The following is a 115343-nucleotide window of genomic DNA, read 5'->3' as shown; positions in this document are numbered from 1 at the left end:
CAGCAAATAAAAGAACTAAAAAATGAATTAAATACAGCATTAGGAAGACCAATAGGGATGGAAATAGTTCATCATGGTGCTGATGATGCTAATCCCTTTGCGGTAATTCATGACAATTTCCCTGCCACTTTTTTTATTCCTAAATCATTATTTGATAAACCGCTTAATTCAAAAAATCAAACGTTAGATGATTTGTTTTATATTAATAATAATGGCACCGTTGTATTACAATCACCAGATGAGTTTTCAAAGTTTCAGCAATTTATGATTGATTTAGGTTATATTGCTCCTTTAAATGAAAAATGGAACGATGGGAACAATGTTAATTTTTTTACAAAACGACGAAAACTATCTACCACATTTGTTGATACAAAAAATGAAATAGGACGAAAGTTAAGTATAGATAAAAAAGATAAATATACATTGGAATATGATACTTCACTTAATAAATTTAATAAAGGCTCTTATGTTGAAAATAAGGCATCATTACAGGAAATAGAGCTTAATAATAATCTCGCTGAGAATGAAATAAATTTATTATTATCGGAATATAATAGTGAAAATGATCTTTTAAATACGGTAAATAATAAAAATAACCTTCAAGCTGTAAAAGAGAAAAATAAATTACGCTCTAAAATTATAGATATAAAGTGGTTTGAAAGAATAGGACATAAATTACTTGACTCATTAATTAAGACGGATGGACTTTTTCTGAATAAAACGAATGAAAATAGATTAATTCGTTTTTTTTCTTTATTATCTAAATGTCCTGATATTAATACACCAATATATAAATCATTTAGTATTGAAAGTGGTAATATTTTAAAGAATAATTATAAAAAAGGAAAGTTGTTTGCTTTTGATGGTATTTTTTATGGTTTTAGTAATATTGAAAAAGTAAAGAAATCATCCTCTGATAATGTGTATATTTCTATTATTGGAAAACATAATGCGAAACCATTAACAAGTTTTCATTCAGGCTCTTCAGAAAAAGCAATTATTGTACCAGGAACACACTTTCGTGTGATAAACAATAAAACTATCAATAATAAGAATTACGTTGTATTAGAAGTTGTTAATGAAATATCTTATCAAGAGCCCGTATTTGATTTATATAGTGGAGAATTAAAAGGTATTGGTATTGATAAGTATAGAACGACATTTAGTGAAAAAACGGAAAGAAAAATAAATTCTTTTAAATTGAATAATATTTTTGAATCTTATCGTGGTGAATCACTACAGTCGGTAACTATAAAAAATGTAATAGATAAGATTATCGAAAGAAAAATTTCAGTTGAATATGCGATACATAAATATTTTAAAAAAATTTCAAAGGTTTTCTCTAGTGATAATAGTACCTTATTATATAATAAAGTATCTCTTGCTATTTATGATCCATTAATAAATAAATCCTTTAATCAGTATGTAAATAAAAAGATAACTTTAGAAGAGTGGAAAAACAGTTATAATGCTAATTATTTAAACGATACTGTAACTGATAACATAGATAGAGTTAAATTATTAATAAATAGTATTCATGATGTACCAAAATCGATTAACTATTTAAGTGATGCATCAACTAATTTACTTTCTCATTATTTTAATGAGTTTGATAAGAATAAATTGTTGATTAATTTATTTAATATTGCTTCAAATGAACAGGAGTATAATATTGCTATTAATGATATTGATTATTTAATCTCATTAAATGGCAATAAAGATATTTTATCATCAGTTGGAATAAAAGATGCACGAGAGTTAAGTAAAAAAATATTAAATGAGAAGAAATCAACTGATAATTTATTTGAATTGAGTTTAGGTATTAATAACAATAAAATTGTAGAGGGTAAAATAAAGATCCATAACATCGAAGTGGACAAAAGACTGCTTATCAGTTTAGGCGCGAGAATTAATAACAAAAAAATAGAGGAGATTGATGTTTTTGAGAAAAATAATGCTTATTCTCATCTTACATTCGATGCAGATAAGATAAATGATTATTTTTTAAGTGCTTCAGGAACAGATAATGATAAAAAAGCTATTTTTATTATTAAAAAGTTATTAAAAAATAAAGAGAAAAACATAAAAAAATTAATTTCAATTAATGCTGAACGTATTGATTATCTTGCAAGCTATGAGCGATTGGTTAAAATTCTAGAATTAGAGAAAGCCCCATTTGATGAATATTATTGGGATAGTGTCAGAAAACCTTCATTAAAAATACCTAGACATATGAAAATATTGAGTAAGGTAGGTTATGCTAATATTGGTTATTCGATGTGGCAATCTGTTAATAATACATTTTCTTTGGCGGAACAACTTAATAATCCCAATATATCTTTACAGCAGCGAAAAGAAATCATCACTAACTTGTCATTAATGTGGTCTGAAATGGCATTTAATGGAGTTTCTGAAATAATTGAAATTGCAATAGCAAAAGGATTATTGCGATATCGACATAATCCTTTGGAATATATAAGTAAAATAAGCAACCGAATAGGGATTGCGCTTAATATTCTTTCAGTTGGATTTGATATTTATAATGTTTATGATAATTTCAGCCGTATTTCTGGAGAAACGGATGAAAAGCAGAAAATTGACTATATCGTTAATGGTTCATTCGCTGTTGTTTCAGGGCTTGTTACTGTAGGCATTTCTATTGCTATGCTTGCTGGTTCAACCATTGCAGGACCTATTGGTATTGTCGCGGGTGCTTTGATAGCATTGGCTACTTCAATTTATAATGCAGTAAGATTAATTGAAGAGGCAAAAAAACAAGTCAGTTTTACGTCTATGGAGGAATTAGATAATGGTTTTTATGTCTTTCTTATGGGAGATATTACGCCAGATAAGAGAAATAAGTTAACATATTTAGATACTGAAAATCAACTTGAAGAGATGGTTGATAAAAAAGCACTAACTCATTTTGAAGAAATAAAAAAACAAAGTTCAAATAGTGGGTATTTTTATACAAATGAAAAACATATCTATCAAGAGTATTATTATTATAAAATTATTCCTATATTAATAGGAGAAACAGTTGATTCTATTTTAATGCCGTCAAAAGATTTTATTTCTCAACGTATATCACAAAATATTAGCCAGCAAGAAGCTGAAGAAATTTCGGCGCTTTACCCTCACCTATCTGCAAAAAAAACAGAATATAAATATTATTTACCTAAAGAAGCGATTGCCACAGATGAAAAGCTTATTTTTGATGTGGATTTCTATGCTAATGAGTTAAACCGCTACACAATAAAAATTGCTTCTGGCGATACAAACGTTATCTTTGGCGAGATAGTGGACGAGGATTTTTTGAAGAAGAGTAAAACAACTAAAGAGTATGTGATTAATAAATATGGAGAAAGCAAATTAGAGAATAGATTAATAAAAGCTAATAATATTGAAAAATATTATATTTCAGATTGGCATGAAAACTCAGTAATTTATTTTAATACACATAATGGTAATGATATTATTGCAGCACCTTCAATAACTCAAAATACATTTGATATTTATAATGGTACTAAACGCTTAAGTGGTGGTTTAAAAGATGATGTATTTAATATATTTACATCAGAGTCACCTTATTATGCGAGTCGTTTTTATGGTAGAGAAGGAAATGACACACTTCGCCTAATAAAAACTACGGGTAAATACACGGGTTATAAAGTCAATTTGCAACATAATTACGTTAAATTTAAAAATTCAGAAGATAAAACAAATAGCCAAAGTTTTCATTCAAAACTTTATCTTTATCAAAATGAAAGTGGCTTTTATTCGAAAAAACTTATTGATACTATGCCAAATATTGAGTTACAAGATCAAAAAGTTATTGCTTATTTAGACAGTATTGAAAATGTTATTGGGAGTGAAATTGGGGATGATTATATTTTAGGGAATGAAGAAGCTAACTATTTAAATGGTGCTGGTGGTGTTGATCTTTTATATGGTAAAGGCGGTAATGATACACTGGTATTAAATGAAGGTTATGCTGAGGGCGGTGAGGGAAATGATAGTTATATTATTTTGAGATCATTCTTAGAGCAAAGTTATAATAAATGGTTTGAAACTATTATTAATGAAAATAGTAAATTAGGTTCTAGTGTTGTAAGATTTAATTATTGTTTTGATGAGATTATTTCAATAAAACGTAATAAAAAAGATATTATTTTTGATTTTAAAATTGATAATGACAGACAAGAGGGAAAACATATTTATCATTCTGTAACATTAAGAAATGTTTATGATGATTCTGTAAATAATACGCCTTTACATCATTATACATTAATAACTCAAGATGGCTTTGTACTTACTTTGGATGAAAATACTAAAGATAAAACATTATACAAGTTTAGTTATTTAGAAAAATATAATGAATCAAAACTAGTCATTGAGGATTTTTATATTAATGAATATAGTAATTTAGTTATTACTGCTTTTAAAGATCAGAGTAGAAATATAAAGTTATTACCAGAATTAAAATACAGTGGTTTCTCATCTGGAAAAAATTTACGATTTGGTATTCATGGGAATAATAAAAATAATAGTTATTTTAGTATTGAGGCTAACTCATACATTAAATTAAGTCAGGGAAATGACAGTTATCAAATAAAGACATTTTTAACCAAGAGTAAAAATAAAAGGGTAAATATTTCATTTTCTGATTATATTGATAAATTTACTAAAGATGATGTAAACCATTTCTTTTTAACAGATATAAGTGGCTTTGATTTAACATTTAAAGATGGCCTTTTATCCCATCGCTATCTTCCAAATGATTATTTAACGTTATATTTTGAACAAGAACTATTAAATAAAATTGTCGATACAAATCTGACTATTAAATTAATAGATAAAGATAATATTGTTTTTACATTGCCCACTAAAGATAGTCATTCAAACTTACTTATGCCTGTGGTTAATTTGAATTTAACTATAAGTGAAAGTGATGATTTTTTGGTGATCCCTGAATCACTTATTTTAAATAAAGAAGCATTATCTGCCTATGCTGTTAATTTGTCTAATTCAACACTATTGTCAGCCACACTTGCAGAGAAACCCAAAGAATTAATTGATTTATTACCTATTCTTGAATTGAGTGATGGTAATGACATTATTGCTAATAATAATAATGTGAGCTCAGTTATTGATGGTGGTAAAGGGGATGACAATATTCTTGTCAATACAGGGCACCATATTTTAATTGCCGGAGAAGGTAATGATCGCTTGAGTGGAGGTGAAGGCAACGATCTGTTAATTTCTCAATTTGGTCATGATTATCTGAGTGGTGGTGAAGGTAACAATGTATATGTAGTGCAAAAACGGCAAAGTCGTGTGACGATTTATGATGAAGGAAAAAACAGCCATATTTTAGTGACTGGATTGGCGGAAAATGAAACTTTGCTTTCGTCCCAAGTGGGAAATAATACACAATACCAAACCCAAGATAAGCAATTTACGTTAATTGTAGAAACGGCGGAAAATGAGATTAATGAACAAGAACAGAAAACTGCTATTTCGATTACTAAAACACCCTCAGAGCTTTCATTACAAGGGCTGGCTAATATTATCCAAGAGATGGCTATATTCAATCAGCAACAATTTACTGCCGTGAATAATCACGAAACCATTTCATTATCGACATGGTCACCTTTAGCATTAGTGGAAAAACAGTTGTGATCTTTTTAATCATTGAGACCTCATAACTTAAAAAAACAGCTCCAATTTAGATTTTGGGGCTGTTTTACAGATAACAAATATCTTAAATACGATAATGTTAAAGCTGGAAATAACGAGCAAGCAGTGGAGCGGTAAAATTCTTTTTTAAATAAAAGCCTCTGGGTAATGTCATAATACGTTGTCCATCTTCACCAATAGCTTCTGTTAATGCTTTACTGTTCGCGGCTTTGGGGCGAATTTGTAAGACTTGTCCGTGGCGGGCAGTAATGCTTTCTACTTTACCTAACACTATCATATCCATTAGCTCTTCCCAATCATGACGTAATAGTTCTTCTTCTGTACTATTAGGGCTCCAAAGTAATGGAGAGGCAACACGGCGTTGTGCTAATGGTATTTCCCTTTCTCCTTCGACAGGCACCCATAACACTTTTGAGAGTTTACGTTTTACATGGCTATTTTCCCATGTAATACCGCTGTTTCCGGTTAATGCTGCGACACAGACAAACGTAGTTTCTAAAGGCATGCCTAATCTATCAATTGGAATGGTTTTGAGTTCAATACCCAATTCACTAAAGTCTTGCTCAGGTTTGCTACCTGCACTTGCACCTAAATAATATTCCAACAACATACCTACCCAGCCTTTATCTCTTTTAAGATCAATTGGGATAGGTAGTTGTGCAAAAGCGGCTAGTTCACCAAAAGTATAACCCGCAAGCGCTTTTGCTCGTTCGAATAAAACTTGCTCATTTTCGGGTGTGACTGGTGGTGTAAACATAGTTATTATCTTCTTGTATAAATAATAGACAGAAAAATCAGGTTGTTGATAATGTATTTCGCTTTATTTTATTTAAATCATAATAGCATGATATATCATCATTTTTTTGAGTTAATTAGCCAATTGATATTTATAATTTCAAGTTGTGCACGGTTATCCTGAAATCATAAACAGGCTTTTACACTAGGTTATCCACAGCTTTATGGGATAACTCACAGAAAGTGAGATCACTGTTCTGATTTACAGCCTTGACTTTTGCAGTTATTTACCAAAATTACCCTATTTTGTCTAACTAATCGGCATAACCTGTGGATAAAATGCCCTGTGGTTGTTTTTTGTACGATTTGAGCGGGTAGGACCTTTAATTGTTTTATTCAATCGCTGAAATAGGCATTAAAACGTTGCTATTAATTTGAATTATAAGTGATATTTTAAAATTTATATCAACAGCCTTTCTAACAATACAAAAACTATACCCTGATTATCTCACTCTTTTTCACATGGATATCCACAGAAAAAGTGAATAAATCCCCTAGGCGTTTATATGGGTGTTTATAACTTGCAAGGTTTCTGTGAATTAATGTAAACCATGGCTAATCTGAATACTGAAAAGAGACGATAACCTATTTTAACCTAGGAGTATCGATATCAGGTGTAAACCACGCTGATTTAAAATCAAACCAACCAAAAGTATTCATTTTGACACCACGTATGGTTCTCTGCCCTTGTAGCTCTAGTAAATGGTGAAATAGGGGATAAAGCCAAATATCTTGTGTTAGCTGGCGACACCACTCTTCAAGTGGCAAAGATTTTTGGTGCCATAAAGTGAGCTCTTGTGAAAACGATGCTCCCAAACATTGGTGAAAGAGTGGTAATTCATAAAGTGCAGCAAAAATTGAGAACTCTAAAGGTTTATAAAAATTCACGGTCGCTAACCAAACATCACTATTAGCTTCACCGTAATACCACTGTTCGTAATCAAGCACTTGAATGGTTAGTTCAATATCATATTGAGATAAAATACTTTCTATTAAATCTGCAATAGTGCTGTATTCATGATGCTCTTTATAAAGCGTGACGGTTAGTTTTGTTAATGAAGTAGGTTTAGGATGGTGGCGTATTAATTTACTGTGATGCCAATGAAGTAATAATCCATAAGCAGGAGACCAATGGCGTTGATAGAAAGGATCACAATGCGTCAGCATATTAACAGGAGTTAATACACTGCTTAACCATTCCCTTATTTCAGTCTGTTGGCATAGCTTTGAGCGACTATCATAGAGCAGAAAATAACACCCTTCTTCTTTGCGGCTTTCTAGTGAATCTTTGTTGGTATCATCATCTGTTAAATGAATAGTTGAACAAACCATCTTTTTATTCAATTCAGGAACTACCCAAATATCAATTTCATCTAATAATGCTCGTAAGCCAAAATAGCGATTAAAGGCTTTGATTTGTAGTTTATGCCTATCATTAGCGATAACTTGATAAGCGCCAGTTCCAATAGGGCGTTGTGCAAAAGAGGGAAGAGATGCCCATTCTTGTGGCAAAATAACAGCTTGTGGACTACCTAATAACGTTGCAAATTGTTTATCAGCCTCGCTTAAGAAAATATCGAGTACATAAGGTTGAGGCGAAGAAATTTGTTCTATATGTGCATAAAGAGGATTGCAGTGTTTCATTCTCATTAAAGAAGTACTGATATCTTCAAGAGTGAGTTCACGACCATGATGGAAATAGATAGAAGGACGTAAATAAAATCGCCAATGTTGTTCTGTGATCATTTGCCAATGATGAGCTAATTCAGCTTCTATTTCCCCATTTTCCTCTTTTAAATGGACTAATGAGTTGAATATTTGGCTCATTAAATGTAATTCAGAGCGTCTTAATGGTGTTCCTGGTAATAAATTTTTAAAGGGACGGTAGTAAATAATACGTAGCAATTGTTGGCCAGGATGAAAGCTTTTTTCAATTTGTGAGAGCACCATTTGGCGTACAGAATCTTTATCACCCATTAGTGCGACAAGCTTTTCAATATCATTCTCTTCTATTAGTTTCTCTGCGCGGTTTTGTTGGATTTCAAGCGCATTAGAATGAAAAATAAGCGTAGATTTTTTACCTCGACCGACTTCTGCTTGCCAATTTATCCAACCTATTTCTTGCATCTTATTTAATAAAGAGCGGACATGACGCCGTGTGCAATGCAGGGTTTGCGCTAATTCTTGTAGCGTTGTTTCGGTTGTCTTTCCCTGAAAGGCTTGCCATAAGCGAATAAATTGTAACTCTAAGCGGGGTGAGGTCATAAAAGAGGAAATCCCTTAATAAAGTGATCAATTTTAATTTCCTTATATTAGACCGATAATGTCTATGTTTAAAGTTAGCTCTTATGTTAGTTATCAGAAATTATGAATACTGACAGACTCCCCCATTTGAGCATTCGGTGATTACCGGCCAGTGATGATTAGTCACTGGCTTTTTTATTGGTTATTTATAAGAAGATAGTTTGGTTGAGACAAAAAAAGCCGTAAATAAATTTACGGCAAGAATGACAAAGTAAACATCACAGAAAGTAGAAGAAGGTGAAAAATTCCTTTAATTAGCGCATAAAGGCAGGTTGTTTTGCCTCGTACGCACTAATATCGTCTTGGTGTTGCAGCGTTAATCCTATGCTGTCTAATCCTTCAATCATGCAGTGGCGTCGAAATGAGTCGATTTCAAAAGAGAAACGTAATTTACCTGCTCTGACCTCTTGTGCCACTAAATCTACGGTAATTGGTGTACCTGCATGTTCTTTTACCCAATCAAATAATTGTGAGACTTCATCATCACTTAATTTGATTGGTAATAATTGATTGTTAAATGAATTTCCGTAAAAAATATCAGCAAAACTGGGTGCAATAACGGCGTGAAAACCATAATCAGTTAATGCCCAAGGTGCGTGTTCACGAGATGATCCACAACCAAAGTTTTCTCGTGCTAATAAAATAGAAGCACCTTGGTAAATTGGCTGATTCAAAATAAATGCAGGATCAGGCTGAGTGCCTTCATCATCCAAAAAACGCCAATCATGAAACAGATGTTTACCAAAGCCTGTACGTGTCACTTTCTGCAAAAATTGCTTAGGAATAATGGCGTCGGTATCCACATTTGCTGCATCTAAAGGAACCGCAATACCCGTGTGTTGAGTAAATTTATTCATCATGTTCTCCTTTAAGATGCCACTGCAAATGTACGAATATCTGCGAAATGACCATGAATAGCCGCAGCTGCCGCCATTGCAGGACTAACTAAGTGTGTTCGACCTCCACGACCTTGTCGGCCTTCAAAGTTACGGTTGCTGGTGGATGCACAGCGTTCGCCCGGATTTAATCGGTCGTTATTCATGGCTAAACACATTGAACAGCCCGGTAAGCGCCATTCAAAACCTGCTTCAATAAAGATTTTATCTAAACCTTCGGCTTCTGCTTGGGCTTTAACGGGACCTGATCCCGGAACGACAATTGCTTGAACATGAGAGGCAACTTTATGGCCTTTGGCAATTTCAGCAGCAGCTCGTAAATCTTCAATACGTGAGTTTGTACAAGAGCCAATAAAGACTTTATCAATAGCAACATCTGTTAAGTTAACGCCTTCATTTAATCCCATATAAGCCAAGGCCTTTTCGGCAGACGCACGCTCTACAGGATCATTAAAGCTATTTAGTAACGGGACTATTTGATCAATAGCAATCACTTGCCCTGGGTTGGTACCCCATGTGACTTGTGGCGCAATCTCTGCTGCATTAATAGTGACAGTGGCATCAAAAGTAGCATCATTATCAGACTTTAAGGTTCTCCAGTAAGCAACGGCTTCATCCCATGATTGACCTTTAGGTGCAAATTGACGTCCTTTTAAATAGTCAAAAGTGGTGTCATCAGGTGCAACTAAGCCTGCTTTGGCTCCCATCTCAATGGCCATGTTACATAAGGTCATTCGACCTTCCATGCTTAAGGCTTCAATAGCTTCACCCGCAAATTCAACAATATAGCCTGTACCACCTGCACTACCTAATTTGCCGATAATGGCTAATACGATATCTTTTGCCGTGATCCCAATCGCGGTTTGTCCTTGGACTTCGATTTTTAATGTTTTAGCTCGAGACTGTTTTAAGGTTTGAGTCGCTAAAACATGTTCAACTTCTGAAGTACCAATCCCAAAAGCTAATGAACCAAAAGCGCCATGAGTTGCGGTATGTGAATCACCGCAAACAATAGTCATTCCCGGTAAAGTTAACCCTTGTTCTGGTCCCATTACGTGAACAATACCTTGATAAGGATGGTTTAAGTCATACAGTGTGACACCAAATTCTTGGCAATTTTTGATCAACTCTTGCATTTGAATTCTTGCCATATCACCACAAGCATTAATATCTTTAGTTTGTGTTGATACGTTGTGATCCATTGTTGCAAAGGTTTTATTTGGTTGACGAACAGCGCGACCTTTTGTTCTTAAGCCGTCAAAGGCTTGGGGCGATGTCACTTCATGCACTAAATGTCGATCAATATACAAAATGGGTGTTTCATCATTCACTTCTCTGACAACATGTGCATCATAAATTTTTTGATATAATGTTTTACCCATATTATGCCCCTTCTCGAATATACTGAACGATACGATCACCCATTTCCGTCGTTGTAATTGCGTTACCATCACCTGCTAAATCGGCGGTGCGATAGCCTTTTGCTAATACTTGTGTGATAGCATCTTCAATCGCTTGAGCTGCATTATCTTCATTAAAGCTATAACGTAATAACAGCGCAGCAGACAGAATTTGTGCAATAGGGTTGGCAATATTTTTACCTGCTATATCAGGAGCAGAGCCTCCAGCAGGCTCATATAAACCAAAGCGTTCTTCGTTAACACTTGCAGATGGCAACATTCCCATAGAGCCGGTGATCATTGCACATTCATCAGATAAAATATCGCCAAAAATATTGGAGCACAGCAACACATCAAACTGAGAAGGATCTTTAATTAACTGCATTGTTGCGTTATCGATATACATATGTTGAATTTCTATATCGGGGTACTCTTTTGCGATCTCCGTTACAATTTCACGCCATAATATAGAACTTTGTAATACGTTGGCTTTATCAATTGAGGTTACTTTGCAACGGCGTTTACGTGCTGATTCAAACGCAAAGCGTGCAATACGTTCAATTTCATAACGATGATAAATTTCAGTATCAAAAGCGCGCTCTTGTGCGCCTTCACCTTCACGGCCTTTAGGTTGTCCGAAGTAGATACCACCTGTTAATTCACGTACACATAAAATATCAAAACCACGTTGTGCAATATCAACACGTAATGGGCAGTAAGCTTCTAAACCTTCATATAAGCGAGCAGGGCGTAAATTGCAGAATAATTTAAAATGTTTACGTAAAGGTAATAAAGCCCCTCGTTCTGGCTGTTCATTTGCAGGTAAATGTTCCCACTTAGGACCGCCGACGGAACCAAATAAAATTGCATCAGCTTGTTCACAACCGGCTAAGGTATCTGCAGGTAATGGAGTGCCATGATTATCAATGGCAATGCCACCGATATCGTATTCTTTGGTTGTGATATTGAGTGAGAAACGCTCACTAACAGCTTTCATCACTTTTTGTGCTTGAGTCATGACTTCAGGGCCAATACCATCTCCGGGTAATACTGCAATATGATAATTTTTTGACATAATTAAACCGCTTCTTGTGTTGTATGTTGTTTGCGTTTTTCTATTTCGACTTGCTCTGAGCGCCAAATGCTATTGATAACGTGGATCATGGCATTTGCTGATGAACCTACGATGTCAGTTTCTAAACCCATTCCATGAAATTTACGACCTTGATATTCAACGACGATATCAACTTGTCCTAAGGCGTCTCTGCCTTCACCTTTAGCTGTTAATTGGTAAGTAACTAACTTTAATGGATAACCTGTTGCGCGAGAGATGGCTTGATAAACCGCATCGACGGGACCATTACCCGTTGCCGCTTCAGTAATTTCTTTATTTCCATGAGTAATGCTGACACTCGCGGTAGCAACGGTTGATGAACCTGATTGGGTATTAAAATAATTCATTACAAACGCATCAGGTTCTTGTTGTTGTTGTCCTATAAATGCCAAAGCTTCCAAATCGTAATCAAAGATCTGACCTTTTTTATCTGCCAAACGTAAGAAGGCAGAATATAAAGTATCCAAGTTATAATCTGTTTCGCGATAACCCATCTCTTCCATTCGATGTTTAACTGCGGCACGACCTGAGCGAGAAGTTAAATTCAATTGCACTTCTTTTAACCCGATAGATTCCGGAGTCATGATTTCGTAAGTTTCACGGTTTTTCAAAACACCATCTTGGTGAATACCCGAGGAATGCGCGAATGCATTGGAGCCAACAACAGATTTATTAGCATGAATTGGCGTGTTACATAATTGGCTGACTAATTGACTGGTACGATAAATTTCTTTGTGATTAATTCGTGTCTGAACATTCATCATTTGTTCACGGACTTTTATCGCCATAATGACTTCTTCTAATGCGCAGTTACCTGCACGTTCGCCTAAGCCATTAATAGTTCCTTCTACTTGTCTTGCTCCTGCCTGTACAGCAGTTATGGAGTTAGCGACAGCCATACCCAAATCATCATGACAGTGAACAGAAATAATGGCTTTATCAATATTGGGAACACGCTCAAATAAATTGGTGATAATGCCTCCAAACTGATAAGGCGTTGTATAACCTACTGTATCTGGAATATTGATGGTGGTTGCACCAGCATTAATTGCATTTTCAACAATTCGACATAAATTATCGATATGAGTACGACCTGCATCTTCGCAAGAAAACTCCACATCATCGGTATAGCGACGAGCGCGTTTTATTGAGTTCACGCCCATTTCAATAATATCTTCGAACGATTTCTTCAATTTATGTTCAGCATGCAATGCCGATGTTGCTAAGAATACGTGGATACGAAAAGCTTCTGCGACTTTTAATGACTCTGCTGCAACATCAATATCGTTATCAACGCAACGTGCTAATGCACAAATGCGACTATTTTTGATTTCGCGCGCAATGGTTTGTACGGATTCAAAATCACCAGGAGAAGAAACAGGAAAGCCCGCTTCAATGATATCCACACCTAAACGTTCTAAAGCGTAAGCTATTTGTAACTTCTCTTTTACGCTTAAGCTCGCCTGCAATGCCTGTTCGCCATCTCTCAATGTGGTATCAAAAATAATCACGTTATTGCTCATAATCTGTTCCTTACTCTTTCTTATTTGCTGTTTGCGCTCTCCCAGGTATAAAAAAACCCGCGACTAGCGCGGGTTTTCTCTCTAAGGGCAGGTGTGTTTCACTTTTTACCCATAAGCCGACCGCGCATAAACGTTGCGAGTAGTAGTAGGCTTGATAGTAAAATTGCGTTTAACATGAAACATCCTTAGATAAGTTCTCAATAATCTTTATTTATTGATACCTAATACCAATAAAGATGTCAAGCGTTGGAATTTATTAATTCATTTGTCAGTGTTATTTGTAAGTTTTTCATAGTGATTCTGACTAATATCTAAATTTTTACTAATGATTATAACTATTAAGCATTCATTGATTGGGTTAATGTTCCATACATTGTTTGAAAAAGAGTGAAATGAAAAATTAAACAATTGTTTGCTTTTTTTTTAATCAGCTGGTTGATTGATAAAAAAGAGCGTGTTAGGGAAGGGATGATTGATAAATGTGAGCAACGTTTTGAATGTAAGAATAAAAATCATTGTATTATGACAAAAAATAGATATCGGATATCTATTTTAGGAATGAAGACACATTATTTTATTATGATTTTTATCATACTTTGTTTTATTATTTGCAAGGCAGAAAGTAAAACAGGTTGTAATATATATTGATATAATCATTTTCTATACATGTAATTTTAATATCAATTTTATTTTTATATGAAATGTCTTTTTTTATTGATATAAAATTTATGTGTTTAGTTGTATGCATGGATGATGAATAATAAATTTTAATAAATAGTTTAAGTAATAGTTAAAGTCTATCTATTATTAACAATTTCTCGGTTAATAATATTTATTTGCCTATTATGATAACATAGTGGAGTAAGAAATGACGGATTACACATCAGCAACAGTTACCAGCAGAGAATCAGCAGATATGCATTTACGTAATGTTGATCTTAATTTATTAACGGTATTTGATGCTGTTATGCAAATGCAAAATGTTACCCGTGCTGCACAAGTACTGGGCATGTCACAACCCGCAGTAAGTAATGCTGTATCTCGCCTTAAGGTTATGTTTAATGACGAATTATTTGTTCGCTATGGACGAGGAATTCAACCTACATTAAGAGCCAAACAACTTTTTGGTCCAGTCAGACAAGCTTTACAATTGGTTCATAACGAACTTCCTGGTGCAGGATTTGAACCAGAACAGAGTGAACGTATATTTAATTTATCTATTTGTAGCCCGCTAGATATAAAGCTAGCACCCAAAATAGTTGAACAAATTAAAAATGAGACACCTAATATTAACGTTAATATTAAGTCTTATTTAAATAGTAATATAGAACACCAATTAAAATATCAAGAGATTGAGTTCTTTATTAGCTATAAGGAATTTGAAAAGGCGGAGTTTCATTCACAACCTCTATTTAATGACGAAGTTGTTTTGGCCGTTTCTAATAAACACCCTCGTATTAAAGAGAGTGTGACCCAAGAAATGTTATTAAATGAGCAACATTCGATTGTTTCTTTAGATGATATTGGTTCATTTAGTGCGCCTTATTATAAAGATACTCAATTGGAAGATTTAATCACTTATCAAGGAACAGATTTAAATAGTGTATTAAATATTGTATCTAGAACTTATTTGGTCGCTATTGCACCAAGATGGTTAGTTGAGAATTATTCTGAACAATTAGATATTAAAGCAGTGTCGTTACCTTGGGAAAAAACAGCACGTCCATGTTACTTGATTTGGCACGAATCAACAGCGCGTGATAAAGGCCATTTATGGATGAAAAATTTATTAAGCGAAGTTTGTCAAAACTAGAGTGTTTTTACTCATAATTAGTATTTATTACTAATTATGCAGAAATAGTGGCAGATAATATTAGCTATCTGCTGATGACCAAAATGGCGTTTATACAGTTAAGTAAACTCAATTGGAGCGCTGTCACTATTTTTGCCCTTTCTTTGTAATAATGACTCTTATTCGTATTATAACTATATTAAACTTGTTTTTTTGCAATAATATCCCCCTTTTTATATTGTCATTGATTAAGTTATTCTAATTACCTATTGTTATTTATCAGTTTTTCTTTTTATCTTTCCATAAAAAATAAGATCGTAATATTTCATTTTCTCACTATGATGAGATAGCCTTTTTTGACAAAACTTTTCATAACTCACAATTTTACAAATTTATGTAAAATTGAATTCCTTTATTTTGGCGGATCACTTAGACTTTTATTCGAGTCAGCGAACAAGTGTAAGCTGAAACTGTAAGAGAGGCATTTTCTCCATTTCGGTTTCATTACAGGGGCGCTTTTCCATAAATAGCAGGAAAATTATGATAACTAATAATAATCTTCATGATTATCATATAATTAGAAGATTGCAGATGCAGTTTTTACACAGCGGAAATAAAATTGCTTACCGTCAGTGGGATGCTAAGCGCAACATCGAAATGTCATGGGCGTTGGTTGAAAAGAAAACACATGCGCTCTCAAATGCATTGTTAGAAATGGGTGTAGATGTTCAAGAAAACATTGGGATTTTTTCTCAAAATACCATTGATTGGTCTTTAGCTGATATTGCTTCTTTGCAACTACGTGCAGTAACCGTTCCTCTTTATGCAACAAGTAGTGTTGAACAAGCCACTTATATTTTAAATGATGCGAATATTCGCATTCTTTTTGTTGGCGACCAAAAGCAATATGATATTGCTTCTGAATTATTAGCATTATGTCCTCAGCTTGAACATATTATTGTGTTTAACTCCGATGTTGTGTTAAACGCAAATACACCTTCGTGCTATCTAGAAAATTTAATTAATCAGACGCATTTTCAGCATGATGACGTGTTAAAACAACGTATTAATGAATGCAGTTTAGATGATCTGTTTACTCTGATTTATACATCAGGAACCACAGGTGAACCTAAAGGTGTGATGCTCGACTACACAAGCTTAGCATCACAGCTTTATCTACATGATGAGCGTCTCTCATTATCTGATAAAGATGTTTCACTCTGTTTTTTACCTCTTTCTCACGTTTTTGAACGCGCGTGGAGCTTCTATGTCATGCACACTGGCGCGGTTAATGTCTATTTAACGGACACTCATGCTGTTAGAGAAGCAATGAGTGAGGTTAAACCTACTGTGATGTGTGCTGTTCCTCGCTTTTATGAAAAAGTGTATAGCGCTATTCAAGATAAAGTGTCTCAAGCTTCAGTATTTCGTCAACTTATCTTTAAATGGGCGATAAAGCAGGGTGAAAAACGGCGTGAAGCACAACTGAATCAGCGCCAACAGGGCTTTATTTCCCGCTTATGCTATCGTTTTGCAGATAAAAAAGTGTTAAATCCATTGCGACAAATCTTAGGTGGACGAGTTCGCTTTTTACCTGCAGCTGGTGCTCGTTTAGATGATGCTGTTATCCGCTTTTTCTTGGCCACCGGTATTAATATAAAATATGGCTATGGTATGACAGAGACTTGTGCCACAGTTTCATGCTGGGAAGAGAACAAATATAAGTTAGGTTCTATTGGTACTCCATTGCCAGGCGTTGAAGTGCGAATTGGTGCAGAAAACGAAATCCAAGTACGTGGTAGCATTGTCATGAAAGGGTATTTCAATAAACCGGAAGATACGGCTGCTGCCTTTACAGAAGATGGATGGTTACGCACAGGAGACGCAGGTGCACTGGATAGTGATGGTATGTTATTTATCACGGAACGTTTAAAAGATTTAATGAAAACGTCAAATGGTAAATACATAGCACCACAAATGATCGAAGGAACATTAGGGCAAGACCGCTTTATTGAGCATATTGCGGTGATCGCAGATACACGTAAATTTGTTTCTGCCCTTATCGTGCCTTGCTTTGATGCATTAGAAGAACATGCGCGTGCATTAAATTTAAAATATCACGATCGCATAGAGTTATTACGTCATACTAAAATTAAAGAGCTGTTTGATGAACGTTTACGTGAAATGCAAAAAAACTTTTCAAGTTTTCATCAAGTTAAGCGCTTTACTCTTCTTGCTGAAGGTTTTTCAATGGAATCTGGTGAATTAACACCAACATTAAAACTTCGCCGTAAAATTATTTCTGAACGCTATCGAAACGAAATCGAATTAATGTATCAAGATTAGTTTTAATTGATGAAAAAGCACCTGATTGGTGCTTTTTTCTTTTAAAATGACGTATAGATAGATAACGATGATTGAAATAATTGATAAAAGACATAAACGGAAACGTTGACGCATACGGTTTTATCAGTAAATTGTGTTAAAATGCAAACTCAGATCAGCATGATGACTGAAATTTATAGCAATATGTAATAAATAACACATTTAATAATTAAAAGAGGCTAATGTGAAACTGGATGAAATCGCCCGCTTGGCTGGTGTTTCACGAACAACAGCAAGTTATGTCATTAATGGTAAAGCGAAACAGTACCGTGTAAGTGACAAGACTGTTGAAAAAGTGATGGCGGTGGTCAGAGAGCATAATTACCACCCGAACGCTGTTGCCGCGGGATTACGTGCTGGTCGTACGCGTTCTATCGGTTTGGTTATTCCTGATTTGGAAAATACCAGTTATACCAGGATCGCAAATTACCTAGAACGGCAAGCGCGTCAACGCGGTTATCAATTATTGATTGCCTGTTCAGAAGACCAGCCAGACAACGAGATTCGTTGTGTTGAGCACTTACTGCAACGTCAAGTTGATGCCATTATTGTTTCAACAGCATTGCCACCAGAGCATCCTTTCTATCAGCGTTGGGCAAATCGCTCATTACCAATTATTGCGTTAGACCGAGCATTAGAAAGTGAACATTTTATCAGTGTTGTTGGCGATGACTTAGAAGATGCCAAAATGTTGGCAACAGAATTAAAAGCATTTCCTTCGCAATCTGTACTCTATTTAGGCGCACTTCCTGAACTCTCTGTGAGTTTTTTACGTGAACAAGGTTTCCGTAATGTATGGAAAGATGATCCTAGAGAAGTCACCTACCTATATGCAAATAGCTATGAACGAGAAGCTGCTGCGGCTGCTTTTTCTGAATGGTTAAATAACAATCCAATGCCTGATGCGCTATTCACTACCTCTTTTGCTTTATTACAGGGGGTGATGGATGTGACATTACAACGTAGTGGTCGTTTACCAACGCAATTGGTTATTGCGACTTTTGGTGATCATGAGTTATTGGACTTCCTTGAATGTCCTGTTTTATCTGTTGCTCAGCGACATCGTGATATTGCGGAACGTGTATTAGAACTTGTGCTTGCGAGTCTTGAAGAAGAACAAAAACCACAAGCAGGAATTACACGTATTCGCCGTGATTTATGTCGCCGAGGCAGTTTAGGACGTGCACGTTAATTGATCTCACTCAGTTGGTAATTATTTACATTTATACTCATCCCCGTTTTATTAAATTAAAACGGGGATGAGTTATTGGATTTAAGAATGTCGAATTGCTTAGAGAATATTAAATTTGAGATTAATCTTAAGCCTTTTTTTACTGTTTTTCGAATTTCACTAGGTTGGTTGATCAAATTTTGACATATCTATAAGTGGTACTGCTTAAATTTAATGAGTAATTAATTTTATTCTGGGAAACGTAAGATAAAAATAAATAACTATCTTTATGATATTGAATTATTTTTTCTCATCTTGCTATTTTTGCTTATATAAAAGCGTCCCCAAATTATTATGTTGGCTAAAGGTAAATGAGCTGCAATAAATTAGTTTTTTATCATAAAAATCACGATTTACTTATTATGATTTCTTTATCTGGTTTTCTTGCTTGTAATCGCTATAAATAATTACTTTTCGTGATTAAAAATAGAATTTAAAAAATAACCTCTATTAATCATAGTGTTAATATTTCCCTTTTTCTTTTTGTCGAACATTTAAACATTTCTGTGTGCTTATCAAATTACTGTAAATATAAATAAAGCTTCCTATATCCGGCTTGACAACGTTTTCATACCATCCGTAAACTCTATTTGTGGGGATTTGTGGGATAATGTGGTGTAAATTATAAAGCTGGGGGTAATGAGGATGTTTCGTGGAGCAACACTCGTTAATCTTGACAGCAAAGGGCGAATAACAGTTCCTTCCCGTTATCGAACAACGCTGAGTGAGATTTCTGAAGGTCAAATGGTTTGTACCATTGATCTCAACCAGCCATGTTTATTGCTATATACCCTTCCAGAATGGGAAAAGATTGAGTTAAAATTAGCGGCTTTGTCCTCCATGAACCCTGCGGAACGTCGAGTTCAACGTTTGTTATTAGGTCACGCCAGCGAATGCCAAATGGATAGCGCAGGACGTCTTTTGTTAGCTAGCACGCTAAGACAGCATGCGGGGTTAACAAAAGAGGTCATGTTAGTCGGTCAATTCAATAAATTTGAATTGTGGGATGAACAGGTCTGGTACAAACAGATCGAAAAAGACATTGTAGCCGAGCAAACCTCACAGGAACCGTTATCGACACGACTATTGGATTTATCACTTTAAATAATGACAACAAATAATTTTGGTCATACCAGTGTATTACTGGATGAAGCAGTGAATGGGCTGAATATTAAGCCTTCAGGTATCTATATCGATGGAACATTTGGTCGTGGAGGTCACTCTCGTCTAATTTTATCGCAATTAGGGGAACAAGGACGCTTGATTGCGATAGACAGAGATCCTCAAGCCATAGCCGTTGCTAATGAAATTGATGATGCTCGATTTTCTATTGTTCATGGACCTTTTTCAAATATTGAACAGTATGTTAATGAGCTTGGTTTAGCTGGAAAGATTGACGGCGTATTACTGGATTTGGGCGTTTCTTCTCCTCAACTTGATGATCCTGAACGTGGATTCTCTTTTATGCGTGATGGGCCTCTGGATATGCGTATGGATCCAACTTCAGGGCAATCAGCTGCACAATGGCTGATGACAGCAGAAGAAGACGACATTACATGGGTATTAAAAACATTTGGTGAAGAGCGTTTTGCTAAGCGTATCGCTCGTGCCATTGTTGCACGTAACAAAACAGAAGAGCCTTTGACTAGAACCAAGCAATTGGCTGATTTAATTAGCGATGCAAGCCCGGTAAAAGAGCGACATAAACACCCAGCAACACGAAGTTTTCAGGCAATTCGCATCTATATTAATAGCGAATTAGATGAAATTGAAAAAGCATTAAAAGGTGCAGTTTCTGTTTTAGCACCTGAAGGACGTTTGTCAGTAATTAGTTTTCATTCGTTAGAAGACAGATTGGTGAAGCGTTTTATTCGAGATGAGAGCAAGGGGCCTGTTGTCCCAGCAGGTATTCCTCTTACAGAAGCGCAGATAAAAGAGTTAGGAAGTGCTCGCTTATCAAGTATTCATAAAATGAAACCGACAGGCGTAGAAGTTGAAGAAAATCCACGGGCACGAAGCTCTGTATTACGTGTAGCACAACGTATTGAGGAATAAATGTCTACCGAACGACACTCACTACCGAGAGTTATAGGGCAGGATTTACTGCGTCATGGCAAATTACCTATGTGTTTACTGATCGCTGTGATTATTTCTGCGATTTATGTCGTAACGACAGCACATAAGACACGTTTGTTGACAGCAGAAAAAGAGCGTTTAGTGCTGGAAAAAAACGTATTGGAAATCGAATGGCGCAATCTCATTCTTGAAGAAAACGCGCTGGCAGATCATAGCCGAGTTGAACGTTTTTCAAGTGATAGTTTGGGAATGATCCATGTTGACCCAACAAAAGAGAACATCGTGGTTACTAAATAATTAAGGCAAGTATGAAATTTTCACGTTCGGCAAAAGCGAAAGCAAAGACAAAGTCAAATGCCAAACTACGCAAACCTGAAGAAAAAACAGGATTTGTGAGTTGGCGTTTTGCGTTGCTTTGCAGTGGTATTGGTATCGCTTTAGTCGCGCTATTAATCCGTGTTGCCTATTTACAGATTATTAATCCTGATCCTCTTATTCGTGAAGGGGATATGCGTTCTCTACGTGTGCAAAAAGTCCCAACAGCAAGAGGTATGATCAGCGATAGAATGGGCAGACCTCTTGCCGTTAGCGTACCTGTTTTCGCGATTTGGGCGGATCCTAAAGTTGTATTAGATGCTAATCCTGATATGACGGACTCTCGTTGGTTAGCACTTGCTGATGCATTGAAGATGCCAGTGAATCAGATCGAGCAAAAAATTGTTGCCACACCTTCCGCTCGTTTTATCTATTTAGCTCGGCAAGTTAATCCTGAAATTAGTGATTATATTAGTAAGCTAAAAATCACTGGGATTAATATGCGCCAAGAATCAAAACGCTATTATCCATCAGGTGAAGTAACCGCTCACATCATCGGTGTAACAAACATTGATGGTGATGGTATTGAAGGGGTTGAAAAAAGCTTTAACCAGTGGCTGACAGGTGCCCCTGGTGAGCGTGTTGTTCGTAAAGATGGTTTTAACCGTGTTATTGAAAATATCGCTCAAACAGACAGCCAAGCTGCTCATAATCTGATGTTAAGCATTGATGAACGTTTGCAATCTGTGGTTTACCGCGAATTAACCAATGCTGTTATTAAGAATAAAGCAGAATCGGGAACAGCGATTTTAGTTGATGTGAATACCGGTGAAGTGTTGGCGATGGCTAATAGTCCGTCGTATAACCCAAATAATTTAACGGGTACACCTAAAGATGCGATGCGTAATCGCGCTATTACCGATATTTTTGAACCGGGTTCCACGGTAAAACCGATGGTTGTGATGAGTGCACTTCATAATCATATCATTCAAGAAAATAGTGTTATTAATACTGTTCCTTATCGTATTAGCGGACATCAAATCAAAGATGTAGGGCGATATAATGAGCTAACGATAACAGGAATATTACAAAAATCGAGTAACGTTGGTGTTTCACGACTAGCGTTAGCGATGCCTGCATCTGAACTTGTGGATGTATATTCACGTTTTGGATTCGGGAAACCAACTAACTTGGGGCTAGTTGGTGAAAGTAGTGGCATATTTCCAATAAAAAAACAACGGTGGTCCGATCTTGAAAGGGCCACCTTCTCATTTGGATATGGGCTAATGGTAACGCCGTTACAGTTAGCACGTGTCTACGCAACAATTGGCAGTTTTGGTATTTACCGACCTCTTTCTATTACGAAAGTTGACCCTCCTGTGCCTGGAACTCGAGTATTCCCTGAACCTGTAATGAGAACCGTCGTACATATGATGGAAAGCGTTGCATTACCCGGTGGTGGTGGTGTGAGCGCGGCAATTAAAGGCTATCGTGTTGCTATTAAAACAGGGACAGCGAAAAAAGTTGGGCCAGATGGTAAATATATCGATCAGTATATTTCTTATGTGGCGGGTGTTGCACCTGCGAGTCGTCCTCGCTTTGCGTTAGTTGTGATAATCAATGAACCTAAAGCAGGTAAGTATTACGGAGGCGCAGTATCCGCACCGGTGTTTGGCACAATTATGGGTGCAGTTTTACGAACAATGAACGTAGAACCTGATGCATTGACGCCAGACGATAAAAATGAATTTGTAATTAAAAAAGAAGAGGATACAAGTGGCCGATCCTAACTTAAGTGACCTATTAAGGGCACTCGGGATACAAGCACCGTCTTTGATGCTCAAAGACATGACACTCGACAGTCGAAAAGCGGCGAGTGGTGATCTTTTTATCGCCATTAAAGGTCATGAAACTGATGGTAGACGCTATATTCCTCAAGCAATTGCTCAAGGTGTTTCAGCGGTATTAGCGGAAGCACAAGATGTTGCAACACATGGTGAAATCCGTGAAAGCCACGGTATTCCTGTTATTTATATTGATAATCTTAATGCCGAGCTATCAAAGTTAGCGGGACATTTTTATCATCAACCTGCGGAAAAGCTGAAGCTGATAGGTGTTACTGGGACTAACGGAAAAACGACAACAACACAATTGTTAGCACAGTGGGCGCAAGGTTTAGGTGAAATAAGTGCTGTGATGGGAACTGTCGGTAACGGTCTTTTAGATCATGTTGTTCCTGCGATGAACACCACAGGCTCTGCGGTTGATATTCAATTAGAGTTACAGCAATTATTAAATCAAGGCGCGACATTAACAGCGATGGAAGTTTCTTCTCATGGCTTAGTTCAAGGTCGTGTCAGTGCATTGCCTTTTGTGGCGAGTGTATTTACGAATTTAAGCCGTGACCATCTTGATTATCATGGTGATATGGCTAACTACGAAGAAGCAAAATGGTTACTATTTTCCACTCATCATAGTGGTGAAAAAATCATTAATGCGGATGATGCTGTTGGTCAAAAATGGTTATCGCGTTTACCTGACGCTGTTGCTGTGACAATGGAAAATACATTGCCACAAAACTGGGAAGGTCGTTTTGTTAAAACAACCCGTGTTAATTATCATGATGCGGGGGCAACGATTCATTTTAGTTCTAGCTGGGGTGAGGGTGTAATTGAAAGCCCACTTATGGGCGCTTTTAATGTTAGTAATCTTTTATGTGCTTTAGCGACATTATTAGCATTAGGATACCCATTAAATGCGGTAATAAATGCTTCATCTTCACTGACACCGGTTTGCGGTCGCATGGAAGTATTTAGCGCGGATAATCGCCCTACAGTTATTGTCGATTATGCTCATACTCCAGATGCTTTAGAGAAAGCCCTTCAAGCTGCTCGTTTACACTGCACAGGCAAATTGTGGTGTGTATTTGGTTGTGGTGGAGATAGAGATAAAGGTAAGCGCCCACTAATGGGGGCAGTCGCAGAAGAGCTGGCTGATAAAGTTGTTATTACTGATGACAATCCTCGTAGTGAAGAGCCTCAAGCAATAATTCAAGATATTCTTTCTGGTTTAGTGGATCCAGGCCGTGCGATAGCTATTGAAGGTCGAGCTGAAGCGGTCACTAACGTGATTATGCAAGCAGATACCAATGATATGATTTTAGTCGCAGGTAAAGGGCATGAAGATTATCAGTTGGTTGGCTCACGTCGCCTTGATTATTCAGATAGATTAACCGTTGCTCGGTTATTGGGGGTGATAGCGTGATCCCTCTATCTTTAGGAAATATTGTACAAATTACCAAAGGTAAATTGAGCCATATCGCTCAAAACCAAGCAGATCAACTTATTATCAAGTCGATTTCAACAGATAGCCGTAAAATTGATGAAGATTGTTTGTTTATTGCATTAGCGGGTGAGCGTTTTGATGCTCATGACTTTATCGCTGATGTAAAAGAAAAGGGATCTGTTGCGGTTTTAGTTAATCATGAAGTCGATATTGATTGTCCGCAAATCATTGTGAAAGATACCCACCTAGCAATGGGTGAGATTGCTACACATATTCGTTCGCTAAGCCATGCCAAAATTGTTGCACTGACAGGCTCTTCTGGAAAAACTTCCGTTAAAGAGATGACGGCTTCTATTTTGCGTCACTGTGGCGAAACTCTATATACCCATGGCAATTTAAATAACGATATTGGTGTGCCTTTAACACTGTTTCGTTTAACACCTGAACACCGTTTTGCGGTTATTGAATTAGGTGCAAACCATATCGGTGAAATCGCTTATACCGTAAATATGGTGAAACCAGATAGTGCGCTGGTAAATAACTTATTTTCTGCACATATCGAAGGTTTCGGCTCACTGGAAGGCATTGCTCAGGCAAAAGGTGAAATATTTACACACTTAAAAGAGCAAGGTACAGCCATTATTAATCTTGATAGTAATGACTTACCTCTATGGCAACATCATTTAAATGTGCGTCAAACACAGTGGTCGTTCTCGTTATCAGCGCAACGTAATGCTGATTTTTATCCGAGCGAGATATCAGTTAAGCAACTCACTACCAACTTCACCTTACACACCCCTGAAGGTTGTGTTGAAATCACGCTGCCATTACCGGGGCGTCATAATATTGCCAATGCTTTAGCTGCAAGTGCGTTAGCGCTATCTGCAGGAGCAACACTTGAAGATATTCGCCTTGGTTTATCGACATTAAAGGCTGTACCAGGAAGATTGTACCCTGTTGAATTAACTTCAGGAAAAATGGTGTTAGATGACACTTACAATGCGAACGATGGCTCGATGATTGCGGGCTTACAAGTGCTCTCTCAATTACCAGGATATAAAATTTTTGTTGCAGGGGATATGGCTGAGTTAGGTAAAGATTCAGAAAAATGTCACCGCGATGTTGGTCGTTTTGCTCACAATGCAGGTATTGATAGTGTCTTTACTGTTGGGCATTACAGCCATTTTATTAGTGATGAAAATCAAGGTGGTCAGCATTTTGCATTTAAAGCCGACTTACTTGCTCAATTAATTCCATTATTACAGCAGCATGATGTTGTTTCAGTTTTAGTAAAAGGTTCACGAAGCTCCGCGATGGAAGATATTGTGAACGCATTAAAGGAGTGCTTTGAATGTTAGTTTGGCTAGCTGAATATTTGGTTAAATACCATACATTTTTTAATGTGTTTTCTTATCTGACATTCAGGGCAATTGTTGGTTTATTGACGGCATTAATTATTGCGTTGTGGATGGGACCTCATCTCATCGCATGGTTACAAAAAATGCAAATTGGACAAGTGGTTCGTAGTGAAGGTCCAGAGTCGCATTTTAGCAAACGAGGTACTCCAACAATGGGCGGGATTATGATCCTGCTCTCTATCTCTATCTCTACACTATTATGGGCAAGGTTAGATAACCCTTATGTTTGGTGTGTATTGCTGGTTTTAATTGGTTATGGCGTGATTGGCTTTGTTGATGATTATCGTAAAGTTGTTCGTAAAGATACCAAAGGTTTAATCGCACGTTGGAAATATTTCTGGCAATCCGTATTAGCGCTTGTTGTTGCATTTAGTATGTATGCCATTGGTAAAGATACACCAGCAACACAGCTGGTCGTGCCATTCTTCAAAGATGTCATGCCTCAATTGGGAATGCTTTATATCTTATTGGCTTATTTCGTCATTGTTGGAACAAGTAATGCTGTTAACTTAACCGATGGTTTAGATGGTTTAGCCATTATGCCAACAGTTTTTGTTGCCGCTGGTTTTGCATTAGTTGCATGGGCGACTGGTAACGTTAATTTTGCAAGCTACTTAAAAATTCCTTACTTGATGCATGCGGGGGAATTGGTGATTGTCTGTACTGCTATCGTAGGTGCGGGTTTAGGTTTCCTTTGGTTTAATACTTACCCAGCTCAAGTTTTTATGGGCGATGTAGGTTCTCTTGCATTAGGTGGCGCATTAGGAACGATTGCGGTGTTATTACGTCAAGAATTCTTATTAGTCATTATGGGAGGGGTGTTTGTTGTTGAAACACTTTCCGTAATTTTACAAGTTGGCTCATTTAAGTTACGTGGTCAACGAATTTTCCGTATGGCTCCAATTCATCACCATTATGAATTAAAAGGCTGGCCTGAACCTCGTGTTATTGTCCGTTTCTGGATCATCTCATTGATGTTAGTGCTTATTGGTCTGGCGACATTAAAGGTACGTTAAGATGGCAAATTATCAGGGGAAAAAAGTGGTTGTTGTTGGGCTTGGAATAACAGGCCTTTCCTGCGTTGACTTTTTTATCCGCCAAGGTATTACACCTAAGGTTATTGATACACGCCAAAAACCAGGAGGCTTAGATAAGCTTCCTGTTGACGTTGAATATCATACAGGTAGTTTTCATCAAGCATGGCTTAACGATGCCGATTTAATTATCTCAAGTCCGGGGATTGCACTTTCGACACCTGCACTTGTTGAAGCTGCAAGTCATGGTGTTGAAATTGTTGGTGATATTGAATTGTTTTGTCGTGAAGCCAACGCACCTATTGTAGCAATTACTGGCTCTAACGGTAAAAGTACAGTGACAACACTGGTGGGGGAAATGGCAAGTGCCGATGGTATTCGCGTTGGCGTCGGTGGCAATATCGGTGTCCCAGCTCTGACCTTATTAACCGAGCCTCATGATTTATATGTATTAGAGTTATCGAGTTTTCAACTAGAAACGACTTATAGCTTAAAAGCAGCAGCTGCAACGGTATTAAATATTAGCGAAGATCATATGAATCGCTATCCGTTAGGATTAGAACAATATCGTGAAGCGAAATTGCGTATTTACGATAACGCTAAAACCTGTGTTTATAACGAAGATGATGCATTAACGTTACCTTTAGCGGGTAAAGATAATCGTTGTGTTAGCTTTGGTGTCGGACAAGGTGATTATCAGCTTGATAATATAAATCGCCAGTTAAAAGTGAAAGGTGAAAAAGTCCTTTCAACGGCTGAAATGTATCTTTCGGGACAGCATAATTATACCAATGCATTAGCGGCATTAGCACTTGCTGATGCCGTGGGTATTTCTCGTAAAGCTACAACAGAGGTGCTGAGAACATATCACGGTCTTGCTCATCGTTTTCAACTAGTTTATTCACACCAAAATGTACGTTGGATAAATGACTCGAAAGCCACCAATGTAGGAAGTACAGAAGCGGCATTACGAGGGCTTGAAGTTGAAGGTACATTACATCTTTTATTAGGTGGTGATGGTAAATCGGCTGATTTCACTTCTTTATTGCCTTATATCAGTGGAGATAATATTCGTCTGTACTGTTTTGGACAAGATGGACAAGCATTGGCAAATTTACGACCTGATGTCTCTTTATTAACAGTGACAATGGAAGAAGCCATGCGAGCCTTAGCGCCTACTGTGAAATCAGGAGATATGGTGTTGCTCTCTCCAGCATGTGCAAGCTTAGATCAGTTTAAATGTTTTGAGCAGCGTGGTGATGAATTTGCACGTTTAGCAAGGGAGCTTGGCTGATGAGCATATTCGCAATGCGAAGATTAAAACAGTGGCTAGTGGGCAGTTATCAAACTGAGAATACGGCATTTGTGCCGTATGATCGCACCTTGCTCTGGTTTACTTTCGGATTAGCGGTTGTCGGCTTTGTTATGGTGACATCGGCTTCAATGCCTGTTGGTCAACGTCTCGCAGAAGATCCTTTCTTATTTGCTAAACGTGATGGTATCTATATCGTTGTCGCATTTTTTATTGCGCTAGTTACTATGCGTATCCCAATGGCAATTTGGCAACGTTATAGCAGCTTAATGCTGTTTGGCTCGATACTCCTTTTATTGATGGTATTAGGGGTTGGGAGTTCAGTTAATGGTGCTTCACGTTGGATTGCGGTGGGGCCATTAAATTTCCAGCCAGCTGAATTATCAAAACTTGCACTGTTTTGCTATTTATCGAGCTATTTAGTCCGAAAAGTTGAAGAAGTCAGAAATAACTTTTGGGGTTTCTGTAAGCCGATGGGGGTGATGTTAGTATTGGCTGTCTTATTGTTATTACAGCCAGATTTAGGAACCGTTGTGGTTTTATTCGTAACAACATTAGCACTGCTATTTTTAGCCGGTGCTAAAATTTGGCAGTTTTTAGCGATTATCGGTTCAGGCATTGCAGCTGTTGTTATGTTGATTATTGTTGAACCTTACCGTGTTCGACGTATTACTTCTTTCTTAGAACCTTGGGAAGATCCATTTGGTAGCGGTTATCAGCTTACACAATCTCTAATGGCATTTGGCCGTGGCGATTTACTTGGACAAGGTTTAGGAAACTCAGTACAAAAACTAGAGTATTTACCTGAGGCGCATACCGACTTTATTTTCTCTATTCTTGCTGAAGAACTTGGTTATATCGGTGTGGTTTTGGTGCTTTTAATGGTATTCTTCATCGCTTTTCGCGCGATGCAAATTGGACGACGTGCGCTGATCCTCGATCAACGTTTTTCAGGCTTTTTAGCTTGTTCTATTGGGATCTGGTTTACATTCCAATCATTGGTCAATGTAGGTGCAGCAGCAGGCATGTTGCCAACAAAGGGATTAACCCTTCCTCTTATTAGTTATGGTGGTTCGAGCTTGATTATTATGTCAACCGCCATCGTGATGTTATTACGAATTGATTATGAAACACGTCTAGCACAAGCTCAGGCGTTTGTAAGGAGCCCGAAATGAGCGAGCGTAGACGCCGTCTAATGGTTATGGCTGGTGGTACTGGAGGACATGTATTCCCAGGACTGGCTGTTGCTCATTATCTACAATCTCAAGGTTGGGAAATCCGATGGTTAGGAACCGCGGATAGAATGGAAGCCGATTTAGTACCTAAACATGGTATTGAAATTGAATTTATTCGTATCTCAGGTTTACGTGGTAAAGGTATCAAAGCGTTAATCGTAGCCCCTATTCGTATTATTAAAGCGATTTTTCAAGCTCGTTCTATTATGAAACGTTATCAGCCCGATGCTGTGCTTGGTATGGGAGGGTACGTTTCAGGTCCCGGTGGCGTTGCTGCTTGGATGTGTGGGATACCTGTTATTTTGCATGAACAAAATGGTATCGCTGGATTAACTAATCGCTGGCTCTCAAAAATTGCGAAACGCGTATTACAGGCTTTTCCGGGCGCATTTCCTAATGCGCCAGTGGTTGGAAACCCTGTTCGTGAAGATGTGTTGGCACTTGAAGCACCTTCAGTTCGATTAAATGAGAGAACAGGGCCTATCCGTGTATTGATTATTGGTGGTAGCCAAGGCGCTAGAATTTTAAATCACACCTTACCCATAGTTGCAGGTTTACTAGGTGAACATGTTACAATCTGGCATCAAGCAGGAAAAGGTGGCGAAAGTGATACAAAAACACGCTATCAGAATGAATTAGCAAAAAATTCAGTTAAATCTGAATATAAAGTTACTGAATTTATTGATGATATAGCGCAAGCTTACCAATGGGCTGATGTTGTTGTATGTCGTTCCGGTGCATTAACAGTTAGCGAAATTGCCGCAGCGGGATTACCCGCTATTTTTGTTCCTTTCCAGCACAAAGATAGACAGCAATATTGGAATGCACTGCCGCTAGAAAAAGCGGGTGCCGCTCGAATTATCGAACAGAATGATTTAACTCCAGAAGTCATTGCTCAAACCCTGAAAAATTGGGATAGAAAAACCTTATTAGCGATGGCAGAAAAAGCAAAAAGTGTTGCGATTACGGATGCCACAGAGCGTGTAGCAAATGTAATAATCGAAGTGGCAAAAAAATAAACGTAACTTGTAACCATTAACTTAGAGTGAAGAAGTAAATAGTGAATACACAACAACTGGCAAAATTAAGATCGTTTGTGCCTGAAATGAGAAAAGTTAAGCATATTCACTTTATCGGCATCGGTGGTGCGGGTATGGGGGGAATTGCCGAAGTGTTGGCTAACGAAGGCTATGAAATCAGCGGTTCTGATTTAGCTCCAAACGTTGTCACACAACAGCTCGTTGCCTTAGGCGCGACAGTCTATTTTAATCATCGCCCTGAAAATATTCGTGGCGCAAGTGTTGTTGTGGTTTCGACAGCAATCAGTGCTGAAAACCCTGAGATTATTGCCGCAAGAGAAGCACGTATCCCCGTTATTCGTCGTGCTGAAATGTTGGCTGAATTAATGCGTTATCGTCATGGTGTAGCGATTGCCGGAACACATGGTAAAACCACAACAACAGCAATGATTTCAAATATTTATGCGCAGGCAGGTTTAGATCCTACTTTTGTTAATGGTGGGCTTGTTAAATCGGCTGGCACACATGCTCGTTTAGGTTGCAGTCGTTATTTAATTGCTGAAGCTGATGAAAGCGATGCATCGTTTTTACATTTACAACCTATGGTTGCGGTCGTTACCAATATCGAAGCAGACCATATGGACACATATCACGGTAATTTTGACAATCTAAAAGAGACATTTATTACCTTTTTGCACAATCTACCGTTCTATGGTCGTGCAGTGATGTGTCTGGATGACGATGTCATTCGTTCGATTATTCCTAAAGTGGGTCGCTATATTACGACTTATGGCTTTAGTGAAGATGCTGATGTTCGTATTACGCATTATGAACAAAAAGGTGCTCAGGGCTTTTTCACGATTTCTCGTGAAGGTATGCCAGATTTACACGTTGTATTAAATGCACCTGGTCGCCATAACGCATTGAATGCGACAGCTGCGGTCGCTGTAGCAACAGAAGAAGGTATTGCTGACGAAGATATTTTAGCCGCATTACTTAACTTCCAAGGGACTGGACGTCGTTTTGACTTCTTGGGTAACTATGGGCTTGAGCATGTTAATGGTCAAGAAGGTGAAGTGATGCTAGTGGATGATTATGGTCATCATCCAACAGAAGTTGATGCAACGATTAAAGCCGCGAGAGCAGGATGGCCAGATAAACGTCTAGTGATGATTTTCCAACCTCATCGCTATACACGTACTCGTGATTTATATGAAGACTTTGCCACTGTTCTCAATCAGGTTGATATTTTATTATTAACAGATGTTTATTCTGCAGGAGAAGCACCTATTGCAGGGGCTGATAGTCGCTCACTTTGTCGGACCATTCGCCAACGTGGAAAGCTAGATCCTATATGGGTTTCTGATGTGTCGAATATTTCGTCAATATTAGCGGGCGTATTAACAGATAATGATCTTGTGTTAGTTCAAGGTGCTGGAAATATTGGTAAAATAGCGCGTCGCTTAGCCGATACGAAATTACAGCCATCTTTCAGCGAGGATTAAGGCGGATGTTTGAGCAAGTGAACATCATTTATAGTGAAACAGTCCATAAAGTCGCTGTAATGATGGTGTGTTATGAGGAAAATAACACGATATTAGCGAAAAAAATGATCGAGAATTCGCTTGCTCAAATCTGTGTTGAGAAGAAATTTCAGTTAAAAAGTAAGAAAAACGAAGAAAAATTCGCAATTTCTTCTTTTAAAGTAAATAATTCTCAACAGATTGAACAATTTAGTGATTTAATTATCAAACCTAAAAGTGTTCATAAAGTATATATATGTGGGAAAAATATTAATCGCTGGAATATCGGACAAAAGGATGGGCGATTCTCTTGTTTAAACGTTGCTCAGGAGTTAGTGGGTTAATATGTCACAAGCAGCGCTAAATATAAAAGAACACAAAGAGAAGCAACATTCTGACAGACCGAGTAATGGTACTTATTTATCAGGATTAATCTTTTTCTTATGTGTGATTGCCACCATCGTTTGGGGTGGGATACAAGTGGTTAATTGGATGAAAGACGCAGACCGTCTACCAATTTCAAAACTTGTATTAACGGGTGAACGGTATTACACAACGAATGATGATGTGCGTCAGGCCATTTTATCTTTAGGACAGCCGGGCACATTTATGACACAGGATGTGAATATCATTCAGCAAAAAATTGAACGTATGCCATGGATTAGGCTAGTCACTGTTCGTAAACAGTGGCCTGATGAACTTAAAATCCATCTGGTAGAATATGTTCCCTTTACCCGCTGGAATGATACTTACTTTCTTGATAAAGAAGGGCGCGTTTTCAGTCTGCCAACTCAGTTGGAAAACAAAGGAAGCTATCCTTTGTTATACGGCCCTCAAGGAAGTGAAAAAATGGTGTTATCAGGTTATATAGCAATGAGAGATCAGCTTCTTGCAAATAACCTGCATTTAAAAGCAGCGTCAATGTCTGCCCGTCAAGGATGGCAATTAGTTTTAGACAATGATGTTCGATTGGAGTTAGGACGTAAGGATAACGAAAAACGGATCGCTCGCTTTATTGAGTTGTATCCGATACTGCAACAACAAACAGATAAGCGTGTTGATTACGTAGATCTGCGTTATGACAGCGGTGGTGCAGTCGGATGGGCTCCTTTATTACTTGAGAATGAATAAACAAGACGTGGCAGATGACACGATGACGGCGAAGGCAGAACAATAATGATCAAAGCGACGGACAGAAAATTAGTAGTTGGTCTTGAGATTGGTACGGCCAAAGTAGCCACCCTTGTCGGTGAGATCCTGCCTGATGGTGTAGTGAATATTATCGGGGTGGGAAGTTGTCCATCTCGGGGCATGGATAAAGGTGGCGTTAATGATCTCGAATCTGTCGTAAAATGTGTGCAACGGGCGGTAGATCAGGCTGAGTTGATGGCTGACTGTCAAATATCTTCAGTGTATTTGGCGTTATCAGGCAAACACATCAGTTGCCAAAATGAGATTGGTATGGTGCCAATCTCAGAAGAAGAAGTGACTCAAGATGATGTTGATAGCGTGGTTCATACCGCGAAATCAGTCAAAGTAAAAGATGAACACCGTGTTTTACACGTTATACCGCAAGAGTATGCCATTGATTATCAAGAAGGGATCAAGAACCCAGTTGGATTATCGGGCGTGCGTATGCAGGCTAAAGTTCATTTAATTACCTGCCATAACGATATGGCAAAGAATATTGTAAAAGCAGTTGAACGCTGTGGGTTAAAGGTGGATCAGCTGATTTTTGCAGGACTCGCTTCAAGTTTCGCTGTATTAACAGAAGATGAACGTGAATTAGGTGTATGTGTTGTTGATATTGGTGGCGGTACGATGGATATTGCTATTTATACCGGTGGCGCATTAAGACATACCCGCGTTATTCCTTATGCAGGCAATGTTGTAACCAGTGATATCGCCTATGCGTTTGGCACTCCGCCAAATGATGCTGAAGCTATCAAAGTTCGCCATGGCTGTGCATTAGGTTCTTTAGTTGGTAAAGATGAGAATGTCGAAGTTCCAAGTGTCGGAGGTAGACCACCAAGAAGTCTGCAACGACAAACTCTTGCTGAGGTGATTGAGCCTCGTTATACCGAACTGCTCAATCTTGTTAATGAAGAGATTTTAAAAGTTCAAGAACAGTTACGCCAGCAAGGGATTAAGCATCATTTAGCCGCAGGTATTGTGCTAACAGGTGGTGCTGCACAGATTGATGGACTTGTTGAATGTGCTCAACGTGTTTTCCACACGCAAGTACGGATCGGTAAACCGTTAAATATTACCGGGCTAACAGATTATGCGCAGGATCCCTACTATTCAACAGCGGTTGGGCTTTTGCATTACGGTAAAGAGTCTCACTTTGGTGAGGAAACTGAAACCGAGAAACGCTCTGCTGTCAGTGGTTTATTTAAAAAACTTACTGGTTGGCTAAAAAGAGAGTTTTAATAATCAGACAAATTTTAAAAGAGGTCGTTTGAGCAAGCGACCCTGAGAAGGCACAAAACGGAGAGAAATTATGTTTGAACCTATGGAATTAACCAACGATGCGGTGATCAAAGTCATCGGCGTTGGTGGCGGCGGCGGTAATGCGGTTGAGCACATGGTTCGTGAACGTATTGAAGGCGTAGATTTCTTTGCAGTCAATACGGATGCTCAAGCGCTACGTAAAACAGCGGTCGGACAGACTATTCAAATTGGTAATGCCATTACGAAAGGCTTAGGTGCAGGTGCAAATCCTGAAGTAGGCCGTAATGCTGCTGAGGAAGATCGCGAAGGGTTGCGTGCAGCACTTGAAGGTGCCGATATGGTCTTTATCGCAGCGGGTATGGGCGGTGGTACTGGTACTGGTGCTGCGCCTGTTGTTGCAGAAGTGGCTAAAGAATTAGGTATTTTGACGGTTGCTGTGGTGACTAAGCCTTTTAATTTTGAAGGCAAAAAACGCATGGCATTTGCTGAGCAAGGTATTACTGAGTTATCAAAACACGTTGACTCATTAATCACTATTCCAAATGACAAATTATTAAAAGTACTTGGTCGTGGAATTTCATTATTAGATGCGTTCGGCGCAGCTAATGATGTATTAAAAGGCGCCGTTCAAGGTATCGCTGAGCTAATTACTCGCCCTGGTTTAATGAACGTTGACTTTGCTGACGTAAGAACTGTGATGTCTGAAATGGGTTATGCCATGATGGGCTCGGGTGCTGCGAAAGGTGAAGATCGTGCTGAAGAAGCCGCAGAGATGGCGATTTCAAGCCCATTATTGGAAGATATCGACTTATCTGGCGCACGTGGTGTATTAGTCAACATCACAGCAGGTTTTGATTTACGTCTTGATGAATTTGAAACAGTGGGTAATACCATTCGTGCATTTGCATCAGATAATGCGACTGTGGTTATCGGTACATCCCTTGACCCAGAAATGAATGATGAATTGCGTGTTACTGTTGTTGCAACAGGTATTGGCATGGATAAACGTCCAGAAATTACCTTGGTAACTAATAAACAGAATCAGCAAAGCGCAATGGAGAATCGTTACCAGCAAATGCAAAACAGCATGTCTTCTTTCTCTTCCGTAGAAGAAAGTAAGCCTGCTGCTAAAGCCGTTAACGAACAATCTACTCAGTCAAACAAAGAACCGGATTATTTAGATATCCCTGCGTTCTTGAGAAAACAGGCTGATTAATCGCCAAAAAGATTGGCATCTCCGCTTTTTGTGCTAAACTGTCCTGCCAATTATAAGTATAATGATTGGTAGGACGGATAACATTGCGAGATAAAATGATGATCAAACAACGGACATTAAAACGAATTGTACAAGCAACTGGTGTGGGACTTCACACGGGTAAAAAAGTTACGCTTACAATGCGTCCGGCGCCAGCAAACACTGGGGTCATCTACCGTCGTACTGACTTAAATCCACCGGTGGATTTTCCAGCAGACGCAAAATCAGTTCGTGACACTATGTTATGTACTTGCTTAGTTAACGAAGACGATGTGCGTATATCAACCGTTGAGCATTTAAACGCAGCACTGGCTGGTTTAGGCATTGATAATATTGTAATTGAAGTGAATGCACCTGAAATCCCAATTATGGATGGAAGTGCGGCACCTTTTGTTTTCTTGTTACTTGATGCAGGTATCGAAGAACTTCGTACGGCGAAGAAATTCATTCGCATCAAAGAAACTGTACGTGTAGAAGAAGGTGATAAATGGGCAGAAATGCGCCCATACAATGGGTTTAAACTAGATTTTACTATCGATTTTAATCACCCAGCCATTGATTCAAGTACACAGCGTTATAAATTAGATTTCTCCGCTGAATCTTTTATGAGCCAAATTAGCCGTGCTCGTACTTTTGGATTTATGCGTGATATCGAATATTTACAATCTAAAGGATTGTGTTTAGGCGGAAGCTTCGATTGTGCAATCGTAGTTGATGACTATCGAGTTCTCAACGATGATGGTCTGCGTTTTGAAGATGAGTTCGTTCGTCACAAAATGTTGGATGCAATCGGTGATTTATTTATGTGTGGCTATAACATTATCGGTGAATTCACCGCGTTTAAATCAGGTCACGCACTAAACAATAAATTGCTCCAAGCTGTATTAGCAAAAGAATCTGCATGGGAATTTGTAACATTTGAAGACGAAGCGCAAATGCCAGTAGCCTTCAAAGCTCCCTCAATGGTCTTTGCTTAATTCCTGTGAAGGAAAGCACATTAATTATCTCTAATTAATGTTCATCTTTGGCTGTACTTGTACTCTCTCCGGCAAGTGCAGCCAACCGTTCTAATTTCTCTCTTAATTTCTTCGGGCTTTTCTCTGCTAAATACTTTAATGATTGCGCGCTTTCTAAACTTAAGTGACGTCTTTTGGTCGGCTCTTGCTCTTTTAATGATGATATTAAAGATCTTTTTTCTGGTTTTATGCCTAAAGAAGGATTTATTTTGATGTCTATTGAAGATAAGGATGGTAAAATTTCTTGTCTCAATGCGGAAAGTAATGAAGGGCTTTCATAACGTAAGCGAGTTAACCAACTTGCGTTTGCAACTTCAATAATTAAAATAGCATTGCGGTAATTGGCGACACGGCATTTATCTCGTAAAGGAATAGGTAAAAGAGCCATGACGGCGCGATTTAATTTTAGTAAAATCGTTGCACGCTGTTGTATAAGTTGTAATGTACTCTTGTTGGAACCTTCAAGTTCAATGAAGATTTTTTCCAATGATTGTGGGTAACTATCCCGCATAGATTTTGACTCCACAAAATAAAGATTAATGAGCAACGAAGGTTAATGAGCATTATAAGTTTTTGGCGACAGTTTGGCAGACGATATTTTTGGTCGCATCTGCTTTTAGGGATGGTAGCAGCAGGTATTGGAATACCTTCGCTGTTGTCTGCTCATGCCGAGAATCCACAGCAAACTGATACCCCTTCATCTCAAAACCGTCAAAGTCAGGCGCTTATTGCGTTTGATAACTTATTCTTACGCCAAAGTGTACAGAATCCTGCATCATCATTCACCTTTAATTACTGGCAACAACACGCTGTAAAAAATGTAATTAAACAGCTCTCTTTTGCATTCACCATTAATTCGCCGGAATTGATGGTGAAAGCCAAAGATGAACCGTTACCTGTTTCTAATGTTGCAGCGGTTATGCTTGATACGCTGTATGCTTTATTAACAGAGACTCCATCATCTGCATTAAGTAACCTTCCTCTTTCTGGCTATGTTTTAGTACAGAATACAAATTCCTATCATACCGGCTTATGGCTTGCACAAATCCGCGGTATTCGTGCAGGGCCTTACCTAACAGCTTAATTGGGTCACTTAATCTAATAAGATTATGATTATCTCTGTTTATATAGATACAGAGGCTTTTTTCGGCGTTTCACGCCATAAATGAGAATAAAGATTTATGTTAGGTAAAATTGTAACCAAAATTTTTGGTAGTCGTAATGATCGTACAATCCGTCGTATGCGAAAAGTTGTTAATGAAATTAATAAACTAGAGCCTGAGTTTGAAAAACTGACTGACGTTGAACTAAAAGCAAAAACAAATGAATTTCGTGAGCGTTTAAAAAACGGTGAAAAAGAAGAAGATATTTTACCTGAAGCATTTGCCACTGTTCGTGAAGCAAGTAAGCGCGTCTTTGGTATGCGCCATTTCGATGTGCAGTTAATTGGTGGTATGGTTCTAAATGAGCGTTGTATCGCAGAAATGCGTACAGGTGAAGGTAAAACATTAACTGCAACATTACCTGCATACTTAAATGCACTATCAGGTAAAGGGGTTCACGTTGTTACCGTCAATGACTATCTGGCACAGCGTGACGCCGAAAATAACCGTCCTCTGTTTGAATTCTTAGGTTTAAGCGTCGGTATCAACTTGCCAAATATGGCGCCACCAGTAAAACGTGAAGCTTATAATGCTGATATTACTTATGGTACGAACAATGAATTCGGTTTCGACTACCTACGTGACAACATGGCATTTAGTCCTCAAGAGCGTGTTCAACGTAAATTACACTATGCATTAGTGGATGAGGTTGACTCAATCTTAATCGATGAAGCACGTACACCACTGATCATATCAGGTCCAGCAGAAGACAGTTCTGAACTTTATATCCAAATGAATAAAGTGATCCCTCACTTGATTCCTCAAGAAAAAGAAGATTCAGATACTTTCCAAGGTGAAGGTGATTATTCTGTTGATGAAAAAACACGTCAAGTGAATATCACTGAACGCGGCCTGGTTAAAATCGAAGGGTTATTAGCAGATGCAGGTATGATGAAAGAAGGGGAGTCTTTATACTCACCAGCTAATATTATGCTCATGCACCATGTGACAGCCGCATTGCGTGCTCATGCACTGTTTACTAAAGATGTTGACTACATCGTTAAAGATGGCGAAGTGATCATTGTTGACGAACATACGGGTCGTACAATGCAAGGCCGTCGTTGGTCTGATGGTTTACACCAAGCAGTTGAAGCTAAAGAAGGTGTGAAGATCCAAAATGAGAACCAGACATTAGCGTCAATCACATTCCAAAACTATTTCCGCTTATACGAAAAATTAGCAGGGATGACGGGTACTGCGGACACTGAAGCGTTTGAATTTAACTCTATCTATCGCTTAGAAACAATTGTTATCCCAACTAACCGTCCAATGGTGCGTAAAGATCTCCCTGACTTAGTTTATATGAATGAGCAAGGTAAATTTGCGGCCATTATTGAAGATATTCGTGAACGTACTAAAAATGGTCAACCTGTTCTTGTCGGTACTATTTCAATTGAAAAATCAGAAGAGATTTCTAAAGCACTGACTAAAGCGAATGTTCACCATAACGTGCTGAATGCGAAATTCCACGCAATGGAAGCGGATATTATTGCTAATGCAGGTTTACCTTCAGCGGTAACTATCGCAACTAACATGGCGGGTCGTGGTACTGATATCGTGTTAGGAGGGAGTTGGCAAACTGAAGTAGCTAAACTTGAAGAGCCAACTGAAGAGCAAATCGAAGAAATCAAAGCTAAATGGAAAGAGCGCCATGATGCAGTATTAGCATCAGGTGGTTTACATATTATTGGTACTGAACGTCACGAATCTCGTCGTATTGATAACCAGTTACGTGGACGTGCGGGGCGTCAAGGGGATGAAGGTTCATCTCGTTTCTATTTATCTATGGAAGACTCCCTAATGCGTATTTTTGCTTCAGATAAAGTGTCTGGCATGATGCGTAAATTAGGTATGAATGAAACAGAAGCGATTGAGCACCCATGGGTAACTAAAGCAATTGCAAACGCACAGCGTAAAGTAGAAAACCGCAACTTTGATATTCGTAAACAACTACTCGAATATGATGATGTGGCCAATGACCAACGTCGTGCAATTTATACTCAGCGTAATGAATTATTGGATGTTGCAGATGTAAGCGAAACTATCGATAGCATTCGTCAAGATGTCTTCACTTCAATGATTGATAACTATATTCCACCTCAATCACTGGAAGAAATGTGGGATATTGAAGGTTTAACGGCATGTCTACAAAAAGACTTTGATTTAAATCTACCAATCAAAGAGTGGTTAGATAAAGAGCCTGAATTACACGAAGAAACATTACGTGAGCGTATTTTAGAAAAATCTATTGAAGTCTATAAAGCGAAAGAAGAGATCGTCAGTGCTGAAATGATGCGTAACTTTGAAAAAGGCGTGATGTTACAAACGCTGGATTCACTGTGGAAAGAGCACTTAGCAGCAATGGATTATTTACGTCAAGGTATCCATTTACGTGGTTACGCACAAAAAGATCCAAAACAAGAGTACAAACGTGAATCGTTCGCTATGTTTGCTAATATGTTAGAATCACTGAAATATGAAGTGATTAGCACATTAAGCAAAGTACAAGTTCGTTTACCTGAAGAAGTTGAAGAGTTAGAACGCCGTCGTCGTGAAGAAGCAGAGCGTTTAGCTAAACAGCAACAATTAAGCCATGAAGTGACAAAAGAGTCTCAAATGTCAGCAGTAGATGGTCAAGTTGCTGCAGGTAAAAAAGTTGGTCGTAATGAACCATGCCCTTGTGGATCTGGTAAGAAATTTAAGCATTGTCATGGTCAGTTAGGTTAATTTATTTATCCTGATAACAAGTGTGTAATGTACTGATTAAAAAGATCCACTTAGTCATAAGTGGGTCTTTTTTGTTTTACAGAACATATTCTGTTTTTCATTTTGAAATTGATCTATAAAACCCGCTTATTGTAATAATAAGCGGGTTTGGTTTACAAAAGAAAAAGAATAGGCATTACTCTTTTATGGGAGGCTATTATTTTTCAGAAATAGACGATTTTGTATTTACTGTTTCATTAACTTTAACAGGTGATTTTAATGATAGGTCACCACCTGCAAGTTGTTTCACTAAATCAACCGCAGATGATTTCAGATCAAGATCTGCGCCTGCTTCATATTGATGGCCTTCAATATTGTTTAATTGAACGTTGCTACCGCCTAAATCAACCTGACCTTGCTCACTTTTAATTTCAGATCCTGTCAGTTTGGTTGTACCATTTACATTCAATAAAATATCATTTTTGCTTGTTAAGGTTGTGGTTTGGTTAACCGCATCATTATCAATATGAGAAACTTTAATATCCGCGTTCGCCGTATGGCCTTCAGCGCCTGTTACGATATTTTTGATACTATTGCCTACAGTACCAACGCCTTTATCAATTTTAGCTTTTGTTTCTCCACTGATACCGGTTTTATCTGCGATAGTGGAAGAAAGTGAATTGTATTTATCAGAGATAACATCAGTTGCAGATTTAATACCTGAATCAATAGTTTCTTTGATAGTGTCTTCTAATAGTGATCCACCTGCTTCGGCTGTTTTATTAACTTGGCTAGATTTAGGATCATTGTTGTGGTTGTAACCAATATTTACATCAACATTAACGTGACGATCGCTGTCTTTTTGACTTGTTACGGTAAAGTCACCGCCCACATTACCCGTTATATTATCTGCAGAAACATTTGCACCAGAAAGATCGAGATTTTTGTCACTATTTATTGCTAGTGAGCCAGTTTTTACTGAAGCATTTTGGTGTGTGGATTTCTGTTGATCTTCAACGTTGACTAAAACTTTGCCACCAATATCATGGATAGAGGTCGTTGGGTTTTCTTCAGTCACTTCTTTTGGCGTCGTATTAGTTTGTTTGCCATTTAAAGAGATATCTGTACCCCAATTATTTTTGTAATCCGTGGATTGTGCTGATGTCAGTGTGGTGTCACCAGATTGAGAAGTTAATTGCGTATCTTTGCTATTAACTTTAGTCCCTTGAAGATTAACTGAGCTACCGTTAATAGTTAAATTGCCTTGATTAGCAATGGTTCCACCGTCACGAGAGACTGTTTTCTCATCTTGTTTACCAATAGCAAACTCAGCGCCACCTAACCCATTGATAGAAGATGATTTATCTTCCGTTTTTTGACCGAATCCCGCTTGTAATCCACCGGATAAGTTCTTACCTGTTTCAGTACGTTGAGATTCTGCTGCTTGGAAATCAACTTTATTAGTTGCAGTCAGAACAACATCATTTTCACTGGTTAAATGAGTTCCTTGTAAACTCAGATTATGACCTGAATTTAACTCAATACCTTGAGAGCCATTTACTGAACCAGCTTTCGCTGTTGTCTGATCTTTTTGATGATTTGCACCACCTGCGTTAAAGCCACCACCATAATCTTTACTGTCTGGTGTTGTACCTACTTTCAGGTTTGCACTGCCATTTACATTATGTTGATTTTCAGAATGAGTATCTGTTGCTTGTGCAAGCGTTAGATCCCCGCCAGCATTAATGACAGTTTTACCATCTTGTGCATCAAACTTAGTGCCTTCATAATGTGCATCTTCATGTACATTAATATTGATATTGCCGGTGGAGTTAAATTGGCTACCATTAGCTTTTGTTGTGGTTAGACTTGTATCAGAGGTTTTACCTTCACCTTTAATTGCAACAGTAATGTCGTTGCCAGTTTTTGTGCTGACTCCAACTTGACCACCCCCCGTTGTTTCATGGAAGGACTCTTGGTGTTTATTTTGTGCCGCTTCACTGCGGTGAGTGTTAGCCGTTAGTGCAATATCACCTTGAGTCGATTGATAATGCGTACCTTGGTCATGTAACGTTTTATTACTGTCAGTATTAATTTTACCCGCAGTAATTGATGTTGAAACCGCTTGGCTATCGCTTTGTGATTTCTGGCTACCGCCACCTTTGATACCAACCTCAACACCTACATTAGGTGATTCTAAGTTACTTAAATTAGCAAGATTACTAATGGCATCTTTAGCGGTGATTTTTTTATCTAAATCCGTATTATTCTCTGGTTTTGTGGTATCAATTCCGCCTTCTACAGCTTTCTTAATTGGTTGAGTTACACCACTGTAATCAAGATTAACACCCACATCGACACCGATGTTTAAGGTATCTGTTTTCGATGTTGCACTATCATTTGCAGCAAGGTGATTGATATTTTCACCTGATTCTTTATATGCACCGTCAACTTTGTGTGATGCACCTTGATGCGTCACATCATTGTTTGCAGTAATGGTTAAATCACCTGCAACTTGAGTTTCGCTACCTTTATTTTTGGTGATCTCAGTTGTTGTATGTTGTTTGTCATACTGGAAATCAGCTTTACTACCGATTTTATCAACACCACCAGTATAGCTAAAACCACCTGAAATGGTTCTATCTGTACTCTCTGTTTCTTTTTTGTTTTCTGTTGAAACAAAAGCAACATTGTCACCAGAGACAGTGGCATTACCTGCGGTTGTTTTTAAATCAGAGCCGGCAAAAGTGACATCTTTATCCGCTTGAACTTTAACACTACTACCACTAATAGCAGATCCTACTTGTTCAGTTTCAGTGCTATTATTTTTATTGGATGTATGAGTAATATGAAAACCTGCGCTATATTGTTTGTCTTCAACTTCTTTAGCGTGACCGGTGATCTCTAATGATGTTTTTTCATCATTGATTTTTGTGGTTTGTTGTGCAGATTTAACGTTGATGTCACCTAAAGACTCAATACCTAACTCGTTGGCACTTTTTATTAAGCTACCAATTACATTAACATCTTTGCCACTGACCACGGTTAACGCTGCATCAGAAACCAATTCACTACCAGTTGAATGCTGTTGATTAGTTTCATTCTTGTGGGAATTTTTAGTGATGTTAAATGCAGTGCCTGTACGTTCATCTGTTTTAGTGATGGTTTCGCTAATCGCATTATCAATAACAACATCACCTTGAGTCGTTTTAACAAAAGCACCTTGGCTGCCTTTGACTTGGCTACCTGTGACTTTGACACTGTTATCTGCTGCAAGTAACAGTTGTCCATCGGCCGTTAATTGTGTTGAATGGCTGACTTCTTGTTTGTTGTTATTGTTCTTATTATTACCCCCGCCGATACCCCCCCAAACAACATGATTGTCGGTGACGGTTTTATCATTGTTGGTATTTTGCACATTAAGATTGATATTCTCTTTAGCATTAATGACAACATTTTCATTGGAATGTAAGTTTGCACCTTGAGTAGTAACAGAACCTTCAGCATTTAATCCCAGCGTTTTACCTGCGGTCAATTCACTCGCTTTTAAAGTTTCTGTTTGATGACTATTGTTCCAGCTACCTGTCTCTAAACGAGAGGTATGATTACGTTTATAGCCATTTTCACTGCGACTTTCTTTCTCAACCAACCCATTGATATTGATATCTTTATTGGCATTAATTGCTAGTGTGTTACCCGCATTAACTTTGGAACCTTCAAGTGTTACATCACCTTTAGTTGCCGTTAATGTTGCACTATTTTTGGCATCAATATGGCTACCAACTTGTTGTACTAGTTCTTTTTCTTTAGTGACATCATATTGCCAAGAATAGAACCAACGATTGTCAGTATCTGTCTCTTTTTGCTGTAACTGTTTGCCATCAACTGTTAAATGTGCACCTTGTAATAAAATATCATCACCCATTAAATCAGAGGCTTTGATTTGGTTTTTATTATCAGCGACCAAAGTGATATTTTTACCTTTTAACTCTGTTTTTGTCAGAGTCTGGCTAGAACCACTGTTATTAACAGCAATACCGCCACGGTAATTTTGATAGTTTTCACTACCATCTTTGTCGTAACTGTCATAACGAACTTGGCTATCCGTTTGAATATTATCCGCTCTAACACTTAATTCGTTATCAGCAACAAATTTACCTGTTAATTTAACCCCACTCCCTTCTGCGGTATTAATAATACGGATACGACCAGATTGCATACTTCCAAAGAAATAACTATCTAAAGCAGACGTGGGTTTTTGTGATGAAAGAATATCAAAACGTTGAGAGAACGTATTTTGACCTGTTAATGCAGAAATCTCAGCTGCGGTTATTTTACCTCGGCTATCAATGCGAGGTGCAATTAAATCTAAAAGACTAGGGGCATGTAATCCATTTTTACCAATAGAAAGTAAATTTGTATTATTAAGCGTGCTATAACCTTTTAATTCACCATTTTCAAACAGTGGATTACCTACAACCAAAGAAGAGCGACTGGTATTGATAAAACCGCATCCATCACAGGTAATACCATTTGGGTTAGAAAGTACATATTCAGCAGCTATACCAAAAACTTCTTGCTGACCTAATAAGAACGAAGGGTTACGACTAACAACTTCGTTTAAAATCAAAGAAGCTGCTTGTCCATTTAAGTTGCTGTTAGCATTTAGCTGTCCAGCAAGTTGTGATTGTCCTGCCTCTAAAGCGTTGTTAAAAACAGCGCCTGGTTTACCTACATTAAAGTCTTGATATTGGTTATGAGAGATACCTTCGTTATTTGGTGTAACGATATTAATGACTTGAGTACCACCATTAACTGATGAAACATTTGGTCCTTGATTGCCCGCATCAGGAACAATACCGCCAGCATATGCATTTAGTGATACGAAAATAATCGCTAAAGATGCAGCAAGCCTACCCGAAGGAGATAGCTTAAAGTTTTTTGATTTCATAGAGTTTTCTCCGTTTATTGCTATGAGTTTGAATCAAAATAAATACGAAAATCTAACTAATACTTGAGTAGGGTCTTTGGTTTTATTGGAATTCGGTTGGTTGTAAAGAAAATGCCCTTTGGCGATTTCAATATCGAACTGTGCTTTTTTATATTGGAGGTTTAAGCCCGAACTTAGGCCATAGCCACTATGCCATCCTTCATAGTTACCATGTTGTTGAACACGGCCAGCATCAAGACCAATTCGAGGGGTGATTGAGAATGTGTTTATCCGATAAGGATAAGAAAGTGTATTGCGCAAATAGCCACCGTTATCACCAGAAAGTGTGCTTTGGTCAAAGCCTCGAATTGCATTTTTGTCTGTTAAACTAAGCCATTCCACACCGGGTAAGGTGTCAGGGCTATATTGACCAAAGAAGGTGCTATTAAATAAAAATGTAGAATTCGATATAGCAAAACGATGTTGCCAATTGGCAAAAAGCTTCACTTTTGTAAAGCGATAGTCATTACCATTGCTATTAGCAACACGAGGTGATTCATCTGCACCAAACCAACTAATAGCTTTCTCAGCACTTAAATTAACGCTGATGACACCATTTGGAATAATATGTAAATGGTTGATACCTAGCTCTACGGTTGTAAGTGCAGGGCTACTTAGATCAAGGCGGATCTGGCTGAAATAGTTACGTATCCGCTTATGTGTTACCTGCATATTTAAGGTATCAATCTGTTTTTGACTACGATAAAAAGCGTAATCTCCCCTTAAACCAACTTGTGTGGTATCACCAGATAGACGTACGGTACGTGTTTGTAATGCTTGATGAAACTCATACTCGGAATAGCTACCAAAAGAACTGAATGTTAATGCGCCGTAAGGTAAAGAATAGAGTAGGGTGTAAGCACGATTAAAACGTGTATTGGGATTATCCGTAGTAATGCTAGCGTTTAAGCTAACAAAATCAGATAACCCTAATGGGCTGTCTAAGCTTGCATTCGTTCGAACTAACCAGCGTCCTGAATTTTTTTGTCCATAATTATCACTCGAAATATTTAGGTGCCATGGTTCTTGTCGCTGATTGGTGAGTTGAATAATGGAGCCGCCTAATAGCGTACCAGGCAATATATCTAGTTTAACTTTATTCGACTGTAAGCGGTTTGCTTGATCAAGCCCTTGATCCAATATTGAAAGTTTAAGAGGCTCTCCTTCAACATGAGGAAAAAGTAAAGCGGTGTTAACGCCTCGATCGCCACCTTCTATTTTTTCAATAAAACCTTCAATAACATACAACCCAAGTTGTTGTTCTTGATTCGGGCGTAAAAATTGAATTCTGGCAGTGATATAACCATGTTGAAGATAACGTTGAGTTAACTCTTTGACTAAACGATTAATGTCAGCACTTTTTATACATTGCTCTGGTAATGGTGTTAAGGAATCAAGATCTTTTCCATCAAGTAAAGTAATTCCTTGAATATAAACTCCATTAATAGGTAAACAATGTTCTGATTCAGTAATAAGTGTGGGGGAAGGTGAAACCTCTAATGTATTTTCTTGAAGTTGTTGATAGCGATTTTGTTCAATAAGTTGATTTATTTCACGCTGGCTATCTTGTAATGCGCGCCGCGATTCTCCCATCGAGCCTAAATAACCGGTATCATTTGCAGTTAATCCACTGGTTGAAAATCCACTTAATAGTGTTAATAAAATAACTTTTTTTCTCATTTTACCTCAATATAAAGGTATTAATTCAAATGTAAATAATATTGCTTAAATATAGAAAGATAATAATTAATATTTTTATATTATCGTTAATTTTAGAATAATAAATACTGGGTACTCTCAATATGAAAAGAAATTAAAAATAGATGAAATAAAGATAAATTTTTATCTCTTTCGATATTAAATAGCGACATAACTAAAATGATTGATACCCAGAATAACATTACTTAAACAAATGATTCATTTAAATGGTACCTAGTGTATTGATTTTCATAGTTATAATCTTCTGTGTTATTTTCCTTGTTGCTTAAACTATCATCAATTCAGCTATGTTAATTAAAGTTTTTCCATTTTTTATGAGGAGAAGATCAATAATGAGAGGAGATTCGAAGATATAAAAAAGCAAAGTGCTAATTAGCTTTTCATTTGTTGTTTATAAGTTTATTAATGTTTTATTTTGGAATGAATATTTCATAAACTATTATTTCATTTTAATGAATAAAATGGAGGGTTAAAAGGTTAGGGTTTTATTGTTAAATTATTAATCATGATAAAAGTTATGGTTATTTTAGTATCGCTTTTATTCTGTAAAAATGAAATATAAATACATGTATTGCCACTTAGTTTTATCAATGAAAGTTTAAATTATAAAAAATAGTTTATTAAGAATTTAAATAAGTGATAGTGATCACGTTAATATATAATTTATTATAAATAGTGTGATTGTTATCCAAAATATATGATTGTTATATTACTCATTGCGTTTAACTGTTATATAAATTAGGGTGTAAATTGTACTATTTCCTGACGATAAGGGTTAAGTATGTTCTCATCATTTAATGTTTTGATAATATTAAGAGGTTTCTTCAGATTGAAGAAATGGTTTAATATTGATTCTGAACTCGCCTTCTTCTTCCCTGAAAAATAATCCTTTTTTATATCCATCCAAAATAATTTAGTTCTCTTTTTCCATTTTATTCAAATGGGAAGACTATTTTATTTATTCTAATTTTATTATTTAATTTATATTAAAGGTATTATCATGGCTAAAAGAATCGTAGAACCATTCCGTATTAAAATGGTAGAAAAAATCCGAGTTCCTTCAAGAGAAGAACGTGAAGCGGCATTAAAAGAAGCTGGATATAACCCATTTTTATTACCAAGTCATGCTGTTTATATCGATTTATTAACAGACTCTGGCACGAATGCAATGAGTGATCACCAATGGGCAGCAATGCTAACAGGTGATGAAGCTTATGCCGGTTCAAGAAATTATTATGATTTAAAAGATAAAGCCAAAGAGTTATTTAATTACGATTATATTATTCCAGCTCACCAAGGGCGTGGTGCTGAAAATATTCTTTTCCCTGTATTATTAAAATATAAACAAAAAGATGGAAAAGCGAAAAATCCTGTATTTATTTCTAATTTCCATTTTGACACAACAGCAGCACACGTTGAATTAAATGGCTGTAAAGCCATTAATATTGTGACTGAAAAAGCATTTGATTCAGAAACCTATGATGATTGGAAAGGCAATTTTGATATTGCTAAATTAAAAGAAAATATTGCTAAACATGGTGCTGATAATGTTGTTGCCATTGTTTCAACAGTGACCTGTAATAGTGCTGGTGGTCAGCCTGTTTCAATGGATAATTTAAGAGAAGTTTACGAAATTGCAAAACAACACGGTATTTTTGTTGTTATGGATTCAGCGCGTTATTGTGAAAATGCGTATTTCATCAAACAGCGTGATCCTAAATATAAAAATGCGACCATAAAAGAAATTATTTTAGATATGTATAAATATGCTGACGCATTAACAATGTCAGCGAAGAAAGATCCATTGTTAAATATCGGTGGTTTAGTCTCTATTCGTGATAATGAAGAAGTATTCACATTAGCAAGACAGCGCTGTGTGCCAATGGAAGGCTTTGTTACCTATGGTGGTTTAGCTGGTCGTGATATGGCTGCAATGGTACAAGGTTTAGAGGAAGGTACTGAAGAAGAATATCTACACTATCGTATTGGTCAGGTTCAATATCTGGGTGATCGTTTACGTGAAGCTGGTATTCCAATTCAATATCCTACTGGCGGGCATGCTGTTTTCGTTGACTGTAAAAAACTAGTGCCACATATTCCTGGTGATCAATTCCCAGCTCAAGCTGTAATTAACGCACTTTACTTAGAATCTGGTGTCCGTGCCGTTGAAATCGGTTCGTTCTTATTAGGTCGTGATCCTGCAACGGGTGAACAAAAACATGCAGATATGGAATTTATGCGCCTAACCATTGCGCGTCGCGTCTATACCAACGACCATATGGATTATATAGCTGATGCACTTATCGGCTTAAAAGAGAAGTTTAAAACGCTTAAAGGTCTTGAGTTCGAATATGAACCACCTGTATTAAGACACTTTACTGCTAGATTAAAACCAATCAAATAAATAATACTCCACAATAATAATGGCTCTCGTGCAATGCGAGAGCCCTATCCTTATTTCAGTAAGGACTAAAAAATGGAAAATAAGTCGGTAAAGAAAGAACCCTCAATTATTGTAGGGGGATTTGTGTTGGGTGGCGCCATGATTGGCGCAGGAATGTTTAGCCTACCAACAATAATGTCTGGTGCTTGGTTTATTAACTCACTCTTTATATTATTTATTGTCTGCTTCTTTATGTTTCATTCTGGAATTTATATTCTTGAATGTATATCTAAATATGGAGCAGGAACAAACTACTTTCATATATCGAAAGAGTTATTACCTAAATGGGCGTGTTATCTCGCGAATGCCTCTTTGATATTTGTATTGTATATATTAATTTATGCTTATATTTCTGCTGCGGGTTCAGTTATTTATGAAGCGTCATCATTATATGGGCTAAATCTAAACCTTAGAGTGATATTCTTTGTATTTACCATAGCACTTGGAGCAACAATATGGTGGGGAGGGGCTTGTGCTAGCCGTTTAACCTCTATATTTTTATTTATTAAGATTATTCTATTCGTATTAGCATTCTCGGGTTTATTCTTTAAAGCGAGAGGTGATTTATTATTTACTGCAACCTTTGAAGGTAAAAGCCAATTATATCTTTATCCTTTTATTTTTATCATCATTCCTTATGCTATAACTTCTTTTGGTTATCATGGTAATGTCTGTAGTTTGTATAAGCTTTATCATGAAAATGAAAGAAAAGTTGTAAAAAGTTGTATTATTGGTTGTGTATTAGCACTGGTGATTTATTTACTTTGGATGATTGGTACCATGGGGAATTTACCTCGTGATCAATTTATTACCATAATCCAAAAGGGCGGTAACTTAGATGCCTTTATTGATTCTTTATACACCGTATTAAATAGTAAATATATTGAAGGCTTTTTATTATGGTTTTCTATTAGTGCTGTATTTTGTTCATTTTTAGGGGTAGCGATTGGTCTATTTGACTATATTTTAGCATCACTAAAATTCGAAGATAACAAAACAGGGCGCTTAAAATCTGGCGTTTTATGCTTCACTCCGCCTTTACTATTATGTTTACTTTTCCCTAATGGCTTCTTAATTGCGATTGCTTACGCAGGAACCGCAGCATGTGTATGGGCAATTATTTGTCCAGCAGTTATGGCGCTGAAGGCCCGCGAAAAATTTCCCAATTCAGGCTTTAAAGTGTGGGGAGGAAAAGGATTAATTTATTCTGTTATCGCTTTTGGTGCCGTAGGAATTATTTGCCAAACACTAGCACAGTTTGGTTTGTTGCCTATTTATCGTTAATTAATCGAGATAGTCAGGGAAAGAAAACCAGAGTAGCACCGTTGGATATGCGTTATAATAACAGTAAGTTGTTATAATAACGTGAATATTCAATAGGTTGTCTATAATGGATAAGAAGAAGCTACATATTGCTGCGGGGATTATTTGTGATCAACACAATAATGTCTTTATCACCCAACGTCCTCTAAAATCACATATGGGAGGATTTTGGGAATTTCCGGGCGGAAAATTAGAAGATAAAGAGACTCCAGAACAGGCGCTATTCCGTGAATTACAAGAAGAAATTGGTATTGATGTAACGCAATGCTCACTTTTTGAAACGGTAGAGCATGATTTTCCAGATAGACATATTACTTTATCCTTTTTCTTAGTCACGCAATGGAATAACGAGCCCTATGGTAAAGAAGGGCAAGAATTTAAATGGACATCTATTGGATCGTTAAATGCTGATGATTTTCCGCCTGCAAACCGTACCATCGTGGCATTATTGCAAAAGTAGAATAGTGTTAAATAAGCGTTTATAAATAAAATAGCCACTCGATTGAGTGGCTATTTTTTATGTTTAGGATTAGAAAATTAAACGTCTTTAGGCTCATGTAGTGGGGCTTCACTCCAATCATCACTATCATTAATATCGCTTTGGCTTGGAATACGCTTTGATTCATCGGCCCATTCACCTAAATCAATAAGTTGGCAACGCTTACTACAAAAAGGGCGATAAGGGCTACTTTCATTCCAAACAACTTCTGTTTGACAGGTTGGACATTTTACAACTAATTCTTCGCTCATTATCTCTCCTAGATTTCATTGGTGCGATTTATGCTCATATCAATAAACATAATGTTAGCAACAAGCGATCTCAAAAGGTAGATCTAGAGGGACTGTTCCATTCTCACTATCAAGTGGTAAAAAGCGGATCGCATAGCGATTTTTATGCCCAGAGACTTGGGGATAGATTTGCTGATCGATGGCTATCTTCACACGTAGCAATTCAGCTTCTTCAGCACTGTCTTGATAAAAACCACGGTGACTGAGAACGGGCTTAAAGGTATCTGATTGGCGAATAAGCATAAGTAAACTATTTAATGCATTTTGTAATGGCAATAACCCCGTCAGCCAGCTTTGTAATCTTTCATCACGAGTTGCTTGAGGTAGGCTTAACCATAAATGTAATGCCGGCACATCAAAGTTACAGCATCCACCAGGAATACTTAGGCGCTGTTTAACTAAACTGATGACTTTATCTTGTTTTAAATGTTGACCAATGCGAGGAGCTTTACTTAATACAGATGCATTTTCAGCTAATTCATCAATAATTTGAGTGACAATCGCTTTATCAACATTAGGAAATGAAAGCCATTGCTGTAATTTTTTTTGTCTTTTTTCTAATTCTTTAAGTAATTCAGCGCGGATTTCGCCACGATCAAGTACTTCAATAAATTCTGATATCGCACGGAAAAATGAGAGAGCCGTGGGTAATGAATCAATAGCACTAAAACTGTTAATTTGAATCAATGAGTTTTCAATTCTAAGCCATGAACGCATTTTTTCATTGAGGGGATGTTCGAAGATGATTGTTGTGATGTCATCACTCATGGCAATTGTCCTGTAACGCTTGTTGAGCTAATTCTAAGTAATGCTGATGGAGTTGCTTAACTTTTTCAATCATATTTTGGCTATTATCGTGATTTTCAATAATATCATCAGCGACGGCTAATCGTTCCTGTCTTTGAGCTTGAGCTTTTAAAATATTGAGAACGTGCTCCCGACTTACGCCATCTCGTTTCATTGTTCTTTCTATTTGCTCTTCTTGTGTCACATCAACAACAAGAACACGAGAGGCGAGATGCGTTAATTTATTTTCAATTAATAATGGAACAACCCAAATAAAATAGGGCGCTTTAATTTGCTGTATCTGTTTTTGAGTCTCTTGCTGTATCAATGGATGGAGAAGATTGTTAACCCAATCTTTTTCTTCATTATTTTCAAAAATAATCTGGCGCAACTGCGCTCGGTTTAATGAGCCATCGGGTAGTAAAATGCAGTCACCAAAATGCTGATGTAATGCATTTAGTCCTAAGGAGCGTGGCTCTACCACTAATCGAGCAATAATATCAGCATCAACAAGAGGTACACCTAATGAGGCAAAAGCATTAGCAACGGTAGTTTTACCGCTACCTATTCCACCTGTAAGAGCAACCGTATAAGCCATTTGTGTTTATCTGTTTTTAATGAATTAAAATTTACTATTAGTCTAGGTATTCTAAAGCCTAATTTTGTTTTTATCACAAGATAATAACCGCAATATTTGGGTTTTATTCGGTTATTATGATAGGCGATTTTCTGCTACCCTAACATTCTACCTGATAATATGTAATAGAATTACCATCAATCAATAAGTTAGTGCAACACATAATAACAGCATCTCACTCATAAAAATTGTGATTCACTGTATAGTATCACCTAACTGTAATATAGGAAGATACATAGCAATGATTAATGTACCAATAATCAAGGCGATGACTGTCATGAGTATTGGTTCTAACCAAGTACTAATGGTATTTAATTGCTCATCGAGTTGATGATAAAACCAATCACTTAATTGCTGGCAAAAATAGAGCAATTGTCCTGAATTTTCTGCACAAATAATAAACTGATAACAAATAGGCGTAAAGAGTGGCTCATTTTTCATAAATAAGCTCAACGATTTACCTTGTATAATGTGATCACTCATTTTAGAAAGGAGTTGTTTATAAATAGGATGTGAAAGTTGTTCTGTTCCTATTTTTAAGCTTTGTAATAAAGGTAATCCTGCTTGTTGTGTAATACTGATTATCTGAAAAATAAGATGCAATTGTTGATATTTTAAAAGTTTACCTAAATAGGGAATATGAAGAAAAAAAGCTTGTTCAGCGAGATAAAAGGGTGATAAAGAGTAACGAATTAAACGATAAAAAAATATTAATCCGATAAAGATAAGCGCTATCATACTGATATAATCAGTAAGCCATTGTGAAAAATTAATGAGAACGAGTGTTAAATGAGGAAGTTCTGTATTAAAGGAGCTGTATAAGGATTGATATTCAGGTAAAACATAAAGCAACATAATACTAGTAATAAAAACTAATACAGTCAGCAAAAAGAGAGGATATTTAAACGATTTTTTGATTTTTTTTACAATCTCTCGCTGTTTTTTTAACTGTATTATTTGTAGTGTAATCACTTCATCTAATTTTCCACTCTCTTCACCAATAAGAACAAAACGATTTAGTGAAGTAGGAAAATAAAGTGGATAGCGATTTAATTGTTTAGAAAGAGAACCTCCTTGCATTAAGTTAAAAATAATATCTTCTAATACACATTGCCAATGTGAATAACGACATTCATTTTTTAATAGTGTTAATGCAGGAAGAAGTGCTAAACCAGAATGTAGTAATAAAGCTAATTGTTCGAATAATTGAATTCGATATTGTTTATCAGCATCTTGAAATAAAACGATCTTATATAAACGGATCTTTATGGGGATTTTTTGTTGTTGAGTTAAGTTAATAAATGCTTCGTTATTTGAAGAGGCGAGTATTTTCCCTGTGCACAATTCCCCTTGATAAGTTAACGCATCATAGCAATAAATTAGCTGTAATTTCATTCAATATCTCCAAGCGTTTGATAAACCTCCTCAAGTGTTGTGATCCCTTGTCTTATTAATAAAAAACCGGAATAGAATAAATGATAAAGGGATGAGTGAGTTTGTTTTGAGGGCTCAAAACAGTCATAGATAGCCGTTCTTCCATTATAGCCTGAGCAGCATTGTTGACAACCAACAGCTTGCCAATTGGGTAATTCGATGATTTCTTTATTTATATTAATATGCTGTTTATTGGATAAGCATATTTTACAGTGTGGGCATAAACAACGAACTAATCGTTGTGAAATAATTAAACTAACACAGGAATGGATAAGATCTTTTTCAATCCCTAAGTTATGTAGACGCATTATTGTAGATGAAGCCGAATTAGTATGTAAGGTTGATAATACAAGATGTCCTGTTTGTGCTGCTTTTATTGCTATTTCAGCAGTAGATTGATCACGTATTTCACCTACCATAATAATGTCAGGATCTTGACGTAGTAATGCTCGTAATATTGTTGTGAATGAGATCCCTGATTTTTCAGAAATTTGAATTTGATTAATCCCCTTCAGAGGTAATTCAATTGGATCTTCAACACTATTTATATTTAGGTTCTCTTTATTTAAATAGTGTAAACAACTATATAAAGTGAGTGTTTTTCCACTTCCCGTTGGCCCTGTGACTAAAATCATTCCTTGAGGTAAATTTAAATATTTTTTTAATAGCGTTAAATGGGAAAGTTGAAAGCCTAGATGATTTAATTCTGGTTGTTGTAAATTATTTATAAGTCGTAAAACAACTTTTTCACCATACAGTGTAGGGAGTGTCGCGATTCGTATAGAATAGTTTTTATCATGATAGGACCAACTAAATTGTCCATCTTGAGGTAACCGTTTTTCTGCAATATTTAAGTTAGCAAGTACTTTTAAGCGAGTTACTATTTCTTCAGAAAATTCATCTGGTGGAGAAGATAATAGATATAAATGATTATCTATTCTGGCACGAATTCTTACATTGGTTTGTTGAGGCTCTATATGTAAATCAGAGACGCGTTTTAAAATACTTTCACGTAATAGATATTCAATAAATTCTGTTGCAGAGTGTGTGATATCCATTCTTCACCTCTTTATACTTTTTGATTTACCTACGTTGTCTTCAATATTTAAAGCATGCAATAGGAACACTCAATATGAGTGTCCTTTATATCTAACGTACTAATATGATTTTAGAATCTCACTACACTGTTTTTGCAATGCAAGATTTGTTGTTGAACATTGTGTTTTCCATACAGGAAGAAGGTCGTTAACTCCTTTCTCTGAAGACATTATGATCGTTAGACCATCAAGTTGTGATTTCCCGCTTGCGCTGATTACGCCATTTAACACATTAATATCGGACAAATATCGACTACGAAATTGTTGCGGCATAAAGGTTGAATCAGAATTACAGTGTTGAGGGTCATTTTCATAACGACATAATTCTATCGCAGAACGATAGGGCGACAGTGTTTGCAATACATCGGTTAATGCGGCCTTTTGGATATAACCTTGATAGGCTGGAATAGCAACAGAACTTAAAATCGAGATGATAGCAATCACAATCATAAGCTCCATAAGAGTAAAACCATTTTCATTAGAGTGATAATTAAGTACATTCATCTAGCGTCCTCCTTGAGTAATAGACGCTAGTAGTATGAAAAAAAAGGACTTTATTGGCGAATAGATAAAATAAAGTTTGAGTAAAATATCGAAAAGAAAAAGGTGATATACAAAATTAGCCTTTATTATTGAGAGAGAATTCGCATTTATTGACGAATATTAGTAAATGAATTTATTGATAATGATGAAAACTGATTGAAAGAGAGTTGATATGGAAATTAAACAAGGTTGGCTTACTAGTGCGAGACATGTTCCTTCGCCTAATCAAGATAAAAGACCTGAAGGGGAAGTTCCCTCTTTATTGATTGTTCATAACATAAGCCTACCACCTGGAAAATTTGGTGGTCCTTATATCGATCAACTTTTTACTAATACATTATCAGAACAAGATGATCCTTTTTTTAGTGAAATAGCGGGGTTGAGAGTATCAGCTCATTGTCTTATTCGTCGTGATGGTGAAATTGTGCAATATGTACCTTTTACCGAGAGAGCTTGGCATGCTGGTATTTCTTTATATAAAGGCAGAGAAAAATGTAATGATTTCTCAATTGGTATTGAGCTTGAAGGCACTGATGAGTGCGACTTTACTCAGCAACAATACCAACAATTAGTGAAAATAACTCAATCTCTTATTGCGCTTTATCCTGCCATTGAAGAAAACATTACTGGGCATAGTGATGTTGCACCAAATAGAAAAACCGATCCGGGGCCCCACTTTGATTGGGCTTATTTCCGCAGTTTGTTAACAAAATAACCGACTCGAATGAATTTAAAGTCATTTTTATTGAATTTAAATTCAAGATAATACTGCTGTCACGCTTCAGTTTGACTGTTTATGTGTTTAAAAAACGTTAAAAAATTTATTTTTGACGTTTCTGAATAATGCGAACTGGTTATCACTTTTGATGAATTTTTAAAATAATTTGTTAAAATTTGCAGGTTTTTATGATTTCGCTCAACAACTGTATGGACAGTTAGTGAATACTTTGTTACTTTATTATCCGTTATATTAAATTGGTATTACCAATTGACAACTCAATCACTAAGGTAATAGTTATCCAATAATGGCTTCCAGCAATATGGCTTATACAAAAATCCGCCAACCTAAGCTTTCTGATGTTATTGAGCAACAGCTTGAACATCTGATTTTAGAAGGTACTCTGCGTCCGGGAGAAAAACTCTTGCCTGAGCGTGAACTGGCGAAGCAATTTGATGTATCTCGTCCTTCATTGCGTGAAGCAATTCAAAAATTAGAAGCTAAAGGTTTTTTACTCCGTCGCCAAGGCGGGGGGACTTTTGTTCAGCACAATCTCTGGCAAAGTTTTAGTGATCCTTTAGCTCAACTGCTTAGCGGACATCCCGAATCTCAATTTGATCTTTTAGAAACTCGTCATGCACTTGAAGGTATTGCTGCATATTATGCGGCATTACGTGGCACTGATGAAGATCTTGAACGTATCAAAGCTAGTCATGATTGCATCTTGAAAGCTCACGAAAAGGGTGATTTAGCCGCTGAGTCAGAAGCTGTATTGCAATATCAATTAATTGTTACGGAAGCTGCTCATAATGTTGTTTTATTGCATTTATTACGATGCATGGTGCCAATGCTTGAGCAGAATATCCGCCAGAATTTTGAGTTTCTTTACACTCGTAAAGAGATGTTAACTGCAGTAAGTGAACATCGTAGTCAAATTTATCAGGCTATTATTAATAGAGAGCCAGAAGTTGCTCGTGAAGCATCACATCGCCATTTGGCCTTTATTGAAGATGTTTTGTTGGATATGAGTCGTGAACATACTCGCCGTGAGCGCTCTTTGCGCCGGCTACAACAACATCCTGATTTATTTTAGTAGCACAGATCCTGACCGCTGAGTCTGTACTACCTATCGCCCTGTAATTTTCAGGGGAAGCGGTAATAACAGCAGGGCCTATCTTCCCGTCATATCAGATGGGTATAACGGGAAGATAGGCTCCCATAACCATTAAAAACAGATAACAGATAAGGAATACACCATGTCAGATATGCTGAAAAATGACGTGGATCCGATCGAAACTCGCGACTGGTTACAAGCGATCGACTCGGTCATCCGTGAAGAAGGTGTTGAGCGTGCACAGTTCCTGATTGATCAGGTATTAAAACAAGCCCGTAATGGTGGTCTTAATATCGCTTTAGGCGGTGCTGTACACAGTGATTATATCAATACCATTCCTGCTGAAGATGAACCCGCTTACCCTGGCAATCTGGAATTAGAGCGTCGTATTCGTTCTGCTATTCGCTGGAACGCAGTAATGATGGTTCTGCGTGCATCCAAAAAAGATTTGGAACTCGGCGGACACATGGCGTCATTCCAATCTTCTGCAACTTTATATGAAGTGTGCTTTAACCATTTCTTCCGCGCGCAAAATGAAACTGATGGTGGCGACTTGGTTTACTTCCAAGGTCATATCTCCCCAGGTATCTACGCTCGTGCATTCTTAGAAGGTCGTTTAACTGAAGAGCAATTAAACAACTTCCGTCAAGAAATTGGTGGTAAAGGTTTATCTTCTTATCCACACCCTAAATTAATGCCTGAGTTCTGGCAGTTCCCTACAGTTTCTATGGGTCTGGGACCACTATCTGCAATTTACCAAGCTAAGTTCCTGAAATATTTGAATCACCGTGGCTTAAAAGATACGACTAAACAAACCGTTTATGCGTTCTTAGGCGATGGTGAGATGGACGAGCCAGAATCTAAAGGTGCTATCACCATCGCAGTTCGCGAAAAATTAGATAACCTGTGCTTCGTTGTTAACTGTAACTTACAACGTCTTGATGGCCCAGTTACAGGTAACGGCAAAATTGTTAACGAATTAGAAGGTATCTTCGCAGGTGCTGGCTGGAACGTTATCAAAGTAATGTGGGGCGATCGTTGGGATGAGCTTCTGCGTAAAGACACCTCTGGTAAACTCATTCAATTAATGAATGAAACTCTGGATGGTGACTACCAGACATTTAAATCTCGTGATGGCGCTTATGTTCGCGAGCACTTCTTCAATCGTTACCCAGAAACTGCTGCATTAGTTAAAGATATGACTGATGATGAAATCTGGGCATTAAACCGTGGTGGTCACGATCCGAAGAAAGTTTTTGCTGCATTCCAAAAAGCAAAAGACACTCAAAACAAACCAACTGTTATTTTAGCTCAAACCATTAAAGGTTATGGTATGGGTGAAACTGCAGAAGGTAAAAATATTGCTCACCAAGTTAAAAAAATGAACATGGATGGCGTTCACCATTTCCGTGATCGTTTCAATATTCCAGTTGCTGATGAGCAAATCAAAGACCTGCCTTATATTACTTTTGACAAAGAGTCAGAAGAATACAAATACCTGCACGCACGTCGTCAGGATTTAGGTGGTTACCTGCCAGCACGTCGTCCTCGTTTTGAAGAAAAACTGGATATTCCTACACTGGAAGATTTCAGCCAATTACTGGAAGAACAATCTAAAGAGATTTCTACAACTATCGCATTCGTTCGTGCACTGAACGTAATGTTGAAAAATAAATCTATCAAAGATCGTTTAGTTCCAATTATTGCTGACGAAGCACGTACTTTCGGTATGGAAGGTCTGTTCCGTCAAATCGGTATCTACAGCCCGAATGGCCAACAATATACGCCTCAAGATCGTGAGCAAGTTGCTTACTATAAAGAAGACGTTAAAGGCCAAATTCTGCAAGAAGGTATTAACGAACTGGGTGCTGGCGCATCTTGGTTAGCAGCTGCAACATCTTACAGCACTAACAATCTGCCAATGATCCCATTCTATATCTACTACTCAATGTTTGGTTTCCAACGTATTGGCGACCTATGCTGGGCAGCAGGTGACCAACAAGCTCGTGGTTTCTTAGTGGGTGGTACTTCAGGCCGTACAACACTTAACGGTGAAGGCCTACAACACGAAGATGGTCATAGCCATATTCAATCGCTGACTATCCCTAACTGTATCTCTTATGATCCAGCATTCGCTTATGAAGTTGCTGTTATCATGCAAGATGGTTTAGAGCGTATGTATGGTGATAAACAAGAAAACGTTTATTACTACATCACTACACTGAACGAAAACTACCATATGCCAGCAATGCCAGCCGGTGTTGAAGAAGGTATCCGTAAAGGTATCTACAAACTGGAATCACTGGAAGGCGCGAAAGGTAAAGTTCAGTTACTGGGTTCAGGTTCTATTCTGCGTCACGTTCGTGAAGCAGCACAAATCCTGTCTGCTGAATACGGCATCGGTTCTGATGTTTATAGCGTAACTTCATTCACTGAACTGGCTCGTGATGGTCAAGATTGTGAACGTTGGAACATGCTACACCCATCTGAAGCACCACGTGTACCTTACATTGCTCAAATTATGAATGATGCGCCAGCTGTTGCATCTACTGACTATATGAAACTGTTCGCAGAACAAGTTCGCACTTATGTACCAGCAGATGATTATCGCGTATTAGGTACAGATGGTTTCGGTCGTTCTGATAGCCGTGAAAACCTGCGTCACCACTTCGAAGTTGATACTTCTTATGTGATTGTTGCTGCATTAGGTGAATTAGCTAAACGTGGTGAGATTGATGTGAAGGTTGTTGAAGAAGCAATCAAAAAATACAACATCAACCCTGAAAAAGTAAACCCACGTCTGGCGTAAGAGGTAAAGTGAATGTCTATTGAAATTAAAGTCCCAGATATCGGTGCTGATGAAGTTGAAGTCACCGAAGTGATGGTGAAAGTGGGCGACCGTATTGAGGAAGAACAATCCTTGATTACCGTAGAAGGTGATAAAGCTTCTATGGAAGTTCCATCACCACAAGCGGGTGTGGTTAAAGAGATCAAAATTGCTGTGGGCGATAAAGTCCAAACAGGTTCTCTTATCATGATTTTCGAAGCAGAAGGTGCCGCGCAAGCAGCACCTGCTCAAGCTACTGCGCCTGCACCAGCTGCTGCACCTGCGACAGCTGAATTAAAAGAAGTTCACGTTCCAGATATCGGCGGTGACGAAGTTGAAGTTACTGAAGTAATGGTTAAAGTGGGTGATAGCATTGCTGAAGAGCAATCACTGATTACTGTTGAAGGTGATAAAGCTTCAATGGAAGTTCCAGCACCTTTTGCTGGCGTAGTGAAAGAAATTAAAATTGCAACAGGCGATAAAGTGAGCACAGGCTCTCTTATCATGGTATTTGAAGTTGCAGGTAGTGCACCTGTTGCTCAAGCAGCGCCAGCTCCTGCCGCATCTGCACCAGCAGCATCTGCTGTGAAAGACGTGAATGTTCCAGATATTGGTGGTGACGAAGTTGAAGTGACTGAAGTGATGGTGAAAGTGGGTGATACCATCTCTGAAGAGCAATCTCTGATCACTGTTGAAGGTGATAAAGCTTCAATGGAAGTTCCAGCACCATTTGCCGGTGTGGTTAAAGAGATCAAAATTGCTGTGGGCGATAAAGTGAAAACTGGCTCACTGATCATGACTTTTGAAGTTGCCGGAGCAGCGCCTGTTGCTCAAGCACCAGCGGCAGCTGCGCCAGCTCCAGCAAGTTCTGCACCAGCAGCACCCGCTAAAGCACAAGCGACTGCGCCAGCGGCGAAAGAAGAATTTGTTGAAAACGACGCTTACGTTCATGCAACGCCAGTCATTCGTCGTTTAGCTCGCGAATTTGGTGTGAATTTAGCGAAAGTAAAAGGTACTGGTCGTAAAGGTCGTATCTTACGTGAAGACGTTCAGTCTTATGTGAAAGAGTTAATTAAACGTGCTGAATCTGCACCAGCGAATGCAGGTGGCGGATTACCAGGCATGTTACCTTGGCCTAAAGTTGACTTCAGCAAGTTTGGTGAAATTGAAGAAGTTGAATTAAGCCGTATCCAGAAAATCTCTGGTGCTAACTTAAGCCGCAACTGGGTGATGATCCCTCACGTTAATCTGTTTGATGAAGCAGATATCACTGAGGTTGAAGAATTCCGTAAGCAGCAAAATAAAGAAGCTGAGAAGAAAAAACTGGATGTTAAGATCACTCCGTTAGTTTTCGTCATGAAAGCTGCTGCGAAAGCACTGGCAGATATGCCTCGCTTTAACAGCTCTATCTCTGAAGATGGACAGAAACTGATCCTGAAAAAATACATCAATATCGGTATTGCAGTAGATACACCTAACGGTCTTGTTGTTCCTGTTTTCAAAGATGTTAACAAAAAAGGCATTATCGAACTGTCTTATGAGTTAGCTGAAGTTTCTAAGAAAGCACGAGCAGGTAAACTGACAGCTGCAGATATGCAAGGCGGATGTTTCACTATTTCTAGCCTTGGTGGTATCGGTACTACCGGTTTTGCACCAATCGTTAACGCACCAGAAGTTGCGATTATGGGACTTTCCCGTTCTTCTATGAAACCAGTATGGAATGGTAAAGAATTCGTACCACGCTTGATTTTACCAATGTCACTATCTTTCGATCACCGTGTGATCGATGGTGCTGATGGTGCTCGATTCATCACTCTGATTAATCAGTACATGAGTGATTTACGTCGTTTGGTAATGTAATTGTAAAACCGGTGCTAAGCACCGGTTTCTCTGATTACAGTGATGGATTTTACAGTCATACATCTTAGGTTGTGAGATCCGTCATGTTAGAGCGCTTTTCAGTTTATTAACATTTCTGTAAACTGCATGCGGTATGTAAGTCTCGGTGTTAAATATGGATTATCGTCTGACTCGCCGGACAAATAAATAATGAGGTCACGATGAGTACTGAAATTAAAGCACAGGTAGTGGTTCTCGGTGCAGGCCCTGCGGGTTATTCCGCGGCGTTCCGTTGCGCTGACTTAGGTTTAGAAACAGTTTTAGTGGAACGTCACTCTACTTTAGGTGGTGTTTGTCTGAACGTGGGTTGTATCCCTTCTAAAGCGTTACTCCACGTTGCTAAAGTTATCGAAGAAGCGAAAGCATTATCTGAACACGGTGTTGTATTTGATGCACCAAAAACAGATATCGACAAAATTCGCATCTGGAAAGATAAAGTTATCTCTCAGTTAACGGGTGGCTTAGCGGGCATGGCTAAAGGCCGTAAAGTGACCGTCGTTAATGGCGAAGCTCGATTCACTGGTTCTCACACATTGTCTGTTGAAGGTGCTGAAGGTACAACTACCATCACTTTTGACAATGCAATCGTTGCTGCCGGCTCACGTCCAATTGAATTACCGTTTATTCCACATGAAGATCCACGTGTGTGGGACTCAACAGATGCACTGCAACTGAAAACCGTACCAGAGCGTTTACTGGTTATGGGTGGTGGTATCATCGGTCTGGAAATGGGAACGGTTTATCACTCTCTGGGTTCTCAGATTGACGTAGTTGAAATGTTTGATCAGGTTATTCCTGCTGCTGATAAAGACGTGGTTAAAGTATTTACCAAACGTATCAGCAAGAAATTTAACCTGATGCTAGAAACTAAAGTCACTGCTGTTGAAGCAAAAGAAGATGGCATCTATGTAACAATGGAAGGCAAAAAAGCCCCAGCAGAACCACAACGTTACGATGCAGTATTAGTTGCTATCGGTCGTGTACCTAACGGTAAACTGTTAGACGCAGGTAAAGCTGGTATCGAAGTTGATGATCGTGGCTTTATCCATGTTGATAAACAAATGCGTACTAATGTACCTCACATCTTTGCTATCGGTGACATCGTTGGTCAACCAATGCTGGCTCACAAAGGTGTCCATGAAGGTCACGTTGCAGCAGAAGTTATCTCTGGTAAAAAACATTACTTCGATCCTAAAGTTATTCCATCTATCGCTTATACTGAACCAGAAGTTGCATGGGTTGGTATGACTGAAAAAGAAGCGAAAGAGAAGGGGGTTAGCTATGAAGTGGCTTCTTTCCCTTGGGCCGCATCAGGCCGTGCAATCGCATCAGATTGTGCTGATGGTATGACTAAGCTGATTTTTGACAAAGAAACTAACCGTGTTATCGGTGGTGCTATTGTCGGTTCTAACGGTGGTGAACTGTTAGGTGAAATCGGTCTTGCAATTGAAATGGGTTGTGATGCTGAAGATATCGCATTAACTATCCACGCTCACCCAACGTTATACGAGTCAATCGGTATGGCTGCGGAAGTATTTGAAGGTAGTATCACTGACCTGCCAAATCCAAAAGCGAAAAAGAAAAAATAAGCGACTTGTTTACTGAGCACTAGCTTTACTTAAAATAGTTTTGCTGAGAACAGTTTACTAAAGTAGTTTAAATGATAAGGGCTAAGTTCTTTATAGAACTTGGCTCTTTTTTTATGCTTTCTGTTGTTTATTTAATCGATGATTTCGCTTTAGTGCTAATTTGAGGGTAAAAAAAACTATAAAAAGTGTGGTTATTAACCAAAATCTTGGTTAAAAGTCCCTGTTATATATTTTGTTTAAGTGTTTTAATCTGAATAAGTGGATATTTGAATCTGATTAATGTTACTTTTATGTGAACGAATTAACATAGTGTTGAAGATTTGCTATGCTGATAGCCCTTAGCTGGGCATAATTTTACAACCTCTTATGTTTTATGCGAGCAAAAGATCCTCTGACCTGGCATCCTTCAACAGACGGGGTGCAGACAGCCGGGTTATACAAAATGACAAAGAAGCGAGGAGACAGTCGTGCTAGAAGAATACCGTAAGCACGTAGCAGAGCGTGCAGCTGAAGGTGTCGTTCCAAAACCTCTCGATGCCACACAAACAGCCGCACTTGTTGAGCTATTAAAAAATCCCCCTAAAGGTGAAGAAGAATTTCTTCTTGATTTAATTGTTAACCGTGTTCCACCCGGAGTTGATGAAGCTGCCTATGTTAAGGCGGGTTTTTTAACTGCCCTCGCGAAAGGCGAAACTACATCACCCCTTATCTCACCAGAAAAAGCTGTTGAATTATTAGGTACTATGCAAGGTGGCTATAATATCCATGCTTTAATTGAATCTCTGGAAAATGATAAGTTAGCCCCAATTGCAGCCAAAGCACTTTCTCACACATTACTGATGTTTGATAACTTCTATGATGTTGAGGAAAAAGCGAAAGCAGGCAATGTTTATGCTAAGCAAATTATGCAATCTTGGGCTGATGCACAGTGGTTTACTGAGCGCCCTGAATTAGCAGAAAAAATTACTGTTACTGTATTTAAAGTCACTGGTGAAACCAATACCGATGACTTATCACCTGCACCAGATGCTTGGTCTCGTCCTGATATCCCATTACATGCTTTAGCAATGCTGAAAAATGCACGCGAAGGTATTGAACCTGATCAGCCGGGTAGCGTAGGTCCAATTAAGCAAATCGAAACGTTAAATAAGAAAGGCTTCCCATTGGCTTATGTTGGTGATGTTGTAGGAACCGGCTCATCACGTAAATCAGCAACTAACTCTGTACTTTGGTTTATGGGAGACGATATTCCGTTTGTCCCTAATAAACGTGGTGGCGGGGTTGTTCTTGGTGGAAAAATTGCGCCTATCTTCTTTAATACTATGGAAGATGCAGGTGCACTCCCTATTGAAGTTGATGTTTCTAAATTAAATATGGGTGATGTCATTGATATTTACCCATACAAAGGTGAAATTCGTAACCATGAAACGAATGAGTTACTGGAAACCTTTGAGCTGAAAACAGAAGTATTAATTGATGAAGTTCGTGCTGGTGGTCGTATTCCATTGATTATTGGTCGTGGATTAACGTCAAAAGCGCGCGAATCACTAGGTTTACCAGCTAGCACATTGTTCCGTCATGCTAAACCTGTTGAAGAAAGTAACCGCGGTTTCTCTCTCGCCCAGAAAATGGTAGGTCGTGCTTGTGGCCGCGCAGGTATTCGCCCTGGCGAATATTGTGAACCCAAAATGACCTCAGTAGGTTCACAAGATACAACCGGTCCAATGACTCGTGATGAGTTAAAAGACTTAGCATGTCTTGGTTTCTCTGCGGATTTAGTGATGCAATCATTCTGTCATACCGCAGCTTATCCAAAGCCAGTCGATGTTACAACGCATCACACCTTACCTGATTTTATTATGAACCGTGGTGGTGTTTCACTGCGTCCAGGTGATGGTATTATCCACTCATGGTTAAACCGTATGTTATTACCTGATACGGTAGGTACAGGTGGTGACTCACATACTCGTTTCCCTATTGGTATCTCATTCCCAGCAGGTTCTGGCCTCGTGGCTTTTGCTGCAGCAACAGGGGTTATGCCATTAGATATGCCAGAATCTGTTCTGGTACGTTTTAAAGGTGAAATGCAACCGGGCGTGACACTGCGTGACTTAGTTCATGCTATTCCTTACTACGCGATCCAAGAGGGTTTACTGACAGTTGAGAAAAAAGGTAAGAAGAACATTTTCTCTGGTCGTATTCTTGAGATTGAAGGTTTACCAGAACTGAAAGTAGAACAAGCATTTGAACTTGCTGATGCATCAGCAGAACGATCAGCTGCGGGTTGTACCATTAAACTGGATAAAGCGCCTATTATTGAGTATTTACAATCTAACATCATCTTACTGAAATGGATGATTGCTGAAGGTTATGGTGATCGTCGTACCATTGAACGTCGTATCACTTCAATGGAAAGCTGGTTGAAAGATCCGCAATTACTTGAAGCCGATGCCGATGCAGAATATGCGGCAGTGATCGAAATTGATTTAAATGAGATCAAAGAGCCAATTTTATGTGCGCCGAATGATCCTGATGATGCTCGCCTGTTATCCGAAGTGGCAAACAGCAAAATTGATGAAGTATTCATTGGTTCTTGTATGACCAACATTGGGCACTTCCGTGCTGCAGGTAAACTGCTTGATCAACACAAAGGTCAATTACCAACACGTTTATGGGTTGCTCCACCAACAAAAATGGATGCGGCACAATTAACGGAAGAAGGCTATTATAGCGTCTTTGGTAAGAGTGGAGCTCGTATCGAAGTGCCAGGTTGTTCACTATGTATGGGTAACCAAGCACGAGTTGCTGATGGTGCAACTGTTGTTTCAACATCAACACGAAACTTCCCTAACCGTTTAGGTACAGGTGCAAATGTGTATCTTGCTTCTGCGGAGCTTGCGGCAGTTGCTTCATTACTCGGTCGTTTACCAGAGCCACAAGAGTATCTGGATTTCATAAATAAAGTGGATGAAACCGCAGAAGATACTTATCGTTATTTAAACTTCGACCAACTAGAGCAATATACAGATAAAGCAGACCAAGTTATTTTCCAAACAACGGTATAATGGTTAATTTATTGCTTTAAAGTATTTTATATGAACAAACGGGAGGCAAATGCCTCCCGTTTTTTGTTATTTTTGTCATAATAAGAATAAGATATTTTTTATTAAAAAAGCGAGAGCTTTATAAGGGGCGTACACCATGGATTATGAATTTCAGCGAGATCTCACTGGCGGTATACTAGCCCGTTTTTCGATGGATCATGAAGCAATAGGTTATTGGTTGAATGATGAAATTCAAGGCGATATTAGTCTTATAGATCAAATTCTTGAAGAAATGGAAGGTATTAAAGGCAGTGAAAGACAGTGGGAACTTATCGGTAAAGAATACAGTCTTTCTATTGATGACGAAGAGGTGATGGTAAGAGCGAATACCTTGCATTTTGAAACAGATGAAATGGAAGAGGGCATGAGCTATTACGATAATGAGAGTATCTCTTTTTGTGGTTTAGATGATTTTGCTACCATGCTACAAAAATATCGGTTATTTATTCTGGAAAATAGAAGAAATTAACAAATCCTATATATTTCTTGAATAAATCTGCCACAATATACTATTGAATTACTATTCTTTTCATTACGTTTTTAAGTTTAAAAGGTGGTCTAATGAATGAATTACCCGCTAGTTTAGATGAAGCAACAGGTTGGTTTGTCGCAAATCAGGATCTCTTTATTCAGTATGCGGTGAATATTATTGCAGCATTTTTGATACTATTTGTTGGTCTTTTTGTGGCAAAAATGATTGGTAAAGGTGTTGCGAGAGTTTTAACGTTGCGCCATATTGATGCTACTGTTGTGACATTTCTGTCTGTCCTAGTTCGTTATACCGTTGTTGCTTTTACCTTAATTGCAGTATTAGGACGATTAGGCGTTCAAACAGCGTCTGTTATCGCTGTGCTAGGTGCTGCCGGTTTAGCCGTCGGTTTAGCATTACAAGGTTCACTGTCTAACTTTGCTGCTGGTGTACTGATTGTTATTTTCCGCCCAATCCGTACAGATGAATATGTGATAATTGGTGCTGTTGAAGGTACAGTGAAAGATGTGCAAATTTTTTCTACAACATTACGTTCTGCTGATGACAGAATAATCGTTATCCCAAATAGTAAAATTATCAGTAGTGATGTGATTAACTTAAGCCGTGAGCCTAATCGCCGTACACAAATTATTGTTGGTGTAGCTTATGATGCTGATATTGATAAAGTAAAACAAGTACTGGGTGACGTTGTTGCAAAAGACAAACGTATTCAACATGAACAAGGTGTGACGATCCGTTTACATGAAATGGCTCCGTCTTCATTAAATTTTGTGGTACGGGTTTGGACAACGAATGCTGATGCATGGCCGGTTTATTGGGATTTAATGGAAGATTTTAAACGTGCATTAGATGCAAATAATATTGGTATTCCATTCCCACAAATGGATGTTTATATGCATCAAACACAAAATACAACGGCTAAAACCGAGTAGTTTTACCATAAATAGATGACACAGAGCCACGTGATTAACGTGGCTTTTTTTCTTTATTACTATTAGTTTTTCTTATTAACAATAAGAATGATTCATTTCCTCTAATATCAAAATCCCCCTATTATTTATCCAATATTAAACGAATAATTATTAGGGTATATTGCATGTTCACAACTTTTTTTCAGGGGTTTTTATTAAGTGCAGCAATGATTTTGCCAATAGGTGCTCAGAATGCCTTTGTTTTACAACAAGGAAGTAAAAAGCAGTTTCATTTAATGAGTGCATTATTATGCGCTTTAAGTGATGTGATTTTGATCACTGCAGGTGTCTTTGGTGGAAGTGCTCTGCTCAGCCAATCAGAAATCCTTTTACTACTGATCACTTGGGGAGGCGTGGCGTTTTTATTATGGTATGGCTGGAATGCATTTAAAACGGCTTTTTCAAAAGATATTGAATTATCACAAAGTGAAAATCAGATAAAAAACCGTTGGCGTGTGATTGTGACATTAATTGCCGTAACTTGGCTTAATCCTCATGTTTATTTAGATACTTTTGTTGTGATAGGCAGTATTGGTGGGCAATTAACCGCAGAACTACGTCCTTGGTTTACATGTGGTGCAATACTTGCCTCTATAAGTTGGTTTTTTGCGTTATCACTACTCGCTGCTTGGTTTTCTCCAATATTAAGCAAAGCACGCGCTCAACGTATTATTAATCTGTTTGTAGGATGTGTCATGTGGTTTATTGCTGCTCAATTAGCAGCACAAGGATTGAAAACTCTCTTTTAATCTTAAAGAACTTTACATCATATATGCTAATGTTCTTCTTAGTCCTAAAAACAGGACATTAAAATTTATTTTGTCAGGGGGTTTTTGTGAAATTAAAAGCGATTGTATTAGCATCCGTGTTTACACTGGGATTACCTTCCATTGCACTCGCTGCATCGGAGCCAGAAGGACCACATATTACAACATCGGGCAATGCGACAATTAAAGCCGCTCCTGATATGGCAACATTAAATATTCAGGTTAATGAAAGAGCAAAAGATGCTGCTCAAGCTAAGAAACAAGTTGATGAGCGTGTTGCGAAATATTTTGCCTTCTTAAAAGAAAATGGTGTTGTAAAGGAAGATATTGATGCTGCAAATATCCGTACTCAACCAAACTATGAGTATGATAAAAAAGCAGAACGTTCAGTGATTAATGGCTATACCGCAACACGTACTGTTAATGTGAAAATCAAGAAATTAGAACAGCTTAATACGTTGCTTGATGGTGCATTAGCGGCGGGTTTAAATGAGATTAATAACGTTGAATTTGGTGTAAATAATCCAGAGCAATATAAAGCGAAAGCACGTGAAGTGGCGATTAAAAATGCGATTGATCAAGCAAGTTCAGTTGCAAAAGGTTTTGGCGCTGATTTAGGTGCAGTTTATAGTGTAAGTTATCGAGCACCAGAGGCAACGCCTTATCCAATTGCACAGGTGCGTATGGATGCAATGGCACTGAAAGCTCAAGCACCTGCCGCTGTACAAGAAACTTATCAACAACAAAGTATTGAATTTAAAGATTATGTGGATGTGGTTTTTGAATTAAAACGCACTAAATAATTGTACTACGATAAAACAGAATAGGCTTCAATATGAAGCCTATTCTTTATGGTAACAAGATTAAATAGTGTATTACTCTTCGTCCTGTTTTAAAACTTTACGACCAAAATCAATCAGTGCATCTGTCACTTTTCTCATGGTTCTACTTTCTGGCGCAAATCGGTGCCAATAGAGCATACGTCGTTGGCAAAGCCCCGGTGTTAAATCAACCAGTTCTCCACTTTTTAGTTCATTCGCAATTTGTAGATGTGGGATCATACAGCAGGTTGAACCTTGTTTAGCTAATTGCACGAAGGCTTCAGAGGAGTTCACAATATGACACGGCACACTACCAGGAGATAAACCGAAATTCTGTTGTAAAAATGCCTGATGCATATCATCAAGATGATCAAATGCGACTGCCGGCGCTTTTAATAACGAAGATTTTGTTACACCGTTGGTAAAGTAGCGTTGAGCAAAGTCAGGAGAAGCAACGAATAGGTAATCGAGCGCGCCTAATTGATCGACAAGACAACTTGGTAGTGCTTGTGGCTGAATACTGATTGCACCAACGACTTCGCCTCGTCTTAATCGTTCTTGAGTGCGAGTTTCATCTTCCACTTGAATATTGAGACGAATAGGCAGTTGCGTTAAGACTGGATGTAAAGCGGGTAATAACCATGTCGCTAAACTGTCAGCATTCACTGCCAAAGAGAGTAAAAGAGGTGTAGAACCGCTGTTTTCATCACCTAACCATTGCTCTTCAAGTAATTCTACTTGATGCAATAGTGCTAATAATTTTTGTCCTTGCTCTGTGGGTTGAGGTGGAACAGTTCTAACTAATAGCGGTTGTCCAAATAAATTTTCTAACTGTTTGATACGCTGAGAAACGGCAGATTGTGTAATACATAACTTTTGCGCGGCTCTTTCAAAACCACGTTCTCGAATGACGGCATCAAGGGCTTGTAATGCTCGATAATCAGGGCGTTTCATTAACAGACTCTCTTCGATTTTATATTCTATCGCTTACTATGCCATATTTTTCGTTGTAATGAGTTAAAATGTTGCTTCTCAGTTTTTGATGTGTCTCGTGCTAGTTTTGAATGCAATATGCTATTCTTAATCCATTAATGTGATAAATAAGGTTTTTTTAAATGACTCAGGATGAATTGAAAAAAGCAGTAGGTTGGGCGGCGCTTGAATATGTAAAACCAGGCACGATTGTGGGTGTTGGTACTGGCTCTACGGCTTCTCACTTTATTGATGCATTAGCAACAATGAAAGGTCAAATTGAAGGCACCGTTTCAAGTTCAGAGGCATCAACTGCAAAATTAAAAAGTTACGGCATTCCTGTTTTCGACTGTAATGAAGTCGATTCTTTAGATATCTATGTTGATGGTGCTGATGAAATTAACCACCAGATGCAAATGATCAAAGGTGGTGGGGCTGCATTAACACGTGAAAAAATCATTGCTGGTGTAGCGAAAACATTTATCTGTATCGTTGATGAATCTAAACAAGTTGATATATTAGGTAAATTCCCTCTACCTGTTGAAGTTATTCCAATGGCGCGCTCTTATGTAGCTCGTGAATTGGTTAAACTGGGTGGTTTGCCTGAATATCGCGAAAACGTAGTAACAGATAACGGTAACGTTATTTTAGACGTTCATAACTTAACGATCCTTAACCCTATTGAACTGGAAAACAAAATTAACAGTATTCCAGGGGTTGTAACCGTAGGATTATTTGCTAACCGTGGCGCAAACATTGTTTTAATGGGCACATCTGAAGGTGTGAAAACTATTAAGTAATTTTTTAAGATAGGTAGCGATGGCTACCTATTTTTTTAAATTATTTTAGAAACTGCAAATTCAGTGATATATATCACATGATAGTTATATCTCTCTTTAAAATCCTGCCATTTTCGAAGTCAAAATCATTTTACTCGGTAGAAAATCACTTTATTTACCGCTTATTCTGTCATCATGGCAATCGGTTGTATTGCCACAAAATCTATTTTTGTTATGTTGATGAGACAGGATTTTGTTTTCATTAAATGTAATAACGATAGGGCAGGGTAAATGGTCAAAGTATCTTTGGAAAAAGAAAAGATAAAGTTTCTACTCCTTGAAGGGGTGCATCAAAGTGCAGTAGAAAATTTAAGAGCTGCGGGTTACACCAATATTGAATATCACAAAGGCGCATTATCGGACGAAGAATTAAAAGAAGCTATCCGCGATGCTCGTTTTGTGGGGCTTCGTTCCCGCACTCATTTAACAGAAGAAATTTTTGCCGCGGCTGAAAAATTAGTCGCTGTGGGATGCTTCTGTATCGGTACTAATCAAGTTGATTTAGATGCTGCTGCTCGTCGCGGTATTCCTGTTTTTAACGCGCCTTTCTCAAACACTCGTTCCGTGGCTGAGATGGTGCTTGGTGAATTACTGTTATTATTGCGTCGTATCCCTGAAGCAAGCGCGAAAGCGCATCGTGGAATTTGGGATAAACAAGCCAAAGGCTGTTTTGAAGCTCGCGGTAAAAAACTGGGTATTATTGGCTATGGTCACATTGGTACACAGTTAGGTATTTTGGCTGAAAGTGTGGGTCTAGATGTCTATTTCTATGATATCGAAAACAAACTGCCATTAGGTAATGCAACTCAAATTCGTCATCTCTCTGAACTGTTGAATATGAGTGACATCGTCAGCTTACATGTGCCAGAAACACCGTCAACAAAAAATATGATTGGGCATGAAGAAATTCAGCGTATGAAACCAGGCTCAATTCTGATCAATGCTTCTCGTGGTACTGTGGTTGATATTCCTGCGTTATCACAAGCTCTAGAATCAAAGCATTTATCTGGTGCTGCAGTTGACGTATTCCCTACGGAGCCGGGAGCAAATAACGATCCGAACGATCCGTTTGTTTCTGAACTTATCAAATTTGATAATGTGATCTTAACTCCACATATTGGTGGTTCAACTCAAGAAGCTCAAGAAAATATTGGCTATGAAGTTGCAGGTAAATTAGCGAAATATTCAGATAATGGCTCTACGCTATCTGCTGTTAACTTCCCTGAAGTCTCTCTGCCAAGCCATGGTGATGATGTAAACCGTTTACTGCATATTCATGAAAACCGTCCGGGTATGATGAATAGTATCAACAAAGTGTTTACTGAAGAAAATATCAATGTAGCTGCACAGTATTTACGTACATCAGGTAACGTCGGTTATGTTGTGATTGATATTACAACTCAAACTAAGGCTCAAGCTGAATTAGTGTTACAAAAAATCAAAGCATTACCTGGCACAATTCGTGCTCGTATGCTGTACTAATTTTTCTGATAATATTAATTAATGTATCAAAGGCTCGGTAATCGAGCCTTTTTATTTAATTGTCCATTATTGAGTTTGTTGTTTCCACAGATGGTAATAGAGCGAGCCATTTTCTAATAAATTAGAATGGGTGCCTTCTTCTGTAATTCTACCTTTATCAATGACATAAATATAATCTGAATTAGCCAGTGTATTAAGTCGATGGGCAATACTGATCACCGTTCTATTCTTACAAATTAAAGGTAAATTGGCTAAAATCTCTGCTTCAGATTCATAATCTAGAGCAGATGTCGCCTCATCTAAAAGAAGAATACGTGGATTTGGCAATAGCGCTCTTGCTAATGCAATGCGCTGACGCTGTCCGCCAGATAAATGACTACCTCTTTCTCCAACTTGAGTATTAAATTTTTGTGGTAATTGCTGTATGAAATCAAAGGCCCCAGCAAGTTTTGCTGCCTCATATATTTCATCTTCATGACAATAAGGTTTTGATAAACGAATATTTTCTGCAATAGTGCCACTAAACAAAAAACTATCTTGTAAAACAATGCCCATACTCTGTCTTAAAGAAAGTGGATCTGCAATGGCTATATCCATTCCATCAATATAAATTTGTCCTTGTTGTGGTGTATAAAAGCGTTGAATTAAACGGGTTAAGGTACTTTTTCCTGAGCCTGAAGGTCCTGTAATGCCAATGAATTTTCCCGCAGGAATCGATAATGAAATATTTTTAATCACTTCAGGTGTATTATCAGCATAGCGAAAATTAACATGAGAAAACGTAATTTCACCACTAATACTTGGTAAAGAGGTTAATCCTTGGTGCTGGAGTTCTGTTTGTGTATTTAAAATTTCACCAATGCGCTGTAATGACACGGTGGTTTGCTGAAAGTCTTGCCATATTTGTGCTAAGCGTAAAATAGGTTGGGTAATATGTGCCGCGAACATATTAAATGCAATTAGCTCGCCTATTGTCATTTGCATGTCCATGACTCGTTTCACGCCATACCATAAAATAATCGCGGTCGCTATTTTGTGTATCGTCATGATTATCTGTTGCGCTAATAATGCTTTTTTAGCGCCAGAAAAACGGGCAAGAATATGATAAGTTAGCTTATGTTGCCATTTTTTAAGAAAATAAATTTCTGTTGCTGTAATTTTTATTGTATCAATACCATTGATTGATTCTGTTAGTAAGCTTGTGTTTTCCGCATTGGCTTTATATTCCACTTCAACCCAATGACGAATAATGGGGCCTAAAATAATCCAAGTTAGAAAATAGAGTGTAAGCGCACCTAATGTTATCCATGTTAATAATGTTGAATAATAAAACATTATAGAGATAAACAAGGTAATAAAGATAAGATCAAGTACCATCATAAAAGCAGAACCCGCTATAAATTGACGAATATTAGAGAGCTCTTGTAGACGAGAAATGATTTGTCCTGCTTGGCGCTGATTAAAGAATTGAGTTGGTAGCCGAATTAGATGTTGATACGTTTTACCTGAAAATTCAGCACCTAATTTACAAGAGACAAATGAATATAATTTATCTCTTAAAAAAAGATAAGTGGGTTCAATAAGCGCAATAAGAACTAAAATAGATGCAAATACATGTAAATTAGATAAGCTTCTGCCCGTTAATACTTTATCAATAAAGTTTTCAAAAATAATAGGGCTAGCTAAAGAGAATAATTGAGTACAAAAAGAGAGAATAAAAATGAACCATAATATTTTTTTTTGCCTTAATAGTGAAGGAAAGAACCATTTTAAACTAAACTTTTCAAGTAAAGATGTTTTTTCAAACTGAATGACACGCAATATTTTTATTTTTTTATCAACACAAAAAGTGTATTTTTTGTAAGTGTTATCTTTAGGGTTGAAAATAAATAAATCATCATTCTTCTTATCTTTTAAAATAAACCAAAAATTATCTATTTCTATTAATATATCGCCGACAATATTATTGTTGTGATTGATATCAATAATATCAAAATTACACTTTAAATTGAGTAGGTTTGCTACTTCAATAATATTCCACTTTGTTAATTTTTTACTATCACCTAAAAAATGAAGTATTTGTTCTTTTTTTAAATCATTTTGATTTATTTTAGATATATAGAGTAGACTATCAATAATAGATGAATCATATTGTGTTTTATTTTTCATATGTATTTTCTTTAATTATGGTGTTATTATTTTTCTCTTAATGCTTCATGTCGATAAATATCTATTGGCGTTAATAAATAATCAATGACTCGTCTTTTATCGATAATAATTTCAGCAACTAAAGACATTCCTGCAGTTAATGGGTATTCTTCATTTTCCGTTTTGATAAATTGTTCATCTAATTCAATAAAAGCAGGATAAACTAATCCTAATTGCTCATGTTGGACTGAATCTTTCGCAATATTAATAATTTTTCCATTAATGGTGCCATATCGTGTATAAGGAAAGGCATCAATTTTTACAATTGCTTTTTGATCTTTACGTATGAAACCAATATCTTTATTTAAAATATTAACTTCAGCAATATTCCTTTGGGTTTCAGGTACAATTACCATAAGATTTTGAGAAGGTTGTAAAACTGCACCAAGCGTATGAACTTCTCGTTGCTGAACAGTACCAGAAACAGGCGCTTTGATGATTTTTAATTGCTGTCTTTTTTGTAAATGATTTAAACTTTGTGTATAAGTAACTAATTCATTTTCATATTGTTTGTATTTATCATACCACTCTAACGCTTTCTTCTTTTTGGTTTGAGCAAGGCTATCTTGAAGGTGTTTTTCTTGACTTAATAAAATTGATGACTCTGAAGTTTTTGTTGCTATTTTGCTATTAATATCAATAAGTTCTTTTTCATTCTCTAAATATTCCATTTTGCTGATTATTTTTTTATCATAAAGTGATTTAATAATATTAAAACGATGTTCAATATTATTTTTTAATATAATTAATGAATTAAGATCTTTTTTAATTAATGCTTTGTTTTTATGCAAAATTTCTATTTCTGTATCGATACCTTTTAGAATAGAATCAAACTCTTCTTTTTCTTTTTGATAACTTAAAACGACAGACTGCTGTGTTTTACTATCCAGTAAGTTATAGTGATTAAGTGATTGAGGTATAACATTCTGGTTTAATGCTTGATAGCGAGTTTTTAATAATGAGGTTATTTTTATCTGACTCTGAAGTTTTTTAATTTCTTCGTCAACCCCTAAAACATCAAGTGTTAATAATGGATCACCTTGATTAACAAATTGACCATTTTCAACATGGATCTCCATTAAGCGACTATGTTCATAGACTTGAATGCGCTGAGAATGTCCTGAAACGATTAATTTTCCTATTGCAGGTGCTTGAATATCGAGCTTTCCAATATAAGACCAAAATAGTAATATTACTACACTCAATGAAAGTAACATTGCAATATAATGGCTATAAGGTGTATGTGGTTTTTCAATTAATGCAATATGGTTTGGATAAAAATCATAATTAATTTTTTCTTTTTTTATAAAAAATTTTTTAAAAGAAAAAAGATTAAGTGATTTAAGATTAAATTTCATTATTTATTACCCTGTTGAAATGCTAAAAGTTTTTTATAGTGCCCCTCTTTTTTTATAAGAGTTTCATGACTTCCTTGTTCTACAATATGACCTTTTTCTAAAAATAAAATACGATTACATATTTTTGTTGTTGATAATCTATGAGCAATAATAATAACCGTTTTATTTCTAGCGATATAAGGTAAATGACGTTGTATAATTGCCTGAGATTCATCATCAAGTGCACTTGTTGCTTCATCGAAGATTAATATTTTTGGTTCTGGTAAAAGAGCTCTTGCAATAGCAATGCGTTGACGTTGCCCACCAGATAATGAGGTTCCACCTTCAGTAATTATGGTGTCATAACCAAGAGGAAGTTTAAGTATAAAATCATGCGCACCTGCTAATTTAGCGACGGAGATAACTTGATCTAAAGAGGCATCTGGAACAGATAATCGAATGTTATTAAATACACTTAAATGAAAGAGATAATTATCTTGTAGGATGTAACCTACTTGCTGGCGTAATGATATAGGGTTAATTTGAGAAATAGGGATCCCATCGAGAGTAATTAAACCTGTTTGCGGTGTATAAAGTCCCGCAATCATTTTTGCTAACGTACTTTTTCCTGAACCTGATGTACCAACAATTCCAATGATCTCATTAGGTTTAATATGAATTGAGAGATCATTTAAAATAGGTGCAGTTTTATCTTTATAGTAAAAATTTACCTGATTGAACGTGATTTCACCTTTTAGTTTATTTTTTACCGTTGCCTTTTCTTGTTCTTGGGGAAGGTTAAGAATATCTTGTAAATTATAAATTGCTGCTTTTGTTCTTATATATTTCCCCCAGATATCTATTGATTTTCCTAGTGGCTGTAAACATTGACTAAGTAACATGTTAAATGCAATAAGCTGGCCGATAGTCATTGATAGTGAAATAACTTCATAAGCACCTAACCATAAAATAGTGGCTACGGTTATTTTATGTAGAATTGAAATAATGTAATGGGAGAAATTATCAATGTTCTGTAATTTTAATCCCTTATTGGTTAATTGATGAATTTGTTCGTGCCATTGCTGGGTAAACCTTGGCTCAAGAGAAAGGCTTTTAATGGTTTCTATTCCACCTAAACTTTCGGTCAAAAAAGACACATTACTCGCTGATTTTTCATATAATTCTTGAACATTTTTTTCTATTTTTGGTGATAGCAGTTTTGCAAAAATAAAATAGAGAGGAATAGTGAGAAGAAATATAATTGTCAACTTTAGAGATAATATCGCCATAACACCAATAAAAATAAACATAAACGAAAAATCAACTAAAGCCATTAATAATATATTTGTAATAAAATCTCTAATAATATCTAACTCTTTAACTCTAGAAACAATGGTTCCCGTTGGACGAGATTTAAAATAACTGAGTGGTAATTTAAATAAATGAGATGTCAGTTTTAGACTTAATAATATATCAATCTTATTTGCAGTGTGTTGATATATATATTCTCTTATTCCCTTTAACACACCTTCTGAAATAGCAATGAAAATTAAACCTATAATTAATACGTCTAAAGTAGATAGCGCTTTATGAATAATAACTTTATCCATAATAACTTGGATCACTAGAGGAGAGGATAGTGCTAATAGTTGAAGTGTAAATGCATAGAATAAAATACTATAAAATGTTTTTTTATATTTCATAAAAACAGGGAAAAACCAAGAAATATTAAAGTAACTTTTGTTTTTAAATTCAAGATGATATATTGCACCCGTGCAAACTTTAATAAAATTTTCTTTAGTTAAAATTTCGGTTTCCTTTCTTTCTATGGAAAAAATAAGAAATTCTTGTTGATTGCTCTTTAATAAAATGAATGGCTCGTTTTTTTCATCAAAGAAAATAACAGGCTGTAATAATGGGGTGTTAATTAAGACATCTATTTTTTTTGATTTTAACTTGAAATTATAGTTATCTTCTAATGATTTGATAGTGTTTTGATTGCTTGATGTATTTTTTTCTTTTCCCATTATTTCTAGAATTATATTAATGCTTATTATTATTTTTTCTATATTAGATTTCATTTCTCGTCTAAACTCCTTTATAATTATTTTATATAAAAGAGTTATTAGATATTAATTCAATTAAAAAAAATATAAAAAAACAAAGATGATATAACTACGTATTAATATAAACTTAAATTAAAAGTGCCATACTTTTGTTGGTGTAATAATTTCAGGCAATGGAACATCCCAAGTAGCGGTCGGGAGATATTCAACTTGTTGGCAAGTATGAGCAAGCCCCATTGGGTAAAATGATTTCTGTTGCCAGTTTTCTAATGTTCTATCGTAAAAACCGCCTCCCATACCTAATCGTTGGCCTAGTGCATCAAAAGCCACTAACGGTGTAAAAATAATATCAATATCAGAGATAGGAATAACCATATTCACATTTAAAGGAGGCTCAGAAATATTAAAGCGATTTTTAACTAATACAGTAGAAGGTGTGTAGCGTAAAAAAAGGAGGTGATGACGATGAAATGGATGTAATACAGGTAAGCAAACCTGTTTATTTAATGCCCACAGCTGAGAGATCAAAGGAGATGTATCAATTTCACCATCAAAAGAAAGAAACAGTGCGATAGTTTGTGCATGTTTGATTTTGGGGTGAGAAAGAACTTGCTTACATAATTGTTCAGCTGCCTGTTGTTGTTCGTCTAATGTCAGTAAACGTCGTTTTTGGCGAATAGTTTTGCGGATTTCATCTCTTTGTTGAAAAAGTGAAGTATGCGTCATTCATTAATCCATCAATAAGTGCTTGGTATTAAGCTGAAACCATCATTCTAATCAATTTATCACACTTTAGAGGTAAGAAAGCGAAGAAGTTGAAGATATGAGAATAGAAGCATAAAAAAAGTTCTAAACACTAAGTAGTTATAAAATACCTAATGTTTAGAACTTTAGTAGGGGTCTCCAAGATGCCGCCGCAAGCTGTAACCCTTGAACCCATGGTCCAAGGTGAACATAGTGTTGCTACCATTAGGCTGCCTGAACGAATCGGGTATGCTCACAAGCAACAGATCACCACGTTCTATGTGTTTCGAATATCGGCTCAGGGGACTGGCCCGCTGGCAAACATCTCAGAGAAATTTGGTGGGTGCGTTAAGCACCTTATCTATGAACTATTGTATTATTTTAATTGTAGAAAGCAACCTATTATCTGTGAATTTCGTGGTGTACGCATGCTTTCTGAACAAATCTACTTCGCTGTTGAAAAAGTGCGATCATGGTGCTTGCCTTGATCGTGTAAAGCTTGTTCAATGGATTGTTGTAGCATTTTTATCTTCTCTTCCATGTTGTAGGCATAGTCTCTGGTTTTTAACTTTTCTTCTGCCAACTCATGACTCATATTTAATGCCACGATAAAAATTAAGTGCTCTGTATTGGAAACACCACTACGTTCTTTGAGATCTTGTAATCGTTGTTCCAGTTCAGCAGCAGAAGCCAGTAAAGCATCTCTTTGTTCTGGTGGGCAATTGACACGTAATGAACGCCCAAAAATTTGAAGATCAACGGGTTGTGCGGACATGATTCCTTCCTGACATAAAATCTGTGCTACGTGTTTAGTAGTGTATACGGTTATAACGCTGTATTAAACGCTATTACTGCAAAAATTCCAATGATTAACATGGCTTAACTGGTACAGCGACTTCTATTGATGGTAGCATATCTTGAACTATTCCCCTAAATGCGACGTTTATTCTTATGTCAAAACAGAACACATTACCGAATTATCAAACTATTGATGCATTATTACAGCAACATACAGTACCTTTAACCGCGGCTGAAATGCATGGTTTGATTACAGGATTTATTTGCGGTGCAGTGCGCGATAGCAGTTGGAAAACCTTATTGCACGATCTGACTAATGAAGGTTTAGCTTTTCCTAAAACGCTATCTGAGCCACTTGAAGAGCTTTATCACATCACCTATGAACAGCTCGATGACAGTGTGTTCAACTTCTTTATGCTAGTGCCTGACGAGTCTGAATCGGTTTTTTCAAGAGCCGATGCACTTGCGGGTTGGGTTAATCATTTTCTTTTAGGGCTGGGAGTTGCTCAACCTAAGTTGTCTGATCATAAAGAATTGACCGAAGTGATTACGGATTTACGTAATATTGGTGCGCTAGGTTACGAAGAAGACGAAAACCAAGAAGAACTTGAAGATGCACTTGAAGAAGTCAGTGAATATGTAAAAGTATCTGTTCAACTTTGTTATATCACTTTTGTCGCACCAAAAGACAAAGAAAATAACGAACAAAATGAGCAACGTGTACTACATTAATTTCATCATTAATTAGATAACCATAAAGATAAATGAAAGACAGGAGTGGGTATGAATAAGCAAGAATTTTTATCCCGTCGTCAGGCTTTATTAGCTCAAATGAAGCCTGCGAGTGCAGCTATCTTTTTTGCCGCACCACCAGCGCAACGTAATGCCGATAGTGAGTATCCTTATCGTCAACATAGTGATTTCCTTTATCTAACCGGTTTCAGTGAGCCTGAAGCTATTCTGGTGCTGATTAAAAGTGATGAAACACATAATCATAGTGTGCTTTTTAATCGTGTTAGAGATTTAACCGCTGAAATTTGGTTTGGTCGTCGCCTTGGGCAAGAAGCTGCACCTGAAAAATTGGGCGTTGATAAGGCGCTACCTTATGAAGATGTTAATGAACAACTTTACCAATTATTAAACGGGCTAGATGTTGTTTATCATGCTCAAGGTGAATACGCGTTTGCTGATGAGATAGTTTTTAATGCATTAGAAACCTTAAGAAAAGGTTCTCGTCGTAATTTAAAAGCACCACAAATTATTATTGATTGGCGTCCAATTGTTCATGAGCAACGCCTATTTAAATCCGATTTTGAACTTGAATTACTGCGTAAAGCTGGAAAAATTACTGCATTAGCACATACACGTGCGATGCAAAAATGTCAGCCAGGTATGTATGAATATCAACTTCAAGGCGAGATTGAACATGAGTTTGTCTCTCATGGTGCGCGTTTCCCTTCCTATAACAGTATTGTCGGCAGCGGTGAAAATGGTTGTATTTTGCACTACACCGAAAACGAAACCAAAATGCGTGATGGGGATTTAGTTCTTATTGATGCAGGATGTGAATATGAAGGTTATGCAGGTGATATCACCCGAACTTTCCCAGTTAATGGTAAATTTAGCCGTCAACAGCGCGAAATTTATGACATCGTCTTAAAATCCATCAATGTTTCTTTGGAATTGTACAAACCTGGCACAAGTATCAAAGAAGTCACAGAGCATGTCGTGTATATCATGGTCGAAGGACTGGTTAAACTGGGCATTATGCACGGTGAAATCGAGCATCTTATTGAGACAAAAGCCTATCAGCGTTTCTTTATGCATAGCTTAAGTCATTGGCTAGGTCTTGATGTTCATGATGTTGGGCATTATGGCACGGAGCGTGACCGTATTTTAGAGCCAGGCATGGTACTGACTATTGAACCGGGACTTTATATTGCGCCAGATGCAGATGTACCACAAGAGTATCGTGGTATAGGTATTCGCATTGAAGATGACATTGTTATTACGGAAACCGGCAATGAGAATTTAACGGCATCTGTCGTTAAAGATCCTGATGAAATTGAAGCTCTGATGGCAGGAAAAATTTAAGGCTAAAATCAGCATGAATGTGATTATTGTGGGTGGTGGAATGGCCGGTGCGACATTAGCACTTGCACTCTCTGCATTAAATAAAGGTAAGATTTCAATTTCGTTAATTGAAGCAAAAGAGCCTGAAAATGGGCACCCAGGGTTTGATGCAAGAGCGATCGCATTGGCTCATGGAACAGCGAAGAGGTTAGAGCAAATCGGGCTTTGGTCAACATTAAAACCTTTTGTTACTCCCATTAATCATGTTCATGTTTCTGATAAAGGTTATTGTGGTTTTGTTAATATTCATGCACAAGATTATGATATCTCAGCTCTGGGTTATGTTATTGAATTACATGATGCAGGGCGTCAACTTTTTACTAAGTTAAAAAAACAATCTAATATCACGCTCTATTGCCCAGCCAAAGTTGAACAGGTTCAACGTAATATCGATTTTGTTGAGGTAACACTTGATAATGGTACACGATTATCTGGTGATTTACTGATTGCCGCAGATGGCACTAATTCACCTATTGGTCGCCAGTGCCATATTCAATGGCAACGAGAGCCTTATCATCAAGTTGCAGTGATCGCTAATGTCAAAACGCAAATCGACCCTCAAGGTAAAGCTTTTGAGCGTTTTACCGAGTTTGGGCCATTAGCCATGTTACCGATGAGTGAAGGGCGTAGCTCATTAGTATGGTGTCATCCTATTGAAAAATTGGATGAAATTTTACAGTGGGATGATAAAACAACGATTGCGCATTTACAGCGTGATTTTGGCTGGCGTTTAGGAAAAATAGAGCATATTGGCAAGCGCAATTGCTACCCTTTAGCACTACAAAAAGCCAATCAAATTATTGGTCATCGTTTAGCGTTAGTTGGCAATGCCTCGCAAACGCTTCATCCTATTGCAGGGCAAGGTTTTAACCTCGGTTTACGTGATGTTATGGCTCTTGCCAATACGCTCACCCAAGCGATTAATGCCAATACTGATATTGGTAGTTATCGAGTGCTCTCTCAATATCAACAACTTCGCCAACAAGATAGAGAAAAAACTATCTCTATTACTGATGGGTTGGTGAAAGTGTTTGCAAATCGTTGTGTGCCATTGATTGTTTCTCGCAACTTAGGGCTAATGACGATGGAGTTGCTTCCAATGATGAGAGATAAATTGGCACACCAAACACTTGGCTGGATAGACGAAATATAGTCGCTTTTTAGGATACTTTTATTATGAAATCATTTGATGTTGTTATTGCTGGTGGTGGAATGGTTGGGCTTGCATTAGCCAGTGGATTACACGGGTGTGGATTACGTATAGCGATAATAGAAAATCACCCTGTAACGAAACTTTCTCACCCACAAGATGATTTTTCATTACGGGTATCTGCTATTAATACAGCCAGTGAAATGTTACTGAAAAAGTTAGGTGTTTGGGAAAGTCTACAAGCATTACGAACTGCACCTTATCAAGGCATGGAAGTTTGGGATCAAGATAGTTTTGGTCGTATTGCGTTTTCAGCACAAAAAGAAGGGTTCAGTCACTTAGGGTCTATTATCGAAAATAACCTTATTCGTGAAGTGCTTTGGCAAAAATGTGAAAGCCATAGTGATATTACTTTCTATTCATCAACGCAGATTGAGCGCGTGGTGTGGGGGGAAAATGATGCATTTATTACCCTTAATGATGGTGATATGTTGACAGCAAGATTAGTTGTCGGAGCTGATGGTGCTAATTCATGGCTACGTAAACATGCAGATATTCCCCTGACTTTTTGGGATTATGAACATCATGCTTTAGTTGCGACTATTCGTACTGAACAACCTCATGAGAATGTTGCGCGCCAAGTCTTTCATGGAGAAGGTATTTTGGCATTCCTGCCTCTTTCTGATCCTCATACTTGTTCTATTGTTTGGTCTTTACCAAACAATCTCGCTGAAAGTTATAAAAACGCAGAAAAAAAACTATTTGAGCGCACATTAGGTGTGACCTTTGATATGCGTTTAGGCCAATGTGAATTAATAAGTGATCGCATGACCATACCATTAACAGGTCGTTACGCCCGTCAATTTGCAGCTCCTCGCTTAGCGCTATTAGGCGATGCTGCTCATACTATTCATCCTTTAGCAGGACAGGGTGTTAACCTTGGTTTTATGGATGTTGCTGAGTTAATTGGTGAGATCCGTCGCTTAAAAGCGGAAGGTAAAGATTTTGGTGAATATCTCTATTTGAGACGATTTGAGCGTCGTCGTAAACATGCTGCAGCTGTCATGTTGGCAAGCATGCAAGGATTTCGTGAACTTTTTGCCGGCAACAACCCGGTTAAAAAACTGGTTAGAGATATCGGTCTTTCGTTAGCAGATAGTTTACCGGGGGTAAAACCTAAGTTACTTGAGCAAGCAATGGGACTTTCTGATTTACCTGAATGGTTAAGTGATAAAAATTTCACTTCAGTTGAAAAAATCTAATTCCTCTATAATTTCACATTACTTTTATTTATATCTGACTGAAGAAATAGAACTAAAAAAATCTATTTTTTCAGTCTATTCTTTGCACTAATTCCTTTTTTTTAGTCATTCTTCGCTAAAAATGAGCGCTGATACGCATAATTGCAATCATTAGTTCTGCATACCCATATGTCTACATTATGATTAAGAGACACAATACCCTATTTTAACTTATGGTTTATTTTTTCTCACAATGCTAAGTTCAAGGGGATGGTATCGTTTGCGTTGTACGTTAATTGCTCGTATTTGTTAAATCAATGTTTAAAAATAAACTTAGTCTTGAGATTAACACTATGATTTCAAATCAAGTTTAATTTTATATTTAACAAATTGCGTTCTCTGAATAATCTAAAGTAAAAGTAGAAAGAGGGAAGAATGGCAAAACAGACTCCGTTGTATGATGAGCACGTAGCCTGCGGTGCTCGTATGGTCGATTTTCATGGTTGGATGATGCCACTGCATTATGGCTCTCAAATAGATGAACATCACAATGTACGCCGTGATGCAGGTATGTTTGATGTTTCTCATATGACCATTGTTGACTTACATGGCTCGCAAGTTAAAGATTTTCTACGTTATTTATTAGCGAATGATGTCGCTAAACTCACCGAAAAAGGTAAGGCGCTTTATACTGGTATGCTTAATGCATCAGGTGGTGTAATTGATGATCTTATCGTCTATTACTTTGATGATTCTTTCTATCGCCTTGTGGTGAACTCCGCTACTCGTGAAAAAGATCTGGCATGGATTGAACAACATGCTTCAGATTATGTTGTTGATATCACTGTTCGTGACGACTTAGCATTAATTGCTGTTCAAGGCCCTCATGCACAAGAGAAAGTACAAAGCCTATTAAGCGAAGCGCAACGTCAAGTTGTTTCTGCCATGAAGCCTTTCTATGGTGTAGAGCTAGGCGACTTGTTTATTGCAACAACGGGCTATACCGGTGAAGCCGGCTATGAAATCGCAATGCCAAAAGAGCAAGCTGTCGATTTTTGGAAAAAATTATTAGCTGTGGGAGTCAAACCCGCAGGATTAGGTGCAAGAGACACATTACGTTTAGAAGCGGGAATGAACTTATATAGCCAAGAGATGGATGAAACTATTAATCCACTTGAAGCGAATATGGGATGGACGATTGCATGGGCACCGGAAGATCGTCAATTTATTGGTCGTGAAGCATTAGAAAAATTACGCGCAACAGGCACAGATAAACTTGTCGGCCTTGTTATGCGAGAGAAAGGTGTGTTGCGTGCAGGCACTGGCGTACACTTCACTGATGATTTAGGCGAATTAAGAGAAGGTATTATTACTAGTGGTACTTTTTCACCTACATTAGGCTTTAGTATTGCATTAGCAAGAGTTCCTGCAGGTATAAAAGATAGCGCAATTGTATTAATGCGTAATCGTGAGATGCCAGTAGAAGTGGTAAAGCCTGGCTTTGTTCGTTCAGGTAAAGCATTGGTATAACACGCATAATTATTTTAAATGGAGAGTAAGGTCAATGAGTCAAATACCTAGTGAATTAAAATACGCACAATCTCATGAGTGGGTCCGTTCAGAAGGCAATGGTGAATACACTATCGGTATTACTGAACATGCACAGGAATTATTAGGTGACATGGTGTTTGTTGATCTACCAGAAGTGGGTAGAGAAGTTACCGTCGGTGATGATTGTGCGGTAGCGGAATCAGTAAAAGCTGCATCAGATATTTATGCACCATTATCAGGTGAAATTATCGCCGTAAATGAAGAATTAGATGGTTCTCCAGAACTTGTGAACAGTGCACCTTACGAAGAAGGTTGGTTATTTCGCATTAAAGCAAATAATGAAAGCGAATTAGATGACTTACTTGATGCTGCTGGTTATCAAGAACTGGTAGATAGCGAAGAGTAAAACGAAGCGCCCCGTCAAAATCAATGTCGGGGCGTTTTTATTTGTTAGCTGGTTATCGTAATGCTATCTCAACGTGCTTTAAGCCGAGTGCTATTTACCTATCCATTCATAGTGAATTCAGGAAATTACTTGCAATGACACAGACTTTAAATCAGTTAGAGTATCGCGATGAGTTTATTCGTCGCCATATTGGTTCATCACCAGAACAGATTAAAGAGATGCTCAGTGCTGTTGGCGTCTCCTCATTAAATGAATTAACTCAAAAAATTGTTCCAGATAATATTCAATTAGAAACACCTCCGAATGTGGGTGCAGGGGCAACAGAGCAAGAAGCCTTAGCTGAATTGAAAGCGATCGCCAGCCAAAATAAACGCTTTACTTCTTATATTGGAATGGGGTACGCGCCTTCTGTATTACCTCCGGTGATTTTGCGTAATTTATTAGAAAATCCGGGTTGGTATACTGCTTATACACCTTATCAGCCAGAAGTATCTCAAGGTCGTCTAGAATCATTACTAAATTTCCAACAGGTGACAATTGATTACACCGGAATGGATCTCGCCTCTGCATCGTTGCTAGATGAAGCAACGGCCGCAGCCGAAGCAATGGCAATGGCGAAACGTGTAAGCAAATTAAAAAATGCGGATCGTTTCTTTGTCGCTGATGATATTCACCCACAAACCTTAGATGTTGTCAGAACTCGCGCAGATACCTTCGGTTTTGATGTTGTTGTTGATAAAGCTGAAAAAGTATTAGAGCTTGAAGGTGTCTTTGGTGTGCTATTACAACAAGTCGGCACAACGGGTGAAGTTCATGACTACAGTAAGTTATTAGCAACACTAAAAGAGCGTAAAATTATTACTAGTGTTGCCGCTGATTTAATGGCGCTAGTGGTGCTCACAGCTCCGGGTCACCAAGGTGCCGATATCGTATTAGGTTCTGCACAACGTTTTGGTGTTCCTATGGGGTATGGTGGCCCTCATGCAGCATTCTTTGCTTGTCGTGATGAATATAAACGTGCGATGCCAGGACGGATTATTGGTGTGTCTCGAGATGCAGCAGGTAATCGTGCATTACGTATGGCGATGCAAACACGTGAACAACATATTCGTCGCGAAAAAGCGAACTCTAATATTTGTACATCCCAAGTGTTACTTGCCAATATCGCGGCGATGTATGCGGTTTATCATGGGCCAGAAGGGTTAAGAACCATCGCTCAACGTATTCATCGTTTAACGGATATTTTAGCAGCAGGTTTACAACAAAATGGTATGGCATTACGCCACAAAACTTGGTTTGATACATTAACAGTCGAAACAGCAGATAAAGCGGCTGTATTACAACGTGCAAAAGACGCTGAAATTAACTTGCGCACTGATATTGTGGGTGCCGTAGGGGTAACGCTAAGCGAAATTACAACGCGTGAAGATGTGTTAAAGCTTGTTGAAATTATCAGCGGTAAAGCATTCGCTGGTGATATTGATGTACTTGATAAACAAGTTGCCTCCTCGTCAGTATCAATACCTGCATCTATGCAACGTAAAGACACTGTGCTGACACATGAAAACTTTCATCAGTATCACAGTGAAACAGAAATGATGCGCTATATGCATCGTTTGGAAAATAAAGACTTGGCATTGAATCAAGCGATGATCCCATTAGGATCATGTACGATGAAACTTAATGCTGCTGCTGAAATGATCCCGATTACATGGCCTGAGTTTACAGAGTTACATCCATTCTGCCCAGCCTATCAAGCGAAAGGCTATCAAGTGATGATTGGGCAGCTATCGAATTGGCTTGCTGCATTAACGGGTTATGATGCGATGTGTATGCAACCAAATTCGGGTGCTCAAGGTGAATATGCAGGCTTATTAGCTATTCGTCGTTATCATCAAAGCCGTGGTGAAGGAGCGCGACATATCTGTTTGATCCCTAGTTCAGCACATGGTACTAACCCAGCTTCTGCTCATATGGCCGGTATGACAGTAGTGGTTGTCGGTTGTGATGATAATGGCAATATTGATATTGCAGACTTAAAAGCCAAAGCAGAAAAGCATAAAGCAGAACTCTCTTGTGTAATGGTGACATATCCATCAACACATGGCGTTTATGAAGAAGGTATTCGTGAAGTTTGCGAAATCATTCATCAATACGGCGGACAAGTTTATCTTGATGGTGCCAATATGAATGCGCAAGTGGGGATCACGACACCGGGCTTTATTGGTTCGGATGTTTCTCACTTAAACTTACATAAAACTTTCTGTATTCCTCATGGCGGTGGTGGTCCAGGAATGGGGCCTATTGGTGTGAAATCACACTTAGCACCATTTGTACCGGGGCATTCTGTTGTTGAAATGGAAAATGTCACGACACAAGGCGCTGTTTCTGCCGCTCAATTTGGTAGCGCTTCAATACTCCCTATTAGTTGGATGTATATTCGTATGATGGGCGCACAAGGGCTTAAACAAGCAAGCCAAGTGGCAATCCTAAATGCGAACTATATTGCACAACGTCTGAAAAATGATTATGACATTCTTTATGCTGGCGCTGATGGTTATGTCGCACATGAATGTATTATCGATATCCGTCCATTAAAAGCGAATTACGGTATCAGTGAAATGGATGTGGCGAAGCGTTTAATTGATTATGGATTTCACGCTCCAACCATGTCATTCCCTGTTGCGGGTACATTAATGATTGAGCCAACAGAGTCTGAAAGTAAAGTTGAAATTGATCGCTTTATTGAAGCGCTACTTTCTATTCGTGCTGAAATTGCACAGGTAGATAAAGGTATATGGCCAATTGATGATAATCCATTAGTTAATGCACCTCATACACAATATGAATTAGTGCAAGAGTGGACACATGGTTATAGCCGTGAATGTGCGGTATTCCCAAGTGAAGCAACGAAACAAAATAAATATTGGCCAGCGGTTAAACGTTTGGATGATGTATATGGCGACCGTCATTTACATTGTTCATGCGCGCCAATTAGTGATTATGAATAAGTTTTAATATAACCATATTATTCTTAAATTTAATACCGATGGTTAAGTTAGCCATCGGTATTTTTTATTTAAAAAATTCTGAATGTATTACTTCAGCCAGCCTTTTTTCTGTGCCTCTAATAATTGAGGGTAGAGATATTGCCAAAATTCAGGCCACTGTTTTTCAATAAACAGATTACGTGCTAATACTTGCTCTAAGCGGATATTATTTTCAACCCAGCTTTGACCTTCATTATGTAAATTCATCAGCATTGGCATAGTGCGATCAAGAATATTGGCAAACTGAGACTCTGGTGTTTCAGCTGCATCATATTCCAGCCATAAATTGAGGAAATATTCACTTTGTGGGGAAGGTAATAAAGAGAAAATGCGTTTTGCAGCTTTTTGCTCGTGCTCTTTAATTGCTTCGCGAGCCGCAACATCATAAACCATCACATCGCCAGCATCTATTTCAACGATATCGTGAACAAGGGCTAACTGAATAGCTCGTCCCATATCAATGTCACCTGCATAGGGCTGAAAACTCATTGCTGCAACGGCAAAATGCCAGCTATGTTCTGCGGTATTTTCGGAACGGCTATTGTCTAATACATTATTTTTACGATAAACACGTTTTAGTTTATCTAACTCCATAATAAAGTTAATCGTATCAGAGAAGGGGCCAAATGCGCCTTTAGGTAATTGTGTCATAAAAGTCCGTATTGGTTATGATAAATAAGAATTACTCTTCTTCTAAAGAATAAGGCAGTGGTTTAATGGATAAACGACTGGTGTTATCGCCTTGAACTCGAAATACACTATCGAATTCCATATCGTTATTCATAACAACTTCAGCCAAAATAGTATTATCAGCCATACGTACAGCGCTTAATACTGTTCCTGTTTTACGCCATTTATCTTCACCTAATTGCCATTCAATGCTACCTCCGATCTCAGGTAATTCAGTACCACCACCTGATAACAGATACATTGCACGTTTATTGGCGCCTCTAAATTTCGCACGAGATACCATCTCTTGTCCGGTATAACAGCCTTTCTTAAAGCAGATACTTAGTGGCAATGCTTGCAGATTTGTTGCTTGAGGTAAGAATTGCTCAATATTTGGAGTATCAATAATAGGGTATCCCGCTTCAATATCTAAAGCTAACCATTGCTCACTATTACTGATTTCTGCTTTTAATGTTGCTACAAGATTTTTTGCTGTTTCTTCATCTGTTACGATTAAAAAGCGTTCAGTAGGTAAAGGCAGTTGAAGAATATAAGTATTCTCGTGATTAACGACTTCGTTCGCTTTACGAGGGATATTTGGAAAGTAATCAGCTAATGCAAGCGCTGCACCTTGCCCAGCTAATCCTAATAAAACGCTATCTGTATTTTCAGCTAGGGTTACTTTTGAAAATACGGCATATTTTTTTAATTCGGCAAGTTGTTTTTGTGCGACATTTTTACGCAGAATATAAGCAAAACCTTCTTGCTGGTGGAATAAGCGAAGTGTACTCCACATTTTACCTTTTGCTTCACAGTGTGCAGCCAATGTATGTGTCGTTGTTGGAAGTGCTGCAATATCCGTTGTTAGTTGACCTTGTAGATACTTTTCACTGTCAGCACCTGTTGCTGTTATCAGTGACCATTCATCTAAAGAAACCAGTGTTAATGGCAAATTGATTGCTGCATGAGGGCGTTTAGCCTGAGTAGAATTTTGAGTCATGATGTCACCAGCTATTAAATTAATCAGATACATCAGTTATGGTAAAAGAGTGACAAGACAATGCAAGTCATTATTATTTTTAACGCACAGAAAATGAACTTGATAAATAACAAATGAAAGCGTGTTCAATAAGTTGTCTATGAGACTAAACCAGCAAACTGTGATCATTTTGATGTTAAAATTTTTGTGATAAGACTATCATCAATGCTAGGAAGAAATAGTGGTATTTCTTGATTTGAACAATGTAAAGAGCAGAGTATGACTATCGATATAGAGAATAAAGCACGAATTAACTGGGCATGTCGTCGTGGAATGCGTGAGCTAGATATTTCTATCATGCCTTTTTTCGAGAATGAGTACGATACGCTATCTGATAACGATAAAGCACTTTTTGTTCGTTTACTAGAGTGTGCAGATCCTGATTTATTTAACTGGTTAATGAATCATGGACGCCCTGATGATGATGAGCTCTATTATATGGTGAAATTAATTCAAGATCGCAATAAAGCGAGAATGGCGGAGATCGTTGATAAATATTAATAAAATAGATTATCAAATCAGCGATAGATTAAATAATAATTAAGATTGATTAAAAATGACGCTTTTATTTTCTCACTAAATAAAGGCGTTTTTATTTTTTATATAAAAAATTAATAATATTAATGGTACTCTAAAATTTACTGAAATAAAAAATATAGTTGCGTTAATTTTGAGCGCTACCTCTAAAAATGCTTGCTTAAATCGCCTTTTTTCGATCTATTTCACTTTATACTTAATAAATCAGGTATGCTGACTTTATTAAAACAACGATTAAGCAATAATAGAAATTGCTTATTTGCTATTAAATTATGTTTTTTAACATATATTAAATAGAAAAATTAACAATAAATAATCAAGCTAAAATATAAGATAAACTATTTGCAAGATTAAGGAAGAAGTTACATTATAAATAGGTTCATTTTTATTATCTTTAACTTATTACTATCTATATAGAATTATAGCAGGAGTTAATATAACTCGTGATTTTATGGAAATCGCATCTCACCGTATCATGGTTCACTCAACTCTTCTCAACGGTTGCTTATGTTGCCTTTGTGATAGCTTTACTGTTGTATCCATGGCCACCTGATTTTATTTATGTTTGGGTTCCATTGTTACTTTTCCTGATAAGTAGTTGGTATTTTACACAAAAGAGTATTAGCCGTATCAAAGGGGATTTTATTTTACTCAATGGCAATCGAATTCAATGGAAACTACATGAATGGCAAATAACAAAACGTCCTTGGATCAGCCGTTTTGGTACTCGAATAACATTGACTTCTATTCTAAATAAAAAGCAAATCACGTTATGGGTTGCATTTGATAGTATGACTGAAAATGAGTGGCGCAACTTCTCTCAGTTATTAATGCAATATCCAGATATTTAATATCTGGATATTAAATTTATAAGTTTTCTTCTATTTCACGTAGAATTTGCATACACCATTGTGATAAACGTTCATCAGTTTCTTCAAACTGGTTAACGTCATCTAATGCAAGACCAACAAAATGTTTACCATCATCTGATAAAGGTTTTGGGCTGATAAATTCATATCCATCAATAGGCCAGAAGCCAATAAATTTAACACCACTTGGTAATAAGTGATGATAGAGCATACCTAGCGCATCAAGAAACCATTCGCTGTAATCAATTTGATCACCCATTCCATACATTGCAATAAGTTTATTTTTTAAATTTAATGTCGGCAATGTATCCCAAATATTGAGCCAATCTTCTTGGATCTCACCAAAATCCCAAGTTGGAATACCTAAAATAAGGATGTCATATTGCTCCATAAGCGTGATATCACACTCTTGAACATTATGAAGATCAACGAACTCTTCACCGAGAATATCACGAATTTTTTCTGCTGCCATTTCGGTGTAACAGGTGCTGGAACCGTAAAATAGACCAATTTTCATAAATGTTTTTAGGATATTTTTGCCAATAAAGGTCACTATTGTACCAGAAAAATTTTTTTATAAGGCATAATGTAAAGGCGATAAGCTAAAGAGAGGGAGAGTCAGACTGTGTCACAAACCAAATTATCGACAAAAAAGACAACTCATATCAATGAAGGTACTGATATTATCATTGAACAATTTCTCGACAATATTTGGTTAGAGCAAGGCTTATCCGCAAATACGCTTAGCTCTTATCGCCTAGACTTACAAGCATTGGGGCAATGGCTTGCTCATCATCAGTTAGATTGGTTATCAGTCACTACTTTGGATTTGCAATCTTTTCTCGCGACGCGTTTAGATGAAGGTTATAAAGCCAGCAGTGCAGCCCGATTACTCAGTACAATGCGTCGTTTATTCCAATATTTATATCGCGAAAAATTACGTTTAGATGATCCTAGCGCATTACTTTCAACGCCTAAGCTTCCTAAACGTTTACCAAAAGATTTAAGTGAGCAGCAAGTTGATGATTTACTCAATGCCCCTTGTATTGATGAGCCGCTTGAATTACGTGATAAAGCAATGCTTGAAGTTCTTTATGCATGTGGACTTCGTGTTTCTGAATTAGTGGGATTATCTCTTTCTGATATTAGCTTACGGCAAGGTGTGTTACGTATTATTGGTAAGGGCGATAAAGAACGGTTAGTTCCTTTAGGTGAAGAAGCTATTTACTGGCTAGAGCAATATCTGCAATATGGAAGACCTACTTTAATGCAAGGTAAAACGGATGATATTGTTTTTCCTAGCTTAAGAGGACAAAAAATGACACGACAAACGTTTTGGCATCGGATAAAGCATTATGCCGTGATAGCAGGGATCGATACTGAAAAACTATCCCCCCACGTGTTGCGTCACGCATTTGCGACACATCTCTTAAATCATGGAGCAGACTTGCGTGTTGTACAGATGTTATTGGGGCACAGTGACCTCTCTACAACACAGATTTATACCCATGTTGCAACAGAACGCTTGAAAGCGCTTCATCAGCAACATCATCCAAGGGGATAGTCGCTAAAAAGCCGGCGTTAAATAGGAATTCAAATGAAAAAGAAATTATTTTGGTTGCCAATATTATTAAGTATGGTGTCAATGCCAGTGCTGGCTGACAATGCTTCTATTGAAGCGCAATTGGCTAAAATGCAGATTAAAGCAGAAAGCATTCAACCAACACCGATTGTTGGATTAAATGCGGTATTATCAGATAAGGGCATTTTTTATATTACAGATGATGGTAAATATCTGACCGCAGGGCCTATTTATAATATCAGTAGCGGTGAGCCTGTTAGTATTGCTAATCAAGTCATTATGAAAAAAGTTGATTCACTTAAAAATGAAATGATTGTCTATAAGGCACGTAATGAACGCCATGTGATCACTATCTTTACAGATATTAGTTGTCCTTATTGCCAAAAACTTCATCAAGAAGTCCCAGAGCTGAATAAACAAGGGGTAACGGTACGTTATTTAGCGTTCCCTCGTAACGGTGTTAGCAATAATATTGTGAGTAAAGAAATGAATGCGGTGTGGTGTAGTGGTTTCCCTAATAAATCATTAGATAGTGCATTTAAAGGTGACAAAATTATTGCGATTGATGATTGCAAAAAAATCAATATAAATGAACATTTTAAATTAGGCACAATGATGGGCATTCAAGGAACTCCCGCTATCGTGTTGCCTAACGCTAGTATTTATGGTGGATATATATCAGCCCAAAACCTTATTGAACTATTAAATAAAAAAGAGAAGTAATTACGTTTTATGGTCACTATTGAACCGACATTGCGTCGCCGAAAGGCTCAGGAAACTCAACTACCGGATAACTTAGATCCTTTATTAAGACAGATTTATGCTAATCGTGGGATAACATCTGAAGTTCAACTAGAACGCTCGTTAAAAGGCTTACTTCATTATCACGCATTAACTGGAATAGAAACGGCAATCTCATTATTGATTGAGGCGTTAAAAGAGCAGTCTCGTATTGTTATTGTCGGTGATTTTGATGCTGATGGTGCAACGAGTACAGCACTTGCAATTAAAGCATTACGTCAAATGGGCTTTAAGCAGGTTAGCTATCATATTCCTAATCGCTTTGATGATGGTTATGGTTTAAGTCCCCAAGTTGTTCATGATGTTGCTAAAAAAGGGGTTGATCTCATTATCACTGTTGATAATGGAATTTCTTCTTTTGAAGGTGTGGACACCGCTCATGAATATGGTATTCGAGTCCTAGTGACAGATCACCATTTACCTGGTCAGACATTACCTGCTGCTGATGCGATTATTAACCCTAATCTTTCGGATTGTCCTTTTTTATCTAAAGCATTAGCGGGAGTTGGGGTTACTTTTTATTTAATGACGGCATTAAGAGCTGAATTAGAAAAACAAGGTTGGTTTGAGCAACAAAACTTGACTCGCCCCAATATGGCCGATTTTCTTGATTTAGTTGCGCTAGGTACTGTAGCCGATGTTGTTCCTCTGGATGAAAATAACCGTATTTTTGTTTATGAAGGATTACGTCGAATTAGAGCAGGTCGTTGTTGTGTCGGGATTAAAGCACTTACAGAAGTTTCTCGTAAAGAGCTATCTCAATTGGTTAGTAGTGACTTAGGTTTCTCTTTAGGGCCTCGCTTAAATGCCGCTGGTCGTCTTGATGATATGTCTGTGGGCGTCGCTTTACTTTTAACTGATAATATTGGCTCTGCACGTGAAATTGCTAATGAACTTGACGGATTAAATCAAACTCGGCGTGAAATTGAAGCGGGTATGCAAGAAGAAGCTTCAACTATTTTCCGTCAATTTATGGGAACCCAACATGATTTACCTAATGGTTTAGCGATTTATCATCCTGAGTGGCACCAAGGTGTTGTAGGTATTTTAGCTTCTCGCATTAAAGAAAAATTACATCGTCCTGTTATTGCTTTTGCTCCTAGTGGTGATGGCCTGTTAAAAGGCTCTGGTCGTTCAATTAGTGGCGTTCATCTTCGTGATGCTTTAGAACGATTAAATACATTAAACCCAGGATTGATGGTGAAATTTGGTGGACACGCAATGGCGGCGGGTCTTTCACTTGAAGAAGATAAATTTCCGTTATTTCAACGTCATTTTTCATCTTTAATGTCAGAATTGGTTTCTGATGAACAGTTGCAAGGTGTTATTTTATCGGATGGTGAACTAACCGATAATCAACTTTCATTGCCTATCGCAGAAATGTTAAGAGAAGCGGGTCCTTGGGGACAAGCTTTTCCTGAACCTTTATTTGACGGTAAGTTTACGCTGTTACAACAACGCATTGTGGGCAGTAAGCATTTAAAAATGATGCTTCAGCCAGTAAATAGTCACCTTATGATTGATGCTATTGCATTTAATGTTGATATCAATATGTGGCCTGATAACAGTATTAAAACGGTTGAGTTAGCTTATCGATTAGATGTAAATGAGTTTAGGGGGCAACGTAATGCGCAACTGCTTGTTGAACATATTTGGCCTTGTTAACTCGAATAATTAGATAATTTTTGTGATCTAAAGAGTAACGTTGTTATGGTAACAATTATCTGATGGGCAATTGTATATAAATGCTATAAACCCGCTGATATATCCGTTACAATATGCGGTTCAAAATTTATTCCAATTGTTTTTTGAAAACAACATAAAGATGAAAAAGTATGTTTGAAATCAACCCAGTAAAACACCAAATAGAAGAAGTCTCTGAAAGAACGAATGTTCTCAGGGGGTATCTTTGACTATGATGCCAAGAAAGAGCGTTTAGAAGAAGTTAACGCTGAATTAGAGCAACCTGATGTCTGGAATGAGCCAGAAAGGGCACAAGCATTAGGCAAAGAGCGTTCATCTCTTGAGGCTATCGTAGAAACAATCGATCAGTTAGAGCAAGGACTAGAAGACGTTTCTGGTTTACTTGAATTAGCAGTTGAAGCTGATGACGAAGAAACATTTAACGAAGCTATTGCTGAATTAGATGGTTTAAATAAAAAACTTGAGCAATTAGAATTCCGTCGTATGTTCTCTGGTGAATATGACAGTGCGGATTGCTATCTTGATTTACAAGCCGGTTCCGGTGGTACAGAAGCTCAAGATTGGGCAAGTATGCTGATGCGTATGTATTTACGTTGGGCTGAATCAAGAGGCTTTAAAACAGAAATTATTGAAGAATCTGACGGTGATGTTGCCGGATTAAAATCAGCGACTATCAAAATTATTGGTGAGTACGCTTATGGTTGGTTACGAACAGAAACAGGCGTACATCGCCTAGTTCGTAAAAGTCCATTTGACTCAGGTGGCCGTCGCCATACCTCATTTAGCTCTGCCTTTATTTATCCTGAAGTTGATGACAATATCGATATTGAAATCAACCCAGCTGATTTACGTATTGACGTTTATCGTGCTTCAGGTGCGGGTGGACAGCACGTTAACAAAACAGAATCTGCGGTTCGTATTACTCACGTTCCAACAGGTCTTGTCACTCAATGCCAAAACGATCGCTCTCAGCATAAGAACAAAGATCAGGCAATGAAGCAGATGAAAGCGAAGTTATACGAGCTAGAAATGCAGAAAAAAAATGCAGACAAGCAAGTAATGGAAGATAACAAGTCCGATATTGGCTGGGGTAGTCAAATTCGTTCTTATGTTCTTGATGATTCACGTATTAAAGATTTACGTACTGGTGTGGAAACGCGTAATACACAAGCAGTATTAGACGGTGATCTTGATAAATTTATTGAAGCTAGCTTAAAAGCGGGCCTGTGAGGAAAAACATGTCGCAACAGCAACAAGGTGCGGAGCAGGCACCTGATTTAAATAACGAACTGCAAACACGCCGCGAAAAATTATCCGCTTTACGTGATAATGGTAACGCATTCCCAAATGATTTCCGCAGAGATTCTCTGTCTAACGAATTACATCAAAAGTATGATGCAATGAGTGCAGAAGAGTTAGAAGCAGCGAATGTGGAAGTTTCTATTGCAGGTCGTATGATGACTCGCCGTATTATGGGCAAGGCATCTTTCGCTACATTGCAAGACATGGGTGGCCGTATTCAGCTTTATGTTTCTCGTGATGATTTACCAGAAGGTATCTATAACGAGCAATTTAAGAAATGGGATCTGGGCGATATCTTAGGTGCTCGTGGTCGTGTTTTTAAAACGAAAACGGGTGAACTAAGTGTTCACTGTACAGAAGTGCGCTTATTGACTAAAGCATTGCGCCCGTTACCAGATAAATTTCACGGTTTAGCTGACCAAGAAATGCGTTATCGTCAGCGTTATTTAGATCTGATCTCTAATGAAGAATCGCGTAAAACTTTCCAAATTCGTTCGCAAGTTATGGCGGGTATCCGTCAATTTATGGTGGACAAAGGCTTTATGGAAGTTGAAACGCCGATGATGCAAACCATTCCAGGTGGTGCGAGTGCGCGTCCGTTTATTACTCATCATAATGCGTTAGATATCGATATGTATCTGCGTATTGCACCTGAGTTATATTTAAAACGTTTAGTTGTGGGAGGGTTTGATCGCGTATTCGAAATCAACCGTAACTTCCGTAACGAAGGTGTATCACCACGTCATAATCCTGAGTTCACCATGATGGAACTCTATATGGCGTATGCGGATTATCGTGACCTGATTGAATTAACTGAAGAATTATTCCGTACATTAACAGAAAAAGTACTTGGTTCTTCATTAGTGAAATATGGTGATCAAGAGTTTGATTTTGGTAAACCATTTGCCAAATTAACTATGAAAGAGGCTATCTGCAAATATCGTCCAGAAACTGTAATGGCTGATCTTGATGATATGGATAAAGCGGTTGCTATTGCTCAATCTATTGGTATTAAGATTGAAAAAAGCTGGGGTTTAGGCCGTGTTCAGTGTGAAATTTTTGAGGAGGTTGCAGAAAGCCACTTAATTCAACCAACTTTCATCATTGAATATCCTGCTGAAGTTTCTCCATTAGCCCGCCGTAACGATGATAATCCATTTATCACTGATCGCTTCGAATTCTTTATTGGTGGTCGTGAAATTGGTAATGGCTTCTCAGAACTCAATGATGCACAAGACCAAGCTGAGCGTTTTGAAGAGCAAGTTCGCCAAAAAGAAGCCGGTGATGCAGAAGCAATGTTCTTCGACCATGACTATATTACGGCATTAGAGCATGGCTTGCCGCCAACCGCAGGTTTAGGTATTGGTATTGACCGTATGGTGATGTTATTTACTGACAGCCATACTATTCGCGATGTTATTTTATTCCCTGCAATGCGTCCAAATAAATAATTGTTATTCTAAACTAATTCTTAATTAACGAATGACAATGAATGACAATATAGTAATAAAGCCACCAAAAGGTGGCTTTATTATTTTTAAAAACAAATGGTTATATTTTTATTGATGATTAAATAGTCATTTGAATAAGAAGAGGGATTGTCGTTCAATCAAGGAGGCGTATAATCAAGAAAATCCAATGCGGGCGTAGTTCAATGGTAGAACGAGAGCTTCCCAAGCTCTATACGAGGGTTCGATTCCCTTCGCCCGCTCCAAATAATCTGCAAACTCACTCCTCAACTTTTTATAGTTCAACCCGTTTGTTAATACACCATTTCCCCAAATTATGACTATATTAGAAATTTATTCAATCTATGTAATAGATTGAATTAAATCGATTTATTTTTATTAATGGGATAGAAAGTAGAATAAGATGATATGATTTAGTGTATTTTTATAAGTATAAGGTTAGAGTATTGCTGTTCTTTACTTAATATATTATATAACTTAGGAAATCATATGCATTTAGAGTTCAAAAAACTCTCCCAGATAGATCCCTCACATATTGTAGAACTCAATAATCATCCTGCGGTTTTACGACAAATGCCTTTGGGGAGCCCTGATTTTGATATTGAAAAAAGTATTCTATGGGCAAAAGATAAAGACTCTCAATGGCATGATAATGGGTATGGTCCTTGGGCATTTGTTATTGATGGGGTGTTTGCCGGATGGGGCGGGCTTCAAAAAGAAAATGATGATGCAGATCTTGCATTAGTGCTTCATCCCAATTTTTGGGGTGTCGGTAAAATAATTTATGCTGAAATTATTCGTAGAGCATTTGATGAAATGAATATTGAAAGTATCACTATTTTACTTCCGCATTCAAGAAAGGTAGCAAAAACAGTTTCTCGTTATGGATTTAAACCTGATGGGGAGATTTGTTTAGAGGGTATCAGTTTTCAGCGTTTCAGATTATTTTCATATAAAATATAGCATTGCTTAACTCTATTCATATGCAGAGCTTGATTTTGTATCAACCTCGACATCAATGCAATTTGGTGGTGGATTTAAAATAAAACAACCCAGTGACGAATTACAATCAAGGTATTGCTATAAAAAGATGACGCTGCAAGAGAGCCGAATGTTGCTATTGGCAATGATCTTTTGGGTATAGAAATAAATGGTTGGGGATCATTAAGTCCCCTGTTACGTGTATAAATAGTTTGCTTTAAAAGACTAATAGCCCCTTAAAATTTATTTTCTCTTCAAATATTTTTTCTTTAACTATTCTTATTTGTTCTTATCGCAATCATTATATCAACATTATGATTTTAAATGATTTTTTGTTTTTCATATAGAATTATAAAAAATGATATATAAGTAACATTTTTGCTTCCCATACCTAACTCTTTTTATGTATATAAAATAAAAAAACCAATTTATAAAAAACTTTAGTAAAAAATTAAAATAAATTGAAAAAGTGTCGATAAGAGTACATTACGCCCTATTGGGATTACTTTATCTTGTTAGTTGAGAAATTCGATGCAGAAACTTCGTAACATTACTATTCGTCTGATGATGATAATCATACTGGGGACTTTATGTGTGTTATTTGGCAGTGTTAGTTTTTATAGCGCTTGGTCACTATCACAAATATCTGAAGGTAATCAATCTGATAATCAAATAATTAAGCAAATGGCTGCGCTCAGCCTGGGAAATGATCAGTATTTTCGGTTTACTTCTCGATTAAACCGCCTCGTTGAGGAAAAAGCAAAAGGCAAAGACGTCGATTTTACGCAAGCACAGCTGGCGATGGAAAATATGGAAAAACAGATTGCATATATGAAATCTGTTTCTCCTGGTCCGATGGATGCAAAAGTATCAAAAGAGTTAATGGATGTATGGCAAGCGCTTTTTGAGCAAGGTGTAAAAAAGCAGATGGAATTAGCTCTCAATGGCACCATAGAGCAATATGAACATCATGCAAAAAATGTAACGCCGGTATTGAGTCGTGAATTAGGTAACGTGAGTGAAAACTTTAATAATGTCGCAAATATAAAAATTGATAATACGATTAAAGAGGTGGATGGACTTATTGAAGTGACACAAATTGTTATTATTATTAGCGCTATTTTAGGGGGCGGGATCCTTATTCTCACTGATCGTTATTTAGTGTTAATGCTACAAAAACCACTCGAAAGCATTCGTCAACATTTTGTGAAAATTACAGAAGGTGATCTGAGTCAACCACTAGAGCCTTTTGGTAATAACTGTGCAGGGCGATTAATACCGTTATTAAATGATATGCAAAATAGTTTACATGACGCGGTAAGTACGATCAGAGTGGGAAGTGATAATATTTATCGTGGTGCATCTGAAATTGCAAGAGGGAATAACGATTTAGCTTCTCGTACTGAAGAGCAAGCAACGGCATTAGAGCAAACAGCAGCAAGTATGGAAGAGATAACAGCTGCTGTTAACCAGAATATGGAACATGCTTATCAAGCGAGAGAATTGGCTGAAGTTGCATCAGTGACTGTTGAAAAAGGTAATGAATTAGCTGAATCTGTTGTAACAACAATGGATGGGATCTCTAATAGTTCAAGTAAGATTGCTGATATCATCAATGTTATTAATAACATTGCCTTTCAAACGAATATATTAGCTTTAAATGCGTCAGTAGAAGCGGCAAGAGCGGGAGCTCATGGTCGAGGATTTATGGTTGTCGCCAATGAAGTGCGTAATTTAGCAGGAGATAGTGCTAAAGCAGCGAAAGAGATTGAAGCCCTTATTGCTGATTCTACAACACGGGTAACAAAAGGTGCAAGATTAGTGAGTGATATGGAAAAAATGATGGAAGACATTTTGACGGGAGTTAAACAGGTAACGTCAATAATGAAAGAAATCACGAATGCATCTGAAGAGCAAAGTAAAGGTATTGGTCAAGTGAGCGTGGCTATTACCCAAATGGATGGTGTAACGCAACAGAATGCCTCTTTAGTTGAACAAGTTTCCGCAGCGGCCATTTCATTAGAAAGGCAAACTGAAGAATTACAGTTATCGGTACAAAAATTCAATCTTGCTCATCGTTGATATAAAAAATGTATAAGTATGTGTCTAAGGTGGTAAGTTTTTACTCGTTAGACGCATAACATAATAAATATAAAGTTTAATTTAATCATTGATTGAGTGTTAAAACAGCATAGTTTATGATTTCTTTTATGAGAAACAGAAAATTATGCCAAAATTAAGTGAGTTATAAATAATAGTGTTATTTTATTTATACTCAATTAATAAAAAAGTACTTTCTATTTTAATTCTTATAATCAATCAGTGATTATGTTATAGCTTGAGGCGATTTAATTTTTTAAATATTCAGATCAAATCCTCTCTATTATAAATAATAAGATAGGTTGTTAAAGAACACAGAATCAATGTTTAGAGCATTTTTTTTATATATTGTTCTGTCTTGCTTATAACATCTTGATATTGAGGATGTTCGAGATAAGCATCATTGACGGTCTTATTTATATCATGGATTACTAATTCTTTTTGTTTATCTGTCAAAGTCAATAACAAGGCTTTTAAAATTACTTTCATTGCCGCAATTTCATACGCGATATTGACAACTTTTTTTTCCATAAGAACCTCAAAAGAACGACAATTTATTGCTGTTTGATAAATTATTTCTCATATTAATTAATTAGTTAATAAAATCCAAGAAAAAAATAAATTGATAAAAAAATATATATTTTTATCGCATTTTATATTAGAACAGTAAATGTGAGGATATTTGGAATTTGAAAAATAGATGTTCAGTAAATTTAACTTAGTATTGTATTGATAGGGGAAAATCACGGAATATCCTATATAAAATAATCAATAGGATGCTATTAATACCCTACAAAATTAGGGGGTAAATTTTATAGCTATAGTAAATATCATTTTCATTAGGGCTGAGTAAGTTTCTTCACGTATTGTTCAGTTAAGTTAATAACTTCATTGAACTGAGGGTATTTGTTCGATGTGTCCTCAAGCACTACAGATATATTGCCCAACATATCTCTTCGTTGTTTATCACTTAGCGTGGAAAGTAAAGATTTGATAACAATTTTTAGAGCGGCAATTTCGCATTCAATTTCTTTTAAATTTTTATCCATGATTTACCTGCCAGTATTTAATGGGTGAGTAATATAGGTAATTTTTTTGTTTATCACAATTATAGAAACGTATTATTTAGAGATATATCGCACATTATGGCTAATATTTTAACCTAATATAAAATATTAAAAATAATTATTAAATTGTAAATTTTATATGTAGCTGTAGATTGAAGCTTTATTGATATTCTCTAACGTTATAATGAATCAGATAAATGATTAAATTTGATCTCAAATCCAGTTCTCTTTAAATGGCTTTATTGTTGGCTGTATAGTAAACAATTCTTAGTTGTAATAATAAGAATATATCTTTTAAAGATAATCTATTTTTGTCTTATGTTATTTTATATTGAAGTGAACAAAGGGAATAGTTACTTGTTGCCAATGAAGGATGAGATTTTTTATTTGTCAGTAGGGATATTATAATCCAATAAATTACATTAGCTCTGGTGATAAAAAAGAAAAGAGCTTATATTTTTATATAAAGCTCTTTTGGGGGGGATTATTGATTATTTTGTTTCACAAAAACAACATAGGCATCAACCCAGTTTTGTATAAAACTTGCTGTTTTCTCTGAAAACTTCCCATTCTCAACCATTCCGTCATACCATTTTAGATAACATTCTGGCTGATTTAGTGTTGGCATATTCAAGAAGGCTAACGAATTACGTAAATGCTGTTGAGCTATTGCGGTACCAATATTACCCGTTGAAACACCAATAACACCAGCTGGAATTTTATTCCAAGCATTTGTTCCATAAGGGCGAGAGGCTTGGTCAATCGCATTTTTAAGCGCACCAGGTATCGAGCGGTTATATTCCGGTGTGATAAATATGATACCTTGGCACGCTTTTATTTGCTGTTTGAAATCAATAACAGAGGAGGGGGTATTGCTGTCATCATCTTGGTTATAGAGAGGAAGAGTACTAATATCAATAAACTGACAGGTAAATTCTTGAGGAAATAATTTAATTAAGGCATGTGCTGTTTGTTTATTAAACGAATCGTTTCTTAAACTACCGACAACGATACCAATTTTAAAATGGCTCATCTTAGTTCTCCTATTTGGAAGGATAAAATGAATATCAATTCTTATATTAGATATTCATTTTTTGATTCTATCTTTGTATCAAAAAACGGCAACAGAATATAAGTGTATTTTTACACGTAAATTGTGTAACTAAATGATAAAATTCGTATTATTATTTTTATAATTATCTGGTATTATCTTATTAATATAAAAACGAACAGTTTATATGACAACGTTTTTGCTAAATAAATCCGATATTCAAAAATTGATGCATTTAGTGTGATGTAAGTAGTATTTTAAGAAAAAAAATGAAATGAAAGGAGCACTCATTGAAAACAAGGGTGCTAGTTTTTTTATTTAGTATGCAGTTATGCAGTAGGTAATAGAAAATTATAATAAAATGGCTTAAAATGCGACAACTCATATGCTCTTATTTAAGTCTGATCGGAATTAAGGAAAAATGATGTCCTTATTACAAAATAAAAAGAATGTCCTCGCTGTCTTTATGGCAACCAGCGTCTTCGCATTATCTGGGTGTGCGTGGACTGATAATTCTCGTCCAGTTGAAACGCCTGCTCCAGCACAAACTACACAGCCAGTAGCACAAACTACACAGCCAGTAGCACAAACTCAACCAGTAGCAATAAATCAACCAGTGGCAGTTGCACAACCACTTTCTATGGCACCAACATCAGAGTCTGTAGATAGTGGTGTAGATACAGGGAAATTGGGGTTAGCACCACAAAGTGCTTGTATCAAACAACTTGATTCTTTGAAAACTTTTTCTCCATCTGACTATAAATCTATGATGAGCTCATTTAAAGAAATTAGCGAAATCAATGCGATGTACCGTAGTGTTCAAGGTACAGCAAGTAAAGACAGCTTAGATTTATTAAAAATGAGTATTGAATCAAAAACAGAAGTTTTATGTGCAAAAGTTCGCTATTTGTCGATTATGTCAGTTAATTCGACATTAAAAAAATTAGGTGAATAATTACTATGAAATTAAAGCAGAGTGTTTGTCTCGCTTTTATGCTGTTTCCAACACTATCGTTTGCCAATAATGAGTTTAATTCTGTTATTGAAGATTTTGACCGTTATTTTGAAACGCAAGAGCCAATTAAAATTGAGCCAAAAACATCTGCTACAATTTCATCTTCAACGAGAACTGGTCAGGCTAATCGTGGCGTGAACCGCACTACAACAGTGGCTCAACAAACAAAACCAGAGCAACGAGTCAAACCTTCTACGCCAGCTAAAAATGATAATCAGGCAATTGAGTCTGTTAAGACCCCTGATATCACGCTGGCAGAAGATTGCCCTGTGTTACCTGTTAATTATTCCGAATTAAAGAGTGATTACACTCGTTATTTAACACCGTTACTTTCATTTGTTCCGATAAAACCACAATTTACACCAGAGGATCTTAATCGTTATAGCTACCGAAATAATGTAACGGTTTATAATCCGTTAGCTCTTTATTTAAAAGAGAGTTATACAAAGCCTCAGCGTAATGACAATTTCTTGTTAGATATTATTCCAGGAACATTTTATTCTGTAACGGCCATTCCTTTTCACTTTGCATATCAGTTCAATCGTTCTGTACTCGACCATAAACAGCCTCTTTTTAATAAAGAGCTATTAAATCGTTTAGCAGATACGAGAAATAAATACCAATCGCTGTATCAAAAATACACAGAGCAGGCATCTATAACAAAAGAGCATTTAGAAAAGCTTCAAAATGCAAATAACCAAATTAAACAACTTGAATTGGCGCTGGCTGAAACAGAAGAAAAGTTAGCTACAGCGAACAACTTACTTACTGATGACACGTTAAAACAGGCGGTTGCCAAGCTACAAAGTGATTTAGAAACAATACAAAAAGAGCGAGACTTATTAGTTAAACAATTAGCTGAAAAAGAGAACGTATTACAGACAACAACAGTAAAAAATACAGAGTTAGCAAAACAGCAACAAGATTTTGAAAAACAAGCGGGAATACTTAAAGCCTTAGAGGAAAAATATACTCAGCTTGAGCAAGAAAAAGAGCAATTACAATCTCAGTATCAGCAGGCTCAGGCTCTGTTAAAAGATGACAGCGCCAAAAAAGAGATTGATAAATTACAAAGTTCACTTGAAAGCATAAAAGTAGATCAAGAGAAGTTAATTAGCCAATTAAATGACAAGCAGGCATTACTCGCTAAAATTAAACAAGAAAAAGAAACAATACAGGCTCAGTATGTCGAATCTCAGCAATTGCTAAACAGTAACAATAAGCAAAAAGAACAAGAATTAGCTAATTTAGAAACAGAAAAAAATAAAGAGATAGCAACATTAGAAAATTCGTTGTCAACAATCACGACAGAGCAAGAGAAATTAACTAACCAACTCACCGATGTACAAAATCAATTAGCAACAATAAAGAAAGAAAAAGAAGATGTGCAGACTCAACTTACACAGGCTCAACTATTGTTGAAAGATGACTCTGCGAAAAAAGAGATAGATAGATTACAAAGTACATTATTGAAAATTACATCAGAGCGTGAAGATTTATCTAAAGAACTTGCATTAAAAGTAGCAGATGCAGAAAAGCAGCAAGACGCTCATAGCAAACTTGTTGAAGAACAACGAAAAGAAATAGCACAACTAAAAACACAAGTTGAAAAAAGTAATCAGGAGCAAATTCAACTTAATAAATCGCTTTTAGCTGTTCAACAGCAAAAAGAGCAAGTGGATGAGAAATTAAAAGCGATCCCAGAATTAAAATCACAGTTAGATAATAAAGTCACTGAATTAGCGGACTTGAAGAAAAGTTTATCTGCTGGTGAAAAAGCATTTGAGAATTTAATTACTGATAAAAATAATTTGATAGCTAAGTTAGAGAAAGCACAAAATGAGTTATCGAATAAATATCAAACATTAGATACACAATTTAAAGAGAATAATATTGTGTTAGCTCAAGTTACCACGAGCAAGACAGAGAGCGAGAAAGCTTTAGTATTGCTAGAAAAACAACTTACTGAAAAGCAAAATACAACGGAGAAATTGATTGCTCAATTAGCTGAAGCGAAAACACAATTAGAAAAACAAAACACAGAAAACACCCAACAAATTAGTAAATTAAAGCAACAGCAAACAGAATCTATTACTAAATTAAATGAGCAAATTAAAGCAAAAGATGCTGAGTTAGCGAAAGTTAACACAGATACTAGTAATATTTTAAAAGAGAATAAAACGCTAAAAGAGCAACTGGGAAAAATGGCGGGCGAAGGGCAGATGATTGCAGGGCAACTTGCTTATGCTTATTCGATTATTGGAAAAGATAATGCTCAACGCAATAAATCCATTTTATCTGAGATCCAAAAACAAAATTACGTACAATATGATGATAATACCTATTTTAAAATATTAAAACAGGGTAAGCCTGTGGCTTCAATTGCAGGTAAAGCCGTTGTATTTACAATGCATGAAGAGTTGACAGACGGTACTGTAACTATTAATTATGATAAAGCTAAGCCGCTTATCTTACCTTACCGTCAACTGCCATTACCACTGAATACCTTTATTGCAAAAGCGGGTATCAATGGTAAAGCCAAAATTTATATAAAACCAAGTGGCGGTTATGGGAAAAATGGTGTACCAGGACAGGTACCACCAGAATCCATGTCTATCGTGACAATTGAGGTTTTAGATATTAAATAGAATAATAAAAACTAACATTAGCTCTTCTTTTTTATGTAGAAAGGAGTAGTGTTTTTATTATTGCCATAAATATTCATCGTTCTTTAAGCAAAGTTCTCTTTCTAGTAGCCAATCCTTTAATTTTTTGCAGTTTTCAGGATGTTCCGGAATACTATTTAAAATATTCCATAGCGGTTTTATTAATTCAGAATTTGGTGTCGTTTTTCTGATGTAGTCTAAAGTATTATTGATTTCAACGTTAAAGATAGGTTCATTTTTCCAGTGTTCGATCAATAGCTGACCTTCTTTTTGTAATAACTCATTGATAGCTAAGAGTTTAGATTTGTCAGATTCTAACTTTGCGTCTATTTGTTCTAAAGATAAAAAAGAATCATCACTATATGATGGTTGTTTTTTCTCAAATAACTTAATATTATTAAATTGTTTAATTTGTAATTCTAAGATCCTTTTTGTTTCATAAAGAGGAAATATCTGAGGTGTCACCTGTTTAACCCACCAAATAAATAATGGTTTTATGACAACCTGAATTAGGCGAAAATGTAAGGAAAGTATTACCTTTGCCTTTAATTTTTCATCCCAGTCGTTTACGCTAAAAATAGCATTTGGTGTTTCTAAATTAGAAATATGCTTTAACGTAATAATATGACGTATATCTTCTTTGCTGATAGGGACAAAACAATGCTTTTTACGTAAAAACCAAGTCGAGCGTAATAAATTATCTAAGCTCTCACGATAGATAAAGCGTGAAAGAATTTTTATTTGATGATTGTTAGTTTCTTGATACTTACTAACAATATCTTTATTAAAAAATAAAGAAAACTGTAAATTGAATAAGTTATCTACAGTTTCTTTATCTTGAGTAGCTAACATCTTTCTTAATAAATCCAAATAATCGTAGTAATGGATTTGAGGATTAAAGTTATTTTCAATTATCACGATATACAACTCACTCTTAAAAATACATTTCGAGTATTCTATATGTGAATTGGGCTTTTATATTGTGATATTCGGTTGGATTTTTTATAATTTTGATCTGATATTTCTCGCTTTACTTGGCGTCATATTAAAACGACGGTGATAACTTTGTGTAAAGTATGATTGGCTTGAAAAGCCTGATTCCATTGAGATATCGACAATGCTCATTTCAGTGGTCAGTAGCAGTTGATGTGCGTAAATAATTCGTCTTTCACAGATCCATGTTCTTGGTGAAGTACCATAAACATGATTAAAAAGTTCTTTGAACGTTGTTAATCCCATCCCAAACTCTCGGGCAAATTGTTTGAGCTTCCAATTTTTTAAATGATTTTTTTCCATAAAAATCTTTAAGCGGTCGACTTGACGATGGCTAAGTTGACGCAATAATGCCATTAAGTCAGAGCCATTTTCAGTTGAAAGCAATAGAATTAAAAGTTCTTCAATACGTAATTGAGTGAAAGCTTTAGGGCAAGATTGAGCAGTCAGGTATTCAAAGCCATTACTACAAAACTGAATAAGAGGGGAGTTTTGAAAGCAAATAAAAGCACTAGAAAATTCGTCATCTCTTTCTATTTGGCACAAGATATCGTTGTGCTTAGACATGAAGTCTCTTAAGAAGTCATCAGAAAGAGGGATATAAATAATATCGGTAGGTTCTGCACCTTGTGTTTTTATTGTATAGCTACCTTGCTGTAGAAAAAGAACTTGGTTTTCGTTAATTGTCACTGTGTCAGTACAGTTTTGCAATGTAAGTGCATTCTTTTGGATAAGAAAGAGCGCTTTTTGTTCATTTTCGAGTATTTGGTATTGCGGATAAAAATAAGATCTTTTTTGAATATTACAATCATATAGATCGGTTTTGTCACACTGTATTGTATTCATTTTTCGCCCAAAATTACTATATAAGTATCACTGTATTTTTATAAAGGTAAATATCTGAATATTTATAAAAACACTTCTTTATTATTGAGTGTTATTAAAAATAAAAAAGAGACTATTTTCTTTAATTTGATGCGGTTTTTTTTTAGATATTAGGCATTGTTCTTTGTTTTGATAATTTAAGATAAGTAATTTTGTTAATTTAATGACATTCTTTATAAATTGCAAAAAGAAATTAAATATGGATAAATTTTTTCTGTAAGGTGTTCAGTAATAATATGAGTGTTAATGTAATTAATAATTTACGTTTTATGTTGGGGAGGATAAAACTCATATATAACAATCAGTTGATTTTATTTTTTTCTTTACAGTGTAAAAAAACAATAAATGCATTTAAAATACAAATTTTATTATAAATGCCATTTTGTAATAAACTTGATAATAAGATGTTATGGATAATTTAAAGAAATTAAGTGTTATATATAAATATAAAGAAGATTAAAATTGAAAAAGAAAATTTAGTTGCCATTAATTATATTAACCATTGTTACTATATACCATTTATATATGACATGATATAAGTTTTAAATCATAAAATAGTGCATGAAAAATTTATTACTTACCTATTTATCTCGTTTTTGCCTTTAATTTTCATTGTTATTGTGACAATGTTCTCATATTTCTTTTTGCTAAAATTTAGATGAATTCAATTCTATATGCTGAATTTTTTTGAGTAAGTTTTTGTAAGTATATTGAGATAAGCAAAAAAATGTTAATTTTTAATGAAAAATATTTATCTAAATAAACTGATAATTATCACGATTTATTCACATTAAATGCAGATTATTTAAATAATGAGTTTTTTCTTTAATCAAATTAAATTAAATTTTATTTTGATCAAAGAACAATGCAAAAAACTAAAAGGTAATAATAGGCTTATTGCTGGCATTATGCTTACCGTTTGTTTATTAGAATGGTGAATGTGTAAGTATATTTATTGTCAGGGATGGGAGGTAAGGATATAGCTAATTATGGATAATAAGCGAACACTGCGAAATATTATATTGAGCGGGATATGGATAATTTGGACTCTTGCCTTAATTGCTTTTTGGCGTTATGAGGTAGCTGGCGAATTTTTGATTATTCTAATCCTAATTTTTAGCATTATTATTTATTCTATGACGTTGAGGTTAAAAAAAGCCACTATGTTTAGTCGTAAAACAGAAACACCAAAAGCAGCAGAGCCTGTTGCACCAGTAATAACAGAAGAGAAAAAACCGATGCCAGAGCAAAAATTATACACAATTATTGCAAAAGGAACGGTATTCCAAGGTGATATTAATGTTGAAGGCGATATCCAAATTTGGGGTAAAGTAACCGGTAATATTAATGTTAAAGATGGCGTTATTCGTGTTATGCATGCGGGACAAGTTGAAGGTGAATTAACAGCACCTGATATTATTATCGATGGTTTTGTAAAAGGTATCTGCGCTGCAAATAATTTAGATATTTTAGAGCATGGTGAATTACGAGGTACTAGCCGTTGTGGCAGTATGTCCATTAAACGTGGTGGTATTTTTACTGGGCAATCAGAGCAAGTTGAACATCAAGCAAAATCAGTTGCTCAACAACGGGTTGTTTCAATAAAAGAAAGCTCTAATGCAAATAAAGATAAAGTTGTTGCTTCAGTAGAAAATCAACTAAAAGAAAACAAAAAATAAAGTACCATTTTTCTTTCCATTGTTCGTTGCTTATCCTATTTTATCGCTATTGTCTTAATTTTATATAAACAGAGAATAACGATGAATTTAGAGACTCCCAGACTACATCTAAGAGAATGGCGTGAAAGCGATAAAGCGCCATTTTTTTCTGAAATCAACTCTTCATCTGAAGTGATGCGCTATTTCCCTTGCACTTTATCTCAATTAGAAAGTGATAATATGGTTGAGACTATTCGTGAAAAATTTATTCAACAAAATGGATGGGGAATGTGGGCGGTTGAGTTAAAAGAGACTCAAGAGTTTATTGGTTTTGTTGGGTTAAATATACCATCAGCATCTTTACCATTTTATCCCTGTGTAGAAATTGGTTGGCGGATAGCAAAAAAGTTTTGGCGAAAAGGTTATACCTATGAAGCGGCTTTAGCTGTATTTAAATTTGCTTTTGAGACGTTAGGATTAGAAGAGGTTGTTGCTTTTACTGCAGTTTCAAACCTTCCATCTCAAGGTGTAATGAAGAAACTCAGTATGCATCAATCTGATAATTTCTTTCATCCATCATTAGATAAAACACATCCTCTAGCTGAGCATGTTTTATACCGTTTGAAGAAATCTGATTTTATTTTTCAGTTGAACGAATAGTACGCTTTTTTTCAGGAAGTGGAGGTACTGGTTTTTTATCGTCAATAAGGTGACGTATTGCTAAAATTGGATGATAAATTAACATTCGTGGACCAGCCCAGCGCATGATTTGTTTCATTGTTTCTCGCTTAGCGGGTTGATAGCAATGAATAGGGCATTGTTTACAGGCCGGTTTATCTTCACCATAACGACATTTATCTAATCGGTTATAGGAATAATTGATTAATTGTTGATAATAATCTGCGTTAGCTTCAGGATGGGAATGAGCATAGAGGTGAATCATTTTTTGAATGGTTTTTTTCTCACGATTTATTCTTTTTCCTGACATGCCTTTCTCTCTTGGTAATATATTGTATTTATTATGCATCTTATAATTAAGCCGATAGAGACGCTAAAATATTATGTAATGCATAATGATAAAAAATTTTATCAAAAAGACTTTTCTTTTTTCTTAGAATATACTACTGTGTTTATATACAGTTTATTTGCCTTTAAATGGTGAAACCAATGCGTGTGGAAATTTTATTTAATAAACAATCTAAGGTAACTGACTCATTATTTCCGCTCTTAGAACACGAACTGAGAAAAAAGATCATTCCAGAATATCCAGATATGCAGTTTCGTATTGCCTTTAGTAGCATGAACTCGATTCAAGTTACGGGCATAAAAGATGAAACTAAGCATAAACACATAATGGAACTTATTCAAAGCGTTTGGGAAGATGATAGTTGGTTACAAACAGACGATGAATAAATGAAGTAAAGCAGTAAAACAATTACGATTGTCAGAACGAGTTGGCTTTTTATTTGTTTATATAAAAAGCCAATGATATAGAAAAGGAAATCACTGGCAATCGAGCTTTAACACGATATATCCATTAATGATGACAAATCTTATTTTCACTTGTTGTAAATCCACCCTCAGCTGGAATAAATTTACCTTTCCTTTCTAAGAAATCAACTAATTCAGCTGCTGTCATATTTTCAGCTGAACAAGTATGAAAACGTGAGTCATTACCGAATTGTTTATGGATAGCATCAATGAGTGTTGTTTTAGTAAATGCATTTTCTGATGAAAGGATCATTTGCAAAACTTTATGACCATGTATTGATGACATATTAAGCCCTTTAAAAAAACAAAAGATATATTAATTATGCATCTTTATGGTGTGGTATCTTTGTTTTTAATCATAAAAAGCGATGATAATAAATCATCGCTTAAAAAGAGCCTTATTTTTCACTTCGTTGAAGTATTTTTTGCATTTCATCTTTGAGATGAAGCTTTTCTTTTTTTAGTTTGGCAACTT

At 36.8% G+C, this 115343-nt stretch carries 91 protein-coding genes, 1 tRNA gene and 1 other RNA gene (2 of these 93 cut by a window edge); 60 read left to right on the top strand and 33 right to left on the bottom strand.

The window, feature by feature from the left end; genetic code table 11:
• Nucleotides 1-5682, top strand: partial view of an anthrax toxin-like adenylyl cyclase domain-containing protein gene (locus DK858_RS07875; protein ID WP_109396924.1) — the 3' portion only. Its footprint begins 1416 nt before the window's first position; 5682 of the gene's 7098 nt are visible here — the last part of the coding sequence; the start codon falls outside the window, past its left edge; the stop codon is at nt 5680-5682.
• 97 nt (nt 5683-5779) lie between these two features.
• Here DK858_RS07875 and mutH read toward each other — a convergent pair whose 3' ends face one another.
• The 6 genes from mutH to leuA form a co-directional block, all read right to left on the bottom strand.
• Nucleotides 5780-6457, bottom strand: coding sequence for a DNA mismatch repair endonuclease MutH (gene mutH / locus DK858_RS07870; protein ID WP_109396923.1), 678 nt, complete (start codon nt 6455-6457; stop codon nt 5780-5782).
• A gap of 623 nt (nt 6458-7080) precedes the next feature.
• A complete protein-coding gene (gene sgrR, locus DK858_RS07865; protein ID WP_109396922.1) occupies nt 7081-8760 on the bottom strand; it encodes an HTH-type transcriptional regulator SgrR in 1680 nt (559 codons plus the stop codon).
• Between the two features lie 293 nt (nt 8761-9053).
• Nucleotides 9054-9659 (bottom strand): 3-isopropylmalate dehydratase small subunit, encoded by a 606-nt coding sequence (leuD, locus tag DK858_RS07860; RefSeq protein WP_109396921.1) that lies wholly within the window; start codon nt 9657-9659, stop codon nt 9054-9056.
• Between the two features lie 8 nt (nt 9660-9667).
• Nucleotides 9668-11077 (bottom strand): 3-isopropylmalate dehydratase large subunit, encoded by a 1410-nt coding sequence (gene leuC, locus DK858_RS07855; protein ID WP_109396920.1) that lies wholly within the window; start codon nt 11075-11077, stop codon nt 9668-9670.
• Between the two features lies 1 nt (nt 11078).
• Nucleotides 11079-12170, bottom strand: a complete 1092-nt coding sequence (gene leuB, locus DK858_RS07850) for a 3-isopropylmalate dehydrogenase (RefSeq protein WP_109396919.1) — start codon at nt 12168-12170, stop codon at nt 11079-11081.
• 2 nt (nt 12171-12172) lie between these two features.
• Nucleotides 12173-13732 (bottom strand): 2-isopropylmalate synthase, encoded by a 1560-nt coding sequence (gene leuA / locus DK858_RS07845; RefSeq protein ID WP_109396918.1) that lies wholly within the window; start codon nt 13730-13732, stop codon nt 12173-12175.
• 868 nt (nt 13733-14600) lie between these two features.
• Between leuA and leuO the strand changes: the two genes are divergently transcribed.
• The 19 genes from leuO (at nt 14601) to lpxC (ending at nt 37043) form a co-directional block, all read left to right on the top strand.
• Nucleotides 14601-15545 carry a transcriptional regulator LeuO gene (gene leuO, locus DK858_RS07835; RefSeq protein ID WP_109396917.1) on the top strand — a complete coding sequence of 315 codons (945 nt, stop codon included), beginning with the start codon at nt 14601-14603 and terminating at the stop codon, nt 15543-15545.
• Nucleotides 15546-16064: 519 nt separating this feature from the next.
• A complete protein-coding gene (locus DK858_RS07830) occupies nt 16065-17870 on the top strand; it encodes an AMP-dependent synthetase/ligase (protein ID WP_109396916.1) in 1806 nt (601 codons plus the stop codon).
• Nucleotides 17871-18093: 223 nt separating this feature from the next.
• Complete coding sequence (gene cra, locus DK858_RS07825) at nt 18094-19101, top strand: catabolite repressor/activator (protein WP_075670767.1); 1008 nt, start codon at nt 18094-18096, stop codon at nt 19099-19101.
• A 684-nt stretch (nt 19102-19785) separates the two neighbouring features.
• Entirely contained in the window at nt 19786-20244 is a 459-nt protein-coding gene (mraZ, locus tag DK858_RS07820) for a division/cell wall cluster transcriptional repressor MraZ (RefSeq protein WP_075670769.1), read from the top strand.
• 3 nt (nt 20245-20247) lie between these two features.
• Entirely contained in the window at nt 20248-21195 is a 948-nt protein-coding gene (gene rsmH / locus DK858_RS07815; RefSeq protein WP_109396915.1) for a 16S rRNA (cytosine(1402)-N(4))-methyltransferase RsmH, read from the top strand.
• Entirely contained in the window at nt 21196-21513 is a 318-nt protein-coding gene (gene ftsL / locus DK858_RS07810; RefSeq protein WP_109396914.1) for a cell division protein FtsL, read from the top strand.
• An 11-nt stretch (nt 21514-21524) separates the two neighbouring features.
• Nucleotides 21525-23321: a peptidoglycan glycosyltransferase FtsI gene (gene ftsI, locus DK858_RS07805; RefSeq protein WP_109396913.1), complete on the top strand. Its 1797-nt coding sequence runs from the start codon at nt 21525-21527 to the stop codon at nt 23319-23321.
• Complete coding sequence (gene murE, locus DK858_RS07800) at nt 23308-24795, top strand: UDP-N-acetylmuramoyl-L-alanyl-D-glutamate--2,6-diaminopimelate ligase (RefSeq protein WP_109396912.1); 1488 nt, start codon at nt 23308-23310, stop codon at nt 24793-24795. The genes ftsI and murE overlap by 14 nt, the downstream gene beginning before the upstream one ends.
• Nucleotides 24792-26174, top strand: a complete 1383-nt coding sequence (gene murF, locus DK858_RS07795; RefSeq protein WP_109396911.1) for a UDP-N-acetylmuramoyl-tripeptide--D-alanyl-D-alanine ligase — start codon at nt 24792-24794, stop codon at nt 26172-26174. The genes murE and murF overlap by 4 nt, the downstream gene beginning before the upstream one ends.
• Entirely contained in the window at nt 26168-27250 is a 1083-nt protein-coding gene (mraY, locus tag DK858_RS07790) for a phospho-N-acetylmuramoyl-pentapeptide-transferase (RefSeq protein ID WP_109396910.1), read from the top strand. Before murF ends, mraY begins: the two co-directional genes overlap by 7 nt.
• Nucleotide 27251: 1 nt before the next feature.
• Entirely contained in the window at nt 27252-28562 is a 1311-nt protein-coding gene (murD, locus tag DK858_RS07785) for a UDP-N-acetylmuramoyl-L-alanine--D-glutamate ligase (RefSeq protein ID WP_109396909.1), read from the top strand.
• On the top strand, nt 28562-29755 hold the full coding sequence (gene ftsW / locus DK858_RS07780; protein ID WP_109396908.1) for a cell division protein FtsW: 1194 nt from the start codon (nt 28562-28564) through the stop codon (nt 29753-29755). The genes murD and ftsW overlap by 1 nt, the downstream gene beginning before the upstream one ends.
• On the top strand, nt 29752-30834 hold the full coding sequence (gene murG / locus DK858_RS07775; protein ID WP_109396907.1) for an undecaprenyldiphospho-muramoylpentapeptide beta-N-acetylglucosaminyltransferase: 1083 nt from the start codon (nt 29752-29754) through the stop codon (nt 30832-30834). Before ftsW ends, murG begins: the two co-directional genes overlap by 4 nt.
• A 41-nt stretch (nt 30835-30875) precedes the next feature.
• The gene (gene murC, locus DK858_RS07770) at nt 30876-32339 is read left to right on the top strand and encodes a UDP-N-acetylmuramate--L-alanine ligase (protein ID WP_109396906.1); all 1464 of its coding nucleotides are present in this window, start codon (nt 30876-30878) and stop codon (nt 32337-32339) included.
• A 5-nt stretch (nt 32340-32344) separates the two neighbouring features.
• On the top strand, nt 32345-32701 hold the full coding sequence (locus DK858_RS07765; protein WP_109396905.1) for a hypothetical protein: 357 nt from the start codon (nt 32345-32347) through the stop codon (nt 32699-32701).
• Nucleotide 32702: 1 nt separating this feature from the next.
• Complete coding sequence (ftsQ, locus tag DK858_RS07760; protein ID WP_109396904.1) at nt 32703-33488, top strand: cell division protein FtsQ; 786 nt, start codon at nt 32703-32705, stop codon at nt 33486-33488.
• A 45-nt stretch (nt 33489-33533) separates the two neighbouring features.
• Nucleotides 33534-34790 carry a cell division protein FtsA gene (gene ftsA, locus DK858_RS07755; RefSeq protein ID WP_006533748.1) on the top strand — a complete coding sequence of 419 codons (1257 nt, stop codon included), beginning with the start codon at nt 33534-33536 and terminating at the stop codon, nt 34788-34790.
• A 70-nt stretch (nt 34791-34860) separates the two neighbouring features.
• A complete protein-coding gene (gene ftsZ, locus DK858_RS07750; protein WP_072063378.1) occupies nt 34861-36027 on the top strand; it encodes a cell division protein FtsZ in 1167 nt (388 codons plus the stop codon).
• A 98-nt stretch (nt 36028-36125) separates the two neighbouring features.
• A complete protein-coding gene (gene lpxC / locus DK858_RS07745; protein ID WP_109396984.1) occupies nt 36126-37043 on the top strand; it encodes a UDP-3-O-acyl-N-acetylglucosamine deacetylase in 918 nt (305 codons plus the stop codon).
• A gap of 34 nt (nt 37044-37077) precedes the next feature.
• Here the strand turns inward: lpxC and DK858_RS07740 are convergent, their stop codons facing one another.
• Nucleotides 37078-37593 carry a DUF721 domain-containing protein gene (locus DK858_RS07740; RefSeq protein ID WP_109396903.1) on the bottom strand — a complete coding sequence of 172 codons (516 nt, stop codon included), beginning with the start codon at nt 37591-37593 and terminating at the stop codon, nt 37078-37080.
• Nucleotides 37594-37638: 45 nt separating this feature from the next.
• Here DK858_RS07740 and secM point away from each other — a divergent pair, with 45 nt between their 5' ends.
• Together secM and secA are read left to right on the top strand one after the other, a co-directional pair.
• Entirely contained in the window at nt 37639-38166 is a 528-nt protein-coding gene (secM, locus tag DK858_RS07735) for a secA translation cis-regulator SecM (protein WP_109396902.1), read from the top strand.
• A gap of 97 nt (nt 38167-38263) precedes the next feature.
• Nucleotides 38264-40972, top strand: coding sequence for a preprotein translocase subunit SecA (secA, locus tag DK858_RS07730; protein WP_109396901.1), 2709 nt, complete (start codon nt 38264-38266; stop codon nt 40970-40972).
• Nucleotides 40973-41168: 196 nt separating this feature from the next.
• Here the strand turns inward: secA and hpmA are convergent, their stop codons facing one another.
• Both hpmA and DK858_RS07720 read right to left on the bottom strand, forming a co-directional pair.
• Nucleotides 41169-45902, bottom strand: a complete 4734-nt coding sequence (gene hpmA / locus DK858_RS07725) for a calcium-independent hemolysin HpmA (protein WP_109396900.1) — start codon at nt 45900-45902, stop codon at nt 41169-41171.
• 33 nt (nt 45903-45935) lie between these two features.
• Nucleotides 45936-47621 carry a ShlB/FhaC/HecB family hemolysin secretion/activation protein gene (locus tag DK858_RS07720; protein ID WP_109396899.1) on the bottom strand — a complete coding sequence of 562 codons (1686 nt, stop codon included), beginning with the start codon at nt 47619-47621 and terminating at the stop codon, nt 45936-45938.
• Nucleotides 47622-48441: 820 nt separating this feature from the next.
• On the opposite strand from DK858_RS07720, the gene tnaC reads away from it, so the two are divergent.
• From tnaC to mutT, 4 genes are all read left to right on the top strand, one after another.
• Nucleotides 48442-48546, top strand: a complete 105-nt coding sequence (tnaC, locus tag DK858_RS18495) for a tryptophanase leader peptide (protein ID WP_071788547.1) — start codon at nt 48442-48444, stop codon at nt 48544-48546.
• A gap of 114 nt (nt 48547-48660) precedes the next feature.
• Complete coding sequence (locus tag DK858_RS07710; RefSeq protein ID WP_072063373.1) at nt 48661-50064, top strand: tryptophanase; 1404 nt, start codon at nt 48661-48663, stop codon at nt 50062-50064.
• 72 nt (nt 50065-50136) lie between these two features.
• Nucleotides 50137-51387: an aromatic amino acid transporter gene (locus tag DK858_RS07705; protein WP_109396898.1), complete on the top strand. Its 1251-nt coding sequence runs from the start codon at nt 50137-50139 to the stop codon at nt 51385-51387.
• Nucleotides 51388-51493: 106 nt separating this feature from the next.
• Nucleotides 51494-51886, top strand: a complete 393-nt coding sequence (gene mutT / locus DK858_RS07700; protein ID WP_072063371.1) for an 8-oxo-dGTP diphosphatase MutT — start codon at nt 51494-51496, stop codon at nt 51884-51886.
• 77 nt (nt 51887-51963) lie between these two features.
• On the opposite strand, the gene yacG is transcribed toward mutT, so the two are convergent.
• The 6 genes from yacG to ppdD form a co-directional block, all read right to left on the bottom strand.
• Nucleotides 51964-52176, bottom strand: a complete 213-nt coding sequence (gene yacG / locus DK858_RS07695) for a DNA gyrase inhibitor YacG (RefSeq protein WP_109396897.1) — start codon at nt 52174-52176, stop codon at nt 51964-51966.
• 54 nt (nt 52177-52230) lie between these two features.
• A complete protein-coding gene (zapD, locus tag DK858_RS07690) occupies nt 52231-52983 on the bottom strand; it encodes a cell division protein ZapD (protein WP_109396896.1) in 753 nt (250 codons plus the stop codon).
• The gene (gene coaE / locus DK858_RS07685) at nt 52976-53599 is read right to left on the bottom strand and encodes a dephospho-CoA kinase (protein WP_109396895.1); all 624 of its coding nucleotides are present in this window, start codon (nt 53597-53599) and stop codon (nt 52976-52978) included. The genes zapD and coaE overlap by 8 nt, the downstream gene beginning before the upstream one ends.
• 234 nt (nt 53600-53833) lie before the next feature.
• Nucleotides 53834-55033, bottom strand: coding sequence for a type II secretion system F family protein (locus DK858_RS07680; RefSeq protein ID WP_109396894.1), 1200 nt, complete (start codon nt 55031-55033; stop codon nt 53834-53836).
• A complete protein-coding gene (locus DK858_RS07675) occupies nt 55030-56130 on the bottom strand; it encodes an ATPase, T2SS/T4P/T4SS family (protein ID WP_109396893.1) in 1101 nt (366 codons plus the stop codon). Before DK858_RS07675 ends, DK858_RS07680 begins: the two co-directional genes overlap by 4 nt.
• A 99-nt stretch (nt 56131-56229) precedes the next feature.
• Complete coding sequence (gene ppdD / locus DK858_RS07670; protein ID WP_109396892.1) at nt 56230-56673, bottom strand: prepilin peptidase-dependent pilin; 444 nt, start codon at nt 56671-56673, stop codon at nt 56230-56232.
• Between the two features lie 211 nt (nt 56674-56884).
• Between ppdD and ampD the strand changes: the two genes are divergently transcribed.
• The 10 genes from ampD (at nt 56885) to DK858_RS07620 (ending at nt 70994) form a co-directional block, all read left to right on the top strand.
• Nucleotides 56885-57427 (top strand): 1,6-anhydro-N-acetylmuramyl-L-alanine amidase AmpD, encoded by a 543-nt coding sequence (gene ampD, locus DK858_RS07665; protein WP_109396891.1) that lies wholly within the window; start codon nt 56885-56887, stop codon nt 57425-57427.
• Nucleotides 57428-57752: 325 nt separating this feature from the next.
• Entirely contained in the window at nt 57753-58523 is a 771-nt protein-coding gene (gene pdhR / locus DK858_RS07660; protein ID WP_109396983.1) for a pyruvate dehydrogenase complex transcriptional repressor PdhR, read from the top strand.
• A gap of 163 nt (nt 58524-58686) precedes the next feature.
• Entirely contained in the window at nt 58687-61353 is a 2667-nt protein-coding gene (aceE, locus tag DK858_RS07655; RefSeq protein WP_109396890.1) for a pyruvate dehydrogenase (acetyl-transferring), homodimeric type, read from the top strand.
• Nucleotides 61354-61365: 12 nt separating this feature from the next.
• Nucleotides 61366-63231, top strand: a complete 1866-nt coding sequence (gene aceF / locus DK858_RS07650; RefSeq protein WP_109396889.1) for a pyruvate dehydrogenase complex dihydrolipoyllysine-residue acetyltransferase — start codon at nt 61366-61368, stop codon at nt 63229-63231.
• Between the two features lie 200 nt (nt 63232-63431).
• On the top strand, nt 63432-64859 hold the full coding sequence (gene lpdA / locus DK858_RS07645; RefSeq protein WP_075670832.1) for a dihydrolipoyl dehydrogenase: 1428 nt from the start codon (nt 63432-63434) through the stop codon (nt 64857-64859).
• A gap of 467 nt (nt 64860-65326) precedes the next feature.
• The gene (acnB, locus tag DK858_RS07640; protein ID WP_109396888.1) at nt 65327-67924 is read left to right on the top strand and encodes a bifunctional aconitate hydratase 2/2-methylisocitrate dehydratase; all 2598 of its coding nucleotides are present in this window, start codon (nt 65327-65329) and stop codon (nt 67922-67924) included.
• Nucleotides 67925-68060: 136 nt separating this feature from the next.
• Entirely contained in the window at nt 68061-68432 is a 372-nt protein-coding gene (locus DK858_RS07635; protein ID WP_023581519.1) for a YacL family protein, read from the top strand.
• A 92-nt stretch (nt 68433-68524) separates the two neighbouring features.
• Nucleotides 68525-69385, top strand: a complete 861-nt coding sequence (gene mscS, locus DK858_RS07630; protein ID WP_109396887.1) for a small-conductance mechanosensitive channel MscS — start codon at nt 68525-68527, stop codon at nt 69383-69385.
• A gap of 164 nt (nt 69386-69549) precedes the next feature.
• On the top strand, nt 69550-70173 hold the full coding sequence (gene argO / locus DK858_RS07625) for an arginine exporter ArgO (RefSeq protein WP_109396886.1): 624 nt from the start codon (nt 69550-69552) through the stop codon (nt 70171-70173).
• An 86-nt stretch (nt 70174-70259) separates the two neighbouring features.
• Nucleotides 70260-70994: an oxidative stress defense protein gene (locus DK858_RS07620; RefSeq protein WP_109396885.1), complete on the top strand. Its 735-nt coding sequence runs from the start codon at nt 70260-70262 to the stop codon at nt 70992-70994.
• A gap of 72 nt (nt 70995-71066) precedes the next feature.
• Here DK858_RS07620 and DK858_RS07615 read toward each other — a convergent pair whose 3' ends face one another.
• A complete protein-coding gene (locus DK858_RS07615) occupies nt 71067-71966 on the bottom strand; it encodes a LysR family transcriptional regulator ArgP (RefSeq protein ID WP_023581522.1) in 900 nt (299 codons plus the stop codon).
• 161 nt (nt 71967-72127) lie between these two features.
• On the opposite strand from DK858_RS07615, the gene rpiA reads away from it, so the two are divergent.
• Nucleotides 72128-72784: a ribose-5-phosphate isomerase RpiA gene (gene rpiA, locus DK858_RS07610; RefSeq protein ID WP_109396884.1), complete on the top strand. Its 657-nt coding sequence runs from the start codon at nt 72128-72130 to the stop codon at nt 72782-72784.
• 270 nt (nt 72785-73054) lie between these two features.
• Nucleotides 73055-74305: a phosphoglycerate dehydrogenase gene (gene serA / locus DK858_RS07605; RefSeq protein WP_109396883.1), complete on the top strand. Its 1251-nt coding sequence runs from the start codon at nt 73055-73057 to the stop codon at nt 74303-74305.
• Between the two features lie 66 nt (nt 74306-74371).
• Here the strand turns inward: serA and DK858_RS07600 are convergent, their stop codons facing one another.
• From DK858_RS07600 to zapA, 6 genes are all read right to left on the bottom strand, one after another.
• Nucleotides 74372-76474 carry a type I secretion system permease/ATPase gene (locus tag DK858_RS07600; RefSeq protein WP_109396882.1) on the bottom strand — a complete coding sequence of 701 codons (2103 nt, stop codon included), beginning with the start codon at nt 76472-76474 and terminating at the stop codon, nt 74372-74374.
• Nucleotides 76475-76500: 26 nt separating this feature from the next.
• A complete protein-coding gene (locus DK858_RS07595; protein WP_109396881.1) occupies nt 76501-77871 on the bottom strand; it encodes an HlyD family type I secretion periplasmic adaptor subunit in 1371 nt (456 codons plus the stop codon).
• Nucleotides 77871-79931 (bottom strand): peptidase domain-containing ABC transporter, encoded by a 2061-nt coding sequence (locus DK858_RS07590; protein WP_109396880.1) that lies wholly within the window; start codon nt 79929-79931, stop codon nt 77871-77873. Before DK858_RS07590 ends, DK858_RS07595 begins: the two co-directional genes overlap by 1 nt.
• 117 nt (nt 79932-80048) lie before the next feature.
• A complete protein-coding gene (locus tag DK858_RS07585) occupies nt 80049-80642 on the bottom strand; it encodes a 5-formyltetrahydrofolate cyclo-ligase (RefSeq protein ID WP_109396879.1) in 594 nt (197 codons plus the stop codon).
• A gap of 170 nt (nt 80643-80812) precedes the next feature.
• Nucleotides 80813-80996, bottom strand: a non-coding RNA gene (gene ssrS, locus DK858_RS07580) — 6S RNA.
• Nucleotides 80997-81105: 109 nt separating this feature from the next.
• Nucleotides 81106-81435, bottom strand: coding sequence for a cell division protein ZapA (zapA, locus tag DK858_RS07575; protein ID WP_023581530.1), 330 nt, complete (start codon nt 81433-81435; stop codon nt 81106-81108).
• 176 nt (nt 81436-81611) lie between these two features.
• On the opposite strand from zapA, the gene DK858_RS07570 reads away from it, so the two are divergent.
• The 7 genes from DK858_RS07570 to gcvP all read left to right on the top strand — a co-directional run bounded on the left by DK858_RS07570 (nt 81612) and on the right by gcvP (nt 90950).
• Nucleotides 81612-82190 (top strand): YecA/YgfB family protein, encoded by a 579-nt coding sequence (locus DK858_RS07570; RefSeq protein ID WP_109396878.1) that lies wholly within the window; start codon nt 81612-81614, stop codon nt 82188-82190.
• 51 nt (nt 82191-82241) lie between these two features.
• The gene (gene pepP, locus DK858_RS07565; RefSeq protein WP_109396877.1) at nt 82242-83552 is read left to right on the top strand and encodes a Xaa-Pro aminopeptidase; all 1311 of its coding nucleotides are present in this window, start codon (nt 82242-82244) and stop codon (nt 83550-83552) included.
• A 13-nt stretch (nt 83553-83565) separates the two neighbouring features.
• On the top strand, nt 83566-84744 hold the full coding sequence (gene ubiH, locus DK858_RS07560; protein WP_109396876.1) for a 2-octaprenyl-6-methoxyphenyl hydroxylase: 1179 nt from the start codon (nt 83566-83568) through the stop codon (nt 84742-84744).
• 23 nt (nt 84745-84767) lie between these two features.
• Complete coding sequence (ubiI, locus tag DK858_RS07555) at nt 84768-86003, top strand: FAD-dependent 2-octaprenylphenol hydroxylase (protein ID WP_109396875.1); 1236 nt, start codon at nt 84768-84770, stop codon at nt 86001-86003.
• A gap of 414 nt (nt 86004-86417) precedes the next feature.
• Nucleotides 86418-87512 carry a glycine cleavage system aminomethyltransferase GcvT gene (gcvT, locus tag DK858_RS07550; protein ID WP_109396874.1) on the top strand — a complete coding sequence of 365 codons (1095 nt, stop codon included), beginning with the start codon at nt 86418-86420 and terminating at the stop codon, nt 87510-87512.
• Nucleotides 87513-87546: 34 nt separating this feature from the next.
• Nucleotides 87547-87939, top strand: coding sequence for a glycine cleavage system protein GcvH (gcvH, locus tag DK858_RS07545; RefSeq protein ID WP_109396873.1), 393 nt, complete (start codon nt 87547-87549; stop codon nt 87937-87939).
• A gap of 134 nt (nt 87940-88073) precedes the next feature.
• A complete protein-coding gene (gcvP, locus tag DK858_RS07540) occupies nt 88074-90950 on the top strand; it encodes an aminomethyl-transferring glycine dehydrogenase (RefSeq protein WP_109396872.1) in 2877 nt (958 codons plus the stop codon).
• Nucleotides 90951-91037: 87 nt separating this feature from the next.
• Here the strand turns inward: gcvP and DK858_RS07535 are convergent, their stop codons facing one another.
• Nucleotides 91038-91640 (bottom strand): HD domain-containing protein, encoded by a 603-nt coding sequence (locus tag DK858_RS07535; protein ID WP_099074840.1) that lies wholly within the window; start codon nt 91638-91640, stop codon nt 91038-91040.
• Nucleotides 91641-91671: 31 nt separating this feature from the next.
• Nucleotides 91672-92658 carry a tRNA-modifying protein YgfZ gene (gene ygfZ, locus DK858_RS07530; RefSeq protein WP_109396871.1) on the bottom strand — a complete coding sequence of 329 codons (987 nt, stop codon included), beginning with the start codon at nt 92656-92658 and terminating at the stop codon, nt 91672-91674.
• A 264-nt stretch (nt 92659-92922) separates the two neighbouring features.
• Here ygfZ and sdhE point away from each other — a divergent pair, with 264 nt between their 5' ends.
• Both sdhE and DK858_RS07520 read left to right on the top strand, forming a co-directional pair.
• A complete protein-coding gene (sdhE, locus tag DK858_RS07525; RefSeq protein ID WP_072063493.1) occupies nt 92923-93198 on the top strand; it encodes an FAD assembly factor SdhE in 276 nt (91 codons plus the stop codon).
• 479 nt (nt 93199-93677) lie between these two features.
• Nucleotides 93678-94085 (top strand): protein YgfX, encoded by a 408-nt coding sequence (locus DK858_RS07520; RefSeq protein ID WP_109396870.1) that lies wholly within the window; start codon nt 93678-93680, stop codon nt 94083-94085.
• Nucleotides 94086-94101: 16 nt separating this feature from the next.
• On the opposite strand, the gene fldB is transcribed toward DK858_RS07520, so the two are convergent.
• Entirely contained in the window at nt 94102-94620 is a 519-nt protein-coding gene (gene fldB / locus DK858_RS07515) for a flavodoxin FldB (RefSeq protein WP_109396982.1), read from the bottom strand.
• A gap of 108 nt (nt 94621-94728) precedes the next feature.
• Here fldB and xerD point away from each other — a divergent pair, with 108 nt between their 5' ends.
• The 8 genes from xerD (at nt 94729) to DK858_RS07475 (ending at nt 104024) form a co-directional block, all read left to right on the top strand.
• Nucleotides 94729-95667, top strand: coding sequence for a site-specific tyrosine recombinase XerD (gene xerD / locus DK858_RS07510; RefSeq protein ID WP_109396869.1), 939 nt, complete (start codon nt 94729-94731; stop codon nt 95665-95667).
• Nucleotides 95668-95700: 33 nt separating this feature from the next.
• The gene (gene dsbC, locus DK858_RS07505) at nt 95701-96408 is read left to right on the top strand and encodes a bifunctional protein-disulfide isomerase/oxidoreductase DsbC (RefSeq protein WP_109396868.1); all 708 of its coding nucleotides are present in this window, start codon (nt 95701-95703) and stop codon (nt 96406-96408) included.
• 9 nt (nt 96409-96417) lie between these two features.
• A complete protein-coding gene (recJ, locus tag DK858_RS07500) occupies nt 96418-98151 on the top strand; it encodes a single-stranded-DNA-specific exonuclease RecJ (RefSeq protein WP_109396867.1) in 1734 nt (577 codons plus the stop codon).
• Nucleotides 98152-98321: 170 nt separating this feature from the next.
• A protein-coding gene (gene prfB / locus DK858_RS07495; RefSeq protein ID WP_109371064.1) for a peptide chain release factor 2 occupies nt 98322-99420 on the top strand; the annotation gives its coding sequence in 2 pieces (ribosomal slippage) (nt 98322-98396 and nt 98398-99420; 1098 coding nt in all).
• Nucleotides 99421-99428: 8 nt separating this feature from the next.
• The gene (gene lysS, locus DK858_RS07490) at nt 99429-100943 is read left to right on the top strand and encodes a lysine--tRNA ligase (RefSeq protein WP_109396866.1); all 1515 of its coding nucleotides are present in this window, start codon (nt 99429-99431) and stop codon (nt 100941-100943) included.
• 189 nt (nt 100944-101132) lie between these two features.
• Nucleotides 101133-101206, top strand: a tRNA-Gly gene (locus tag DK858_RS07485).
• A gap of 244 nt (nt 101207-101450) precedes the next feature.
• On the top strand, nt 101451-101924 hold the full coding sequence (locus DK858_RS07480) for a GNAT family N-acetyltransferase (protein ID WP_109396865.1): 474 nt from the start codon (nt 101451-101453) through the stop codon (nt 101922-101924).
• A 549-nt stretch (nt 101925-102473) separates the two neighbouring features.
• The gene (locus tag DK858_RS07475) at nt 102474-104024 is read left to right on the top strand and encodes a methyl-accepting chemotaxis protein (RefSeq protein ID WP_109396864.1); all 1551 of its coding nucleotides are present in this window, start codon (nt 102474-102476) and stop codon (nt 104022-104024) included.
• A gap of 345 nt (nt 104025-104369) precedes the next feature.
• On the opposite strand, the gene DK858_RS07470 is transcribed toward DK858_RS07475, so the two are convergent.
• The 3 genes from DK858_RS07470 to DK858_RS07460 all read right to left on the bottom strand — a co-directional run bounded on the left by DK858_RS07470 (nt 104370) and on the right by DK858_RS07460 (nt 106142).
• Nucleotides 104370-104573: a hypothetical protein gene (locus DK858_RS07470; protein ID WP_109396863.1), complete on the bottom strand. Its 204-nt coding sequence runs from the start codon at nt 104571-104573 to the stop codon at nt 104370-104372.
• Between the two features lie 308 nt (nt 104574-104881).
• On the bottom strand, nt 104882-105091 hold the full coding sequence (locus DK858_RS07465) for a sigma-S stabilization anti-adapter protein IraP (RefSeq protein WP_109396862.1): 210 nt from the start codon (nt 105089-105091) through the stop codon (nt 104882-104884).
• Nucleotides 105092-105593: 502 nt separating this feature from the next.
• The gene (locus tag DK858_RS07460; RefSeq protein WP_109396861.1) at nt 105594-106142 is read right to left on the bottom strand and encodes an NADPH-dependent FMN reductase; all 549 of its coding nucleotides are present in this window, start codon (nt 106140-106142) and stop codon (nt 105594-105596) included.
• A gap of 442 nt (nt 106143-106584) precedes the next feature.
• Between DK858_RS07460 and DK858_RS07455 the strand changes: the two genes are divergently transcribed.
• Complete coding sequence (locus DK858_RS07455) at nt 106585-107115, top strand: hypothetical protein (protein WP_228407232.1); 531 nt, start codon at nt 106585-106587, stop codon at nt 107113-107115.
• A 5-nt stretch (nt 107116-107120) separates the two neighbouring features.
• Entirely contained in the window at nt 107121-109823 is a 2703-nt protein-coding gene (locus tag DK858_RS07450) for a sugar transporter (RefSeq protein WP_109396859.1), read from the top strand.
• Between the two features lie 57 nt (nt 109824-109880).
• Here the strand turns inward: DK858_RS07450 and DK858_RS07445 are convergent, their stop codons facing one another.
• Complete coding sequence (locus tag DK858_RS07445) at nt 109881-110759, bottom strand: T3SS regulon anti-activator ExsD domain-containing protein (protein WP_228407230.1); 879 nt, start codon at nt 110757-110759, stop codon at nt 109881-109883.
• Between the two features lie 84 nt (nt 110760-110843).
• The gene (locus tag DK858_RS07440) at nt 110844-111680 is read right to left on the bottom strand and encodes a helix-turn-helix transcriptional regulator (RefSeq protein ID WP_109396857.1); all 837 of its coding nucleotides are present in this window, start codon (nt 111678-111680) and stop codon (nt 110844-110846) included.
• 1202 nt (nt 111681-112882) lie between these two features.
• Here DK858_RS07440 and DK858_RS07435 point away from each other — a divergent pair.
• Together DK858_RS07435 and DK858_RS07430 are read left to right on the top strand one after the other, a co-directional pair.
• Entirely contained in the window at nt 112883-113398 is a 516-nt protein-coding gene (locus DK858_RS07435) for a bactofilin family protein (RefSeq protein ID WP_228407228.1), read from the top strand.
• Between the two features lie 81 nt (nt 113399-113479).
• Nucleotides 113480-114037, top strand: a complete 558-nt coding sequence (locus tag DK858_RS07430; protein ID WP_109396855.1) for a GNAT family N-acetyltransferase — start codon at nt 113480-113482, stop codon at nt 114035-114037.
• Here the strand turns inward: DK858_RS07430 and DK858_RS07425 are convergent.
• Nucleotides 114015-114365: a nitrous oxide-stimulated promoter family protein gene (locus tag DK858_RS07425; protein ID WP_109396854.1), complete on the bottom strand. Its 351-nt coding sequence runs from the start codon at nt 114363-114365 to the stop codon at nt 114015-114017. The two genes, DK858_RS07430 and DK858_RS07425, sit on opposite strands and share 23 nt — an antisense overlap.
• A 179-nt stretch (nt 114366-114544) precedes the next feature.
• On the opposite strand from DK858_RS07425, the gene DK858_RS07420 reads away from it, so the two are divergent.
• Nucleotides 114545-114790: a DinI-like family protein gene (locus tag DK858_RS07420; RefSeq protein WP_162556664.1), complete on the top strand. Its 246-nt coding sequence runs from the start codon at nt 114545-114547 to the stop codon at nt 114788-114790.
• Nucleotides 114791-114914: 124 nt separating this feature from the next.
• Here the strand turns inward: DK858_RS07420 and DK858_RS07415 are convergent, their stop codons facing one another.
• Nucleotides 114915-115154 carry a YecH family metal-binding protein gene (locus DK858_RS07415; protein WP_109396852.1) on the bottom strand — a complete coding sequence of 80 codons (240 nt, stop codon included), beginning with the start codon at nt 115152-115154 and terminating at the stop codon, nt 114915-114917.
• Between the two features lie 112 nt (nt 115155-115266).
• On the bottom strand, nt 115267-115343 hold the 3' portion of the coding sequence (locus tag DK858_RS07410; protein ID WP_006533649.1) for a DUF465 domain-containing protein. The gene runs 139 nt beyond the window's last position; the window shows 77 of its 216 coding nt (coding positions 140-216); its start codon lies off the right edge, out of view; its stop codon occupies nt 115267-115269.

The organism is Proteus faecis (genome assembly GCF_003144395.1).
In the GTDB taxonomy this organism is placed as follows: domain Bacteria; phylum Pseudomonadota; class Gammaproteobacteria; order Enterobacterales; family Enterobacteriaceae; genus Proteus; species Proteus faecis.
This window is presented reverse-complemented; position numbering and strand designations above follow the sequence as displayed.

What these genes read in the sequence shown, in the direction of transcription:
- mutH (WP_109396923.1), bottom strand. Translation starts at nt 6,457, where the DNA reads ATGTTTACACCACCAGTCACACCCGAAAATGAGCAAGTTTTATTCGAA.
- sgrR (WP_109396922.1), bottom strand. Translation starts at nt 8,760, where the DNA reads ATGACCTCACCCCGCTTAGAGTTACAATTTATTCGCTTATGGCAAGCC.
- leuD (WP_109396921.1), bottom strand. Translation starts at nt 9,659, where the DNA reads ATGATGAATAAATTTACTCAACACACGGGTATTGCGGTTCCTTTAGAT.
- leuC (WP_109396920.1), bottom strand. Translation starts at nt 11,077, where the DNA reads ATGGGTAAAACATTATATCAAAAAATTTATGATGCACATGTTGTCAGA.
- leuB (WP_109396919.1), bottom strand. Translation starts at nt 12,170, where the DNA reads ATGTCAAAAAATTATCATATTGCAGTATTACCCGGAGATGGTATTGGC.
- leuA (WP_109396918.1), bottom strand. Translation starts at nt 13,732, where the DNA reads ATGAGCAATAACGTGATTATTTTTGATACCACATTGAGAGATGGCGAA.
- leuO (WP_109396917.1), top strand. Translation starts at nt 14,601, where the DNA reads ATGACGGATTACACATCAGCAACAGTTACCAGCAGAGAATCAGCAGAT.
- DK858_RS07830 (WP_109396916.1), top strand. Translation starts at nt 16,065, where the DNA reads ATGATAACTAATAATAATCTTCATGATTATCATATAATTAGAAGATTG.
- mraZ (WP_075670769.1), top strand. Translation starts at nt 19,786, where the DNA reads ATGTTTCGTGGAGCAACACTCGTTAATCTTGACAGCAAAGGGCGAATA.
- rsmH (WP_109396915.1), top strand. Translation starts at nt 20,248, where the DNA reads ATGACAACAAATAATTTTGGTCATACCAGTGTATTACTGGATGAAGCA.
- ftsL (WP_109396914.1), top strand. Translation starts at nt 21,196, where the DNA reads ATGTCTACCGAACGACACTCACTACCGAGAGTTATAGGGCAGGATTTA.
- ftsI (WP_109396913.1), top strand. Translation starts at nt 21,525, where the DNA reads ATGAAATTTTCACGTTCGGCAAAAGCGAAAGCAAAGACAAAGTCAAAT.
- mraY (WP_109396910.1), top strand. Translation starts at nt 26,168, where the DNA reads ATGTTAGTTTGGCTAGCTGAATATTTGGTTAAATACCATACATTTTTT.
- murD (WP_109396909.1), top strand. Translation starts at nt 27,252, where the DNA reads ATGGCAAATTATCAGGGGAAAAAAGTGGTTGTTGTTGGGCTTGGAATA.
- ftsW (WP_109396908.1), top strand. Translation starts at nt 28,562, where the DNA reads ATGAGCATATTCGCAATGCGAAGATTAAAACAGTGGCTAGTGGGCAGT.
- murG (WP_109396907.1), top strand. Translation starts at nt 29,752, where the DNA reads ATGAGCGAGCGTAGACGCCGTCTAATGGTTATGGCTGGTGGTACTGGA.
- DK858_RS07765 (WP_109396905.1), top strand. Translation starts at nt 32,345, where the DNA reads ATGTTTGAGCAAGTGAACATCATTTATAGTGAAACAGTCCATAAAGTC.
- ftsQ (WP_109396904.1), top strand. Translation starts at nt 32,703, where the DNA reads ATGTCACAAGCAGCGCTAAATATAAAAGAACACAAAGAGAAGCAACAT.
- ftsA (WP_006533748.1), top strand. Translation starts at nt 33,534, where the DNA reads ATGATCAAAGCGACGGACAGAAAATTAGTAGTTGGTCTTGAGATTGGT.
- ftsZ (WP_072063378.1), top strand. Translation starts at nt 34,861, where the DNA reads ATGTTTGAACCTATGGAATTAACCAACGATGCGGTGATCAAAGTCATC.
- lpxC (WP_109396984.1), top strand. Translation starts at nt 36,126, where the DNA reads ATGATCAAACAACGGACATTAAAACGAATTGTACAAGCAACTGGTGTG.
- DK858_RS07740 (WP_109396903.1), bottom strand. Translation starts at nt 37,593, where the DNA reads ATGCGGGATAGTTACCCACAATCATTGGAAAAAATCTTCATTGAACTT.
- secM (WP_109396902.1), top strand. Translation starts at nt 37,639, where the DNA reads ATGAGCATTATAAGTTTTTGGCGACAGTTTGGCAGACGATATTTTTGG.
- secA (WP_109396901.1), top strand. Translation starts at nt 38,264, where the DNA reads ATGTTAGGTAAAATTGTAACCAAAATTTTTGGTAGTCGTAATGATCGT.
- hpmA (WP_109396900.1), bottom strand. Translation starts at nt 45,902, where the DNA reads ATGAAATCAAAAAACTTTAAGCTATCTCCTTCGGGTAGGCTTGCTGCA.
- DK858_RS07720 (WP_109396899.1), bottom strand. Translation starts at nt 47,621, where the DNA reads ATGAGAAAAAAAGTTATTTTATTAACACTATTAAGTGGATTTTCAACC.
- tnaC (WP_071788547.1), top strand. Translation starts at nt 48,442, where the DNA reads ATGTTCTCATCATTTAATGTTTTGATAATATTAAGAGGTTTCTTCAGA.
- DK858_RS07710 (WP_072063373.1), top strand. Translation starts at nt 48,661, where the DNA reads ATGGCTAAAAGAATCGTAGAACCATTCCGTATTAAAATGGTAGAAAAA.
- DK858_RS07705 (WP_109396898.1), top strand. Translation starts at nt 50,137, where the DNA reads ATGGAAAATAAGTCGGTAAAGAAAGAACCCTCAATTATTGTAGGGGGA.
- mutT (WP_072063371.1), top strand. Translation starts at nt 51,494, where the DNA reads ATGGATAAGAAGAAGCTACATATTGCTGCGGGGATTATTTGTGATCAA.
- yacG (WP_109396897.1), bottom strand. Translation starts at nt 52,176, where the DNA reads ATGAGCGAAGAATTAGTTGTAAAATGTCCAACCTGTCAAACAGAAGTT.
- zapD (WP_109396896.1), bottom strand. Translation starts at nt 52,983, where the DNA reads ATGAGTGATGACATCACAACAATCATCTTCGAACATCCCCTCAATGAA.
- coaE (WP_109396895.1), bottom strand. Translation starts at nt 53,599, where the DNA reads ATGGCTTATACGGTTGCTCTTACAGGTGGAATAGGTAGCGGTAAAACT.
- DK858_RS07680 (WP_109396894.1), bottom strand. Translation starts at nt 55,033, where the DNA reads ATGAAATTACAGCTAATTTATTGCTATGATGCGTTAACTTATCAAGGG.
- DK858_RS07675 (WP_109396893.1), bottom strand. Translation starts at nt 56,130, where the DNA reads ATGGATATCACACACTCTGCAACAGAATTTATTGAATATCTATTACGT.
- ppdD (WP_109396892.1), bottom strand. Translation starts at nt 56,673, where the DNA reads ATGAATGTACTTAATTATCACTCTAATGAAAATGGTTTTACTCTTATG.
- ampD (WP_109396891.1), top strand. Translation starts at nt 56,885, where the DNA reads ATGGAAATTAAACAAGGTTGGCTTACTAGTGCGAGACATGTTCCTTCG.
- pdhR (WP_109396983.1), top strand. Translation starts at nt 57,753, where the DNA reads ATGGCTTATACAAAAATCCGCCAACCTAAGCTTTCTGATGTTATTGAG.
- aceE (WP_109396890.1), top strand. Translation starts at nt 58,687, where the DNA reads ATGTCAGATATGCTGAAAAATGACGTGGATCCGATCGAAACTCGCGAC.
- aceF (WP_109396889.1), top strand. Translation starts at nt 61,366, where the DNA reads ATGTCTATTGAAATTAAAGTCCCAGATATCGGTGCTGATGAAGTTGAA.
- lpdA (WP_075670832.1), top strand. Translation starts at nt 63,432, where the DNA reads ATGAGTACTGAAATTAAAGCACAGGTAGTGGTTCTCGGTGCAGGCCCT.
- DK858_RS07635 (WP_023581519.1), top strand. Translation starts at nt 68,061, where the DNA reads ATGGATTATGAATTTCAGCGAGATCTCACTGGCGGTATACTAGCCCGT.
- mscS (WP_109396887.1), top strand. Translation starts at nt 68,525, where the DNA reads ATGAATGAATTACCCGCTAGTTTAGATGAAGCAACAGGTTGGTTTGTC.
- argO (WP_109396886.1), top strand. Translation starts at nt 69,550, where the DNA reads ATGTTCACAACTTTTTTTCAGGGGTTTTTATTAAGTGCAGCAATGATT.
- DK858_RS07615 (WP_023581522.1), bottom strand. Translation starts at nt 71,966, where the DNA reads ATGAAACGCCCTGATTATCGAGCATTACAAGCCCTTGATGCCGTCATT.
- rpiA (WP_109396884.1), top strand. Translation starts at nt 72,128, where the DNA reads ATGACTCAGGATGAATTGAAAAAAGCAGTAGGTTGGGCGGCGCTTGAA.
- serA (WP_109396883.1), top strand. Translation starts at nt 73,055, where the DNA reads ATGGTCAAAGTATCTTTGGAAAAAGAAAAGATAAAGTTTCTACTCCTT.
- DK858_RS07600 (WP_109396882.1), bottom strand. Translation starts at nt 76,474, where the DNA reads ATGAAAAATAAAACACAATATGATTCATCTATTATTGATAGTCTACTC.
- DK858_RS07595 (WP_109396881.1), bottom strand. Translation starts at nt 77,871, where the DNA reads ATGAAATTTAATCTTAAATCACTTAATCTTTTTTCTTTTAAAAAATTT.
- DK858_RS07590 (WP_109396880.1), bottom strand. Translation starts at nt 79,931, where the DNA reads ATGAAATCTAATATAGAAAAAATAATAATAAGCATTAATATAATTCTA.
- DK858_RS07585 (WP_109396879.1), bottom strand. Translation starts at nt 80,642, where the DNA reads ATGACGCATACTTCACTTTTTCAACAAAGAGATGAAATCCGCAAAACT.
- zapA (WP_023581530.1), bottom strand. Translation starts at nt 81,435, where the DNA reads ATGTCCGCACAACCCGTTGATCTTCAAATTTTTGGGCGTTCATTACGT.
- DK858_RS07570 (WP_109396878.1), top strand. Translation starts at nt 81,612, where the DNA reads ATGTCAAAACAGAACACATTACCGAATTATCAAACTATTGATGCATTA.
- pepP (WP_109396877.1), top strand. Translation starts at nt 82,242, where the DNA reads ATGAATAAGCAAGAATTTTTATCCCGTCGTCAGGCTTTATTAGCTCAA.
- ubiH (WP_109396876.1), top strand. Translation starts at nt 83,566, where the DNA reads ATGAATGTGATTATTGTGGGTGGTGGAATGGCCGGTGCGACATTAGCA.
- ubiI (WP_109396875.1), top strand. Translation starts at nt 84,768, where the DNA reads ATGAAATCATTTGATGTTGTTATTGCTGGTGGTGGAATGGTTGGGCTT.
- gcvT (WP_109396874.1), top strand. Translation starts at nt 86,418, where the DNA reads ATGGCAAAACAGACTCCGTTGTATGATGAGCACGTAGCCTGCGGTGCT.
- gcvH (WP_109396873.1), top strand. Translation starts at nt 87,547, where the DNA reads ATGAGTCAAATACCTAGTGAATTAAAATACGCACAATCTCATGAGTGG.
- gcvP (WP_109396872.1), top strand. Translation starts at nt 88,074, where the DNA reads ATGACACAGACTTTAAATCAGTTAGAGTATCGCGATGAGTTTATTCGT.
- DK858_RS07535 (WP_099074840.1), bottom strand. Translation starts at nt 91,640, where the DNA reads ATGACACAATTACCTAAAGGCGCATTTGGCCCCTTCTCTGATACGATT.
- ygfZ (WP_109396871.1), bottom strand. Translation starts at nt 92,658, where the DNA reads ATGACTCAAAATTCTACTCAGGCTAAACGCCCTCATGCAGCAATCAAT.
- fldB (WP_109396982.1), bottom strand. Translation starts at nt 94,620, where the DNA reads ATGAAAATTGGTCTATTTTACGGTTCCAGCACCTGTTACACCGAAATG.
- dsbC (WP_109396868.1), top strand. Translation starts at nt 95,701, where the DNA reads ATGAAAAAGAAATTATTTTGGTTGCCAATATTATTAAGTATGGTGTCA.
- recJ (WP_109396867.1), top strand. Translation starts at nt 96,418, where the DNA reads ATGGTCACTATTGAACCGACATTGCGTCGCCGAAAGGCTCAGGAAACT.
- lysS (WP_109396866.1), top strand. Translation starts at nt 99,429, where the DNA reads ATGTCGCAACAGCAACAAGGTGCGGAGCAGGCACCTGATTTAAATAAC.
- DK858_RS07480 (WP_109396865.1), top strand. Translation starts at nt 101,451, where the DNA reads ATGCATTTAGAGTTCAAAAAACTCTCCCAGATAGATCCCTCACATATT.
- DK858_RS07475 (WP_109396864.1), top strand. Translation starts at nt 102,474, where the DNA reads ATGCAGAAACTTCGTAACATTACTATTCGTCTGATGATGATAATCATA.
- DK858_RS07470 (WP_109396863.1), bottom strand. Translation starts at nt 104,573, where the DNA reads ATGGAAAAAAAAGTTGTCAATATCGCGTATGAAATTGCGGCAATGAAA.
- DK858_RS07465 (WP_109396862.1), bottom strand. Translation starts at nt 105,091, where the DNA reads ATGGATAAAAATTTAAAAGAAATTGAATGCGAAATTGCCGCTCTAAAA.
- DK858_RS07460 (WP_109396861.1), bottom strand. Translation starts at nt 106,142, where the DNA reads ATGAGCCATTTTAAAATTGGTATCGTTGTCGGTAGTTTAAGAAACGAT.
- DK858_RS07455 (WP_228407232.1), top strand. Translation starts at nt 106,585, where the DNA reads ATGTCCTTATTACAAAATAAAAAGAATGTCCTCGCTGTCTTTATGGCA.
- DK858_RS07450 (WP_109396859.1), top strand. Translation starts at nt 107,121, where the DNA reads ATGAAATTAAAGCAGAGTGTTTGTCTCGCTTTTATGCTGTTTCCAACA.
- DK858_RS07440 (WP_109396857.1), bottom strand. Translation starts at nt 111,680, where the DNA reads ATGAATACAATACAGTGTGACAAAACCGATCTATATGATTGTAATATT.
- DK858_RS07435 (WP_228407228.1), top strand. Translation starts at nt 112,883, where the DNA reads ATGTTTAGTCGTAAAACAGAAACACCAAAAGCAGCAGAGCCTGTTGCA.
- DK858_RS07430 (WP_109396855.1), top strand. Translation starts at nt 113,480, where the DNA reads ATGAATTTAGAGACTCCCAGACTACATCTAAGAGAATGGCGTGAAAGC.
- DK858_RS07425 (WP_109396854.1), bottom strand. Translation starts at nt 114,365, where the DNA reads ATGTCAGGAAAAAGAATAAATCGTGAGAAAAAAACCATTCAAAAAATG.
- DK858_RS07420 (WP_162556664.1), top strand. Translation starts at nt 114,545, where the DNA reads ATGCGTGTGGAAATTTTATTTAATAAACAATCTAAGGTAACTGACTCA.
- DK858_RS07415 (WP_109396852.1), bottom strand. Translation starts at nt 115,154, where the DNA reads ATGTCATCAATACATGGTCATAAAGTTTTGCAAATGATCCTTTCATCA.